The sequence below is a fragment of the Rhizobium sp. BR 250 genome, assembly GCF_047445855.1.
Lineage (GTDB): Bacteria > Pseudomonadota > Alphaproteobacteria > Rhizobiales > Rhizobiaceae > Agrobacterium > Agrobacterium tumefaciens_I.
In genome coordinates this window covers 277974-393316 of sequence record NZ_JARWKW010000002.1, presented here as the reverse complement: position 1 = coordinate 393316, position 115343 = coordinate 277974, and the positions used below count along the sequence as shown (strand labels likewise).

At 60.6% G+C, this 115343-nt stretch carries 103 protein-coding genes and 1 tRNA gene (2 of these 104 cut by a window edge); 62 read left to right on the top strand and 42 right to left on the bottom strand.

The window, feature by feature from the left end; translation table 11 throughout:
- Positions 1 to 67, top strand: the end of a protein-coding gene (locus QD336_RS04940; protein ID WP_499169630.1) for a BaiN/RdsA family NAD(P)/FAD-dependent oxidoreductase. The gene continues 1118 nt to the left of window position 1, outside the view; the window shows 67 of its 1185 coding nt (coding positions 1119–1185); its start codon lies off the left edge, out of view; it ends in the stop codon at positions 65 to 67.
- A 309-nt stretch (positions 68 to 376) separates the two neighbouring features.
- On the opposite strand, the gene QD336_RS04935 is transcribed toward QD336_RS04940, so the two are convergent.
- On the bottom strand, positions 377 to 724 hold the full coding sequence (locus tag QD336_RS04935) for a hypothetical protein (RefSeq protein WP_269342434.1): 348 nt from the start codon (positions 722 to 724) through the stop codon (positions 377 to 379).
- Positions 725 to 810: 86 nt separating this feature from the next.
- Between QD336_RS04935 and QD336_RS04930 the strand changes: the two genes are divergently transcribed.
- A complete protein-coding gene (locus QD336_RS04930; protein WP_269342051.1) occupies positions 811 to 1683 on the top strand; it encodes a LysR family transcriptional regulator in 873 nt (290 codons plus the stop codon).
- Between the two features lie 15 nt (positions 1684 to 1698).
- On the opposite strand, the gene QD336_RS04925 is transcribed toward QD336_RS04930, so the two are convergent.
- Together QD336_RS04925 and aceA are read right to left on the bottom strand one after the other, a co-directional pair.
- Complete coding sequence (locus QD336_RS04925) at positions 1699 to 1956, bottom strand: SMc00767 family acetate metabolism repressor (RefSeq protein WP_004432604.1); 258 nt, start codon at positions 1954 to 1956, stop codon at positions 1699 to 1701.
- A 95-nt stretch (positions 1957 to 2051) separates the two neighbouring features.
- A complete protein-coding gene (gene aceA / locus QD336_RS04920) occupies positions 2052 to 3341 on the bottom strand; it encodes an isocitrate lyase (RefSeq protein WP_269342052.1) in 1290 nt (429 codons plus the stop codon).
- 254 nt (positions 3342 to 3595) lie between these two features.
- Here aceA and QD336_RS04915 point away from each other — a divergent pair, with 254 nt between their 5' ends.
- From QD336_RS04915 to QD336_RS04895, 5 genes are all read left to right on the top strand, one after another.
- A complete protein-coding gene (locus QD336_RS04915) occupies positions 3596 to 5011 on the top strand; it encodes a helix-turn-helix domain-containing protein (RefSeq protein ID WP_269342053.1) in 1416 nt (471 codons plus the stop codon).
- Between the two features lie 152 nt (positions 5012 to 5163).
- The gene (locus QD336_RS04910; RefSeq protein WP_269342055.1) at positions 5164 to 6261 is read left to right on the top strand and encodes a polyamine ABC transporter substrate-binding protein; all 1098 of its coding nucleotides are present in this window, start codon (positions 5164 to 5166) and stop codon (positions 6259 to 6261) included.
- 238 nt (positions 6262 to 6499) lie between these two features.
- The gene (locus QD336_RS04905) at positions 6500 to 7657 is read left to right on the top strand and encodes an ABC transporter ATP-binding protein (protein ID WP_269342057.1); all 1158 of its coding nucleotides are present in this window, start codon (positions 6500 to 6502) and stop codon (positions 7655 to 7657) included.
- 12 nt (positions 7658 to 7669) lie between these two features.
- Positions 7670 to 8578 (top strand): ABC transporter permease subunit, encoded by a 909-nt coding sequence (locus tag QD336_RS04900; RefSeq protein ID WP_269342059.1) that lies wholly within the window; start codon positions 7670 to 7672, stop codon positions 8576 to 8578.
- A gap of 4 nt (positions 8579 to 8582) precedes the next feature.
- Positions 8583 to 9395, top strand: a complete 813-nt coding sequence (locus tag QD336_RS04895; protein ID WP_269342060.1) for an ABC transporter permease — start codon at positions 8583 to 8585, stop codon at positions 9393 to 9395.
- Between the two features lie 310 nt (positions 9396 to 9705).
- Here QD336_RS04895 and QD336_RS04890 read toward each other — a convergent pair whose 3' ends face one another.
- Together QD336_RS04890 and QD336_RS04885 are read right to left on the bottom strand one after the other, a co-directional pair.
- On the bottom strand, positions 9706 to 11370 hold the full coding sequence (locus QD336_RS04890) for an ABC transporter permease (RefSeq protein ID WP_499169626.1): 1665 nt from the start codon (positions 11368 to 11370) through the stop codon (positions 9706 to 9708).
- 202 nt (positions 11371 to 11572) lie between these two features.
- On the bottom strand, positions 11573 to 15367 hold the full coding sequence (locus tag QD336_RS04885; RefSeq protein ID WP_499169624.1) for an ATP-binding protein: 3795 nt from the start codon (positions 15365 to 15367) through the stop codon (positions 11573 to 11575).
- Positions 15368 to 15683: 316 nt separating this feature from the next.
- On the opposite strand from QD336_RS04885, the gene QD336_RS04880 reads away from it, so the two are divergent.
- The 3 genes from QD336_RS04880 to QD336_RS04870 all read left to right on the top strand — a co-directional run bounded on the left by QD336_RS04880 (position 15684) and on the right by QD336_RS04870 (position 18407).
- Positions 15684 to 15760: transfer RNA gene (locus QD336_RS04880), tRNA-His, on the top strand.
- 278 nt (positions 15761 to 16038) lie between these two features.
- Positions 16039 to 17670 (top strand): Ppx/GppA phosphatase family protein, encoded by a 1632-nt coding sequence (locus QD336_RS04875; protein ID WP_499169622.1) that lies wholly within the window; start codon positions 16039 to 16041, stop codon positions 17668 to 17670.
- Positions 17667 to 18407: an RlmE family RNA methyltransferase gene (locus QD336_RS04870; protein ID WP_499169620.1), complete on the top strand. Its 741-nt coding sequence runs from the start codon at positions 17667 to 17669 to the stop codon at positions 18405 to 18407. The genes QD336_RS04875 and QD336_RS04870 overlap by 4 nt, the downstream gene beginning before the upstream one ends.
- Here QD336_RS04870 and QD336_RS04865 read toward each other — a convergent pair whose 3' ends face one another.
- A complete protein-coding gene (locus QD336_RS04865) occupies positions 18408 to 19805 on the bottom strand; it encodes an MDR family MFS transporter (protein ID WP_499169697.1) in 1398 nt (465 codons plus the stop codon). It abuts the gene before it with no gap.
- Positions 19806 to 20014: 209 nt separating this feature from the next.
- On the opposite strand from QD336_RS04865, the gene QD336_RS04860 reads away from it, so the two are divergent.
- The 5 genes from QD336_RS04860 (at position 20015) to QD336_RS04840 (ending at position 25386) form a co-directional block, all read left to right on the top strand.
- Complete coding sequence (locus QD336_RS04860; protein ID WP_499169695.1) at positions 20015 to 21016, top strand: MBL fold metallo-hydrolase; 1002 nt, start codon at positions 20015 to 20017, stop codon at positions 21014 to 21016.
- A 179-nt stretch (positions 21017 to 21195) separates the two neighbouring features.
- A complete protein-coding gene (gene guaB, locus QD336_RS04855; RefSeq protein WP_269342069.1) occupies positions 21196 to 22701 on the top strand; it encodes an IMP dehydrogenase in 1506 nt (501 codons plus the stop codon).
- Between the two features lie 112 nt (positions 22702 to 22813).
- Entirely contained in the window at positions 22814 to 23215 is a 402-nt protein-coding gene (locus tag QD336_RS04850) for an MAPEG family protein (RefSeq protein WP_499169693.1), read from the top strand.
- Positions 23216 to 23364: 149 nt separating this feature from the next.
- The gene (gene adhP / locus QD336_RS04845; RefSeq protein WP_046800638.1) at positions 23365 to 24393 is read left to right on the top strand and encodes an alcohol dehydrogenase AdhP; all 1029 of its coding nucleotides are present in this window, start codon (positions 23365 to 23367) and stop codon (positions 24391 to 24393) included.
- Between the two features lie 117 nt (positions 24394 to 24510).
- Complete coding sequence (locus tag QD336_RS04840) at positions 24511 to 25386, top strand: dienelactone hydrolase family protein (protein WP_499169618.1); 876 nt, start codon at positions 24511 to 24513, stop codon at positions 25384 to 25386.
- A 118-nt stretch (positions 25387 to 25504) separates the two neighbouring features.
- On the opposite strand, the gene QD336_RS04835 is transcribed toward QD336_RS04840, so the two are convergent.
- A complete protein-coding gene (locus QD336_RS04835) occupies positions 25505 to 26650 on the bottom strand; it encodes a sensor histidine kinase (protein WP_499169616.1) in 1146 nt (381 codons plus the stop codon).
- Positions 26651 to 26846: 196 nt separating this feature from the next.
- Positions 26847 to 27524 (bottom strand): winged helix-turn-helix domain-containing protein, encoded by a 678-nt coding sequence (locus QD336_RS04830; protein ID WP_499169615.1) that lies wholly within the window; start codon positions 27522 to 27524, stop codon positions 26847 to 26849.
- Positions 27525 to 27723: 199 nt separating this feature from the next.
- Here QD336_RS04830 and QD336_RS04825 point away from each other — a divergent pair, with 199 nt between their 5' ends.
- Positions 27724 to 27993: a hypothetical protein gene (locus QD336_RS04825; protein WP_499169613.1), complete on the top strand. Its 270-nt coding sequence runs from the start codon at positions 27724 to 27726 to the stop codon at positions 27991 to 27993.
- 156 nt (positions 27994 to 28149) lie between these two features.
- Here the strand turns inward: QD336_RS04825 and moaB are convergent, their stop codons facing one another.
- The 4 genes from moaB to QD336_RS04805 all read right to left on the bottom strand — a co-directional run bounded on the left by moaB (position 28150) and on the right by QD336_RS04805 (position 32657).
- Entirely contained in the window at positions 28150 to 28689 is a 540-nt protein-coding gene (moaB, locus tag QD336_RS04820; protein WP_499169612.1) for a molybdenum cofactor biosynthesis protein B, read from the bottom strand.
- Positions 28690 to 28715: 26 nt separating this feature from the next.
- Positions 28716 to 29600: a 4-(cytidine 5'-diphospho)-2-C-methyl-D-erythritol kinase gene (locus QD336_RS04815; protein ID WP_499169610.1), complete on the bottom strand. Its 885-nt coding sequence runs from the start codon at positions 29598 to 29600 to the stop codon at positions 28716 to 28718.
- 6 nt (positions 29601 to 29606) lie between these two features.
- Complete coding sequence (locus tag QD336_RS04810; RefSeq protein WP_499169609.1) at positions 29607 to 31451, bottom strand: tetratricopeptide repeat protein; 1845 nt, start codon at positions 31449 to 31451, stop codon at positions 29607 to 29609.
- A 189-nt stretch (positions 31452 to 31640) separates the two neighbouring features.
- On the bottom strand, positions 31641 to 32657 hold the full coding sequence (locus QD336_RS04805; RefSeq protein WP_269342081.1) for a polyprenyl synthetase family protein: 1017 nt from the start codon (positions 32655 to 32657) through the stop codon (positions 31641 to 31643).
- 111 nt (positions 32658 to 32768) lie between these two features.
- Here QD336_RS04805 and QD336_RS04800 point away from each other — a divergent pair, with 111 nt between their 5' ends.
- From QD336_RS04800 to QD336_RS04750, 11 genes are all read left to right on the top strand, one after another.
- Positions 32769 to 32999 carry a putative signal transducing protein gene (locus QD336_RS04800; RefSeq protein ID WP_003503261.1) on the top strand — a complete coding sequence of 77 codons (231 nt, stop codon included), beginning with the start codon at positions 32769 to 32771 and terminating at the stop codon, positions 32997 to 32999.
- 6 nt (positions 33000 to 33005) lie between these two features.
- Entirely contained in the window at positions 33006 to 33806 is an 801-nt protein-coding gene (locus QD336_RS04795; protein ID WP_499169608.1) for a tRNA1(Val) (adenine(37)-N6)-methyltransferase, read from the top strand.
- 91 nt (positions 33807 to 33897) lie between these two features.
- Positions 33898 to 34764, top strand: a complete 867-nt coding sequence (locus QD336_RS04790) for a S49 family peptidase (RefSeq protein WP_269342084.1) — start codon at positions 33898 to 33900, stop codon at positions 34762 to 34764.
- Between the two features lie 20 nt (positions 34765 to 34784).
- Positions 34785 to 34979: an NfeD family protein gene (locus QD336_RS04785; protein WP_269342085.1), complete on the top strand. Its 195-nt coding sequence runs from the start codon at positions 34785 to 34787 to the stop codon at positions 34977 to 34979.
- Between the two features lie 100 nt (positions 34980 to 35079).
- Positions 35080 to 36042 carry a glycine--tRNA ligase subunit alpha gene (locus tag QD336_RS04780; RefSeq protein ID WP_269342087.1) on the top strand — a complete coding sequence of 321 codons (963 nt, stop codon included), beginning with the start codon at positions 35080 to 35082 and terminating at the stop codon, positions 36040 to 36042.
- 110 nt (positions 36043 to 36152) lie between these two features.
- Positions 36153 to 36533 (top strand): hypothetical protein, encoded by a 381-nt coding sequence (locus QD336_RS04775; RefSeq protein WP_499169607.1) that lies wholly within the window; start codon positions 36153 to 36155, stop codon positions 36531 to 36533.
- Between the two features lie 119 nt (positions 36534 to 36652).
- A complete protein-coding gene (locus QD336_RS04770; RefSeq protein ID WP_269342090.1) occupies positions 36653 to 37204 on the top strand; it encodes a LemA family protein in 552 nt (183 codons plus the stop codon).
- Positions 37205 to 37278: 74 nt separating this feature from the next.
- Positions 37279 to 38556, top strand: coding sequence for a 3-phosphoshikimate 1-carboxyvinyltransferase (locus QD336_RS04765; RefSeq protein ID WP_499169605.1), 1278 nt, complete (start codon positions 37279 to 37281; stop codon positions 38554 to 38556).
- Between the two features lie 192 nt (positions 38557 to 38748).
- A complete protein-coding gene (locus QD336_RS04760; protein WP_499169603.1) occupies positions 38749 to 40686 on the top strand; it encodes a DUF2207 domain-containing protein in 1938 nt (645 codons plus the stop codon).
- Between the two features lie 100 nt (positions 40687 to 40786).
- A complete protein-coding gene (glyS, locus tag QD336_RS04755; RefSeq protein ID WP_499169602.1) occupies positions 40787 to 42940 on the top strand; it encodes a glycine--tRNA ligase subunit beta in 2154 nt (717 codons plus the stop codon).
- Positions 42941 to 43170: 230 nt separating this feature from the next.
- A complete protein-coding gene (locus QD336_RS04750; protein ID WP_499169601.1) occupies positions 43171 to 43665 on the top strand; it encodes a 2-thiouracil desulfurase family protein in 495 nt (164 codons plus the stop codon).
- Between the two features lie 58 nt (positions 43666 to 43723).
- On the opposite strand, the gene QD336_RS04745 is transcribed toward QD336_RS04750, so the two are convergent.
- The 3 genes from QD336_RS04745 to purD all read right to left on the bottom strand — a co-directional run bounded on the left by QD336_RS04745 (position 43724) and on the right by purD (position 47801).
- Positions 43724 to 45547, bottom strand: a complete 1824-nt coding sequence (locus QD336_RS04745) for a methyl-accepting chemotaxis protein (protein WP_269342096.1) — start codon at positions 45545 to 45547, stop codon at positions 43724 to 43726.
- Positions 45548 to 45871: 324 nt separating this feature from the next.
- Entirely contained in the window at positions 45872 to 46375 is a 504-nt protein-coding gene (locus QD336_RS04740) for a plant virulence effector HPE1-like domain-containing protein (protein WP_499169599.1), read from the bottom strand.
- A gap of 154 nt (positions 46376 to 46529) precedes the next feature.
- Positions 46530 to 47801 carry a phosphoribosylamine--glycine ligase gene (gene purD, locus QD336_RS04735; protein WP_499169597.1) on the bottom strand — a complete coding sequence of 424 codons (1272 nt, stop codon included), beginning with the start codon at positions 47799 to 47801 and terminating at the stop codon, positions 46530 to 46532.
- A gap of 201 nt (positions 47802 to 48002) precedes the next feature.
- On the opposite strand from purD, the gene QD336_RS04730 reads away from it, so the two are divergent.
- The 4 genes from QD336_RS04730 (at position 48003) to ubiA (ending at position 53867) form a co-directional block, all read left to right on the top strand.
- Positions 48003 to 50321, top strand: coding sequence for a Tex family protein (locus QD336_RS04730; protein ID WP_499169596.1), 2319 nt, complete (start codon positions 48003 to 48005; stop codon positions 50319 to 50321).
- A 168-nt stretch (positions 50322 to 50489) separates the two neighbouring features.
- Positions 50490 to 51746, top strand: coding sequence for a cyclopropane fatty acid synthase (locus QD336_RS04725; RefSeq protein ID WP_499169594.1), 1257 nt, complete (start codon positions 50490 to 50492; stop codon positions 51744 to 51746).
- A gap of 247 nt (positions 51747 to 51993) precedes the next feature.
- The gene (locus tag QD336_RS04720; protein WP_269342105.1) at positions 51994 to 52794 is read left to right on the top strand and encodes a MipA/OmpV family protein; all 801 of its coding nucleotides are present in this window, start codon (positions 51994 to 51996) and stop codon (positions 52792 to 52794) included.
- Positions 52795 to 52913: 119 nt separating this feature from the next.
- Complete coding sequence (ubiA, locus tag QD336_RS04715; RefSeq protein WP_499169593.1) at positions 52914 to 53867, top strand: 4-hydroxybenzoate octaprenyltransferase; 954 nt, start codon at positions 52914 to 52916, stop codon at positions 53865 to 53867.
- 77 nt (positions 53868 to 53944) lie between these two features.
- Here ubiA and QD336_RS04710 read toward each other — a convergent pair whose 3' ends face one another.
- A complete protein-coding gene (locus QD336_RS04710) occupies positions 53945 to 54511 on the bottom strand; it encodes a DUF6101 family protein (RefSeq protein WP_269342108.1) in 567 nt (188 codons plus the stop codon).
- Positions 54512 to 54878: 367 nt separating this feature from the next.
- On the opposite strand from QD336_RS04710, the gene QD336_RS04705 reads away from it, so the two are divergent.
- Positions 54879 to 57317: a DUF1217 domain-containing protein gene (locus QD336_RS04705; protein ID WP_499169591.1), complete on the top strand. Its 2439-nt coding sequence runs from the start codon at positions 54879 to 54881 to the stop codon at positions 57315 to 57317.
- A gap of 158 nt (positions 57318 to 57475) precedes the next feature.
- Here QD336_RS04705 and QD336_RS04700 read toward each other — a convergent pair whose 3' ends face one another.
- Positions 57476 to 58426, bottom strand: coding sequence for a LysR substrate-binding domain-containing protein (locus QD336_RS04700; RefSeq protein WP_269342113.1), 951 nt, complete (start codon positions 58424 to 58426; stop codon positions 57476 to 57478).
- Positions 58427 to 58629: 203 nt separating this feature from the next.
- Between QD336_RS04700 and QD336_RS04695 the strand changes: the two genes are divergently transcribed.
- Positions 58630 to 58923 carry a YjiS-like domain-containing protein gene (locus tag QD336_RS04695; protein WP_269342114.1) on the top strand — a complete coding sequence of 98 codons (294 nt, stop codon included), beginning with the start codon at positions 58630 to 58632 and terminating at the stop codon, positions 58921 to 58923.
- 173 nt (positions 58924 to 59096) lie between these two features.
- Here QD336_RS04695 and QD336_RS04690 read toward each other — a convergent pair whose 3' ends face one another.
- From QD336_RS04690 to QD336_RS04660, 7 genes are all read right to left on the bottom strand, one after another.
- Entirely contained in the window at positions 59097 to 60470 is a 1374-nt protein-coding gene (locus QD336_RS04690) for a glutamate--cysteine ligase (protein ID WP_499169589.1), read from the bottom strand.
- A 118-nt stretch (positions 60471 to 60588) separates the two neighbouring features.
- Positions 60589 to 61326, bottom strand: coding sequence for a 16S rRNA (uracil(1498)-N(3))-methyltransferase (locus QD336_RS04685; RefSeq protein WP_499169588.1), 738 nt, complete (start codon positions 61324 to 61326; stop codon positions 60589 to 60591).
- Positions 61327 to 61345: 19 nt separating this feature from the next.
- Complete coding sequence (locus tag QD336_RS04680) at positions 61346 to 62851, bottom strand: inorganic phosphate transporter (RefSeq protein ID WP_269342120.1); 1506 nt, start codon at positions 62849 to 62851, stop codon at positions 61346 to 61348.
- Positions 62852 to 63030: 179 nt separating this feature from the next.
- Positions 63031 to 63471 carry an NUDIX hydrolase gene (locus QD336_RS04675; protein ID WP_269342122.1) on the bottom strand — a complete coding sequence of 147 codons (441 nt, stop codon included), beginning with the start codon at positions 63469 to 63471 and terminating at the stop codon, positions 63031 to 63033.
- A gap of 272 nt (positions 63472 to 63743) precedes the next feature.
- Entirely contained in the window at positions 63744 to 64514 is a 771-nt protein-coding gene (locus tag QD336_RS04670; RefSeq protein ID WP_499169586.1) for an HAD family hydrolase, read from the bottom strand.
- The gene (locus tag QD336_RS04665) at positions 64511 to 65857 is read right to left on the bottom strand and encodes a glycosyltransferase family 4 protein (protein ID WP_269342127.1); all 1347 of its coding nucleotides are present in this window, start codon (positions 65855 to 65857) and stop codon (positions 64511 to 64513) included. The genes QD336_RS04670 and QD336_RS04665 overlap by 4 nt, the downstream gene beginning before the upstream one ends.
- 103 nt (positions 65858 to 65960) lie before the next feature.
- Positions 65961 to 66734 (bottom strand): FadR/GntR family transcriptional regulator, encoded by a 774-nt coding sequence (locus QD336_RS04660; RefSeq protein ID WP_499169584.1) that lies wholly within the window; start codon positions 66732 to 66734, stop codon positions 65961 to 65963.
- On the opposite strand from QD336_RS04660, the gene QD336_RS04655 reads away from it, so the two are divergent.
- Together QD336_RS04655 and QD336_RS04650 are read left to right on the top strand one after the other, a co-directional pair.
- Complete coding sequence (locus tag QD336_RS04655; protein WP_499169583.1) at positions 66709 to 66993, top strand: hypothetical protein; 285 nt, start codon at positions 66709 to 66711, stop codon at positions 66991 to 66993. The two genes, QD336_RS04660 and QD336_RS04655, sit on opposite strands and share 26 nt — an antisense overlap.
- 32 nt (positions 66994 to 67025) lie before the next feature.
- Entirely contained in the window at positions 67026 to 68300 is a 1275-nt protein-coding gene (locus QD336_RS04650) for a DUF3422 family protein (RefSeq protein WP_499169582.1), read from the top strand.
- Between the two features lie 10 nt (positions 68301 to 68310).
- Here QD336_RS04650 and QD336_RS04645 read toward each other — a convergent pair whose 3' ends face one another.
- Entirely contained in the window at positions 68311 to 69210 is a 900-nt protein-coding gene (locus tag QD336_RS04645) for a LysR family transcriptional regulator (protein WP_499169581.1), read from the bottom strand.
- A 111-nt stretch (positions 69211 to 69321) separates the two neighbouring features.
- Here QD336_RS04645 and QD336_RS04640 point away from each other — a divergent pair, with 111 nt between their 5' ends.
- The 3 genes from QD336_RS04640 to glcF all read left to right on the top strand — a co-directional run bounded on the left by QD336_RS04640 (position 69322) and on the right by glcF (position 73534).
- Complete coding sequence (locus QD336_RS04640; RefSeq protein WP_499169580.1) at positions 69322 to 70755, top strand: FAD-linked oxidase C-terminal domain-containing protein; 1434 nt, start codon at positions 69322 to 69324, stop codon at positions 70753 to 70755.
- Positions 70756 to 71014: 259 nt separating this feature from the next.
- Complete coding sequence (locus tag QD336_RS04635; protein ID WP_499169578.1) at positions 71015 to 72229, top strand: FAD-binding protein; 1215 nt, start codon at positions 71015 to 71017, stop codon at positions 72227 to 72229.
- A gap of 3 nt (positions 72230 to 72232) precedes the next feature.
- Positions 72233 to 73534: a glycolate oxidase subunit GlcF gene (gene glcF / locus QD336_RS04630; RefSeq protein WP_499169577.1), complete on the top strand. Its 1302-nt coding sequence runs from the start codon at positions 72233 to 72235 to the stop codon at positions 73532 to 73534.
- Here the strand turns inward: glcF and QD336_RS04625 are convergent.
- Together QD336_RS04625 and QD336_RS04620 are read right to left on the bottom strand one after the other, a co-directional pair.
- Positions 73531 to 74190: an outer membrane beta-barrel protein gene (locus QD336_RS04625; protein WP_499169575.1), complete on the bottom strand. Its 660-nt coding sequence runs from the start codon at positions 74188 to 74190 to the stop codon at positions 73531 to 73533. The two genes, glcF and QD336_RS04625, sit on opposite strands and share 4 nt — an antisense overlap.
- A gap of 263 nt (positions 74191 to 74453) precedes the next feature.
- The gene (locus QD336_RS04620) at positions 74454 to 75233 is read right to left on the bottom strand and encodes a L,D-transpeptidase (protein ID WP_003503197.1); all 780 of its coding nucleotides are present in this window, start codon (positions 75231 to 75233) and stop codon (positions 74454 to 74456) included.
- Positions 75234 to 75469: 236 nt separating this feature from the next.
- Between QD336_RS04620 and QD336_RS04615 the strand changes: the two genes are divergently transcribed.
- Together QD336_RS04615 and QD336_RS04610 are read left to right on the top strand one after the other, a co-directional pair.
- Complete coding sequence (locus tag QD336_RS04615) at positions 75470 to 76099, top strand: DNA-3-methyladenine glycosylase I (protein WP_269342143.1); 630 nt, start codon at positions 75470 to 75472, stop codon at positions 76097 to 76099.
- Positions 76096 to 76539, top strand: a complete 444-nt coding sequence (locus tag QD336_RS04610) for a hypothetical protein (protein ID WP_269342145.1) — start codon at positions 76096 to 76098, stop codon at positions 76537 to 76539. Before QD336_RS04615 ends, QD336_RS04610 begins: the two co-directional genes overlap by 4 nt.
- A 19-nt stretch (positions 76540 to 76558) precedes the next feature.
- Here QD336_RS04610 and QD336_RS04605 read toward each other — a convergent pair whose 3' ends face one another.
- Positions 76559 to 77602 (bottom strand): YeiH family protein, encoded by a 1044-nt coding sequence (locus tag QD336_RS04605; RefSeq protein ID WP_499169574.1) that lies wholly within the window; start codon positions 77600 to 77602, stop codon positions 76559 to 76561.
- Positions 77603 to 77683: 81 nt separating this feature from the next.
- Between QD336_RS04605 and QD336_RS04600 the strand changes: the two genes are divergently transcribed.
- Positions 77684 to 78601 (top strand): LysR substrate-binding domain-containing protein, encoded by a 918-nt coding sequence (locus QD336_RS04600; protein WP_137002951.1) that lies wholly within the window; start codon positions 77684 to 77686, stop codon positions 78599 to 78601.
- Positions 78602 to 78701: 100 nt separating this feature from the next.
- Here the strand turns inward: QD336_RS04600 and copM are convergent, their stop codons facing one another.
- Positions 78702 to 79076, bottom strand: a complete 375-nt coding sequence (copM, locus tag QD336_RS04595; protein ID WP_499169573.1) for a CopM family metallochaperone — start codon at positions 79074 to 79076, stop codon at positions 78702 to 78704.
- A 207-nt stretch (positions 79077 to 79283) separates the two neighbouring features.
- Between copM and QD336_RS04590 the strand changes: the two genes are divergently transcribed.
- A complete protein-coding gene (locus tag QD336_RS04590) occupies positions 79284 to 79598 on the top strand; it encodes a hypothetical protein (protein WP_499169571.1) in 315 nt (104 codons plus the stop codon).
- On the opposite strand, the gene QD336_RS04585 is transcribed toward QD336_RS04590, so the two are convergent.
- From QD336_RS04585 to relB, 3 genes are read right to left on the bottom strand one after another with little or no spacing between them, the layout of a single operon-like run.
- The gene (locus QD336_RS04585; RefSeq protein WP_499169570.1) at positions 79571 to 80335 is read right to left on the bottom strand and encodes a hypothetical protein; all 765 of its coding nucleotides are present in this window, start codon (positions 80333 to 80335) and stop codon (positions 79571 to 79573) included. The two genes, QD336_RS04590 and QD336_RS04585, sit on opposite strands and share 28 nt — an antisense overlap.
- A 6-nt stretch (positions 80336 to 80341) precedes the next feature.
- Positions 80342 to 80611: a type II toxin-antitoxin system RelE family toxin gene (locus QD336_RS04580; protein WP_269342156.1), complete on the bottom strand. Its 270-nt coding sequence runs from the start codon at positions 80609 to 80611 to the stop codon at positions 80342 to 80344.
- Positions 80595 to 80828 (bottom strand): type II toxin-antitoxin system RelB family antitoxin, encoded by a 234-nt coding sequence (gene relB, locus QD336_RS04575; protein WP_003503188.1) that lies wholly within the window; start codon positions 80826 to 80828, stop codon positions 80595 to 80597. The genes QD336_RS04580 and relB overlap by 17 nt, the downstream gene beginning before the upstream one ends.
- Positions 80829 to 80985: 157 nt before the next feature.
- Between relB and hisS the strand changes: the two genes are divergently transcribed.
- The 4 genes from hisS to hisG are packed head-to-tail and all read left to right on the top strand — an operon-like array spanning position 80986 to position 84712.
- Positions 80986 to 82509 (top strand): histidine--tRNA ligase, encoded by a 1524-nt coding sequence (hisS, locus tag QD336_RS04570; RefSeq protein ID WP_499169569.1) that lies wholly within the window; start codon positions 80986 to 80988, stop codon positions 82507 to 82509.
- Between the two features lie 4 nt (positions 82510 to 82513).
- Positions 82514 to 82882 (top strand): VOC family protein, encoded by a 369-nt coding sequence (locus QD336_RS04565; RefSeq protein WP_499169567.1) that lies wholly within the window; start codon positions 82514 to 82516, stop codon positions 82880 to 82882.
- Positions 82883 to 82898: 16 nt separating this feature from the next.
- Positions 82899 to 84023: an ATP phosphoribosyltransferase regulatory subunit gene (locus QD336_RS04560; protein WP_269342161.1), complete on the top strand. Its 1125-nt coding sequence runs from the start codon at positions 82899 to 82901 to the stop codon at positions 84021 to 84023.
- A complete protein-coding gene (gene hisG / locus QD336_RS04555; RefSeq protein ID WP_269342162.1) occupies positions 84020 to 84712 on the top strand; it encodes an ATP phosphoribosyltransferase in 693 nt (230 codons plus the stop codon). The genes QD336_RS04560 and hisG overlap by 4 nt, the downstream gene beginning before the upstream one ends.
- Before the next feature lie 64 nt (positions 84713 to 84776).
- Here the strand turns inward: hisG and QD336_RS04550 are convergent, their stop codons facing one another.
- From QD336_RS04550 to groES, 4 genes are all read right to left on the bottom strand, one after another.
- Positions 84777 to 85223, bottom strand: a complete 447-nt coding sequence (locus QD336_RS04550; RefSeq protein WP_269342164.1) for a DoxX family protein — start codon at positions 85221 to 85223, stop codon at positions 84777 to 84779.
- 156 nt (positions 85224 to 85379) lie between these two features.
- A complete protein-coding gene (locus QD336_RS04545; protein ID WP_499169564.1) occupies positions 85380 to 85814 on the bottom strand; it encodes a hypothetical protein in 435 nt (144 codons plus the stop codon).
- 876 nt (positions 85815 to 86690) lie between these two features.
- Complete coding sequence (gene groL, locus QD336_RS04540) at positions 86691 to 88325, bottom strand: chaperonin GroEL (protein ID WP_269342168.1); 1635 nt, start codon at positions 88323 to 88325, stop codon at positions 86691 to 86693.
- Between the two features lie 73 nt (positions 88326 to 88398).
- Complete coding sequence (gene groES, locus QD336_RS04535; RefSeq protein WP_003522946.1) at positions 88399 to 88695, bottom strand: co-chaperone GroES; 297 nt, start codon at positions 88693 to 88695, stop codon at positions 88399 to 88401.
- A 504-nt stretch (positions 88696 to 89199) separates the two neighbouring features.
- On the opposite strand from groES, the gene QD336_RS04530 reads away from it, so the two are divergent.
- The 4 genes from QD336_RS04530 to QD336_RS04515 all read left to right on the top strand — a co-directional run bounded on the left by QD336_RS04530 (position 89200) and on the right by QD336_RS04515 (position 95089).
- Positions 89200 to 90048, top strand: coding sequence for a TIGR01459 family HAD-type hydrolase (locus QD336_RS04530; protein ID WP_499169563.1), 849 nt, complete (start codon positions 89200 to 89202; stop codon positions 90046 to 90048).
- 32 nt (positions 90049 to 90080) lie between these two features.
- Positions 90081 to 91061: a bifunctional riboflavin kinase/FAD synthetase gene (locus tag QD336_RS04525; protein WP_499169562.1), complete on the top strand. Its 981-nt coding sequence runs from the start codon at positions 90081 to 90083 to the stop codon at positions 91059 to 91061.
- Between the two features lie 281 nt (positions 91062 to 91342).
- The gene (ileS, locus tag QD336_RS04520; protein WP_499169561.1) at positions 91343 to 94246 is read left to right on the top strand and encodes an isoleucine--tRNA ligase; all 2904 of its coding nucleotides are present in this window, start codon (positions 91343 to 91345) and stop codon (positions 94244 to 94246) included.
- A 201-nt stretch (positions 94247 to 94447) separates the two neighbouring features.
- Complete coding sequence (locus QD336_RS04515; RefSeq protein WP_269342175.1) at positions 94448 to 95089, top strand: hypothetical protein; 642 nt, start codon at positions 94448 to 94450, stop codon at positions 95087 to 95089.
- 52 nt (positions 95090 to 95141) lie between these two features.
- Here QD336_RS04515 and QD336_RS04510 read toward each other — a convergent pair whose 3' ends face one another.
- Complete coding sequence (locus QD336_RS04510) at positions 95142 to 95600, bottom strand: nucleoside deaminase (protein WP_499169560.1); 459 nt, start codon at positions 95598 to 95600, stop codon at positions 95142 to 95144.
- A 71-nt stretch (positions 95601 to 95671) separates the two neighbouring features.
- On the opposite strand from QD336_RS04510, the gene QD336_RS04505 reads away from it, so the two are divergent.
- From QD336_RS04505 to QD336_RS04495, 3 genes are all read left to right on the top strand, one after another.
- Positions 95672 to 97660 (top strand): pseudouridine synthase, encoded by a 1989-nt coding sequence (locus tag QD336_RS04505; protein ID WP_499169559.1) that lies wholly within the window; start codon positions 95672 to 95674, stop codon positions 97658 to 97660.
- Entirely contained in the window at positions 97641 to 98198 is a 558-nt protein-coding gene (gene rsmD, locus QD336_RS04500) for a 16S rRNA (guanine(966)-N(2))-methyltransferase RsmD (protein ID WP_269342181.1), read from the top strand. The genes QD336_RS04505 and rsmD overlap by 20 nt, the downstream gene beginning before the upstream one ends.
- An 89-nt stretch (positions 98199 to 98287) precedes the next feature.
- Positions 98288 to 99214, top strand: coding sequence for a patatin-like phospholipase family protein (locus tag QD336_RS04495; protein WP_269342183.1), 927 nt, complete (start codon positions 98288 to 98290; stop codon positions 99212 to 99214).
- A gap of 101 nt (positions 99215 to 99315) precedes the next feature.
- Here QD336_RS04495 and QD336_RS04490 read toward each other — a convergent pair whose 3' ends face one another.
- Positions 99316 to 101142, bottom strand: coding sequence for a monovalent cation:proton antiporter-2 (CPA2) family protein (locus QD336_RS04490; protein WP_499169557.1), 1827 nt, complete (start codon positions 101140 to 101142; stop codon positions 99316 to 99318).
- A gap of 116 nt (positions 101143 to 101258) precedes the next feature.
- Here QD336_RS04490 and QD336_RS04485 point away from each other — a divergent pair, with 116 nt between their 5' ends.
- From QD336_RS04485 to lpxK, 6 genes are all read left to right on the top strand, one after another.
- Positions 101259 to 102605, top strand: a complete 1347-nt coding sequence (locus QD336_RS04485; RefSeq protein WP_499169556.1) for a TldD/PmbA family protein — start codon at positions 101259 to 101261, stop codon at positions 102603 to 102605.
- Between the two features lie 93 nt (positions 102606 to 102698).
- On the top strand, positions 102699 to 103505 hold the full coding sequence (locus QD336_RS04480; RefSeq protein ID WP_499169555.1) for a 3'(2'),5'-bisphosphate nucleotidase CysQ: 807 nt from the start codon (positions 102699 to 102701) through the stop codon (positions 103503 to 103505).
- A 61-nt stretch (positions 103506 to 103566) separates the two neighbouring features.
- Positions 103567 to 103806 (top strand): DUF4170 domain-containing protein, encoded by a 240-nt coding sequence (locus QD336_RS04475; protein ID WP_006313175.1) that lies wholly within the window; start codon positions 103567 to 103569, stop codon positions 103804 to 103806.
- Between the two features lie 214 nt (positions 103807 to 104020).
- Positions 104021 to 105343: a lipid IV(A) 3-deoxy-D-manno-octulosonic acid transferase gene (gene waaA / locus QD336_RS04470; protein ID WP_006699512.1), complete on the top strand. Its 1323-nt coding sequence runs from the start codon at positions 104021 to 104023 to the stop codon at positions 105341 to 105343.
- The gene (locus tag QD336_RS04465) at positions 105337 to 106074 is read left to right on the top strand and encodes an HAD family hydrolase (protein ID WP_269342193.1); all 738 of its coding nucleotides are present in this window, start codon (positions 105337 to 105339) and stop codon (positions 106072 to 106074) included. Before waaA ends, QD336_RS04465 begins: the two co-directional genes overlap by 7 nt.
- A gap of 204 nt (positions 106075 to 106278) precedes the next feature.
- Positions 106279 to 107325: a tetraacyldisaccharide 4'-kinase gene (gene lpxK / locus QD336_RS04460; protein ID WP_499169553.1), complete on the top strand. Its 1047-nt coding sequence runs from the start codon at positions 106279 to 106281 to the stop codon at positions 107323 to 107325.
- Positions 107326 to 107406: 81 nt separating this feature from the next.
- Here the strand turns inward: lpxK and QD336_RS04455 are convergent, their stop codons facing one another.
- Together QD336_RS04455 and mutL are read right to left on the bottom strand one after the other, a co-directional pair.
- Complete coding sequence (locus QD336_RS04455) at positions 107407 to 107628, bottom strand: DUF2093 domain-containing protein (protein ID WP_499169551.1); 222 nt, start codon at positions 107626 to 107628, stop codon at positions 107407 to 107409.
- A 146-nt stretch (positions 107629 to 107774) separates the two neighbouring features.
- Positions 107775 to 109607 carry a DNA mismatch repair endonuclease MutL gene (gene mutL, locus QD336_RS04450; protein ID WP_499169691.1) on the bottom strand — a complete coding sequence of 611 codons (1833 nt, stop codon included), beginning with the start codon at positions 109605 to 109607 and terminating at the stop codon, positions 107775 to 107777.
- A gap of 408 nt (positions 109608 to 110015) precedes the next feature.
- On the opposite strand from mutL, the gene QD336_RS04445 reads away from it, so the two are divergent.
- The 3 genes from QD336_RS04445 to QD336_RS04435 all read left to right on the top strand — a co-directional run bounded on the left by QD336_RS04445 (position 110016) and on the right by QD336_RS04435 (position 113721).
- The gene (locus QD336_RS04445) at positions 110016 to 111635 is read left to right on the top strand and encodes a response regulator (RefSeq protein WP_499169690.1); all 1620 of its coding nucleotides are present in this window, start codon (positions 110016 to 110018) and stop codon (positions 111633 to 111635) included.
- Positions 111636 to 111721: 86 nt separating this feature from the next.
- Entirely contained in the window at positions 111722 to 113074 is a 1353-nt protein-coding gene (locus QD336_RS04440; RefSeq protein WP_269342198.1) for a putative bifunctional diguanylate cyclase/phosphodiesterase, read from the top strand.
- Positions 113075 to 113241: 167 nt separating this feature from the next.
- Positions 113242 to 113721 (top strand): SRPBCC family protein, encoded by a 480-nt coding sequence (locus tag QD336_RS04435; protein ID WP_499169549.1) that lies wholly within the window; start codon positions 113242 to 113244, stop codon positions 113719 to 113721.
- Between the two features lie 185 nt (positions 113722 to 113906).
- Here QD336_RS04435 and QD336_RS04430 read toward each other — a convergent pair whose 3' ends face one another.
- Complete coding sequence (locus tag QD336_RS04430; RefSeq protein WP_499169547.1) at positions 113907 to 114794, bottom strand: SMP-30/gluconolactonase/LRE family protein; 888 nt, start codon at positions 114792 to 114794, stop codon at positions 113907 to 113909.
- 4 nt (positions 114795 to 114798) lie between these two features.
- Positions 114799 to 115343, bottom strand: the 3' portion of a protein-coding gene (locus QD336_RS04425; RefSeq protein WP_269342205.1) for a 2-dehydro-3-deoxy-6-phosphogalactonate aldolase. The gene runs 85 nt beyond the window's last position; only the last 545 of its 630 coding nucleotides appear in the window; its start codon lies beyond the right edge, outside the window; it ends in the stop codon at positions 114799 to 114801.

The window sequence follows — 115343 nt, the reverse complement described above, 5'->3', positions numbered from 1 at the left end:
CTGGCTCGGCGGCTATAATTTCCAGTGGGCCTGGGCGTCCGGACAGGCGGCAGGCGAATTCGCGTGAGATGGGCTCAGTCAGTTGGTTGAAGCATTCTCTCTTCCGTCATTTCGGCCTTGAGCCGGAATCCAGCCAGCCCAAGTCTTTGGGCTGAAATACTTTCTCGCCGCACGGACATGCGTCGGCTGGACCCCGGATCTAGTCCGGGGTGACGGCGTGCGGATGGGCGCGTTTGCCAAACTCATCAGCCGAGTTTGTGGCCCGTTCTCGCCCTCTTTAACATTCTGTTAACAGGCGCGGAGTCATCCTGACCGAATGCCAGCAAAGCCGGATCGCTCAGCGATCCCGCTGCACATGATGTCAGGCTGGAGGCTCTTAACAGGGCATGGGTCGGTTGAGTTTTTCGTCAGGAGCCCGCGCATGAACAGATCCGCACATCGTCGCCCTCGCGCCATTGCCATCGCCCGCGCCGAAAGCGAGAGCCGGCAGATGGCCTTTCGCCTCGGCATCATCGCAACCGGCGCTCTCGCGGCTCTGATCGCCCTCTTTTACTGACCCGCGGTCCTTCGACTTCATCATTCCTACAAGTATGCGGAAAAGCCGCCACGGCCAGGACGCTTCGGCCATATCAGCATAGAACTTCTCTTCCTGCAGAATGGCTTCGTGCCGGGTGCGCGGCTGCTGGTTTTCGATGATGACCCGTGCTGCAAAAATCGCGTGCATGTTCGCTCTCCTTCTTATGCGGAGGGTCATGATGCACGCCGTTTTTTGATTTATCTGCGCAAGAAAATGCGCTACGTTTTTCACCGATGAAAAACGTCACCTGGGATTCCTATCAGCTTTTCCTCGATGTGTCACGCAGCGGCGGCCTGACCGGGGCGGCCGCGCTGACGGGTCTTAGCCCCGCGACCGTGGGGCGGCGCATGGTGGAGCTGGAGGAGCGCATCGGCAAGGCCCTGTTTCAGCGTAGCCAGACAGGATATGCCCTGACGGCGGATGGTCGCGCGCTGTTCGACCGGCTTCAGGCGATGGAAAATGCTGCCAGGGATATCGAGGGATGGCAGAAGGCATCCTTGGCCTCTTCCACCGTGCGCATCGCCGTCGGCACCTGGAATGCCTGGCTGCTGACTGGCAACTTCTCCGCCATCTGCACCGACCGTGATGATTTCCGCATCGATCTTTTCATAGCGGAACAGAGGGCGTCTCTGGCCCATCGTGAAAACGACATCGGCATCCGCGCTTTCGAGCCGCAGGAAAAGAACCTCGCCGCCATCAAGACGGGGGAGGTGGCCTATGCGCCCTACAGGCTGCGCAACGCCGCTGCCGCCGTTGCCGACCGCTGGCTGGCGGTGGCGGAAGACGGCGCCATTTCCACCTATCTGCGCTGGCCGCATGAGAACCGCCGCAGCGATATTGCTGTGACGGTGAACCGGCCGGTGGCGCTGCTCGATCTGGTGTTGGCCGGGGCAGGGGTCGCCGTGCTTCCCTGCTTCGTGGGAGATGCGGATGCACGGCTTCTTCGCGAGGGTGGCGAAATCGAACCACTCCGCCACAATCAATGGATCGTCATGAACAATGACGATCGCCACCGCCGCGATATACGGACGGTGGCGGATCGGATGACCCGTCTGATCAAAAGCCATTCCGATCTTTATGCCGGTCGCAAGAGCCGCCCGGCATAAGAGAAAGGCTGTCCCTCAGGCGGCGTCACGCCCCTGCGCGACGATGACGGGGATCAGAAGATCGCCCCAGTTGCCGCCGCCGCCATGGTGGCGGGCCGAGCGGACGAGCTCGACGGAAACACCGGCCTCGACGGCTTTCATGACAGCCTGGTTGAGGCGGTGCAGATCATTGGCCAGCATGCGGATGGCGGCCTGCTGATCCTGCGTCATGGCGGAGGATTGTTCCTCGGCGCGTTCCTTGACGTGGGTCTTGATGGGGTTGTGGGCATTCATGGCATTTCTCCTCTCTTTATTGGTCGGGGTTCTTGATCCGGTTTGCAAGCCCTTCCCAGCCTTTGATTGTTGCCGGGAAGGGCGGTTTTCTCGATTTATTCAGCCGCCGGGCGGAACTGGTCGTGCTCGGTGGATTCCTTCATGGCGGTCGTGGACGAGGTGCCGCCCGAGATGGCGAGCGACACGGCGTCGAAATAGCCGGTGCCGACTTCGCGCTGGTGCTTGGTGGCGGTGTAGCCGTTCACTTCCGCCGCGAATTCCGCTTCCTGAAGCTCGGAATAGGCCGCCATCTGCCGGTCCTTGTAACCGCGCGCCAGTTCGAACATGCCGAAATTCAGCTGGTGGAAACCGGCGAGCGTGATGAACTGGAACTTGTAGCCCATCGCGCCGAGCTCCCGCTGGAACTTGGCAATCGTCGCGTCGTCGAGGTTCTTTTTCCAGTTGAACGACGGCGAGCAATTGTAGGCGAGCTTCTTGCCGGGATGCACCTTGTGCACGCCTTCCGCAAACCTGCGCGCCTGTTCGAGATCCGGCTTTGAGGTTTCGCACCAGATCAGGTCGCAATAGGGCGCATAGGCAACGGCACGGGCAATACAGGGCTCAAGACCGTTCTTGACCTGATAAAAGCCTTCGACGGTGCGGCCGGCATCGTAATCCACGAAGGGGCGGTCGCGCTCATCGATGTCGGAGGTCAGAAGCTTGGCAGCCTCCGCATCCGTGCGGGCGATAACCAGCGTCGGCACACCCATGACATCTGCAGCGAGACGCGCTGCCGTCAGGTTGCGGATATGCGCTGCCGTCGGGATAAGAACCTTGCCGCCCAGATGGCCGCATTTCTTTTCCGATGCCAGCTGGTCTTCATAGTGAACGCCCGCTGCGCCCGCCTCAATGAAGGCCTTCATGATCTCGAAGGCATTGAGCGGCCCGCCGAAACCGGCTTCCGCATCGGCAACGATCGGCGCGAACCAGGTGTCGACCGAAAGGCCCTTGCCTTCCGCCGTCTCGATCTGGTCGGCGCGCTGCAAAGTGCGGTTGATGCGCTTGGCAAGCTCCGGTGCCGCATTGGCGGGATAAAGCGACTGGTCCGGATACATGGCCGATGCCGTATTTGCGTCCGCAGCAACCTGCCAGCCGGAAAGATAGATCGCCTTCAACCCGGCGCGAACCATCTGCATGGCCTGGTTGCCGGAAAGCGCGCCGAGCGCATTGACGAAATTCTCCTCGTTGATCAGCTTCCACAGCCGGTTAGCACCCATCTCGGCCAGCGAATGGCGGATTTCGACGGAACCGCGCAACCGCTCCACGTCGGCGGCGGTGTAGGTGCGCTCGATGCCCTCGAAACGGCCCTGCGGTGCGCCCGGAACAAGTTTGTAAAAATCCGTCATACTTCTCTCTCCCATGACAAATGCGGTTTCTAAAACGGGCTGTCGTGAACTTCGTGTGGCGCCGTTCTGTGTGACTACATTTACATTTTTGGAGATTTCAACGCCAGAACAAACATAAAAACAGTGACTTGAAAGAGGTTATCCTGTAGGGTGCGTGACAGGGTGGAGTTGTAAAACTGTAAATTTTGTAAAAAGCTCTAGCCCGACGGGTTTGTAACAGGCTTGTATGAATCACGGGATGGGAAGGTGAGGCTGTGTCGGAAAACAAGATTTTTGCCGGACCGCGCGTACGCCGTATTCGCAACGGTCTCGCATTGACGCAGACGGCCATGGCCGAGGCGCTGGCGATCTCGCCGTCCTATCTCAATCTCATCGAGCGCAACCAGCGGCCGCTCACGGTGCAGCTGCTTTTGAAGCTCGCTTCGGTCTACAAGGTCGATCTGGATGACCTGCAGGGCGAAAGCGCCGGTTCCGCCGGGCAGCTGCGTGAGGTCTTCGCCGATCCATTGCTGGCGGGTGAAGTGCCATCGCCGCAGGAACTGATCGAGGTCGCGGATGCCGCGCCCAATGCGGCAAGTGGTGTCCTCAAGCTTTACCGGGCCTACCGGGAGCAGGCGCAGCGCCTTTCCGACCTTTCCGATCTTCTGGCGCGGGAGGGGCATGAGACCGCGTTGTCTTCCACTCGGCTGCCGATCGATGAGGTGCGGCATGTCTTTGAAAACCGGCCAGCCTATTTCCATGCCATCGATGCGGCGGCGGAAGAACTCCATAAACAATTGTCGGCGGGTGATGATCTCGCCTCCGGTCTTCGTGCGTGGTTACAGAAAAACCACGGCATCGTTGTCAGAACTCTGCCGGTGCACGCCATGCCGAATCTGAGGCGGCGTTATGACCGCCATTCGATGCGGCTGTTTTTGTCGGAGCGCCTGTCGCAACCGGATCAGCTCCGGGAAATGGCGATGGAGACCTGTCTTCTGGCGCTGCGCGAAGAGATTGGGGCGGAACTGGAGGCGCTGGGCCTGAAGGGCGAGGAGGCGCGGCGTATCGCCCGTTTCGAACTGGCGCGTTATGCCGCCCATGCGCTGATGATGCCCTATGGCGCGTTCCTCAGCGCCGCCCAGCGCGCGAAATATGATCTCGATGTTCTGCGGTCGCGCTTCAACGTCTCGTTCGAACAGGCCGCCAACCGGCTCGTCAGCCTGCAACGGCCAACGGCCGCGGCGATCCCGTTTTTCCTGATGGAGATCGACAATGCTGGCAACCGCTTCCGCCTTGCCGGGGCCGGCGGTTTTCCGAGGGCGCGATTCGGCGGCCTCTGTCCGCGGCTCAATATTCATGCAGCCTTCGCCCAGCCGGGGCAGGTTCTGGTGGAAGCCGTGGAAATGCCTGACGGCGATGCTTTCCTCACGGTTTCGCGCACGCTGGAAGGCCCGCAGGCGGGCTTCGGCGAAAGGGTGAGGCGAACCGCCGTGCTTCTGGGCTGCGATCTCGGCCAGGCGGGGGAAACGGTCTATGGCCCGGCCGCTTCGGGCGCGGCACCCGTTGCCATCGGCCCCTCCTGCCGGCTGTGCGAGAGGCAGGGCTGCCTGTCGCGGGCGGAAGCACCGCTCACACGTCCGCTCGGGCTGGATGAAATGGTCACGGGTCTCAGTGTTTTCGACTTCCAGTAGGTGTTTCCATCCGCTTTTTTGTGGCCGGAACACATTTGGTTGAAAATGCTGTGCCGCACATTTCCCGCTTGCTCCCTTTTGTTTTCCTTTCTAGTCTCTCGCAAAAAAGGGGATCACGCTCCCACCGTGAGGATGCGTTAACAGGAGACATCATGAAAAACCGTTCTCTCCGTCTGACCTTGGCTCTCACCACCGCGCTCGTTGCAGCAGGCTCGGCAATGGCCCAGGAGAAGGTCGTCCACGTCTATAACTGGTCGGATTATATCGACGAATCGATCCTTGCCGATTTCACCAAGGAAACCGGCATCAAGGTCGTTTATGACGTGTTCGACAGCAACGAACTCGTGGAAACGAAGCTTCTCGCCGGAAGCTCGGGTTACGATGTCGTGGTGCCCACCGGCCCCTTCCTCGCTCGCCAGATCAATGCCGGCGTGTTCCAGAAACTCGACAAGTCCAAGTTGCCGAATCTGAAGAACATGTGGCCGGACGTCTCCGAGCGTCTGGCGAAATACGATCCTGGCAACGAATATGCCGTCAACTACATGTGGGGCACCACCGGCATCGGTTATAACGTCGCCAAGGTGAAGGCCGCCCTCGGCGATGTTCCGGTCGATAGCTGGGATATTCTCTTCAAGCCGGAAAATGCCGAAAAGCTGAAATCCTGCGGCATCAATATTCTCGATGCGTCGGACGAAACCTTCGCCATCGCCATGAACTATCTCGGCAAGAATCCCGACAGCAAGGAAACCGCCGATCTCGAGGCGGGCGGCGATGTCTACATGAAGATCCGCCCCTCCGTGAAGACCTTCAATTCCTCCGCCTATATCGACGAACTGGCGAATGGCGATACCTGCATCACCATCGGCTGGTCGGGCGATATCCTGCAGGCGAAAACGCGCGCCGAGGAAGCCAAGAACGGCGTCGAGGTGAACTACGTCATCCCGAAGGAAGGCACCTATATGTGGTTCGACAACCTTGCCATCCCGGCGGATGCCAAGAATGTCGAGGAAGCGCACGCCTTCATCAATTATCTGATGCGCCCGGAAGTCATCGCCAAGGCATCCAACTATGTCCAGTATGCGAATGGCAACCTTGCCTCGCAGGCACTGATGGATGAGGCGGTCGCCAAGAACCCGGCGGTCTATCCCGATGCCGAGACGATGAAGAAGCTCTTCACCATCTCGCCCTACGGGCCGAAGGAACAGCGCGTGCTGAACCGCGTCTGGACGCAGATAAAGACCGGCAGCTAAGCGGATCCGGAGAGGGTGGACACCGTCCATCCTCATTCCTGTGCTCGTCACGGGAATCCAGCGACCTGAATCTGTCAGGTCAGATGAAGTCTTTTCAGCCCGGAGACTTGGGCTGACTTGATCCCTGCTACATCCTCGGCCTGTTCCGGGGAACGGGGATGAAGACAGGTGGGGATGGCGTCGATCCGGCCTCGCTGTCGTATACGTTTCGATGGATTCTTGGTGAAATGGGGCGGGCATGGCAAAGACACTCGGACCGGTCAAACGCAAATTCAGCCCTTGGGACAATCCCGATGCGGTGCCCTTCATCCGTTTTGAAAACGTCACCAAGCGTTTCGGCGATTTCGTCGCCGTCAACAATCTGACGCTTGATATTTACGAGCGCGAATTCTTCTCGCTGCTCGGCCCGTCCGGCTGCGGCAAGACCACGCTGATGCGCATGCTGGCCGGTTTCGAAGAGCCGACCGAAGGCCGCATCCTGCTTCAGGGCAAGGATATTTCCGGTGTGCCGCCCTATAAGCGTCCCACCAACATGATGTTCCAGTCCTACGCGCTTTTCCCGCATATGTCGGTGGAAAAGAACATCGCCTTCGGCCTCGAACAGGACGGCATGGCCAAAGCGGAAATCGCTTCCCGCGTCGAGGAAATGCTGAAGCTCGTGAAGCTCACGGAATTTGCCAAGCGCAAGCCGAGCCAGCTTTCGGGCGGCCAGCGGCAGCGCGTGGCGCTCGCCCGTTCGCTTGCCAAGCGGCCGAAGGTGCTTCTGCTGGACGAACCGCTCGGCGCGCTCGACAAGAAGCTGCGCGAGGAAACGCAGTTCGAACTGATGGATATCCAGACCAATCTCGGCCTCACCTTCCTCATCGTCACCCATGACCAGGAAGAGGCGATGACGGTGTCGGACCGCATCGCTGTCATGGACAAGGGCAACGTCGTGCAGGTGGCGACGCCGGCCGAGATTTACGAAGCGCCGAACACACGCTACGTGGCGGACTTCATCGGCGACATCAATATTTTCGACGCGAACGTCGTCGCCAACGCCTCCGATATCGGCAGGCCGGGTCTGGTGACGCTGGATTGCGAAGGGCTGAAGGTTTCGGTGGAGCAGGAATGCGCGGCGGCGACCGGCAGTCAGGTGGCCTACGCCATCCGCCCCGAAAAAGTCCGCATCTCGCTCGACCAGCCCGCCGATAGCAGCATCAATTCCGCCTATGGCGAGGTCTGGGACATCGGTTATCTCGGCGACTTTTCCGTCTTCATCGTCAAGCTTGCCGATGGCCGTGTCATCCGCGCGGCGCAGGCGAATGTCTCGCGTCTCGTCGATCGTCCGATCACTTTCGGCGATATGGTATGGCTGAACTGGAAGCCGGATTCCGGCCTCGTCCTGACACGCTGAGGGAGGCTTGAGATGGCGATCACCACTCCCGAAAACCGGCAAAGTCCCTGGCGCTGGCTGGTCGTTGCGGTTCCCTATTTCTGGCTGCTGCTGTTCTTCGCCGCGCCGTTTTTTATCATCTTCAAGATCTCGCTGTCGGATACGGCGATCTCCATGCCGCCCTATACGCCGGTCTTTGAAGGGTTTTCGAAGCTCGGGGCGTTCTTCTCGCAGCTCGATTTCGAGAACTACCTGTTTCTGACGGAAGACCCGCTTTACATCGACGCTTACCTCTCGTCGCTGCGCATCGCCTTCATCTCCACCTTCCTGCTTCTGCTGATCGGTTATCCCATGGCGCTGGCCATGGCGCGCGCGCCGTCATCCATCCGCCCGACGCTGGTGATGCTGGTGATCCTGCCGTTCTGGACCTCGTTCCTGATCCGCGTTTATGCCTGGATCGGCATTCTGAAGCCGGAAGGCCTGTTGACGGTGCTGTTCCAGTGGCTCGGGTTTCTCGGACCAGACCAGCAGGTCAACATCTTCCGCACCGAAACGGCGATCTTCATCGGCATCGTTTATTCCTATCTGCCCTTCATGGTGCTGCCGCTCTATTCAGCGCTGGAAAAACTCGACAATACGCTTCTCGAAGCTGCGGCCGATCTCGGCTGCCCGCCCTGGAAGGCCTTCTGGAAGATCACCTTTCCGCTCTCCCTGCCGGGCGTGGTTGCCGGGGCGATGATCTGCTTCATCCCGATCACCGGTGAATTCGTCATTCCCGATCTGCTTGGTGGCGCGCAGACGCTGATGATCGGCAAGACGCTGTGGACGGAATTCTTCGGCAATCGCGACTGGCCGCTGGCCTCCGCCGTGGCCGTGCTACTTCTGCTCCTGCTGGTGGTGCCCATCGCCATCTTCCAGAACCAGCAGAAGAAAGTGGGGTGAGGCCATGAAGCGCGGAAAATTCGACATCACCGTCCTCACCCTCGGTTTTGCCTTTCTCTATATCCCGATCATCATCTTGATCGTTTATTCCTTTAATGCCTCAAAGCTGGTCACGGTCTGGGGCGGCTTTTCGCTGCAATGGTATAGCTCCATGTGGGCAAACCAGGGGCTGATGGATGCGGCCTGGGTGACGTTGCGTGTCGGTATCCTCAGTGCCACCATCGGCACCATCCTTGGAACGCTGGCGGCGCTGTCGCTGACGCGATTCGCGCGCTTTCCGGGCCGGGTGCTGTTTTCCGGCATGATCTATGCGCCGCTCGTCATGCCGGAGGTTATCACCGGCCTGTCGCTGCTGCTGCTCTTCGTAGCCGTCGGGGTGGATCGTGGTTTCTGGACAGTGGTCATCGCCCACACCACCTTCACCATGTGTTACGTGGCGATCGTCGTGCAGTCGCGCCTTCTGACTTTCGATCGCAGCCTGGAGGAAGCCGCGCTCGATCTCGGCTGCCCGCCGGTCAAGACCTTCTTCCGCATCACCCTGCCGCTGATCTTCCCGGCCGTCATCGCCGGCTGGATGCTCGCCTTCACCCTGTCGCTCGATGATCTCGTTATCGCCAGCTTCGCCACCGGCCCCGGTGCGACGACGCTGCCGATCAAAATCTATTCGCAGGTTCGCTTGGGCGTGACGCCGGAAATCAACGCCATCTGCACGATCCTGATCGGTCTCGTGACGATCGGCGTCATCGTCGCCTCCATTGCCTCCAAGCGCACCGAATTGCAGCGGATGCGCGACGAACATGCGGCTGCACGACACTGACCAGACGGAACGTCTCGGTTTCTTCGCGTTACTGTTGAAATCGCGATAAAATCAGAAACCTGTAATTTAGTTTTGGCACATTACGGTCTCAGAATAGGAATTTTCGTCGGTAATTGATCGATTTTGGTTTTAACTCCTTGTTAATGGGAGTTGGCGGAAAGTAAATCCAACGCAGGGCCGTCATATGTTTGATGGCCGGGATTGATAATTTCCAAATGGCGAGATTGTCCCCCTTTCTCTCGTTGAAAAGCACAACTCATACAGGCGGCCGCAAGGCCGCCTTTCTTTTTGCGGATGTTGCCGGTGCCTTTCAGTGATTTTCCGGATGATCCATCGATTTCGAGACGAGCAGGACGGGAATAAGCCCTGCTATGATGATGATGATCGCCGGCACGGCGGCATCCTGCACCCTTGAGCGGGATGCATCCTCATAAACCAGCGTGGCAAGCGTGTTGAAACCGAAAGGCCGGAGCAGGATGGTCGCCGGCAGTTCCTTCATGGATTCGATCAGCACCAGAAGGAAGGCGGTCAGTGCGGCCGGCCGCATGTTCGGCAAAAGCACCTTGAACAGCGTCTGCGCCCGGTTGCGCCCAAGTGTGCGCGAGGCCATGTCGATATGCGGTGAGAGCTTCTGGAAACCGGCATCCAGCGTGCCCTCTGCCATGGTCATGAAACGCACGGCATGGGCATAAATGATGGCAAAGGCGGTGCCGGAAAGCAGCAGCCCGCTGGAAAAGCCGAAATAGGAACGGAGGAACCCGTCAACACCATTGTCGAGGTTTGCGAGCGGAATGAGCACGCCGATGGCAAGCACGGTTCCCGGCACGCCATAACCCATGGAGCCGAATCTCGCGGCCACTTTTGAGGTGCGCGAGCGCTCTGTGCGGATGGCATAGGAAAACACGAAGGCGGCAATCAGCGTCACGAGGGCGGCCGAAAGCGAGACTTCGAGACTGTGCCCCAGCGCTTTCAAAAGCTTTGGCGCCATAAGCGCATCCAGCCTTTTCACGGCATAACCGCCCAGCACGATGACCGGAATGAAAAAGCCGCTTGCTACCGGCAGGAAGCAGAACAGGCTCGCGCACCAGCGCCGCCAGCCGGCCAGCGCCTTCAGCCGGTGGCGCTGCGCCATGCTCGTCGCTTTCGGTGCGCCGAAGCGCTGTTTTTCGCGGGCATTGCGTTCGACGACGATCAGCGCGCCGACGATGATGAGGATGATGGCGGCGATCTGGGTCGCATTGGCGAGATTGCCGCGATTGAGCCAGGTCTCGTAGATGGTGAAGGTGAGCGTCTGGACACCGAGATATTCGACAGCGCCAATGTCGTTCAGCGTCTCCATCAAGACCAGCGACAGCCCGATGGCAATCGCCGGCCGCGCCATAGGCAATTGCACGGAGAAGAACACATTCAGCGGCTTTGCCCCGAGCGTGCGGGCCGCTTCAGCCGCAAACCGCCCCTGCATGGAAAAGGCGGCGCGGGCGGAGAGATAAACATAAGGGTAAAGCACCGAACTCAGGACAATCACCGCACCGCCGAGCGAGCGGATATCGGGAAACCAGTAGTCACGGATGTTGTGGTAACCGAAGGCGGCGCGCAACGCGCTCTGCACCGGCCCGGTGAAATCGAGAAACTCGCCGAATGCATAGGCCGCCAGATAGGAAGGGATCGCAAGGGGCAGGACAAGTGCGGCAGACACCAGCCGCCGCAGTGGAAATTCGAATGTGGTGACGAGCCAGGCGCAGACGATCCCGAAAAACGCCGTCGTCGCGGCCGTCAGCCCCAGCAACATGAAGGTGCGGAACCCGGCGCGTGGCAGGACATTGGCGAGAAGATGCTGCCATCCCTCCGTGCTGCCGGTCAGCGCCAGCCAGAAGATCGCCAGAATGGGCATGGCGGCAATGGCCGCGATAATGACCGCCGTAATCGGCAGCACTGAAACACGTTTTGTCGCTGGATGGGAAATGGTCATGGGCATGCGGGCCTGTTGTCTTGCGAAAGCCTCAACGCGTTACGCATCCCCTGGTACACTGTATGACCCAACGAATTCTTGTGTTGTCGCATCCGCATTTCCCTCATTCCTGTTCCCGGGCTCGTTGCGGGGAACAGGAATGAGGGAAATGCGGTGGCTTCGGAAAACCACCTGCTTCCTACCGCCGCATTGCTACGCCCGCATGGCCTCAGTTGGCAAGAACCCGCTGCGATGGAAAGGTGATTTCCACCAGCGTGCCTTCATTCGGCGTGGAGGTGATGGAGAAATTCGCGCGGTTGGCGTCGACCATGGCTTTCGTCAACGGCAGGCCAAGCCCGGTGCCATCACCGCGCACGCGCTTGCCCGACGACGCCACCTGCCGGAACGGCTTCATCGCCTGTTCCAGTTCCGCCCGTGTCATGCCGATGCCGGTGTCGCGGATGCGCAGCGATACGCTGCCATTGGCCTCATAGGCGGTGGAAACAACGATCTGGCCGCCGGATGGGGTGAAGCGGATGGCGTTCGACAGGATGTTCAGCACGATCTGCTTGATCGAGCGCAGGTCGGCGACGATCTGCGGTACGGATTGTGCCAGCGCCGTGCGGATGATGACGCGCTGGTTATTGGCCTGCGGCTGCACCAGCGAGACGGCCTCGGCCACCGTCTCGTTCAACGGCACGGCGATGAAATCCACATCCATCTGTCCGGCCTCGATCTTGGAAATATCGAGCAGATCATTGACGATATCGAGCACGTGCCGGCCGGAACGGCCGATATCATTGGCATATTCCACATAACGCGGATGGCCGATCGGCCCGAAACGTTCCGTCGCCATCATGTCGGCAAAACCGATGATGGCGTTGAGTGGCGTGCGGATTTCATGGCTGACGCGGGCAAGGAAATCGGTCTTGTGCGCATTGGCGGTTTCCGCCGCCCGCTTGGCGTTGCGCAGTTCCTCTTCCGTGCGCTTCCACTGGGTGATGTCACGGATGACGGCGCAATAGCCATGGGAAGATTTGAGCCGCCCGATGGTCATGAACAGCGGCAAGAAGCCGCCGGATGCCTCGCGGCCGATCACTTCGCGGCCGTCATTCAGCACGCTGGCGACGCCGTTATTGGCAAGGCCGGAGAGATAATCCAGCACGGCGCGCTGGCTCTCATGGGCAAAGAGCGTCACGAAGGGTTTGCCGGCGATTTCGCCATTATCATAGTTGAACAGCGCGCTGGCGGAACGATTGAGCGAGCGGATTTCGCCCTCGTCGCCCAGAAGCACCACGCCATCGGTGGCGGTTTCCAGAATGGAATGCAGCTCTTCCACTTCGCCCTGCAACAGGGAGAGGCTGCCGGCCTCGGCATTTTCCGGATCTGCGGCGATATTTTCATTGGCCGCCGTAACCGACACCGGCTTTTCCTCCAGCGGAACCAGCGACAGCATCAGCGCCTTGGTCTCTTCCCAGCGGATGGATTGCAGCCGCGCCTTGACCGGGATGATGTCGTTTTCGGCGCTGACGACCACCATGCCGCCCTCGTGGTTCGGCATGTCTTCCAGTTCCTGCCGTTGCAGCAGCGCTTCCAGTCCGCCCACTTCTTCCAGTTCGACTAACGAGTCATAGCCCGTCAGTMGCAAGAAATCGGGATTGGCGTGGATCAACCTGTCGCCGGCATGCACCAGAAGCGCCACGGGCATCTGGTCCAGTGTCTCGGCCGTCAGCGAATCGGCGGGGCGAACGGACGGGCTGACCACGGCGGCGGCAATATTGGTAACCGACTGCTCGCCAGCCGCAGCCGCCTGCTGTTCTTCTGAACCGCTCTCATCTGCGGGTGCGCGAATGGCCGCCGGCTGCTCACCACGGACATAATCGGCGAAAAGATCGTCTTCTTGTTCCGGCTCTTCTTGTGTCGGTTCTTTTTGCGCGGGTTCCGCCGCCTTTCCGTCATTTGCCATGCCGGAGGGCGCGCTTTCCGAAATATCCGCAGCGATATCTTGCTGGACATCCTGCACGGCGGAAACGGCTTCCGTCTCCGGCTTCCGGCTTTCCTCCGAAACCGTATCCGTGGGCGCGAGCGCCCGGCCGATTTCGCGGAAGGCGGCCTGCTCGCCTGCGGTCAGGCCTTCGCGGGAGCGCGAGCGGCGTTCCTCCAGATGAACGATCTTGTCGGAATAGGATGGCTCCGGTGCGGGCGCCGTGACCGGCGCTTCGAATTCCGGCGGCGTGTAATCATGGTGCTGTTCGTCCGGCGAAACCTCGTTCGCAGTATCGTCTGCGGTTTCGACCTCCTCAATCGGGGTTTCAGCCTCTGCCGCCGAGCCGGAATTATCGTCCGCGTCGTCATCCTCGTCGATAAAGGCCAGCAGTTCATGGCCCTCATCTTCGATGGCGGGCTGCGGCAAAACCTCTGCCGGATCAGCCCCTTCGCCGTCCAGGAAGGTCAGGCCGGTCGCGTGCGGGTCCTCGGTGGCATCGGCCAGCCGCACGATGCCGAAACCACGGAAACCGTCAAATTCGCGCAAGCGGGTATAGGTGGGCAGGGCGGCGAGATCGATCGGCACCATCAGGGATGTGCCTTCCACCGGCCAGTAGATCGTCTTGCCCGACCAGGTATCGCGACGGCCGAGAAGCTCACGGATCTTGCCGTCCGGATCGAGATTGAACAATGCGGCGACATCGGCGAAACCCATGCCTTCCACGGCCGCCGCCTTTGCACCCACGGCTTCCGCGAATTCATGCGAGATCGAGCTGAAACGCCCCTCGGCGTCGATTTTCCAGACAAAGCGGGAAGCGCGCGCACCGGGATTGAAGACAAAAGGCCGTGCTTCCTCCGCAGGTGCCGTTTCCACTGGAATATCCCCGTTGGCCGATGGGGCATCCGCTGCCGTTGCGGCTTCGGCAATCCCTTCTTCCGCTGGTGCGTTCTCCGTCTCCACGGCCTCTTCGCCCTGATCTTCGCTGACTGTCCGGTCGGTTGCGGGAGCCACCGCTTCATCCGCGTCGAGTTCGAAGAGATCGGCGATGTCGTCGGTCATCGCCACATTCGCGGCGGCATCGGCATCCCGCAGGGGAACGTCCAGAGGAGCCTGCGTTTCGGTTTCCGGCAAAGGCAAGACGTGGTCCTGCTCCACCTCGGCTTCCGCCTCTGCTTCGTCTTCGGGATCGGCCAGTACGTCCTGCTCGTCTTCCACATCCTCTATGCCGGCAACAGCATCAAGAACGGCATCGAAAGAGGCTGCCGCCGCGATGACGGGCGCGGTTTCCGCAACCGGCAAGGCGGGTTCTGCTATGGCCGGAGCCTCCTGCGGCTTCTCCTCGGTAAAGCCGTTGACGGGATCGAGCGTCCCGAGCGCGGTTTCCACCACGAACATCAGGTTCAGTTCGGGCGATGACGTGATCTGGCCGGTGGCGGCGGGCAGATAACCCTTGCCGGTCGGCACCGGGCGCTTGACGAGGTGACCGGACTGGCCAGCAGCCATTTTCACCAGGGTGCGTGCCGTGTGCGGCGTAATGCCGAGCGACGAAAAGCCGGGCGAGGCGGCAATGATCTCATTGTCGCCGTTCAGAACCGCCATATGAATATCCGGATCGTCAAACCCTTCGATCATGCGCCGGGCGCATTCGGCCACGTCGGGCGCGGCCTGGTCGGTGAGAGCGGAAAACAGAATGGCCGGATGGCCAGGCTCCGCCTCGATGATCTCCGCGCGGGCGGTGACGGCAAGGCTGCGAAAACCCGAGGTGATGCGAATGGTAAACGGCAGGCCGTCGCCGGCCTTGGAAAGCCGGGCCGCCGTGGCCGCCAGTTGCCGGAAGGTCACGTCCTGCCGTTTCGGCCCCTGTTCCAGAAAATCGTAAACCATCGGCGTGCCGAACAGCGCCGCACCCCGCCCATTGGCCCAGAGAACATTTTGAAGGTCGAGCGAAAACAGCGCCATGGCTTCACCGCGCCCGAAACCTTCACGCACCCGTTCATGCACTGCGATATCGATAAAGGGATACTGGACGGCGGGCATGTCGAAACCTATTCTGGCACTACCGGACCTTGCGGGCTTTTCAGCTTCCTCATGAAGCCGAAACTTAAACCTGCTAAGGCATCACGTTAACAGAATTTTAAATAACTTCACAGCGCGGCCCGGTCCACCGCCCGGTGGATGAATCGCCAAATAGAGTTAACATCAACAGGCCCATTCGCGCTTCCCGCTCTCAGGGCACCCTATCGAAAAGCGCTTGCCTTTCGCAGCCTTTTTTCGCAAAATTCGAAGAGGCACTTGCAAATGGGGAAAACACCTTTTATGTCACCCCCCGTGACGCCGCTTCGGCGTTTCATGTGCGGTTGTAGCTCAGTTGGTTAGAGCGCAGGTTTGTGGCACCTGAGGTCGGTGGTTCGACCCCACTCAACCGTACCATTCCCCTCTCCCAGTAAGTTTATATGTCACAAGGACTTACCGGGAGAGGGGAGTTTCCCTCTCGACACTGATGGCGTTCATGATTTGCGGAAAGTTTCCGCAAGTCTTCACGCTGCCCCGACCGGCCTCCTTATTTCGAGAATCCTCCGAAACCGTTGCTGCGACTACGATGATCCGTACCCAGCCTTGACGATGCACGCATCCTCCCCACACCCAGCCTGCCAAAAACCATTTGGCTAAAATCGCCTGCGCTGGTATTGTCCACCCAACGAAACCTTATGAAAGCCAGCAGCATAGCGTCTACGCTTGTGCGCGGCGAAATGGACAAGACAGTGATCGACCCCGGAAACGGCCCAAAGCCGTCGGAACAAGGGGCGTCGGTGGCGAACAAAGGGAAAGCGAAGCGATCCCGTCGTGGCAAGAAACACAAGCGTGACGGTAAGCCCCGTGACGCTGCTGTGTTGTCGCATGATGTTGCTGCGGATGTTCCGGCCGGTTCCTCCTACGTATCGGCTCTCGAGCCGGATGCCGAGCCGCGCAAGAGAAAGCGCCGCAGGCGTTCTCGCGGCAAAGGCACGTCTCAGCAGGCTGTGGCTACCGCCAGTGGACAGGCGCAGTCTCCAGCCACGCCTGATGGTGCAAATTCATCCTCCGTGCCGCCCGCTGGCCCGCGAAAATCGCGTAACCGCAAACGCGGACATCGCGATCCGCGCGGTCGTGATCCGCAGGGCCGTCCGCTTGTTCCCACCCATGCGCCGAAACATGTCGGCAAGCAGAATGGCCGTGCCAATGGCTCGGCACAGGAACCGCACCGGTCGCAATCCGAAATCTCCGCCCGCCACGCCGGCCGCCAGCATGAGCATGGCCAGGAGCCGCTGGCGGACATGTATGCGGCGCTTGATCTCGGCACCAATAATTGCCGCCTGCTGATCGCGCAGCCGACGCGGCCCGGCCAGTTCCGGGTGGTCGATGCCTTTTCGCGCATCGTCCGGCTGGGCGAGGGGCTGGTGTCGAGCGGCCGGCTTTCCGATGATGCGATGGACCGCGCCGTCGAGGCCCTGAAGGTTTGCTCCGCAAAACTCTCTGGTCGTCCGATCCGGCGCATGCGATTGATCGCCACCGAGGCCTGCCGTGCGGCTTCCAATGGCGAGGAGTTTCTGGCGCGTGTTACGCGGGAAACGGGGCTGAAGCTCGAAATCATCAGCCGTGAGACGGAAGCCCGGCTTGCGGTTTCGGGCTGCGCGTCGCTTGTCGGGCGTGAAGCACGCTCCGTCGTGCTGTTCGATATTGGCGGCGGATCGTCGGAAATCGCGGTCATCAAGGTCGGTGAAAACCGCTCGAACCGGCTCGCCAACCACATCACCCACTGGACATCGCTGCCGGTCGGCGTTGTCACGCTGTCGGAACGCCATGGCGGCCGCGACGTGACGCCGGATGTGTTTGCCGCCATGGTGCGGGAAGTCGAAGGGCTGCTGGATGCCTTCCATTGCCCGCCGCTCGCGCCACAGATGCACCACGAGGATTTTCACCTGATCGGAACCTCAGGCACGGTGACGACGCTTGCCGGCGTCCATCTCGACTTGCCGCGTTATGATCGCCGCAAGGTGGATGGCCTGTGGCTTTCCGATGCCGAGGTGACGGCGATGCAGGACAAGTTACTGGCATGGGATTTCGCCGGCCGCGCCGCCAATGCCTGCATCGGACCCGATCGGGCCGATCTGGTTCTGGCCGGCTGCGCCATTCTCGAGGCCATTCGCCGCCGCTGGCCGGCACGCCGCATGCGGGTGGCGGATCGTGGCCTGCGTGAAGGCCTGTTGACGGATATGATGGCGGATGACGGCGCATGGCGGCGCAACCGCATAAGGCGCATGCAGATTGTACGGCAGGACAGAACGGAAGGTTTGACATGAGCAAGGCGCCGACAAGCACCAATCGCACCGGCCGCAAGATCGGCCAGAAGGTCAAGAAGACCAAGCTCAAGGCCTCGTCGCGCCGCTGGCTGGAACGTCATATCAATGACCCCTATGTGCAGCGCGCCAAGCTGGAAGGCTATCGCGCCCGCGCCGCCTTCAAGCTTCTGGAAATCAACGACAAGCACCAGATCCTCAAAGGCGCACACCGCATCATCGACCTTGGCGCCGCCCCCGGCAGCTGGTCGCAGATCGCCGCCAAGGTGACGGATTCGACCGAGGATGACATCCGCGTCGCGGCCATCGACTTCCTCGAGATCGATCCCATTCCCGGCGTGAAGATCCTGCAGCTCGACTTCCTCGATCCGAGCGCACCGGAAAAGCTGATGGAGGCCGTCGGCGGCACGCCCGATCTGGTGCTGTCGGACATGGCTGCGCCCACCACGGGCCACCAGAAGACCGACCATATCCGCACCATGCATCTCTGCGAAGTCGCGGCCGATTTTGCCGTTCAGGTGCTGGCGGAAGGGGGCCATTTCCTCGCCAAGACCTTCCAGGGCGGCACGGAAAAGGCGTTGCTGGACATGTTGAAGAAGAACTTCAAGCAGGTCCTGCATATCAAGCCGGCGTCTTCACGCTCGGAATCGGTCGAGATGTTCCTGCTCGCCAAGCACTTCAAGGGCCGAAAGAACGAGCCGGCAGTGGATGCCGACGCTGAAGAGGCAGTCGAAGACTGATCACTCCGCCGGTTGTGAAACCTTGCCGCGGTGGCCGGAAACGGCCGCCCCGGCCTGTGCATCCATGCGGATGATCGGCACGATGGCGAACAGCGACACCAGCGCAACGATGGTGAAGGCGATGTGGAAATCGGCAAGCTGCAGATGAGTGCCGGACATCATGCTGCTGACTTCCAGAATGGAAGCGGCGAAAGCCACGCCCAGCGCCAGGCTGATCTGTTGCAGCACTGACGCCATCGAGGTCGCTTGGCTGGCCTGGCTGTCCTCGATATCGGAATAGCTGAGCGCGTTCGATCCGGTGAAGAAGAAGGAACGGGCAAATCCCGCCGTGACCAGAAAGATCATGATCAGCGGATAGGGCGTTTCCGGCGTGAAGAAGCTGTTGGCGAGCGTCGTGAACGCGCCGACGATACCGGCCCCGATCAGCGTCGAGCGGAAACCCGTTGCCGCAAACACTCGCTTGGCCATGAATTTCGTGGTGATCGCCCCGATAGCGCCGGCAAAGGTGATCATGCCCGATTGGAACGGGTTGAGCCCGAAACCGATCTGCAGCATCAGCGGCATCAGGAAGGGTATGGCGCCCGTGGAAATGCGGAAAACGGTGCCGCCGATGGAAGCCGCCCGGAAGGTCGCGTTCTGGAAAATGCGAAAATCCAGAATGGGGGCGGGGTGGCGCGCGGCGTGGCGCAGATAAAGAAAGCCGCAGATAAAACCGATGATGGTCGAAGCGATGCCGATGGCCGGCGGCAGGGCGGGAAGGCTGACGACGGAGAGGCCGAACACCACGCCGGAAGCGGCGATGCCCGACAGCACGAAACCCTTGCCGTCCATGGGCGGCGGATTGGTGGTTTCGATTTCCGGCAGGAAGATCGTCGCGAGCCAGATGCCGATGATGCCGATCGGCACGTTAATGAGGAAAATCCAGTGCCATGAAAAATAGGTGGTGATGAAACCACCGATCGGCGGACCAGTGAGCGGCCCGACGAGCCCCGGTATGGTCAAGAGCGCCATGGCGGAGACGAGTTCACTGCGCTTGGTCGTGCGCAGCAGCACGAGACGGCCGACGGGCGTCATCATCGCCCCACCCATGCCCTGCAGGAAACGCGAGAGAACGAATTCGAACACCGAGGAGGAAACCGCGCAGCAGATCGAGCCCACCACAAAAACGCCGATGGCGAAACGGAAGATTTTCTTCGCACCGTATTTGTCGGCCATCCAGCCGCTGATGGGAATGAAGATCGCCAGCGCCACCATATAGGCGGTCAGTGCGAGCTTGAGCGTGATCGGCCCGACATGGAGGTCGGCGGCAATCGCCGGAAGCGAGGTGGCGATGACGGTGGAGTCCATCTGCTCCATGAAGAGAGCGACTGCCAGGATCAGGGGAATGATGCGGTTCATGAGGCTGCCTGCGGTTTTCCGCTGCGACAAGGGATATCGCCGTTCCTCCTACGCCTGATAAGACGGCTTGCCAACACGTTAATTATCAATTTCTCAAGTTCCGATCAAACCTGCGTGAGGCCGGTTTTCTTGCAACTTTCTCGCTCTATTGTCCGTTGGGCCAGTTCAGTTGGCGATCACGGCCAGTTGGCGATATCGGAGACAAGATGATGACCCAATCCTTGAGCATGAGCAGACGCGGCCTCATCGGTGCGGCCGGCGCAAGCGTTCTCGGCGCGCCGCTTTTGATGGTGCGCAGCGCAGACGCCCAGACGAACCAGCCGCAGACTTCCATGGAGATAAAACACGTGATGCCGCCTGAAACCAACCGCTTCAAGCTCGGCAACTTCGAAGTGCTCGTCGTCAAGGACGGCTCGCGCGCCGCGCCCAATCCGGGAGAGACCTTCGGCACGGACCAGTCGGCCGAGACCGTGGGCAAATTGCTGGAAGACAATTTTCTGCCGAAGGATCAGTTCGTCAATTCCTTCTCGCCGGTTCTCATCAATACCGGCTCCGATCTCGTGCTGTTCGACACGGGTTTCGGCGAGGCTGGCCGCGGTGCCGGCAATGGCCGCCTGACCGAAGGCATGGCTGCGGCCGGTTATACGCCCGAGGACGTGACCGTGGTGGTGCTGACCCATATGCATGGTGACCATATTGGCGGACTGATGGAAAAGGGTGCGCCGGCCTTTTCGAAGGCGCGTTATGTGTTCGGCCAGACGGAATATGATTTCTGGACGAATGAGAAGCGCGTCGGCACGCCTGCCGAAGGCGGTCACAAGGGCGTTCTCGCCAATGTCAAGCCGCTGGCGGAAAAGGCGACCTTCATCGGCGACGGCGCCAGTGTCGTTTCCGGGATTACCAGCGTGGCGGCTTTCGGCCATTCGCCGGGCCACATGATTTTCCGTGTCGAATCGGAAGGGAAGCAGCTGATCCTGACGGCGGATACGGCCAACCATTTCGTGCTTTCCCTGCAGAAGCCAGACTGGGAAGTAAAGTTCGACATGGACAAGGCGGCCGCCGCCGCGACCCGCAAGAAGGTCTATGACATGATCGCCACTGACCGGTTGCCTTTCCTCGGTTACCATATGCCGTTCCCGGCCGTCGGCTACGCGGAAAAGCTGGATACGGGTTACCGTTTCGTGCCGAAATCCTACCAGTTCGACATCTGATATCTGCTGCAATGCAGCAACAGAGGAAACCCGGAAGGTTATTCCGGGTTTTTTCTATTCCCTTCCTGTCATGAACGTGTTACCAGCCCTCGCCAACTTCCAAGCAATCCTTGCAGGGCGCCGGGGTGAACTTTTCGTTCCGGATCGGCCACGCATTTTCAGTATGAAGGAATTTGGTCATGGCACGCATCATTCAAACACCCACTGGTTTGGACGCTCTCACATTTGACGATGTGTTGCTGCAACCCGGACATTCCGAAGTCATGCCGGGACAGACGAATATCGCCACCCGCATTGCCCGCGATATCGATCTGAACCTGCCGATCCTGTCTTCCGCCATGGATACGGTCACTGAAGGCCGTCTCGCCATCGCCATGGCCCAGGCCGGCGGCATCGGCGTCATCCACCGCAACCTGACCCCCATCGAACAGGCCGAAGAAGTCCGGCAGGTGAAGAAGTTCGAAAGCGGTATGGTCGTCAACCCGGTCACCATCGGCCCGGACGCGACGCTCGCAGAAGCGCAGGCGCTGATGAAGGCGCACGGCATTTCCGGTATTCCGGTCGTGGAAAACGGCGGTTCCGGTGGTCACAAGAACGGCCGTCTCGTCGGCATCCTCACCAACCGCGATGTGCGCTTCGCTTCCGATCCGCAGCAGAAAATCTACGAACTGATGACCCGCGAAAACCTAGTCACGGTCAAGGAAAGCAGCGTCGATCAGCAGGAAGCCCGTCGCCTGCTGCACAAGCACCGCATCGAAAAGCTGCTGGTTGTGGACGCCAAGGGCAATTGCGTCGGCCTCATCACCGTCAAGGATATCGAGAAGTCACAGCTGAACCCCAATGCCACCAAGGATGCGCAGGGCCGTCTTCGCGCCGCCGCCGCCATCAGCGTTGGTGCTGACGCCATCGAGCGCGCCGAGCGCCTTATCGATGCCGGTGTCGACCTTCTGGTCGTTGATACCGCCCACGGCCATTCGCAGCGCGTGCTGGATGCCGTCTCGCTGGTCAAGAAGATGTCGAACTCGGTTCGCATCATCGCCGGCAATGTCGCCACCGCCGATGGCACCAAGGCGCTGATCGATGCCGGCGCGGACGCCGTCAAGGTCGGTATCGGCCCCGGCTCCATCTGCACCACCCGCATCGTCGCCGGCGTCGGCGTTCCGCAGCTGGCGGCCGTCATGGCGTCGGTGGAAGCGGCCAATGCGGCTGACATCCCCGTTATCGCCGACGGCGGCATCAAGTTCTCGGGCGATCTGGCCAAGGCGATCGCCGCCGGCGCTTCCGCCGTCATGATCGGCTCGCTGCTCGCCGGTACCGATGAAAGCCCGGGCGAAGTGTTCCTTTATCAGGGCCGTTCCTTCAAGGCCTATCGCGGCATGGGCTCCGTTGGCGCCATGGCGCGCGGTTCCGCTGACCGTTATTTCCAGGCCGAAGTGCGCGATACGCTGAAGCTCGTGCCGGAAGGCATCGAAGGCCAGGTTCCCTACAAGGGACCGGTTTCCGGTGTGCTGCATCAGCTGGCCGGCGGCCTGAAGGCTGCCATGGGGTATGTCGGCGGCAGCAACATCAAGGAATTCCAGGAACGCGCCACCTTCGTGCGCATCTCCAGCGCCGGCCTGCGTGAAAGCCACGCACACGACGTGACGATCACCCGCGAAAGCCCGAACTACCCCGGCGCGGTTTGATCTTTCGAGGCGAATCCGTAAAAGGATACTGAGTATTTGGCGCTCCCCGATTCATGCCGGATCGGGGAGCGTTTTCATGATTGGAGAAGAAAGCATGTCACCCACGACCGCAATGTTCTGGCCGATGATCGCCCATGTCTTTCTGGTCTTCTGGCTTTACGGTCTTCTGATCATCCGGCGCAACAAATACACCTTCAAGGATCGCGAATCGGCGATCAAGCTGCGTGACCGGGGCGAGGAGGCGCGCGAAAGCTATCTGGTGAACCGCAACATCGCCAACCAGTTCGAACTGCCGGTGCTGTTCCACGTTGCCTGCCTGCTGCTTTACATCACGGATGCGGACAATATCGTCACCGTCGTTCTGGCATGGCTGTTCGTGCTTTCGCGCTGCGCCCATTCCTATGTCCATGTCACCAGCAACCGCCTGCGCCAGCGCGGCGCATTGTTCGGCATCGGTTTTGCGCTCATCGTCTGCCTTTGGGCCTGGCTCGCCATCTGGTTGGCGCTGGAGTGAAACAGCAGCGTGAGGTTGCCTCATAAGTGAGACAATCCCACCGCGCAAAATGCTCCGGCTTGCGATGGGTCAATTCCATGACGCCCCATCCCCGTTAATCTCTGCCCGCCGTCGAGGATTTCAGGCGAGCAGAGATTAGGGAGTATGTCATGGCTAAGACAATGAAGGCGGCGGTCGTCCGCGCATTTGGAAAACCGCTGACCATCGAGGAAGTGGCGATACCGGATCCCGGCCCCGGTGAAATTCTCATCAACTACAAGGCGACGGGCGTTTGCCACACCGACCTGCACGCCGCAACGGGCGACTGGCCGGTCAAGCCCAATCCGCCCTTCATTCCCGGCCATGAAGGTGCCGGTTATGTCGCAAAAATCGGCGCTGGCGTTACCGGCATCAAGGAAGGCGACCGCGCCGGCACGCCCTGGCTCTACACCGCCTGCGGATGCTGCATCCCCTGCCGCACCGGCTGGGAAACGCTATGCCCGAGCCAGAAGAATTCCGGTTATTCCGTGAATGGCAGCTTTGCCGAATATGGCCTCGCCGATCCGAAATTTGTCGGCCGCCTGCCGGACAATCTGGATTTCGGCCCGGCCGCACCCGTGCTTTGCGCCGGTGTCACGGTTTACAAGGGTCTCAAGGAAACCGAAGTCCGGCCGGGTGAATGGGTGGTCATTTCCGGCATTGGCGGGCTTGGCCACATGGCCGTGCAATATGCCAAGGCCATGGGCATGCATGTCGTTGCCGCCGATATCTTCGACGACAAGCTGGCGCTAGCGAAAAAACTCGGAGCCGACGTTGTCGTCAACGGTCGCGCGCCTGATGCGGTGGAGCAGGTGCAGAAAGCGACCGGCGGCGTCCATGGCGCGCTGGTGACGGCGGTTTCGCCAAAGGCCATGGAGCAGGCCTATGGTTTCCTGCGCTCCAAGGGCACGATGGCGCTTGTCGGCCTGCCGCCGGGATTCATCTCCATTCCGGTGTTCGACACGGTGCTGAAGCGCATCACGGTGCGCGGCTCCATCGTCGGCACGCGGCAGGATCTGGAGGAAGCGCTGACCTTCGCGGGTGAAGGCAAGGTTGCCGCCCACTTCTCCTGGGACAAGCTCGAAAACATCAATGACATCTTCCACCGCATGGAAGAGGGCAAGATCGACGGCCGTATCGTCGTGGACCTCGCCGCCTGACGTCAAAACCGGTTGCGGCGCTCACGCAAATGTGTGGCGCCGCTTCCGCCCGCCTTGTTCCCCGCCCTGCGATCTGCGCTATCCTTCCACATCCGCGCGTTCAAGGAGGATAGAGCGATGGACAAGCCTAAGATTACCCAGGCCATGATCGACGCTTACGATGAATATACCCATCTCAGCCTCGACCGTCGCAAATTCATGGAAAAGCTTACAGTGCTTGCCGGCTCGGGCGCCGCCGCGGCTGCCATTGCGCCGCTTCTTTCGGCCAACAGCGCCCGTGCTGCCATCGTCGCGCCTGACGATGCGGGCATTGTCGCGGAAGACGTGACCTATCCAGCGCCCGGCGCTGAGATGAAGGGTTACCTCGTCACGCCGAAGTCGGTATCCGGCCCCATTGGTTCCGTCATCGTCATCCATGAAAACCGTGGCCTGAACGACCATATTCGCGACGTGGCGAGACGTGTGGCGCTCGCCGGTTTCCGGGCGCTTGCGGTCGATTTCCTCTCGCCGCAGGGTGGAACGCCCTCGAATGAGGACAAGGCACGGGAAATGTTCAGCGGTCTCGACATGGAGGCAACCGTCGCCAATGCCGAAGCGGGCAGGGTGTGGCTTGCGGCAAGGCAGGGGGCAAATGGCAAGGTCGGCGCGGTCGGTTTCTGCTGGGGCGGCGGGCTGGTCAACCGTTTCGCCACCAAATCGGCAGGCTTGAATGCCGGTGTCGCCTATTACGGCCAGCAACCAGCGGCGGCCGATGTGCCGGCCATCAAGGCGCCGTTGCTTTTGCATTATGCCGGTCTCGACGAGCGCATCAACGCCGGCATCGATGCCTATAAAAAGGCGCTGGAGGAAAACGGCAAGACCTTCGAAATCTTCGTCTATGACGGCGTCAACCACGCCTTCAATAATGACACGTCATCGGCGCGTTACGACAAGGCGGCCGCTGATCTCGCCTGGGGGCGGACGACGGATTTCTTCCGGAAATATCTGGCGTAAATCTTCAGGTTCGGCCTGTCAGGGTGCAGCTTTTCCAGAGATGGAGAGGCTTCACCATGGATCAATATGGCATCGCGGTTTGCGCTGGATTTTGGGGCAAAGCAAAACAGAGCCTGCCTCACGCGCGCAGTTCCTGAAACTGAACGGCCACGCGCAAACCGGGGTTGTTGTTCGAAAGCGTCACGGCGGCGCCGTGTAGTTCCGATATGGCTTTGACAAGGCTCAGGCCAAGTCCGGACCCTGCGGTGGTTCTGCTTTTCTCAACCCGATAGAACCGGTCGAACACCTGCGCCCGGTCTTCGTCTGATATGCCTGGCCCGTTGTCTGCGATATTTAACAGGACTTGTCCTTCCCCGCGCGACACTTCGAGGCAAATTCTTGACCCGACGGGGGCGTGCCGCATGGCGTTGGACAACAGGTTCGCCAACAATTGGCGAATGAGATCAGGATCGCCATTGATCCGGCAGCCGCCCGCAGCACCGCGCATCGTCAGCTCATAGCCTTCCTCCGCGGCAATAACCTCATAGGTTTCGTAGATTTCACCGACGATGTCGCAAAGATCGAAGGCGGTGAAGCGGGCGGTCCTGCTTCGCGCTTCGATCTGGGCAATCCGCAGAAGAGCATCGAACGTATTTGCTATGGATCGCAGTTCTTCAAGAGCGGTCTCAACGCCGGTCCTCATCTCGTCAACCGCATGCGCATTGAGCGCATCTTCCAGCACGAGGAATGTCCGGCCAATCGGGGTCTTGAGGTCATGGGCGACGTCGGTCGTCACCTGCTTCAATGCTGCTACGCTGGAGTCCAGTCTTGCTAGAGCCACATTGATTTCCGCTGAAAATATGTCGATTTCATCCATGCGTGATGAAATTGGAAGCCGTTTTGAAAGCTCGCCATGTCCGATGGCGTGGGCGATTTGCGCCAGCGACGAGATGCGGCGGCGCGTTCGATACGCCAATATGGCGGCTCCCGTCATGCCCATGGAAAGAACGATCGCGGTCGCCCATCCGAAACTGATGAGAACGATGCGGGCCAGTTCATCCGTGTCTCCGGAGTTGATCCCCACCACGAGAGTGTTCGGCCCCAGAGGACCATTGAAAAGCTTGTAGTGGGAAGCACTGCCGTGATGGTCGTCGGGTTCAAGGATCGAATAACCGGATGGGACGTTCGAAAATCGATTGCTTCCCGCGAGCAGTTCTCCGGCCGGGCTGCGCAATGCGTAGATGGTCTCCTGACCCCTGATGGCTGGGCCGTGATTGTCGATCATGTCCACGGCGCCCTGAATGCCGCGTGCGTCGAAGGCCGATGCGATCTCCCGATAACGCTCCTGGACATTGGCGTTCAGGCGGTCGTCGAGGAAACTGACAACCATCCGGTAGGCTGCGATGTTTGCGCCAAGCGATGCGGTGATGAACAGGGCGATGTAGATGATTGCCAACCTGACGGCGGTGCTTTTCAGAAAGCTAGCGCCGGGCATGTAGGGTATAGCCCGTGTTCTTGACGGTATGCAGAAGCGGCTGGTCGAACGGCTTGTCGATTTTCGCCCTCAACCGGCTGATGTGCGTTTCCACGACGGAGCTTTGCGGGTCGAAATTGAAGTTCCAGATTTTTTCGAGAAACATCGTTTTCGTCAGGATTCGACCTTCGTTGCGCATGAGCAGTTCCAGAAGCGAGAATTCGCGTGGCAAGAGGTCGATCCGCTGTCCTCCGCGCGACGTTGTTCTGGTGACGAGGTCCATTTCGAGGTCGCCCACGCGCAGGCGCGTCTTCTCCGTGGCAATGGGCGGTCGCCGAACGAGAGCATTGATCCTGGCCGTCAATTCCGAGAAAGCGAACGGTTTTACCAGATAGTCGTCGCCACCGGCTTCCAGCCCTTCGACACGGTCATCAACACCGCTCATCGCCGTCAGAAAAAGTATGGGAACGCGTATCGAAGCCGCACGCAGGCTCTTGACCAGATTGAGACCATCCAGTCCGGGGATCATGCGGTCAACAACGGCGATGTCATATCCCCCATCCAGTCCCGCAGCCAGTGCGTCACGCCCGTCCCTGACCCAGTCGATCGTATGGCCAGCCGAGGTCAGTCCCTTCGTAATATAGTTTCCGGTTGTATTGTCGTCTTCTACTAGAAGTATTTTCATGGATGATGACGTTGCCTGAAATCCGGATTTTCTATGGGGCGGCTGGTCCTGCTCACGCCGAAAATCGGGCTTTATTGCGGCATTTCACGGATTTACAGATTTACAAATTTGTATATTTGGCGACAGGCGGCTGAAAATCCGAGGTTTTACTTTCACGATGCTGCAAGCCGCAGTGTTACCTGTTACGAGGATCCAGACCATGATCAAAAATCTGACCGTCGCCGCCTTCGCCCTGATTGCCGCAACCTCCACCGCCTTTGCAAACGGTATTCTCAGCAACACCGCTTCGCCGATTGCAAAAATCACCCAGGATCACGGAAATGCGGGCGATACGGCGACATCTGTCTCCAATCCGGAAGTCCGTTTCCGCGTGCTCGATAACGGCATGGTCGAACGCACGAACAGCCGTTTCGACACCTCCATGATGATCGACCCTTCGGCCGAGCTTCGCGAGAGAAACCGCCGATAAGCTTTATGATGACGACACGCTCGGCGGTCAGAGGCCGCCGAGCTTATGGCATTCCGCGTCGCGGGAACAACCATACTACCGCGAAGCGTCAGCCGCATTACGGGTGAGTGGATGGAAAAACGAACTGTATTGCGGCTTGGCAAGCGATACGGATATTCAGCTTTTGCCGCGCTTCAAATGCTCATCAAGCCTTGGCATGATCTCCACGAAATTGCAGGGCAGGTGGCGATAATCGAGCTGGGCCTTGAGGATGCCGTCCCACGCGTCCTTGCAGGCGCCCGGAGAGCCGGGCAGCACGAAGATGAAGGTCGCGTTGGCCACGCCGCCGGTCGCGCGCGACTGGATGGTGGCGGTGCCGATCTTGTCGTAGGAGATGCGGTGGAAGAGGGTGGAAAACCCGTCCATGCGCTTTTCGAACAGCGGCTCCAGCGCCTCCGGTGTCACGTCCCGGCCGGTGAAGCCGGTACCGCCGGTGGTGATGACCACGTCCACGCCTTCAGACAGCGTCCATTCGCGCACGGTGTCGGCAATCACTGCCTTGTCATCCGGCACGATGGCGCGGGCCGCGAGCCTGTGGCCCGCTTCTTCCAGCCTTGCGACGAGCGTGTCGCCGGACTTGTCGTTCTCCAGCGTGCGGCTGTCTGAAACGGTCAGAACCGCAATGCCAAGGGGAATGAAGGGTCTATCGCCTGCCATGGCCTTATCCTCGAAATATCCGGCCCTCAAATGGTCCGCGTTGCCTGAAAATACCAGCCGGGACGTTTCTTCCGAAGCGATGTTTCCGCGTTTTTGGCGGCATCGAAGGAATGAAAAATCCCGAAACAGGTTGCCCCCGAACCGGACATGCGGACAAGGGCGGCCCCTTCCTCAGACAGCAGCCCGGTTATCTCTCCGATTTCAGGCAGCAGCGCCTGAGCCGGCGGCTGCAGATCGTTGCGGCTTTGGGTGAGAAAATCCATCCAGCCAATTGTCGCATGGGCGGGCAGGTGCGGATTGGCCTTGTTCTGCAATCGCCGGAAAATCTCCGGTGTCGAGACGGCTTTCAACGGGTTAGCCAGAACCATGAAGAGTTCCGGCAGGTCGGTGAGCGCTTCGATGTCCTCGCCAATACCACGCGCGATCAGCGGCCGGCTTGCAAGGCACATCGGCACATCCGCACCGAGCTTCAGTGCAAGAGAAGTAAGCTTTTCCGGCGCGATCGTGGCACTCCAATGCCGCAAAAGCCCGCGCAGCGTCGCCGCGGCATCCGCCGAACCGCCGCCGATGCCCGAGGCAACCGGCAGGTTCTTTTCAAGGTGAATGTCGACCGGGCGGACGGGCTGGCCTGTTGAGGCAAGAGCATCGCGCAGCATGTCTCTGGCGCAGGTGACGAGATTGTCGCCGCCATCGCCAGTGCGCAGAAGATCGCCGAAGGGGCCGGAAATGGAGAAGCTGTCGGCGTCGGCGTTGCGAATGCGGATCACATCGCCGGCCTCGGTGAATGTCACAAGCGTTTCGAGCAGATGATAACCATCCGCCCGCTGGCCGGTCACATGCAGCGCCAGATTGATCTTGGCCGGGGCCGCCTCGATTGTTTCGGTGGCCCCGGAAACCTCATGCACGCGCATGCCGCGTCAGGATTTCTTGTCCGGAGCAGGGGTCGCCGGTGCCGGGGGAGCCGGCGGTTGCGGCACCACGTCCTTCTTGGCGGTGTTTTCAGCGTCCTTTTCGACAGGCGGCAGGCCGTTGGCGATCTTTTCCTTCACCTTGGCCTTGTCGACATCGTCATTGTCGCCGATCAGGGCACGGTTCCACTGATAAACGGCCTCGATCTTGCGGCCGACGCGCCAATAGGCATCGCCCAGATGGTCGTTGATGGTGGGGTCACCGGCCTTGAGCTCGATTGCGCGTTCCAGCTCCGTCACGGCCTGGTCGAAGTCGCCAAGGCGATAATGTGCCCAGCCGAGCGAATCGACGATATAACCGTCGTTCGGCCGAAGCTCGACCGCGCGGCTGATCATCTTCATGGCTTCATCGAGATTGATGCCCTTGTCTACCCAGGAATAGCCCAGATAATTCAGCACCTGCGGCTGCTCCGGGTTCAGTTCCAGCGCCCGCTTGAAATTCGGTTCGGCCTTGTCCCATTGTTTCAGCCGCTCATAGGCGATGCCGCGCTGGAAGAACACCGACCAGTCGGATTTCTGCGCCACGGCGCCGATGACCTCGATGGCCTTGTCGTAGTTCTCCGCCATGGCCCGGTAATCCTTGGCGTCCGAAAGCACGCTGCCATAGGCAAGGTAGGAACGGACATCCTTCGGATCGGATTCAAGCAGGGATTTGAGATGCTTGCGCGCCTCGTCCACCTTGCCGGTCTGCGCCAGCGTCAGTCCGAGCTGCAGCTCGGAGATGCGGTACATCGGCGAATCCTTCGGCACTTCGCGATAGAAGGTGATGGCACGCTCAGGCTGCTTCATCGCTTCGGCAAGACCGCCGAGAAGGATAAGCGTATCCGGGCTCTTGGGATCAAGGGCGCGCGACGTCTGCAGGTAAAGGGTCACGATCTCTTCGGCGCCTTCGCGGTTCAACGCGCCGGCAATCGAGAACATGACGCTGGCGGCGCCCTCCACCGCATTGGTGATCTGCTGCTCCGGCTTTTCGCCCTTTTCAATCGCCTCGCGAAGCGCTTTCAGCGGCGCATAGTTCGGTGCGAACGTATCACCGACGGCGATCGCATCCAGTGCCTTCTGTTTGTTGCCGGCGGAAGCCTCAAGGCGAGCAAGCGCCATGACCGCGCGCATATAGGTATCGGAGGCGGTGGCCCCGCCTTCACGATCCGTCACGGCTTCGTTCAGGCTCTTGCGTGCGGCTTCGGTATTGCCGGAAACCAGCGCGATGGCCGCGGCATTGTATTTCTGGAAGATCGAAATCCAGCCCGGACCCTTCATATTGTTGACGAGCGCCAGCGCTTCCTTCGGCTTGCCGGAACCGGCCCGCGCCCAGGCGGTCAGAAGCGTGTTGACCATGCGGTCGAGATCGTTCGGACCGGTATATTTCAGGATCTTCTCGGCCTTGGTGAATTCCTTGTCCTTGATGGCGTCAAGACCGCGCACGATGGTCGTCACACGCTCCACCGAGGTATCGTCCTTCATGGAATCGGCGATCTTCGCGCCGGCCTCGAAGTTGCCGCTCAGAAGTTCGGCGATCATCAGCCGCTGGCGGATTTCCGAATTGGCCGGATCATATTCCAGCGCCTTCTTGTAGAGCGAAATCGCGGTGGGGTAATCCTGGTCGACATCGGCATTGCGCCCGGCGAGGAAAGCGCCGGAGAAGGTGTTCACCTTGCCGGGATCGAAGGTAACGGCTTTATCTTCCGGTTTTGCCTTCGTCTCCGCAAAGCCGGGGCTGGCACCCGCACCGATTGCGAGAGCAGCGGCAATAGCCGCGCTGCAGAGAAGACGGAGTGCTGGTTTACGCCGCATGAGGGAACCTTTGCCTTTGTGCGAATGCACGGAAAAATCAGTTTCCATTATTGGTCACGATAGAATGGCTTTTTTGAAGCAACCCCGCAAGAAATTATGGCTTTAGCCACAATCACACCTTGCGGAGAAACCGGCCCGGAACGTCGGGCGGATGGTCCTGTCCATCCGCCGTTTGCATGGCCTTGTGCCTCAGTTGAGACGCTCGATGCAGAAGTCGATGACTTCCAGCAATGCGTCTTTCCAGGCGCTTTGCGGCAGGGGCGCAAGTGCGTCACGGGCAATGGTGCCGTAATGCGTGGCGCGGCCGATCGTATCGGCAAGACCGTTATATTTGGTGATCAGGCCGAGCGCCTTCTCCAGGTTCTCGTCGCTGCTTTCGCCCTTTTCGATGGCGTTGCGCCAGAAGGCGCGCTCATCCTGCGTGCCGCGGCGATAGGACAGGATAACCGGCAGCGTGATCTTGCCTTCGCGGAAATCGTCACCGGTGTTCTTGCCGAGATCGGCGGACTTTCCACCGTAGTCCAGCACGTCATCGACCAGCTGGAAAGCGAGGCCAAGATTCATGCCGTAGGATTTGAGCGCACTGCGGGTTGCCTTGTCCGTCTTGGCGACGATGGGGCCGACTTCGGCTGCGGCGGCAAAGAGGGCGGCCGTCTTGGCACGAATCACCTGCAGGTAATCGTCCTCGGTCGTTTCCATGTTCTTGGCGACCGAAAGCTGCAGCACCTCGCCTTCGGCGATCACCGAAGCCGCTGTAGAAAGTACGTCGAGCGCATCCAGCGAACCGACATCCACCATCATGCGGAAGGCCTGGCCGAGCAGGAAGTCGCCGACGAGAACGCTTGCCTGGTTGCCCCAGATGGTGCGCGCGGTGGATTTGCCGCGGCGCAGATCGCTTTCGTCCACCACATCGTCGTGCAGAAGCGTCGCCGTGTGCATGAACTCCACGCTTGTGGCGAGCTTGATGTGATTGTCGCCCTCGTAGCCGAACATCGAGGCCGAGGCGAGCGTCAGCATCGGCCGCAGGCGCTTGCCGCCGGAGGAGATGAGATGATTGGCCACCTCTGGTATCATCTGGACATCGGAACCGGCCTTCGAAAGGATAAGCTGGTTCACCCGTTCCATGTCGGGGCGGGTCAGGTCGACAAGCGGCTTGACGGATGCGAGTTTGTTTTTGCTTTCTTCAAGCGGTATGACGACGCCCAAGGGACAGGACTCCTGTTCGAATTTGTATTTGACAATAAAAACTGGCGCCTTGCGCGGCAAGGGGCGAATTGCCGCTAGCCATTCAAAAAGATGGGAATTTAGGGCTTATCCATGCGTGAACTGATCCGTACCAACGATGCCGTGCTTCTTTCCTTCGCTGAAAGCCTGATGAAGGACGCCGGCATCCATTGCCTCATTGCCGATCAGGCGATGAGCATTCTGGAGGGATCGCTCGGTCTTTTGCCGCGAAGGTTCCTGGTGGAAGAAGACCGCGCCGACCAGGCCCGCCGCATTCTCATCGATGCCGGGCTGGGCGACGAGTTGCGCAACGAAGAGGCTTGAGCGGCGGTGGGCGACGGCATTTCCGAAACGATCGACGCCTTTCACCGGGGCCGGTTTCACATTATCCAGCCGAAGGGCAGGGGGCACCGGGCGGGCATGGATGCCATGCTTCTGGCCTCCCTGGTGGCGGATGACCGCGCCTGCCGCATTGCCGATCTCGGCGCCGGCGCCGGTGCTGCCGGCATGGCGGTGGCGGCGCGGCTCGAAAATGCCGAAGTGACGCTTTACGAACGCTCCCCGGAAATGGCGGAATTTGCCCGCCGCAGCCTCGAATTGTCGGAAAATTCCGCTTTTTCCGCTCGGGTGAATGTGCGCAAGGCCGATGTGACCCTGCGGGCGAAAGCGCGCGCCGAAGCGGGGTTGCCCGATGATTATTTCCATCACGTCATCATGAACCCGCCCTATAACGATGCGGGCGACCGCCGCACGCCGGATGCCTTGAAGGCGGAAGCGCATGCCATGACGGAGGGCCTGTTCGAAGACTGGATCAGGACCGCGGGCGCGATCATGGTTCCGGGGGGTCAGCTTTCGCTCATTTCCCGACCCCAATCGGTGGCGGAGATCATCGCCGCCTGCGGCAGCCGTTTCGGCGGCATGGAGATCACTCTCATCCATCCGCGTCCCGGCGAGGATGCGGTGCGCATGCTTGTGACCGCGATCAAGGGTTCACGCGCGCGATTGTCCTTCCGCGCGCCGCTCATCATGCACGAGACCGGCAGCCATGCCTTTACTCCCTTCGTGGATGACCTGAACAATGGCCGTGCCGCCTATTCACGTAATGTAAGGGCAATCCGGTCCGCGTCATAAATATCGCGGTTCCGCCGGTCGCAAACCATTGCGTTTTCCGGGGCGATACATACATCCGTGACGAACGGATAAATGCTGCGAGGATTGAGTAGTGGGTTTTCTGAAGTATCTGGTGCCGAAACGCTTTCGTAAAAAAGAGCTCGTCATCCCGGTGGTGCGCATGCATGGCGCGATCATGGCCGGCGGCAACCAGTTCCGTCCCGCTCTCAATCTCGCCTCCTATGCGCCGCTGCTTGAAAAGGCCTTCGCCATCAAGGATGCCCCGGCCGTCGCCATCTCGCTCAATTCGCCCGGCGGCTCGCCGGTGCAGGCGCGGATGATCTATAACCGCATCCGCCAGCTTGCCGAGGAAAAGGACAAGAAGGTCCTGATCTTCGTGGAGGATGTGGCAGCCTCCGGCGGTTACATGATCGCGCTTGCCGGCGACGAGATCATCGCCGACCCCACTTCCATCGTCGGTTCGATCGGCGTCGTGTCCGGCGGTTTCGGCTTTCCGGAAATGCTGAAGAAGATCGGCGTGGAGCGCCGCGTCTATACGGCCGGCGAAAACAAGGTCATCCTCGATCCCTTCCAGCCGGAAAAGGAAGGCGATATCGATTACCTGAAGTCGCTGCAGGTGGAAATCCACACCGTCTTCATCGACATGGTCAAGATGCGCCGCGGCTCGAAACTGAAGGGCGACGAGGCGATTTTCTCCGGCCTGTTCTGGACCGGCATGCGCGGCCTCGATCTCGGCCTGATCGACGGACTGGGCGACATGCGGGACGTGCTGCGCCGCCGTTACGGCGAAAAGGTCAAGCTCCAGCTCGTCAGCGGCGGGCGCTCGCTGTTCGGTAAAAAGGTGCCGGGCGTGAATGCCGCGCTTGGCCTCGACGCGGACAGGCTGGCGGCCGGAGCCGTCTCGGGTCTTGCGGAGGTCGCCGAAGAAAAGGCATTGTGGTCGCGTTTCGGTCTATGATGTCGCGGGAATAAAGCCCTATGGCGCAGCTCATTACAATTCTTCTGCTGGTGGTAGGATCCATCATCCTCTATCGCCGCTTCGTTCGCGATGCGGAAAAGCTTTCGGCGAAATCCAAACAGCGCGAGAAGGAACGCGAAACCGGCGCCATCGGCACGCTGATCAAGGATCCTGAAACCGGCGAGTACCGCGTGAAGCGCGAGGACGAGACGTAAGGCTGCGGCTTTACGCATAAAACCTTGACCCCCACGCCACGCCGTGGCACCAGTCCGCATCCGAAGTAAGTCAAGGCTTACTTGTCCTCCTAACGCCGCGATGACTGAAATGACCGATATTCCCGACCATATGAACCCGAAGCGTTCCTTTCAGGCGTTGATCCTGACGCTGCACAATTACTGGGCCGACAAGGGCTGCGCGGTGCTGCAGCCCTATGATATGGAAGTGGGCGCGGGCACGTTTCATCCGGCAACCACGCTGCGTGCGCTGGGACCGAAGCCGTGGAAGGCCGCTTATGTGCAGCCCTCACGCCGCCCGTCCGACGGCCGTTATGGGGAAAACCCGAACCGTTTGCAGCATTATTACCAGTACCAGGTCATTCTGAAGCCGAACCCGTCGAACCTTCAGGAACTCTATCTCGGTTCGCTGAAGGCAATCGGCCTCGATCCGCTCTTGCATGACGTGCGCTTCGTCGAAGACGACTGGGAAAGCCCGACGCTCGGCGCCTGGGGTCTTGGCTGGGAATGCTGGTGCGATGGCATGGAAGTGTCGCAGTTCACCTATTTCCAGCAGGTCTGCGGCATCGAATGTTCGCCGGTGGCGGGTGAGCTCACCTATGGTCTGGAACGCCTTGCCATGTATGTTCAGGGCGTCGACAATGTCTACGACCTGAACTTCAACGGCCGCGAGGGCGAAGAGAAGATTTCCTATGGCGACGTCTTCCTGCAGGCCGAACAGGAATATTCCCGTCACAACTTCGAATTTGCCGATACGGCCATGCTGCATCGCCATTTCATCGATGCGGAAAAGGAGTGCCTGGCGCTTCTCGCTGCCGGCGCGCCTGGCGATGACGACAATCAGCGCCTGCACAAATGTGTATTCCCGGCCTATGACCAGTGCATCAAGGCCAGCCATGTCTTCAACCTGCTGGATGCGCGCGGCGTGATCTCGGTGACGGAACGCCAGAGCTATATCCTGCGCGTGCGCACGCTGGCGAAAGCCTGCGGCGAAGCCTTCCTGCTGACGGATGCCGGCGGGCTGAACTGGAACAGGGCCGCCTGATTTTGGAAGATGGTTTCACGCCAAAGTTTCAATGAATTTGAAAGGCCGTTCTTGACGGCCTTTTATTTTGCGTTGATGGATGACGTGAAACATCATGGTGGATTTGAGTTATGAATATTAGAAGCCTAGTTTTTTTACCTGTATTGATGCTCTCATGTCTTCTCGGTAACGCTGCGGCTGCCGAAACAACCGAATGGATGAGCGGCAACGATGCCTTTGTTCGCGCAGATAAGCTGCGGACGTTCGGCATGATCGTTACGCGTATGGATTGCAAGGACAGCGGCCAGCGATCGCTTGATGTTGGTAGCGCACTCGTCCGCATGCACTACACGCGCAACACGAAGATGCTCGACTGGAGAATAGACGGCTGGAACCATCTGCAGGAGAACAAGGACTATTGGGCGGAACGCGGTTACACGCTTGCCTCTCACACCGTTTTTGTAAGGAAGACATCCGGTCTGCGATTATATTGCACCGTCTACAATAAATGACGTGGCACGCTGGTCGCGGTTTTCTCCTCCTCGCAAAAAGGGACAGAATGACCGAAGCCCCATGACTTTGCGGCAATGAGCCGCTATCGTGCGCGCATCGAAGCTGGGAATCGCAATTCATGTTCATCACGCTGGCAATCATCGCGGCAATCGCGCTTTATGTCGTCTTCATCTATAACGGCCTCGTCAAGGCGCGGCAGATGAAGGAAGAGGCGTGGTCGGGCATCGACGTGCAGCTGAAGCGCCGCGCCGATCTCATCCCCAACCTCATCGAGACCGTCAAAGGTTATGCCGCACATGAAAAGAGCACCTTCGAGGAGGTGATCAACCTGCGCAACCGGGCACAGGCCGTGCCGGCTGGCGATGTCGAAGGCCGTGCCCAGGCGGAAGGGTTGCTGTCGCAGGCGCTCGGCAAGCTTTTTGCCCTCGCGGAAGCCTATCCCGACCTCAAGGCCAACACGAATTTTCTGGAATTGCAGCGGTCGCTCGAAACCATCGAAGGCGAACTCCAGATGTCGCGCCGTTATTACAATGGCGCCGCGCGCGATCTCAACGTCAAGGTGGAGAGCTTCCCCTCCAATCTGGTCGCTGGACAGTTCGGTTTTGCCAAGGCGCCCTATTTCGAGATCGACAACCCGGCCGACCGCGCCGTGCCGACCGTGAAATTCTAAGCACCGGCTCCCAATCTCCCGCCGATATTCCGATAATCCGGCCTTTCGCCGCATTCTTTGACAAGACGACAATCATGATCGAACTGACCATCACCCCGCCCGGCCACCCGCTTTCCGGCAAGGTGGAGCCGCCCGGTTCCAAATCCATCACCAATCGCGCGCTTTTGCTCGCCGGTCTTGCCAAAGGCAAAAGCCGTCTGACCGGCGCACTGAAAAGCGACGATACGCTTTATATGGCCGAAGCCCTGCGCGAGATGGGCGTGAAGGTCACCGAGCCTGATGCCACCACTTTCGTGGTCGAAAGCTCCGGCGTGCTGCAGCAGCCGGAAAAGCCGCTTTTCCTCGGCAATGCCGGTACCGCCACCCGCTTCCTCACCGCCGCCGCGGCCCTTGTGGATGGCGCCGTCATCATCGATGGCGACGAACACATGCGCAAGCGCCCGATCATGCCGCTGGTGGAAGCGCTGCGTTCGCTCGGCGTCGAGGCGGAAGCGCCGACCAGCTGCCCGCCCGTTACCGTCTGCGGCAAGGGCACCGGGTTCCCGAAGGGCAGCGTCACCATCGATGCCAACCTCTCCAGCCAATATGTGTCGGCGCTTCTGATGGCCGCCGCCTGCGGCGACAAGCCGGTGGATATCATCCTCAAGGGCGAGGAAATCGGCGCGAAGGGTTATATCGATCTCACCACATCGGCCATGGAAGCCTTCGGCGCGAAGGTGGAGCGGGTCAGCAACGCCATCTGGCGCGTGCACCCGACGGGCTACACGGCAACCGATTTCCACATCGAGCCGGATGCCTCCGCCGCCACCTATCTCTGGGGCGCGGAGCTTCTGACCGGCGGCGCGATCGATATCGGCACGCCAGCCGATAAATTCACCCAGCCGGATGCCAAGGCCCATGAGGTCATGGCGAAGTTTCCGCATCTGCCCGCCGAAATCGATGGTTCGCAAATGCAGGACGCCATTCCGACCATCGCGGTTCTGGCCGCCTTCAACGAAACGCCAGTGCGTTTCGTCGGCATCGCCAATCTGCGCGTCAAGGAATGCGACCGCATCCGCGCCGTCTCGCTCGGCCTCAACGAAATCCGTAACGGTTTGGCGCATGAGGAAGGCGACGACCTGATCGTGCATTCCGATCCGTCGCTCGCGGGCCAGACGGTGAATGCTTCCATCGATACCTTCGCCGATCACCGCATCGCCATGAGTTTTGCACTGGCGGCGCTGAAGATCGGCGGCATCGCCATCCAGAACCCGGCCTGCGTGGGCAAGACCTATCCGGGCTACTGGAAAGCGCTTGCCTCGCTTGGCGTCGAGTATACGGAAAAGGAAAACGCTGCCGAGCCGCGGCATTAGAAGAACGGTTCAATTCCGTCATTCCGTCCTTGAGCCGGAATTCAGTGCGATCAAGTCCTTGATCGTGAAAGACTCTTCAAGCCGCGCCGACGCGCGGCTTCTGGATACCGGGTCTAGCCCGGTATGACGGAAATGACTGTACGTGCATCAGTTGAAACCGGAAACGCTCTGACCCCTCAAGGAGGATCGCCCGTGAAGACCATCGCCGCAAGACTTCTCGCGCTGTTCGTCTTCCTGGGCGTGGCCTTCCCGGTTTTGGCGGAAGAGTTCATACGCTCCTACCATTCCGTTGTGGAAGTTGCGCAGGATGGCAAGCTGACCGTGACGGAAACCATCACTGCCCGCGCCGAAGGCCAGAACATCAAGCGCGGCATCTTCCGCGATTTCCCACTTTATGCGCTGGATGCCAATAACCGCCGCACCAAGGTGGATTTCAACGTCGTTTCCGTGGAGCGTGATGGTGCGCCGGAAAACTGGCGCACCGAAAATATCGATGGCGGTATCCGCATCTATACCGGCAGCGCCGACCGCTTTTTGCCGACCGGCGAGCACATCTTCCAGATTACCTACACCACCGCCCGGCAGATCCGATATTTCAGCGATTATGACGAGCTGACCTGGAACGTCACCGGCAATGGCTGGCAGTTCCCGATAGGCGAGATTTCCGCCACCATCACGCTGCCACAGGGCGTCAAGGCCACCGATACCGCCGTCTTCACCGGTCCCCTCGGTGCCAAGGGCAAGGATGCGCGTATTCTGAGTGAAGGCAACGAGGTGTTTTTTGCCTCCACCCGCCCGTTTTCGGTGGGCGAGGGCATGACGGTTGCGGTGAAGCTGCCAAAGGGTGCCATTGCCGCGCCGGATACCTCGCAGGAGGCGGGCTGGTGGCTGCGGGATAATCTCGCCATCCTGCTTTCCGGCGGCGGGCTTTTTGCCGTGCTGCTTTATTATCTCCGGGCATGGTTCGCGGTGGGCCGCGACCCGGCCAGAGGTGTGATCGTGCCGCGCTGGGATGCGCCGGAGGGGCTTTCCCCGGCTCTGGTCAATTATGTCGATAACCGCGGTTTTTCCGGCGCGGGCTGGACGGCTCTCTCCGCCTCGGCCCTTGATCTTGCGGTAAAGGGTTTTGTCGTTCTGGAAGATCTGAAGAATTCCATCGTCATTCGCCGCACGGAAAAGGCAACCGCCGCCGATCTGCCTACCGGGCAGAAGACGCTGCTCTCCTCCATCGGCGGTCCAGGCGAAACGCTGACCATCGACAAGGCCCATGGCACGCAGGTCGAAAAGGTTGGTTCACAATTCCGCGCAGCGATAGAGAAAGAGCATCGCGGCAAATATTACCGCAGCAATGCCGGCTATATCGTTTTCGGTATCTTCTTCAGCATCGCCATCATCATCGCGACGCTTGTCTTTGGTGACCTCGATGAGAGCGCCATTGCCGCCGTTCTGGTCTTCGGCTTTTTCGCCTTCTTTTTCAGCATCCTGTCGATCGGCATCGGCCGGCAGTTCTCGCGCGGCGCGCCGCTGCGCAAGCGCATTGGCGGTATTGTCATGCTGGCTTTTGCCGGCTTTGTGGCCTTTTCAGCCATCGGCGGCATCGCCACACAAATCCTGCTGGATGTGACACATGACACAAAGTCGCTGGCGCTGGCCGCGATTGGTGGCATCGTGCTCACCAATGCGCTTTTCCTGTTCCTGATGGGTGCGCCAACGCCGCTCGGCCGCAAGCTGATGGATGGTATCGAAGGCCTCCGAACCTATCTGACGCTGGCGGAAAAGGACCGGATGAACATGGCAGGTGCGCCGGCCATGTCGCCACAGCATTTTGAAACGCTGCTGCCCTATGCGGTGGCGCTCGGCGTCGAAAAACCGTGGAGCCGCACCTTTGAGGCCTGGCTTGCGACAGCCGCCGCCGGTGTCGCTGCGGCAAGTTATGCGCCCGGCTGGTATGCGGGCAGCAATTACGGCAGCTTTGGCGACCGTATCGGCGGCTTTTCCACCTCCATGGCCAATACCATCGCGTCGACGATTCCCCAGCCGGTCAGTTCCTCCGGCTCCAGCTTTTCGGGCGGTGGTGGCGGCGGTTCTTCCGGCTCCGGCKGGGGCGGCGGTGGTGGCGGCGGCTGGTAAGGCCCGAGCGCGGTAATTTAACCGAATGCATTGGTGACTTTTGCCGCGTTGCTTGCTAAGCCGACCGCAATCGTCCGACAACAGATAAAGTCCTGATCCCATGCCTGATCTTCTGCTTGAACTCCGCTCCGAGGAAATCCCCGCCCGCATGCAGCGCAAGGCGGCTGGCGATCTGAAGAAACTCGTCACCGATGCCTTGGTGGAGAGAGGGCTGACCTATGAGGGCGCGCGCGAATATTGGACGCCACGTCGCCTGACGCTGGATATTCGTGGCCTCAACGCCCGCTCCGCCGACGTGCGTGAGGAAAAGAAGGGTCCGCGCACCGATGCCAATGAAAAGGCCATCGAGGGCTTCCTGCGCGGCGCTGGCCTCAATGATATTTCCGAGGCTCAGGTCGTTTCCGACCCGAAGAAGGGCGATTTCTACATCGCCATCATCAACAAGCCCGGCCGCCCGGCGGAAGAGATCATCGCCGAGGTGATGCCCGGCATCATCCGCTCCTTCCCCTGGCCGAAATCCATGCGCTCTGGCCCGGCTTCCATGCCGAAGGGCTCAAGCTATGCCGGCATCGAAGGCAAGGGTTCGGAAAGCCTGCGCTGGGTGCGCCCGCTGCAATCCATCGTCTGCCTGTTCGGCCCCGAACATGACGAAACGCAGGTCATTCCTTTCGCCATCGACGGCATCGTCGCCGGCAACGTCACCTATGGCCACCGTTTCCATGCGCCCGGCCCGATCACCGTGCGCCGTTTCGAGGATTATGTCTCGAGCCTCGAAAAGGCGAAGGTCATTCTCGATGCCGAGCGCCGCAAGGACATCATTCTGCACGACGCCAAGGATCTGGCCTTCGCCAACGGTCTCGAGCTGGTGGAAGATGAAGGTCTTCTCGAGGAAGTTTCCGGCCTCGTCGAATGGCCGCAGGTGCTGATGGGCACCTTCGAAGAGGATTACCTGCAAATCCCGGCGGAAATCATCCGCCTCACCATCAAGACCAACCAGAAGTGTTTCGTCACCCGCAATCAGGGTGCGGAAGAGGGGCTTTCCAACCGCTTCATCCTGATCTCGAACATCGAGGCAAGCGATGGCGGCAAGGAAATCATCCATGGCAATGGCAAAGTCGTGCGCGCCCGTCTGTCGGACGCCCGCCATTTCTGGAATCGCGACCAGGGCGATCTGCCAGATCTCGAAACGCTGAAGGATTCGGCTGCGAAATTCAGCCTCGATCTCAAGAAGCCGCTCGATCAGCGCATGGCCAAGCTCGATGCGTTGAACGTCACCTTCCATGCCAAGCTCGGCACGCAGGGTGAACGTGTGGCCCGTATCCGCGAGCTGGCCAAGGCACTGGCCTCGGTCGTCGGTGCCGATGAAACGCTGGTGGACCGCGCGGTGGTACTGGCCAAGGCCGACCTGCGCACCGAAGCCGTTGGTGAATTCCCCGAGCTTCAGGGCCTGATGGGCCGCAAATATGCGACCTTACAGGGCGAAAACGAAAGCGTGGCCGCTGCGATTGAAGATCACTACAAACCGCAGGGCCCCTCCGACCGCCTGCCGGCCGGCAAGGTGGCGATCACGGTTGCTCTGGCCGACAAGCTCGATACGCTCGTCGGTTTCTGGGCTATCGATGAAAAGCCGACGGGTTCGAAGGACCCCTTCGCGCTGCGCCGTGCGGCACTGGGTGTGGTGCGCATTCTGCTTGAGAAAAACGTGCGGCTTCCGCTGCTGAGCGTTGCGAAGGATCCGGACCTTCTCTCCTTCTTCCACGACCGCCTGAAAGTCTACCTCCGCGATCTCGGCGCGCGTTACGATCTGATCGACGCTGTCCTGACGCCCGAATCCGATGATCTCCTGATGATCGCCCGCCGTGTTGAGGCGCTCACCGCCTTCATCACCGGCGAGGATGGCAGGAACCTTCTGGCTGGTGCCAAGCGCGCAACGCAGCTTCTGGCCGCCGAGGAAAAGAAGGGCACCGTCGTCGCCGATGGCGTTTCGGAAGAGCTTTTGAAGCTCGATGCCGAAAAGGCGCTTTATGCGGCGATCAAGACCGCCTCTGCCGATACCGCCAAGGCCGTCGAAGGCGAGGATTTCCGCTCGGCCATGCAGGCGCTTTCGACGCTGCGCGCGCCCGTGGACAAGTTCTTCGAGGATGTGCTCGTGAATGACGAGGATGCGGCCATCCGCGCCAATCGTCTGGCGCTGCTGAAGGCTATCCGCGAGGCCACCGGAACGGTTGCGGATTTCTCGAAGATTACGGGGTAACAACATTGGGGGTAAAGGGGCATTGCAGAATGCTGGGTTTCACCCCCCTCTGTCCTGCCGGACATCTCCCCCACAAGGGGGGAGATCGAATCGTTGTGACCGTTCAATCATCTTCAACGTTAAGGATTTGGCGGGGAGTGTCCCGCTTGCCGATCTCCCCCTTGTGGGGGAGATGCCCGGCAGGGCAGAGGGGGTATTTCGGCTTCCATGCTTGCCGGACTCGTTTTAGATTGACTCATACGCCCCCCAAAATCCTCATCAGCGCCTGCCTCCTCGGCCAGCGCGTCCGCTACGACGGCAAGGGAAAACCTCTAACTCACCCGGCAATCGAACGCTGGCGGAAGGAGGGCAGGCTGGTAACGATCTGCCCGGAAATGGCCGGCGGCATGCCTGTCCCGCGTCCGCCGGCGGAGATAGAAAACGGGGCTTCTGGCCTTGATGTGCTGGAGGGCCGCGCCCGCGTGCTGGAGGTGACCGGCGGCGATGTCACGGCCCAATTTATCGCCGGTGCGGAAAAGGCGCTGGCCTTCGCCAGGGCCCATGCCTGTACCCACGCGCTGCTGATCGACGGCAGTCCGTCATGCGGATCAGTCGCGATCTATGACGGTTCGTTCTCCGGCATCAAACACGCGGGCAATGGCGTGACCTCGGCGTTGCTCGAAAAAGCCGGTATTGCGGTCTTTTCCCCGGCCGATATCGACCGACTGGACGCGCTGACACGTTGAAACAAAAAGCGCCGGAGTTTCCCCCGGCGCTGTTCTTCATCGATAGCCTCGGAGCATATCACCCCGCCATCCGCATCTCGCGCACCACATCATGCAGCTGGTGGCCGGAAGAGACGCGGAAGCCGCGGATGAGGTTCAGCAGCTCTTCGGTGTCGACTGCCAGCGCTTCGGCCGATGCCGTGGTTTCTTCCGCCATGGCGGCATTGTGCTGGGTGGCGACGTCGAGCTGGTTGAGCGAAGACGAGATCGAGCGCAGCGTCGTATCCTGTTCGGCGGCCGAATGGGCGATCTTGCTGACGATTTCGTTGGCGGATTTGATCTGGTCCGAGATGCGTTTCAGTGCGTCGCCGGCTTCGCCGACAAGGCGCACGCCGTTTTCTACCTGGGCGGAAGAGCGGGCGATTTGGTCCTTGATCTCCTTGGCGGCGGCGGCGGATTTTTGCGCCAGTTCGCGCACTTCCTGCGCCACCACGGCAAAACCCTTGCCAGCTTCCCCGGCACGCGCCGCTTCCACGCCGGCATTCAGCGCCAGAAGGTTGGTCTGGAAGGCGATGTCGTCGATCACGCCGATGATGTTGGAAATCTGGTCGGAGGATTGTTCGATGCCGCTCATCGCGGTAATCGCCTCTTCCACCACCCGGTCGCTGCGCATGGCTTCCGAGCTGACGGTGGTGACACGCTTGGCGGCATCCGCAGCACCTTCCGCCGTCTGGCGCACGGCAACCGTCAGCTCGTCAAGCGCTGCGGACGTCTCTTCCAGATTGGCGGCCTGCCGTTCGGTGCGCTGCGAAAGCTCGTTGGAAGCCTTGCGGATTTCTTCCTTGGAGCCGCCAATGTCGATGCTCTTGGAATTCACCTTGGCCATGGCGGCGTCAAGATGGGTCAGCGCCTCGTTGAAGTTGTCGCGCAGCGCCGCATAACGGTTGCCGAGATCGCCACAACGCACGGTCAGATCGCCGCCCGCCAGCTTTTCCAGTGCCTCGCCGATGGTGGTCACGACGCGTGCCTGCAATGCGGCCTCGTCACGCTGCATGTCGAGATTGTTCTGGCGCTCGGCATTGAGCTGCCGCTGCTGTTCTTCCTCGCGGCGCTGCATGGCGTGGCGCTCGCGCACCTTGTCCTGAAGCGAGGCGGTGGCCTTAGCCATCATGCCCACTTCGTTCGTCAGGCCGGTATGGGGAATGGTGAGGGCGACATTTTCATTGGCTACTTCACCGAGGGCACGGTGAATATCGCCAAGCGGTTTCGAAATGCCACGGATGACGTAAAAGGCGGCGGCAAGCGCCAGCACGAAGATGGCGGCGCCGATCGACAGCGCCTTCATCACCTCGCCGCGGACCTGCGCGTTCAGATCATCGATATAAACGCCGGTCACGACCACCACCTGCCAGGGTTCGAAGGCAAGGGCATAGGAACTCTTGGCGTAGTCATTGCCTTCCATGCCGGGCTTCGGGCCGTAAAAATCCGTCTGGCCGCCGCCATTGCGGCCAAGCCGCACCAGCTCGTCGCGATAAGCGAAGCCCTTGCTGTCCGGCTTGCCCTTGAAGCTTTCGCCGACCCGTTTCGCATCGGGATGGAACTTCATCGTCACGTCGTAGTCGTAACCGAAGAGATAGCCGTCCGGGGTAAAGCGGATGGCGCTGACGGTGGCGTAAGCCTGTTTCATGGCCTCGTCGCGTGAAAGCGTCCCGGCCTTTTCCTTGTCATGGAAGGATTGCAGGATGGAAATGGCAGATTGCACCTGCGTGCGCAGCATGCCGTAACGCTCCTCATAGATCGCGTCGGTGGCGGATTTCAGCTGATAGAAGGTCGCCACGGCGAAAGCGGCCATCAGGGCCACCACGAGCACGATCAGTTGACGGGAAATGGAAAGATTCTTCATGGGCGCTCACAAGCGTTTTGCGTCGCGAGCCGGAAAAAGCCGCGCGCTGCCGAAGTTTCGGAAATGGGACAGGGCGCCTTATGCGCGGTGAAGGGCCTGAAAAGCGGGCAACCGCTCCGGCCGCATATTGTGCTGCATCGCACCATGAACGCACTTAGCGGCCAAAAATTTGAAGAAATATTTAATTAGTAAAAGCTTTATCAGCTTCGGCAGGCGGAATAATGATCGGGGAATCTATTCTTCGCCGAATGGTTGTTTTGGTTTTTGGAAATGCAGCGGCGGCGCGATTATTTGACATTCGTCATGAAAAGCGTCACCCGCCGGTCAGTTACCGCGCAGTTTGAAATCCGGGAAGGCGGGCGCGGAAACGGCGGAGGCGCTGGTCGGTCCGGCAGAATTCTCCACGGAGATCTTCTTGACGGCTGCCGTGGTCGTCGTCAGGTCGATGCCGGCCGGCGCCGATACCGTTTCAGCAGGCGTCACCTCGGGTTCTGCCTTGTCATGGGTGGCGATTGCGGTTTCTCCCGGCATCCATGCGGGATTGGTGCTGAGGAAGGTGACGGGTGCGCCGCCGAGCCATGCTTCCGTGCGCATCAGCGTGCGCTTGCCATCCACTTCGCGCATTTCCGTGTGCTGGGTGCCGGGCTGGATGGAGGGAATGGCATAACCCTGTGTCGCGGGTTTTTCCTTAAGGGGCTGGCAGCCTGCGCAATCATGCCGGATGAAGCTGCCATTGCTCAAATGCACGCCGTTGATATATTCGATGGAAGACGCCATGGCCGACCCGCCGGTCAGCGCGACAATCGCTGTCAGAAAAAGACGACGCATCGAAAACCCCCGAAGTGACGGCGCAAATCCGTGATTGAGACACGGTGCGCCATTCAATGTTCAGGCGAAGATTAGCGGTCTTTCGTTTCCATCGGGTCAGCAAACTTGGTAAAAATTGAACGAAATCGTCGTTCGAACCCGTTTGCTTTGCAGATCACGCCTTTTCGCGCGCCACAGCCTGCCAGCCAATATCGCGGCGGCAGAAACCGTTTTCCCATTCCACCTTGTCCAACAGCGCATAGGCGCGCGCCTGCGCCTCCGTCACGGTCTTTCCGAAGGCGGTGACGTTCAGCACACGGCCGCCGGTTGCGACAAGTTTGCCGTCCTTCAGCGCGGTTCCGGCGTGGAAAACCTTCGCCTCCTCACTGGCATCGGGAATATGCGCGATCGGCGTATTCTTGTCATAAGCGCCGGGATATCCCCTGGAGGCGAGAACGACGGTCAGCGCCGCATCATCGCGCCATTCCGCCTGAACCTTGTCCAGCGTGCCGGTGGCGGTGGCATAGAGGATCGGCAGCAGATCGCTCTTCAGGCGCATCATCAGCACCTGGCATTCGGGATCGCCGAAACGCACGTTATATTCGATCAGTTCCGGACCCTTGGCGGTAATCATCAGGCCGGCGAAAAATACGCCGGAGAAGGGATTGCCGTCCTTGGCCATGCCGGCAATCGTCGGCTCGATGATTTCCTTCATGGTGCGCTCCACCATGGCGGGCGTCATGACAGGGGCAGGGGAATAGGCGCCCATGCCGCCGGTGTTCGGGCCGGTATCGCCATCGCCGACGCGCTTGTGATCCTGCGCGGTGGCGAGCGCCAGCGCGGTCTTGCCGTCGGAAAGGCAGAAGAAGCTCGCTTCCTCGCCATCGAGAAAGGCCTCCACAACCACTTCGGCGCCGGCTGCACCAAACGCACCGTCGAAACAGTCGTCGATGGCGGCCAGCGCTTCGGCTTCCGTCATGGCAACGGTCACGCCCTTGCCGGCGGCAAGCCCGTCGGCCTTGATGACGATCGGCGCACCCTGTGCACGGACATAGTCCTTGGCTGGTTCAGCGGATTTGAAGCGCTGGTAAGCGCCGGTCGGGATATCGTAACGGGCGCAGAGATCCTTGGTGAAACCCTTTGAGCCCTCAAGCTGAGCTGCGGCTTTCGAAGGTCCGAAAGTGGCGATGCCGGCGGCCCGCAGATCATCCGCCAGCCCCGCAACCAGTGGCGCTTCCGGGCCGATGACGACGAAGTCGATTGCTTTCTCCTTCGCAAAAGCGATGACGGCAGCATGATCTTCCACGTCAAGCGAAACGAGTGTCGCGTGCTCGGCGATGCCGGGATTGCCGGGTGCGGCATAAAGCTCATCGATGAGGGGAGACTGGGCGATTTTCCACGCCAGCGCATGTTCGCGTCCGCCGGAACCGATCAACAGAACTTTCATGGTCAATACCCCTGCAAATTCGCCAGTAACCTTGTGGCACGGGCGTTAAGGGCAGGGGGGCGAAAGGTCAAGGAGAAAGCGCCGTAAATGCCTGTCTTTCCCTTGAAGTCAGCCTTTCCTGTGGAATCGTTCCCGCCTCTTGTTGTCACGCCACAATCAGACATTATGTTCGCCGCTCCAGACGTGACAGCAGAGAACCCCATGACCACAGACAATGCCCGCCTCGCATCGCTCATCGCCGCCGAAATCAACGCCCGTCCCGATCAGGTGAAGGCCGCGGTGGCGTTGCTGGACGAGGGCGCAACCGTTCCCTTCATCGCCCGTTACCGCAAGGAAGTGACCGGAGGGCTGGACGATACCCAGCTTCGCACGCTCTCGGAACGCCTTGTCTACCTGCGCGAACTCAACGCGCGCCGGGCCTCCATTGTCGATTCCATCACCGGCCAGGGCAAGATGTCCGACGAGCTGATGGTCAAAATCATGCAGGCGGGCACCAAGGCGGAGCTGGAAGACCTTTATCTGCCCTATAAACCAAAGCGCCGCACCCGTGCCGAAATCGCTCGTGAACGCGGTCTCGGTCCGCTTGCCGAAGCCATCTGGGAAAACCGCGGCGCCGATCCGGCAAAGCTGGCGGAAAGCTATATCCAGGGTGAGGTGGCCGATGTGAAGGCGGCGCTCGAGGGCGCGCGCGACATCGTTGCCGAAACCATGACGGAAAATGCCGATCTTCTCGGCCGCCTGCGTGATTACATGCGCCAGAACGCCACCTTCCGCGCCAAGGTCGTGGATGGCAAGCAGGCGACGGGCGAGAAGTTTTCGGATTATTTCGACCACTCCGAACGCTGGGCAACGGTGCCGGGCCACCGCGCGCTCGCCATGCTGCGCGGCTGGAACGAGGAAGTGCTGACGCTGACGATCGACGTCGATGCGGACGATCCCTCGCCGGTCAAGCCGTCGCAGCGCACCATTGCTGCCGCCTTCGATATCCGTAATGCGGGCCCCGCCGATCAATGGCTGATGGAGGTGGCGGGCTGGACCTGGCGCGTGAAGCTTTCCATGTCGCTTTCGCTTGATCTGATGCGCGAACTGCGCGAGCGGGCGGAAGAAGAGGCGATCCATGTCTTCGCCCGCAATCTGAAGGATCTGCTGCTGGCCGCCCCCGCCGGTTCCCGCGCCACCATGGGTCTCGATCCCGGTATCCGCACCGGCGTCAAGGTCGCGATCGTCGACGGCACCGGCAAGCTGCTGGATACGAGCACGGTTTATCCCTTCCCGCCGAAGAACGATGTTCGCGGCACGCAGGCCGAACTCGCCTCGCTCATTCGCAAACACAATGTCGAGCTGATCGCCATCGGCAACGGCACGGGCAGCCGCGAGACGGAAAAGCTGGTCGCCGATCTTCTCGCACAGCTTCCCGCTTCCGGCGCAAAGCCCACCAAGGTCATCGTCTCGGAAGCCGGTGCATCGGTCTATTCCGCTTCGGAACGGGCGGCGGCCGAATTCCCCAATCTCGACGTGTCGCTGCGCGGTGCTGTCTCCATCGCCCGTCGTCTTCAGGATCCGCTGGCGGAACTGGTGAAGATCGAGCCGAAATCCATCGGTGTTGGGCAATACCAGCACGATGTCGATCAGGGCCGCCTCAGCCGCTCGCTCGATGCCGTCGTGGAAGACGCGGTGAATGCCGTCGGTGTCGATCTCAACACGGCCTCGTCGCCGCTTCTGGCGCGGGTGTCCGGTCTTGGCAGCTCGATTGCCGATGCCATCGTTGCCCATCGCGACCAGACCGGTCCTTTCGCCAGCCGCAAGGAATTGCTGAAGGTGCCGCGTCTTGGCCAGCGTACCTTCGAACAATGCGCCGGCTTCCTGCGTATTCCGAACGGCAAGGAACCGCTGGATGCCTCTTCGGTGCACCCGGAAGCCTATGGCGTGGCCAAGAAGATCGTCGCCGCATGCGGCCGTGATCTGCGCTCGCTGATGGGTGACAGCGCCGCGCTGAAGGCGCTTGATCCGAAGCGCTTCATCGACGAACAATTCGGCCTGCCGACCGTCAAAGACATCATCGCCGAACTGGAAAAACCCGGCCGCGACCCGCGCCCGAGCTTCAAGACCGCGACTTTTGCCGATGGTGTGGATGAGATCACCGATCTGAAACCCGGCATGCTTCTGGAAGGCACCGTCACCAATGTCGCGGCCTTCGGCGCTTTCGTGGATATCGGCGTACATCAGGATGGCCTGGTGCATGTTTCGCAGCTCGCCGACCGTTTCGTGAAGGACCCGCATGAGGTCGTCAAGGCGGGCGATGTGGTCAAGGTGCGAGTCGTGGAAGTGGATGTGAAGCGCAAGCGCATCGGGCTGACCATGCGCAAGGATGGCGGCGAGGCCGCGCCGCAGCCGATGCGCGAAAAGAACAATGCGGGCGCCATGCGCCATGCCACAGCCAAGCCGAAAGAGCGCAACGAGGGGTCGCAATCCGGTGGTGCCCTCGCCGCTGCTTTGGCCGAAGCCATGAAGCGACGCTGACCTATGGTTGAAATGTTTTTTTACCAAAAAGCCCCGCCGGATACTCCGGCGGGGCTTTTTGCTTGATGAAATCGTTCAATTTTTTTGAAATAAGACTATCTTGCAACTTGTGCTGAAAGGAATACGGTCAGCAAAATTGATAAGTGAGACTTAGCAATTGGGGGTGCCATGGCGTCGTCTCTGCATGTTCTTCTCGAAAAGATAATCAAGATCGGTGATCTCACCGTCAACAGCCCGGGCGGCAGCCGTACATTCGGCAACGGCACGGGAAAAAAGGTGGTTCTGAATTTCACGGACGAAGCCGCCATGCAGGAGATTGCCGCCGATCCGGCGCTCAAGCTCGCTGAAATGTATATGGAAGGCCGGGCGAAGATCGCGGAAGGCGATATTTACGATTTTCTGGCGCTGGTCAAAAGCAATACGCTGAGCGAGGCTTTGTCCTTCGGCATGATCTGGCGTGGCATGGCCCGCATCATCGCTGCCCGCATCAAGATGCGTCTGCCGGTCAATCACAACAAAAGCAATGTCGCCCATCATTATGATCTGAGCGCCAAGCTGTTCGATCTCTTCCTCGATGAGGACTGGCAATATTCCTGCGCCTATTTCAATCCGCCGGGCATCAGCCTCTATGAGGCGCAGGCTGCGAAAAAGCGGCACATTGCCGCCAAGCTGATGACCGAGCCGGGCCAGAGCGTTCTGGAAATCGGCTCCGGCTGGGGCGGCATGGCGATGTATATTGCCGAAAGCGTGGGTGCCGACGTGACCGGCATCACGCTCAGCGAAGAACAGCTTCGCGTTTCCCGCGACCGCGCGGCAAAACGCGGGCTTGCCGGCAATGTCCGCTTCGAATTGCAGGATTACCGGTATCTGCCGGCCTCGAAGAAATATGACCGCATCGTCTCCGTCGGCATGTTCGAACATGTCGGGCCGACCCATTATCGCGATTATTTCGACAAGGTGGCGGAGGTGCTGGACGAGAAGGGCGTGATGGTGCTGCATTCCATCGGCCAGCCCCACCCGGCGCTGGCGACCAATCCCTTCATCGAAAAATATATTTTCCCCGGCGGCTACATTCCCTCGCTCGCCGAGGTGCTGCCGGCGATCGAAAAATCGCGGCTGCTGGTGAAGGATATCGAAATCCTGCCCATGCATTATGCCCACACGCTCCGGCACTGGCGGGAACGTTTCGTGGCGCGCAAGGCGGAAGCGATAGCACTTTACGACGAACGCTTCTTCCGTATGTGGGAGTTTTATCTGGCGGGGTCGGAAATGGCCTTCACCCACGAAAACTTCCATATTTTCCAGATCCAGCTCGCCAAGGATCGCGATGCCGTGCCGCATAATCGCGACTACATTGCGCAGAACGAAGCGAAGCTGCTGGAGTTCGAGAAGACGCGTGCGCCGCTGGAGAAGGTGGCGTTCTGACGGGCGACTGCTCCGTGGAGTCTTGACGAACCTATCCGCAATCTCGCCGTCATCCTCGGGCTTGTCCCGAGGATCTATCCACGTCGCGGAAAGTTGGTCGGTAGCAGATGCTCGGGACAAGCCCGAGCATGACGGAGGGTTAGGTTCGGTGGCGGTGCGCCTTCTTCCCGCTCTGGTTAATGGAATGGAAAGACAATCCCTCTAATTCTACGGACACCTGTCTGTATTGCGTTTCTGGGGTTCTTTCATGTTCAAGCCATCAGCGGCCGTCGCCGCCTGTGTCCTGTCGCTTTTTGCAGTGGGCAATGCCCATGCTGAAGGCTGGTTTTCCGGCGACTGGTATCTGAAGCTCGGCGGTGCGGGTTTCACCGCGCCGAAATACCAGGGCGACAACAAGAATGAATTCGGCTTTTCGCCCATTATTTCGCTCGGCCGTCAGGGGCAGGGTGCGCGTTTCACCTCGCGCAACGATAGCGCCTCGATCTCGCTTCTCGACAATGGCCCGATCAGCATGGGTCTCGCCGGCAAGCTGGTTTCCCCGCGTGACGAAGGCGATTCGGCCGATCTGAAGGGCATGACGCGCATCAAGCGCGGCGGCGAGCTTGGCGGTTTCGCCGAAGCTTATCCGACCGACTGGCTGCGCATTCGCGGCGAAGTCCGTCAGGGTATCCGCAGTCACAGCGGCGTGGTGGCGGATCTCAACGCCGATGTCTTCACCGATATCGCCCCTGGCGTCCAGATTTCCGCCGGTCCGCGCGCGACATGGGTGAGCAGCAAATATAATGACCGCTATTATGGTGTGAGCGCGGCCCAGACGGCCGCCGGCGCGCCATCGCCCTATAGCCCGGGCGGCGGCCTGCATTCCGCCGGCGTCGGCGCTGCCATCACCTGGAAGGTCACCGAAAACGCGGAAGTTGGCTCGTTTGCGGAATATCGCCGCCTGACGGGGGATGCCGCCGACAGTTCGCTGGTGCGCGAGCGCGGTTCGAAAAACCAGTTCATCATCGGTGTTCAGGCAAGCTACAAATTCAATTTCTCTCTGCCCTGAGAGGCAGACGACAAGGCCACGCGAAGCCCCGTTGCGGAAGCCGCAGCGGGGCTTTTTGCTTGAATGGTCCGGTGCTGAAATCCATTCCGATTTTCCCGCCAATGCTGTAGAACCATACCATGGTTCACCACAGCGATTTATCAGACCGCGTTTCCGACGCGCCATCCAATAACTGGGTCTATCGGATTTTGCCGAGGTCCCTCTGGCCCTATGCGCAGCTGGCGCGGTGGGATCGCCCCATCGGCTGGCAATTGCTGATGTGGCCGTGTTTCTGGTCCGCAGCCCTTGCGGCCAATGCGGCGGTTGTGAGCGGCGGCTTTTCCTGGGGCACGCTGATCTGGCATCTGGTGCTGTTCTTCATCGGATCGGTGGCGATGCGTGGCGCCGGCTGCACCTATAATGATCTCGCCGACCACAAGATCGACATGGCCGTGGCGCGCACCCGCTCGCGGCCCCTGCCTTCCGGCCGGGTGAGCCGCGGGCAAGCCAAGCTCTTCATTGTGCTGCAGGCACTTGCCGGGCTGGTCGTGCTTCTGCAGTTTAACGGTTTCGCGATCCTCACCGGCATAGCCTCGCTGGTCTTTGTAGCGATCTATCCCTTTGCCAAGCGTTTCACCAACTGGCCGCAGTTTTTCCTCGGCCTCGCCTTTTCCTGGGGTGCGCTGATGGGCTGGGCCGGGCAGTTCGGTTCTCTCGCCTCGCCGCCTGTCCTGCTTTATGTCGGCTCCATCGCCTGGACGATCGGTTATGATACAATCTACGCCCATCAGGACAAGGAAGATGACACGGCCGTGGGCATCGGTTCAACCGCCCTGCTGTTTGGGGAAAACACACATCGCTGGCTGGTTTTCCTTTATGGCACAGCCCTTGCCATGATTTTCCTGTCCTTCTGGGGGACGGGTGTTAACGTCATTGCCTATAGCGGTCTGGCCGCCGCCGCCCTCATGCTGTTCCGGCAGGTCTGGGTGCTCGATATCGATGATGTCGACCAATGCCTCGTGCTGTTCAAATCCAACAACCGTGTCGGCGTGCTGATTTTCGCCGGCCTTATCCTGCCGTTGCTGCTGGCGTAAGCTGCGGGAACAGGGAATAGGAAAAAGCCCGGCCGCGTCATCCGCGCCGGGCTTTTTGTGTTCTGGACTGAAGAAGATCAGTTGCGGGCGATGATTTCCTTGCCCTCGATCTTCATGCGCATGCCGAGCGAGCCGGTGGAGCGGCGAACGAGGAAGCGCGGGCGGCGCTCCGCGAAATAGGAGTGGCGGCGGCGCGGGCGGCTGTTCTGGGTGCGTACCTTGCCGAGATGTTCTTCCAGCGGGCGAGCGACGCCATCGGCTTCCACCATCAGCATGGGAATGCGGTAGGCCTCGGACCAGCTGCGCCAGTCGGCGGCGATATCGCAGAGATCATGGGCGACCAGCAGCGGAACGCAGAGGTCCGGATCGTCATGGTGCAGTTCCAGCGTCACGGTGACCTGTCCGTCGCCATGATCGATGGCGCGGGCGGCGACACCCTTGAAGGCGCGGGCTGGCAAAGCGAAGGACAGAGGCAGGCCGGAAGAGGTGAGAACCTTTCTCAGAACGGCGCCCCGTTCATCGAGAGTGACGGCGACATCGGTCGCGCCATTGCCTTTTCCATAGGTGACCTGTTGCGGAAAACGTGCCGGGTCGAGTCTGAGAGTGGCGACGGCCCAGTCGGGCTTCAGAACGGTCTTGGTCATGTTTATTCTACCCTTGTTTTACCTGAGAGCCGGTTTCCGGTCTTCTCATCGGGACTTTTCGTCCTCTGATGTCGGGAGAATATCCGCCGCCTGTTCGAGACTGCTTAAAAATCGCGGTTAAGAAAACTTTGCATTCCCAAATGGTTAGCAAAACACACTGTGGCATGGTTTCGCTTAGGTAAAGCAGATCGAGACAATGCGGTTTTTCACCGCGCCGAAATTATGCTCTTTCAAGCTCCGGGCAAGGCGTCTCCCGCATAGTCATGCCAAGGCTTGCCGTGCGTCCAGATGGGGGCACGATATGTGGATTCAAAAACCGGAGCGCGCGGTGTCTGACGGGACAGGCGGTGTTTCAGGGAGCATTCGGATGGTATCGACTTATCTCAGCTACGACCTCATCAACCGCGATATGAAGACAAGCATCTCGCGCGTATCGCAGCAGGGGATCGTCGAACGGCAGACGAAATATTACAAGGAAAACATCGGCAATGTGAAAAGCGTCGATGACTTCCTCAACAACTACCAGCTCTATTCCTATGCCATGGATGCCTTCGGTCTCAGCGAGATGACCTATGCCAAGGCCTTCATGAAAAAGGTGCTGGAAAGCGATCTGAACGACCAGAACAGCTTCGCCAACAAGTTGACCGACGAACGGTATCGGGAATTCGCAGCCGCCTTCAATTTCACCTCATCGACGAAAACGGTCCAGACGGAAGCCCAGCTCGACAAGATGATCGGGCTTTACGACACATCGATAACCAATCTGGACGACAGCCTTGCGGAAGAGACGCGTTATTACAAGGCGATCATCGGCACGGTGACCAATGTGGACCAGCTGCTGCGCAACGACCGGACCCGCGCCTATATCTTCCAGGTCTTCGGTATCGATGAGAAGACCTATTCCTATGCCCATATCAAAGGATTGATGACGAGCGAGGTTGACGATCCCGACAGCTACATCAACCAGAAATACGGCGCGGCCTATAATGATGCGGTCGAGAAACTGGCGATGAAGGGCAATATCGAACTGCATGCGCAGGTCACGGCCCGCGTGACGGCCATCGACACTGCGCTGGCAGGCACCGGCTTGACGGCCGAGGAGCGTACGAAGCTCGAGGCGGAAAAGGTCACCCGGCAGGATCAGCTCACCCAGCTTGAGGCGGTGCTGCCGCCCAAGGACGAGTGGGCGGCGAAACTCGCGGCCATCAAGGCGGAGCAGACGACGCTGTCCAATACCGTCACGCAATATAACAAGATGGCGCAGCTTGCCGCCGCCTTCGAATTCAAGAATGACGGCACGGTGGCCGCCGGCGGGGCGCAGACGGCGGATAATCTCAAGGTCATGACGGATGCCTATATCAGCAGCGCGCCGCGCGTGACGCCCACCGTCGCCACGCTGAACCGGGATTATTTCGAATCGAAGATCGGCTCGATCAAGACCGTGGACGAACTGACCTCGGATACGCGGCTTCTCAACTACATCAAGGTTGCCTTTGACCTGAACGACGCGACCACCGTGACGGCAACGATCAAGAACATCCTGACCAGCGATCTGAACGACCCGAACAATTACATCGCTACCTTTGGCAAGAATGACAAACGTTACCTCGCCTTGAGAAATGCGTTCAACTTCCAGACCGATGGAACGCTGGCTGCGGGTACAACACCCCAGACGACGACACAGACCGCGACCACCACCAGCGGCTACATGACCCACTATAATGACAAGGACGATGCTGCCGACGAAAAGGCGATCAAGCTGTACAAGAGCGACATAAAAAGCGTCACGTCGGTCAAGGATTTCCTCGAAAGCAGCGCGGTCTATAATTATGCGCTGAAAGCCGTCGGCCTCGATCCGGCCAAGGTGAATCCGGCCGATATCCGCAAGGTCCTTACCAGCGACCTGCAGGACAAGAAAAGCTACGTCTATACCCTGAAAGACGAGCGCTACGTCAAGCTGGCGGAGCTTTTCAATTTCGCATCCGACGGCAAGGTGGGGTCGCCGGTTCTGGCGCAGTCGGAAATAGAGATGCAGACCATGTCGGCCGACTATATCAAGAAAAAATCCGCTTTCGGCACGGAAAAGGACAAGGAAGCGGCCAAGAAGGAAGCTGAATATTTCACCGACGAGATGCAGAAGATCAAGACGCTCAAGGAGTTTCTGGGCAATGATCGCCTGACGAAGTTCGCGATGGAATCGCTCGGCATCGATCCGAAAAGCGTGACTAAGGCACAGCTCGAGAAAATATTCACCTCGAAGCTCGACGATAGCGAAAGTTACGTCAACAAGGAGATGGATCCGGTTTTCCGCCGCCTCGTCACCGCCTTCAATTTCAATGCGGATGGCAGCCTTCTTCACGAGGATCGCAGCCTGATCCAGACGCGGCGCGGCCTTTACGAGACGCTGGACAATTATCTGACCCAGACGCTGGAAACGCAGGCGGGTGAAGAAAATGCCGGTGTGCGCCTCGCGCTCTATTTCAAGCGCATGGCGACGGGAACGACGTCTTACTACTCCATTCTTGCCGATACCGCGATCCAGAATTTCATCAACACCACCTTCAGTATTCCCGATGAACTCGGCAATGCGCCGGTCGATACGCAGGTGGCGATGATGAAGAAATATTTCGACATCAAGGACTTTCAGGATCCCGACAAGGTCAAGAAACTGATCGCCCGTTTCACCATCATGTATGATGACAAGCAGAACACCACCAATCCGATCATGGCGCTGTTCAATGGCAGCGGCTCGGTAGGCATCAGCGGCGACACGCTGCTGGCCGTCGCCTCGCTGCGGGCACGATAGGCGGGACACGCGGGCGGACGATAAGGCGAGCTGGTTTGGCCGGCTCAGGCTGACGATAAAGGCGGAAACCTTTTCTCCGTCTGCGGTGCCGGATCATCTCCGGTACTCGTGGTGACGGCGGATGCTTGCGTATCATACGCCCGCATCCCACCACCCGGTCACCAGCCCGGCAGCATATGCCCGGCACGCAGGCGCGGCATCTTGGGGTAGGTTTTCACATCATTGTCCATTTCGTCGACAACGCTCATCGGCGAGATATTGTCGAGGCAGGCGGTGATGTGATCGGTAATGGCGTTCACCAGCGAGGGCGAGAGGCCGGGGCGCTTCATCAGCCCGATCTGCACCGGCGGCAGGGGCGGGAAGCCATCCGCGGCGGTCAGAACCTTCATGCCGGTGCGCAGCGCCGATTCCGGCAGCACCGAGACGGCCATGCCGGCAAGCACGGCGGCGGCGACCACCGTGGAAGACCAGCTGGTGAACAATACCTGATAATCCCGCCCGTCGGCATCGAGCGCCGAACAGGCAAGCTGGCGCCAGTGGCAATCGCGTCGCCCAACGGCGAGCGGCACCGGCGCGTCGTCTTTCAGCGGATGGTTGGCGGAGGCGACCCAGCAGAGCGGCTCCGTGCGCACCACATCCGAGGAGCGGGCACGGGGATTATGGGTGACGAGCGCGATATCCAGTTCACCGCGCGCCATTTTTTCGGCAAGACTGACCGAAGGTTCGCAGACGATATAAAGCTCGACATTCGGGTGGGTCTTGGCGAAGCGCCCGATGATTTCAGGCATGTAGCGGTCGGCGTAATCATCAGGTGTGCCGATGCGCAGCGTGCCTTCCAGCCGGTTGTCATCGAAGGCCGCAATCGCCTCATTGTTGAGACGGATGATGCGGCGGGCGTAATTCATCAGCTTTTCGCCCTCCGCCGTCAGGCGGTTGCCACGCCCGTCCTTGGCGAAAAGCTGTTTGCCGATACGCTCTTCCAATCGCCGCATCTGCATGGATACGGCGGATTGCGTCTTGAAAACGCGGTCTGCGGCCTTGGTGAAACTGCCAGAATCGACAATGGCGATGAAGGTGTGCAGCTGATCTATATCGAGAGGTGCGGACATGGACGGTCATCCATCAGAATGATTGATATCTCACATTAGAAACATTCGTTGGACTGATCAATAGTCTTGCGACATTTTGACACCCAGCAAATCAGTATCAACCGCGGGCCGACGAGACGTCGAGCCCCCAACCCAAGGCAGCTTCTCGCGCGTGGTGCGTCGGGGGCGGTGCCGCATCGTGCCGTTACGAGAGGATATGTATCATGCGCACGGCAGAACGGAGAATGGAACTGGAACTCGCAACCGCACGGCCGGGGGACGCCTGGCGTCGCGCAGCTGTCCTCGGTGTTTCCGGCGTTAAAACGTTCGTGCAGCGCATCTACAATCGTATCGTGGCCAATGGCCTCACGGAACTTGATGACCGCCTTCTTGCCGATATCGGTCTGGTGCGGTCGGATGTCAGCGATGCTCTCAATACCGGCCTGTTGGAAGATCCGACGGCCCATCTCACCCGTGCTGCGCGCAAACGCGCGGTCACGCGCTTCAAGACGCTTTGAAATTCCGCCTCCGGCAGACCTCCAGCTGCCGGACGTGGCTTCCAGCCGCAAGGTTTTCCCCGCAGGGTGATTTGCCAATAGCCCTGCCTTTGCCCGGTGTCAGGCCCCCTCGGCCGCGCCGGGCTTTTTTATGGCCCGGACTCCCTGCGCCGGCGCAGCTTACCGGCAATGCCTCAATATTGATATTCCTCGAACACCGGCAGCACCGAACCGCCCCAGCGGCCGTTATAGAGTGCGAGAAGGTCTTCGGCGAGCGTGGTCTTCTTGGCCAGCACCTCGTCCAGCGATGACAGGAACACGGTCTCGTCCTGACCTTCGCCATTCAGCCGCTTGCGGTTTTTCAGGCCGGTGCGGGAAATGTCGAGAACCTCGCGGGCGATGCCGAGAAGCGGCTTGCCGACGATCTCGGCATTGAGCCCCTTGGCCGGCACGGCGTCGCGAAGCGCAATGACCTCATTGAAGCTCCAGCCGGCGGTGAGCGCATCGGCAGCGTCCAGCGCTTCCTGGTCATAAAGAAGGCCGACCCAGAAGGCGGGCAGGGCGCAGATGCGCCGCCACGGACCGCCATCGGCGCCGCGCATTTCGAGGAAACGCTTCAGGCGCACATCGGGGAAGAGCGTGGAGAGATGGTTCGTCCAGTCGCCCATGGTCGGCTCCCATGCGGCGATTTCGCCCTTCAGCGCGCCATTCATGAACTGCCGGAAAGTGACATGGGTGCAATCGTGATATTTGCCGTCGCGCACGATGAAATACATCGGCACGTCGAGCGCCCATTCGACATAATCCTTGAAGCCAAAATCGTCGTTGAAGGTGAAGGGCAGTACACCGGAGCGGCGATTGTCAGTGTCTCGCCAGATATCGCCGCGCCAGGAGAGGAGACCGTTCGGCTTGCCCTCGGTGAAGGGCGAAGAGGCGAAGAGCGCGGTTGCCAGCGATTGCAGCTTCATGGAAACGCGCATCTTCTGGCGCATATCCGCTTCGGAGGAGAAGTCGAGGTTAACCTGGATGGTGCAGGTGCGGTACATCATGTCGAGACCCTTGGTCCCGACCTTCGGCATATAGCGCGTCATGATCGCGTAGCGCGATTTCGGCATGCGCGGCGTCTCGTCATAGCTCCACAGCGGGCTGCCGCCGATGCCGAGGAAACGGATGCCCATCGGCTCGGCCACTTCGCGCAGTGTCGCCAGATGCTGGTTGGATTCCTTGCAGGTCTGGTGCAGGTTTTCGAGCGGCGCGCCGGATAGTTCGAACTGGCCGCCCGGCTCGATGGAGATGGCGCCCATGCCATGCTGTTCGCCAAGGCCGATGATGTTTTCACCGTCCATGATCGGCTCCCAGCCGAGCTTTTCCTGCATGCCTTTCAGCAGTGCTGAAATGCTGGCTTCGCCGAAATAGGGAACCGGGCTGTTATCCTCGCGGAAAAAGGCGAATTTTTCGTGTTCGGTGCCGATGCGGAAATCCGCTTCAGCCCTGCAACCGCCCGCCAGATAGTCGGTAAGCTCCGTGACGGAGGAGAGGGGGGTCTGGTCGGTCGTGTCGCGTGCCATGGCTTACCTTGTTATGACGTCTCTGTTGCGGCGAGGCATATGATTGGCAGATAGGGCCGGATCGCATCCGGTGGCAAATGAATTTCTTTTAAAGATGCATGAAGCGCAATGGTGCCCCTCAGTTCCAGTCGCCGATCGCCGCCTGAATAACTGCGAGCGCGGCAACGGCGGCCGTATCGGCCCGGAGGATACGAGGCCCGAGCGGGATAGGGGTAACGAAGGCAAGGCTGCGCAGCAACTCCCGTTCCTCCTCGGAAAAACCGCCTTCCGGGCCGACCAGCAGGGCGATTTTGCGTTCCTTGATGGCCTGCAGGATCGGCAGCGGATTTTGGCCGGCATCGCCTTCGTCGCAATAGATGATGCGACGATCAGCCGGCCAGGTTTCCAGCATGTCTTTCAGTTTTACCGGTTCTGCCACCTCGGGCAGAGACAGAATGCCGCATTGCTCGGCCGCTTCGATGGCATTGGCGCGCAGTTTTTCGGTATTGTGGATCTTGCCCTGAACATGCTGCGTCATCACCGGTTGCAGCAGCCCGGCGCCCATCTCCACCGCCTTCTGTATCAGATAATCCATCCGCCCGACCTTCAGCGGCGCGAAAAGATAGTGCAGATCCGGCGCATCCGGCTGCGGCCGCGTCTGTTCGAGCGGAACAAGGACGATCTTCTTGCGGCTCGGAAAGGAGAGTTTCGCTTTCCATTCGCCGTCGCGGCCGTTGAACAGCAGGATTTCCGCGCCGTCCGTCATGCGCAGCACATTGGCGAGGTAGTTGAACTGTTCGCTCGTCGCTTCCTGCGCCACGCCCCCGGCGAGGGAGGCTTCGATGAACAGGCGTTGCATCCGGAAATTTGCGCGCATGGGACTTTCGGTTTCAGCGTCAGAGAAAGAGGAAGGACAGGAGCCAGTAGAGCAGCGCCGCAAGCGTCGCGCTCGCGGGAACCGTGACGACCCAGGCCGCGATGATCGTCATGAAATGCGAGCGCCGGACGAGGTAGCGGCGGCGGACCTCGGAAGGATTGTCCAGATATTTGCGGGTGCGGCGGGCCTGGCCTGCGCCTGACTGGACGAGCTCCTGCCGCCGGCGTGACGATTGCGTGTACCATTCGCGGAAGAAGCCGACGCCGAACACCGCGCCGATCGCCGTATGGGTGGTGCTGACCGGCAGGCCGAAGCGCGAGGCGACGAGAACGGTGAGCGCCGTGGCCACGGAAACGCAGAAGGCGCGCATCGGATTGAGCTTGGTGATCTGCTCGCCGACGAGGCGGATGAGGCGTGGCCCATAAAGGAGAATACCGCAGGAAAGCCCGAAGGCGCCGACCAGCATCACCCATAAAGGCGCGCGGGCGGATGTCTGCACCACTTCGTCATGCAGGGCCCGCACGATGGCCACCACCGGGCCGATGGCGTTCGACACGTCATTTGCGCCATGGGCGAAGGACATCAATCCGGCAGCAAGAACCAGCGGCCACTGAAACAGGATCCGCAGCGACTGGTTGCGGTTATCCAGCCCTACCGATTGCTTGCGGATAATGGGCACGCAGATCCGCCAGGCCACGAGCCCGGTCACCAGCCCTGCGATGCTGGCATAACCAAGCGACACAGGGATGAGCTGATGCAACCCTACCCAGATGAGATAGGCCATGAAAACACCGGCCATCAGGCCGATCAGAACCGGAACCCAAAGCCGGGCGGAGCCGATCTTGTCGTCGCGGTAGATGATGAATTCCTTGATGAATGCAAGGATGGCGATGGCGATGGCGGCACTGATGAAGGGCGCGAGCACCCAGGCAAACGCGATGCTGCCGAGCGACAGCCAGTCGACCGCTTTCGCCCCATAGGCGGCCATTCCGGCACCGGCAACCCCGCCAACCACGGTATGGGTGGTGGAAATCGGCGCTCTGGTCCAGGTCGAGACGTTGACGAGAAGGCCGGCGGCAAGAAGCGCCGAGAGCATCGCCCAGGAAAATGCGGTCCTGTCGGGAATGGTCTGCACGTTGATGATGCCGCTGGAAATGGTTTCGACGACATTGCCGCCGGTGATCAGCGCGCCCGCGATCTCGCAGATGGCAGCGACGATAAGCGCGGCGGCAAGCGGCATGGCCTTGGCGCCAACCGCGGGGCCGACATTGTTCGTCACGTCGTTCGCGCCAATATTGATGGCCATATACGCGCCGATGGCAACGGCGGCGATGATGATGACGGCGCCAGCTGTACCAGTGACGAAAGCGCCGGCGAAGACGGCCGCAAGCACAACGAACATGAACCCCGCGCCAAGGCCGGCAAGCTGCTGGGTGACATGCAGCGTCGCTTCTTCGACACGGGTAATCTTGTCGAGATCCTTGTCGAGCGTCGGCTTCATGTTCGATGGCGGCTTCGTTGCCATTCACACCTCGTTTGCCAGCATTCCCTTTCGTCCGGCAGTGTCGCAGGTTGAAGGCAATTTACAGAAAGACTGTTGCATCTCGCAGGTCTTTCCAAAAAGAAAAGACGACCCAAAAGAAAAGACGGCAAGATCCATGTCGGAGAACCAGATGGCAGATTGCCACATTTCCGGCAGTCGCGCTATTTCGAATGCGCCATCCGCCTGTCGAAAGTGAGCATCAGCGCTTTCAGTTCCGGCTCGTTGACCCGAGCGGCGGCCTCCCGGGGGCTGACCCATTCCAGCCGGCGCGCTTCCTTTTCGGGAAAGTTGTCCTGCATTTCGGCAACCTGGAGAAGGTGCACCTGAACCCTGCACGGCACGTTGATGCCGCTGTTCAGTTTTTTCTCGTATTCATAAAAACCGAAGGGGGCCTTTTCCACCGTGCCTTTGACGCCGGCTTCCTCGTAGGCTTCCTGTTCGGCCACCGCATGGGCCTTCTTGTTGGACATTGGCCAGCCCTTGGGAATGACCCATCGTCCGGTGTCACGGCTGGTCAGCAGCAGCACTTCCGGCTCCGGATTGGTCTTGGACAATCGATAGCACAGCGCCGCATATTGCTGTCGCGGCGGTCTGCGCAACATCAAGCCAACATCTGTCGCCAATCGATTCAAAATCTTCAATCCGAATAAATCCTCTTCGTCGGGTAGTGATAATTGCTAATATAGAGACGCTGCAAATTCCGCCAATCCCCCTTTACCCATAACCCACTACTGTCTTCATGCTGATGAAGCCTTTGGGCAAAGGGATGTGGTCGATTTGCGAACAAAGTTTCGACCGGGTGGTTCCCCGGACGGACAGCCGATGCGGTAACGCTCTCTCTGCCTGCCTTCAAGCCATTCGGAATGCAAACCCGCTATGAATTATGGCCGGTACTGCTTTGACCGGGGTTCAGTCCCCAGTGCCGGAGGCCTTCGATCACTCCATCAGCCTCTTTGGCGGTCGAGTGAAAAAAGCGATTGTCCTGATGTGCCAGCGAGACAAGCTCAGGCAGGGCATTGCCCACGATCACGCCGCGAATAGTCTTCAATTCAAACATCGCCCGGTCATTGCCAGTATCGCCCGAGACCACTGATTCGTCGAGGCCGATACGCAATTGTCCACATAACCATGCAAGGGCCGCGCCCTTGTCGGCGGCCTTGGGCAATATGTCGAGGTCGCGGCCGCTGGAATAAACGACGCGGGCGTCTATATTGGCCGCCAGAAGCGCGGCTTCAATCTCGCCGAGCGCGGCGGCATCGGCGTCATGCAGGAACCAGCTCGATTTCAGGCCGTGCTGGTAACGCTCCTCCTGCATCGTCACGCCCGCAATACCGGACATGACATCGGCAATCTTTCGTGGGTCAAAGCCGGTGCCGAGGGAATGTGTATAGGCGCTTTCCAACTCGCTGCGTTTTCTAGCATGCAGCATCGTGCCAACACCGCCGATGATGTAGTCCGGCTGCGGCAGCGGCACCTCTTCCAGAAGCGCAAGCTGATCGTCGATCAACCGGCCGCTGTTGAAGACCAGAACCGGGCGAAGATCATCCGGCAGGGCGTGCCAGAAATCGCGAAACCGGCGCGTGGCGTCGTTATCGCCAACGACGGTTCCGTCGAGATCGGTGGAAAGAAGACGAAGCGGTTTCAATCGCCGTCGTTCCATGGTTCGGCCCAGTCTGCTTCTTCGAGAACCGGCATCATGGTCCTGCCTTCCACGAGCGCGAGGAGCTGCTGGGCAATGCCGGTCCATGTGAACAGGCTGCGTGCCTTGTGCGCCCCCATGCGGGAAAGCCGCCCGTAAAGCCGCTCATGCTTGAACGGCTTCATCATGGTGATGCCGAGGTCTTCCTTGTCGAAAGGATCGGCAAACAGCGCATGGCGCCCGTAGCTGACGGCGCGGAACAGCCCGCCATGAATGGTGACGACGGTGGGCGTGCCGCTCGCCATGGCCTCGATCGCGGTCATGCCGAAGGGTTCGTAGCGGCTGGAAAGCACGAAGAGATCGGCGGCGCGATAGATATCCGGCAGGTCCTCATCCGCGACATAACCGGAAAATGCCACCTTGTCTTCCAGACCGAGCGATTTCACCCGTTCCTTCAGCTGGTTGAGAATGGTGGTTTCGTGCTCATCCATATTCTCGCCACCGACGGCGAGATGCAGGCGGGCTTCCGGCTCGCGCTCGGCAAGCACGGAGAAACCGTCGATCAGGAGATCATAACCCTTGTTGGTGGCGAGCCGCCCGAGCGCCAGCACCACCTTGCCCTCGAAACCGAAACGCTGGCGGATCATCTGCCGCGTCGCATCCGAAACCGGGAAGAAACGGTTGTCGTCATAACCTGGCGGGATCATGTGGATATGTTTGCGCTTGAGGCCGTAATCCTCGATCAGCACGTCAAGCTGCACCGGCGTCGTGGCGATCACCATGTCGCAGCTTCGATAGATGATCAGCTCATGCTGGATGCGTTCCCTGAAGTTGAATTCCAGCTCGAACGTATCGGATTTTTCCGGATAATCGGTCTCCATCTGGCGCTTCTTCCAGATGCCGAGCGAATGCGGCGTATGCAGATGCGGGATCTTCAGCGCCTCGGAAAGCCGCTGCCCGGCGACGCCGGCATCCCAGTAATGGCTGTTGATGAAGGAATAATTCAGGTCGTTTTTCTTGATGAAACGCAGCGCGTTTTCGCACCATTCCATCAGGTGCCGGTGCAGATATTCCTTGGGAATGAAATCGCGCCCGCCGCAGGGAATGCGCACCACACGGACGCGCTCGTCAACCTCGTCGAATTCCGGCTGGTCTTCGAAGCGGCGGGTATAAAGATCGACGGTATAACCGAGCTGACCGAGTTTGCGTGCAAGCTCAAGCACATAAACCACCTGTCCCCCGGTATCGGCAGCGCCCAGTGGCGGGTGCGCGGCGACATAGCCATGCGTCGATATGAGAGCTATCCGCGGATAGCGTTCAGTTTCGCTCGTGGTTGTCATGGGTCCCATCTTGGTAAATTTTTCCAATTAACCCGATAAAAAGACCGAACAGCACAAAAGGTTCCATAAAAACCCGAATAAAATGGATGGTGTATTTCGCCGGATGGCGTTTTCAGCCGCCGCGCTGCTGCTGTCGCAGGCGGGAAATCCGGTCCCATTCGCGCGCCTGATGCGCCTTCGACGTCGTCTCCACGATGAAGTCGATATGGGCCTCCGCCGCCGCCCTTGCCGCTGCCGGATCGCCGGCGGCGATGGCGTCATGGATGGCGATGTGCTGCCGTAACACCTCGTCATGGGCGCCCGCGATGGTGAAGATGAGGTGACGGTTATAGAAGATGTCGTCGCTCAGGAGCCGATAGCAGGACCGCAATGTGTGCATCAGCACGATATTATGCGCCGCCTCGCCAATGGCATTGTGGAATTCCACGTCGCCCGAGAGCTCCTCTTCGAAGCGGCCCGCCTCATGCGCTTCACGCATTCTGTCGACGATGGCGGCAAGGTTGCGCCTGTCCGGTTCCGTTGCCCGCTTTGCGGCAAGTTCGGCGGTCATGCCTTCAATGTAGCGGCGATATTCGAGGAAATCCCGCGTTGCCCGACTGTGGCGGGTGATCAGCGCACTTAACGGGTCGGAAAAGACCGGGCCGACAATATCGGCGACATAGGTGCCGCCGCCATGGCGGCTGGTGAGAAGGCCACGCGTCTCCAGTTCTTTCAGCGCTTCCCGCAGGATTGGCCGCGAAACATCCAGGCGCTGCGCCAGTTCCCGCTCGCCGGGCAACCGGTCGCCATCGCGCAATATGCCGTCGAGGATCAGTTCCTCGAAACGTAGGATCACCTCCTGCGATGTGCGGCTGTGCTCGATGCGCGCAAAAAGCGTTTCGTCCATCGCAGAACTCTCCGGCGAAATGCCGCCCCCATGTGATGCAGGGCAAATTATCAGCGAAGCGGCGCACTGGTCAAATATTCTATCCAGTTCCCTGTTCAGCTGTATCAATGCCTGCGGCAACGCGGCATCTGCCTTTTCGAATTGGCTTTTGTTAAAGCAGTTCCCGGACAGGGTGATGGTGGCGGATTTTTCTGCCAGGTGGATCAAAACAATTACATCGGTTTCGATTGCGATGTTTTCATTGCAATCGATGTTTTAGAAATCCGGATAAGAAGCGGGGACGATATAGCAATGGCCAAGGGTAGATTTGCATTCGCGAGCGCGCCGGAAAGATCGCTGGCTCTGGGCGAGGTTCATGCGCGGCCGACCGTGCTGCTTGCCCCATCGCGTATCATCATCCAGCTTGCCTTCATGATGGATGGCGGCTCGGCCGTGCACCATTCGGTCATTGCGGAAATGTCGCGCAGCCGCGGTGTCGCGCCGCCGGAGCGCGATGCCCGCCACCACGCCATGCCCTGGGGGCAGGGCACGCTGCGCTGGGAACGGCATACGGAATTCTCCACCTGGTTCTGGGACGGTCCCGCGCCGGAGAAATTCGGCGGCGAGATTGCCGGTGACCCTTTCGGTGACGGCTTTTCGCCGCCCGGTTCGCTGATCTCAGGCGTGCGGCTGGAAATCCGCCCGGAAAACGGTGTCACCTCCCAGGCGGAAGCGATGTTTGAACCGACCAGCCTCTGTCACAGCGATGTGCGCGACGGGCAGGCGGCGATCCTCACCGATTTCCGCCAGGATCGTGACGGGCTGACGCAGATATTGGTCATCGACCGGGGCGTCACCGATTATAGCCGCGGCGCGCTGGTGCAGCGGCTGCTCGATATCGAGACCTATCGCACGCTCGCCATGCTCGGCCTGCCGATGGCGCAGACGCTGTCGCCGGACATTCGCCGCATCGAAGATGGCCTGACCGGCATCACCCAACGCATGAAGAGCGACGCCCGCGACGAGGCGGATGCGCTGCTGGCCGAAATGACCCGGCTTGCCGCCGAGCTGGAGGCCAATGCCGCGCTAAGCCTTTATCGTTTCGGCGCCAGCCGCGCCTATGACGGCATCGTGCGCGAACGCATCCGGGCGCTCGCGGAAACTCCCGTTCAGGGCCATGAGACCATGGGCAGCTTTCTGGAACGGCGCATGGCGCCGGCCATGCGCACCTGCCAGTCGGTGGAGGAGCGGCAGGCCAACCTCTCGCGCAAGCTTTATCGCGCCACGGCATTGGTCCGAAGCTGGATCGATGTGGAGCTGGAGCGGCAGAATACGGTGCTGCTCAACACCATGAACAAACGCGCCGCCATGCAGCTTCGCCTGCAGCAGACGGTGGAAGGCCTGTCGGTCGCCGCGATCTCCTATTATGTCGTCGGCCTCATCGGTTATCTCACCAAGGCGATCAGCCATGACGTGCTGCCGGTCGATCCGGCCGTCGTCACCGGCATTTCCGTTCCCTTCGCAGTGCTTGGCGTCTGGTGGGTGGTGCGCCGCATCCGCCGCTCCCATGCCGAGGGCGGGCATTGAAATCAGGATGTCAGCCCTGCTCCCAATAGGGTGGAGGCCCATAAAGCCCGGCGAGATAATCGATGAACAGCCGCACCTTCGCAGGCAGAAACTGTCGGCTCGGATAAACCGCAGACAGCGTCACATTGCGCGACCCCTCATAACCGGGCAGCACCTGCACCAGCTTCCCGCCGCGCAATTCATGGCCGATATCCCATGTCGAACGCAGCGCAATACCAAGCCCGGATATCACCGCCTCGCGGATCACCTCGCTTGAATTGGTGACCAGCATGCCCTCCGGGCGAATGCTCAGCGCGCCGCCCGGTCCCTCCAACCGCCAGATATCGTTATTGTGCGCCGGCAGGCAGCGGTGTTTCTTCAGATCCTCAATTGTAGCAGGCATGCCATGCGCGGCCACATAATCCGCCGAGGCGCAGAGCACACGCCGCACCGGCGCCAGCCTGCGGGCCACAAGGCTGGAGGAATTGAGATCGGCGATGCGGATCGCCAGATCATAGCCACCTTCGATGATATCGATGAACTCGTCGCTCAGCACCAGATTGACCGACAGGTCCGGATGCCGCTCCATGAAACCCTTCAAATGCGGCGCGATATGCATGCGCCCGAAGGAGGTGGGGGCGGAAACCTTCAGCGTGCCGTTAACGGTGTTGGCCCGGCCGGACACAAAATCCTCGGCCTCTTCCAGCCCTTCCAGCACGGCCAGCACCCGTTCGTAAAAACCCTGTCCGGCTTCGGTCAAAGAAATCTGCCGCGTCGTGCGCTGGAAAAGCCGGGCGCCCAGCTTTTCTTCCAGCCGCTTGATGCGCTTGGAAATCACGGCGGGCGAATAGCCAAGCTCCCTGGCGGCCAGCGACATGCTGCCGGAGGCGGCAACGCTCGCAAAGACTTCCAGATCACCCAGATTTGTCACAGTTGTCTCCGATTATTTCCGGAATGGAAAAAATCCTTAGCATTTGATTGCGTCGTTTCAAAGTGGTAAAGAAAGAATACCAGTTGGAGGAACGTGCATGGAGGAGGAGCGGTGACTCAGCCGATCAAGTTTCTGGAGCCGCGTGCGAAGATCGTCGCGGATCGTGACCGCATCATAGCGGACTTCAAGGATATCCTGCCGGTGGACTGTCTTGTGCATGAGCCGCGTGAGCTCGTGCCTTTCGAAACCGATGCCTTCGTCTCCTATCGCCGCCTGCCGCTGGCTGTGGCGCTGCCGAAAACGACGGAAGAAGTGGCGGCGGTGATGAAATATTGCCACCGTTACGGCATTCCGGTCGTGCCGCGTGGCGCTGGCACGTCGTTGTCTGGCGGCGCGATCCCGCAGGAGGATGCGGTTGTGATCGGCCTGTCGAAGATGAGCGCGATCCTTGAACTCGATTTTTACAATCGCACGGCACGGGTACAGGCGGGTGTCACCAACCTCTCCATTTCCGATGCGGCGGGCGCGGAGGGTTTCTTTTATGCGCCCGATCCCAGCTCGCAGCTTGCCTGCACCATCGGCGGCAATATCGGCATGAATTCCGGTGGCGCGCATTGCCTGAAATACGGCGTCACCACCAATAATCTGCTCGGCGTGAAAATGGTGCTGGTGGACGGCACGGTGCTGGAGCTGGGCGGCAAACATCTCGACGCCGCCGGTTACGATCTTCTCGCCCTTGTCTGCGGTTCGGAAGGCCAGCTCGGCATCGTCACGGAAGCGACGGTGCGGCTGATCGCCAAGCCGGAAGGGGCGCGGCCGGTGCTGTTCGGTTTTGAAACCTCTGAAGAAGCGGGCTCCTGCGTCGCCGATATCATCGGCGCGGGCATCATCCCGGTCGCCATCGAATTCATGGACAAACCGGCCATCGAGATCTGCGAGGCGTTCGCCAAGGCGGGTTATCCGCTGGATGTCGGCGCGCTTTTGATCGTCGAGGTCGAAGGCTCCGAGGCGGAAATGGACGCCATGCTGGCCGATATCGTCACCATTGCCAGAAAACACGGCGTGAAGACGGTGAAGGAATGCCAGTCGGCCATGGAGGCGGCGGCGATCTGGAAGGGCCGCAAATCCGCCTTCGGCGCAACCGGCCGTATCGCGGATTATATCTGCATGGATGGCACGGTACCGCTTTCCCAGCTTTCCTATGTGTTGAAAAAGACCAGCGAAATCACCGACCGGCTCGGCCTGCGCGTCGCCAATGTCTTCCATGCCGGCGATGGCAACATGCATCCGCTCATCCTGTTCAACGCCAACGACCCTGATGATGCGGCCCGTGCGGAAGAGGCGGGCAATGAAATATTGAAGCTCTGCGTCGATGCGGGCGGCTGTCTCACCGGTGAACACGGTGTCGGCATCGAAAAACGGGATTTGATGCGCCATCAATATGGCGAGGCCGATCTTGCCCAGCAGACGGCGGTGCGGGCGGCCTTTGACGAGGGCTGGCTGATGAACCCTTCCAAGGTGTTTCCGCTGGAGGGACGGAATTGAGGTACTTTAACTTCGTTGCCTTGGAGGGTGCGGTTTACCCCCCTCTGCCCTGCCGGGCATCTCCCCCACAGGTGGGGAGATCGGCAAGACGCACCTACGTCGCTCTATCTCGGCCGATAAGAAAGGTGAGACTTTGCCGCGAGTCGATCTCCCCACCTGTGGGGGAGATGCCCGGCAGGGCAGAGGGGGGTATCTCTTGCTCTGAGCGCAGTCTCTCTTGCGCAAACGTCGCCACCCCATGCCCGGAGCCCGCCACCCCATGCTGACCCCCTACGCAGAAACCCAGGTCGCCGACATCATCCGCGATTACGCCGACCGAAAAGCCGCGCTGAAAATCATCGGCGGCAACACCCGCTCCGGTTTCGGCAATGCGGTTGCGGCAGATGAAACGCTTTCCTCCCGCGCAATGTCCGGCATCGTCGCCTATAACCCCGCCGAAATGGTCATGACCGCCAAGGCCGGCACACCGCTCGCCACCGTCGAGGCCGCCCTTGCACAAAACCGGCAGATGATGGCTTTCGAGCCGATGGACCATCGTCCGATCATGGCAACCGAAGGCGAGCCGACCATTGGCGGTGTCTTCGCCGCCAATGTTTCCGGCCCGCGTCGCTACGTGGCCGGTGCGGCACGCGACAGCCTGCTCGGCATCCGTTTCGTCAATGGCAGCGGCGAGATCATCAAGGCCGGCGGCCGGGTGATGAAGAATGTCACCGGGCTTGATCTCTCGAAATTTCTGGCTGGTTCTTTCGGCACGCTCGGTTTCCTCACCGAGGTGACCTTCCGGGTGTTGCCGAAACCGGCGGCAGAAAAAACCGTCATCGTTTCCGGCCTCGATGACGATGCGGCGACGCGCATCATGGCGGCGGCGATGGCGATGAGCGTTGAGGTCTCCGGTGCGGCGCATCTGCCGGAAAGCGTGCGTTCCCGCTTCATTGACGGTGCCCTGCCGGAAGGCCCGGCGACCATTCTGCGGCTGGAAGGGCTCGCCGCCTCGGTGGAGGCGCGCGCGGCGAAACTCCTTTCGGTTATGGATCGGGTCGGCCCATGGGCGCTGCTGGAGGGTGAGGAAAGCGGGTTTTTGTGGCGGCAGGTGCGCGATGTCGCGCCCTATGCCGGGCAGGGCGCAAAACCGCTCTGGAAAGTCTCGGTCGCGCCCGCGGAAGGTCACCGTCTTGTCGCGGCGCTGCGCATGGAAGCGGGTATCGATGCTTTTTACGACGGGCAGGGCGGCCTCGTCTGGATGCAGATGGAAGCCGACCCCGAGGCGGATTTGCTGCGTGGCGCCATCCGGGCGCTGGGCGGTGGCCATGCAACATTGCTGAGGGCGAGTGACGCGGTGCGCGCAACTGTCGCTGCCTTCGAACCGCGCCCGCCGGCGGAGGCGCTGCTTTCTGAGCGTATCAGGGAAAAGCTCGATCCGGCGGGCATCTTCAATCCCGGCAAGATGGCCGTAACGATAGAAAGGGCCGTCTGAACCATGCAAACATCCTTCACGCCCGAACAGCTGGCCGATCCGCATGTGGCGGAATCCGAAAAAATCCTGCGCAAATGTGTGCATTGCGGCTTCTGCACCGCCACCTGTCCCACCTATGTCACGCTCGGCAACGAGCTGGACAGCCCGCGCGGCCGCATCTACCTCATCAAGGACATGCTGGAAAACAGCCGCCCGGCCGATCGTGAAGTGGTTACCCATATCGACCGCTGTCTCTCCTGTCTTGCCTGCACCACCACGTGTCCCTCCGGCGTGGATTACATGCATCTGGTCGATCACGCCCGCGCCCATATCGAACAGACCTATAAGCGGCCTTTCATGGACCGGCTGATCCGCAATCTTCTGGTTGCCGTCCTGCCGCATCCCGCCCGTTTCCGGCTGGCCCTGCATCTGGCCCGGCTGGCGCGACCTTTCGCGGGCCTGCTTGCCAAGGTTCCGGCGCTGAAACCCCTGCAATCCATGCTCGCCCTTGCCCCCGCTGCGGTGCCTCCGGCCTCCGCATCCGCCCGTCCGGGCGCACGGCCGGTCGAAGGCGAAAAGCGCGGGCGTATCGCCATCCTCACCGGCTGCGCCCAGCCGGTGCTCGATCCCGGTATCAACGAGGCGACGCTCAGGCTTCTTGCACGGCTCGGTATCGAGGTTGTCGTGCCGAGGGGCGAGGGCTGCTGCAGTTCGCTGGTGCATCACATGGGCCGTGAGGAAGAGGCGCTTGCCTCTGCCCGGCGCAATGTCGATGTCTGGACACGGGAGATGGAGGAGGGCGGCCTTGACGCCATCATCATCACCGCTTCCGGCTGCGGCACCACCATCAAGGATTATGGCCATATGCTGCGGCTCGATCCGGCCTATGCCGAAAAAGCCGCACGTGTCTCGGCGCTTGCGAAGGACATCACCGAATATCTCGCCACCCTCGATCTGCCGCAAAGGGAGAGCCAGGGACTGACTGTCGCCTATCATTCCGCCTGCTCCATGCAGCATGGCCAGAAGATCACGCTCGCGCCGAAACAGCTCTTGAAAGCGGCGGGTTTTACCGTGCGTGATCCGGCGGAAGGGCATCTGTGCTGCGGTTCGGCCGGAACCTACAACATCCTGCAGCCGGAAATTTCCGCCAAGCTCAAGGCGCGTAAGGTGAAAAATATCGAAGCCACGCGCGCGGATGTCATCGCCACCGGCAATATCGGCTGCATCACGCAGATCGGAACCGGCACGGATATGCCGATCCTGCACACGGTGGAACTGCTGGACTGGGCCTATGGCGGACCGAAGCCGGCGAGGCTGTCGGTTTAAAACTTATACGCCACGCCGAAATTCACCGCATTGGTGATGACATCGGTCTTCAACGAGGCGCCATTGTCGATATCGACATCGATAAAGGAATAGGTGCCCTTATATTCCACGAAGGTCGACCAGTTGTCGGTGATGCGGTAGCTGACGCCGGCCTGTGCCTGCAGGGTGGCGCTGCCGAACTGGTATTCGAAGGTATTGCCTGACGGGCGGTATACTTCCACATGTGGCACGTTGATGCCGACGCCGGCGCCCACATAGGGTGTCAGACGTATCGATTCCAGCGGAAAGCGGTAGAGCGCATTCAGCGTCAGAAGGTTCAGGCCGTCGGTGAATTCGAAATGCGACCAGCCGGAACGGGCAAGCGTCCCGTCGTCGGCATAAACCTTGTCATGGGTGAAATCGAGCGAGATACCGAAATTCCTGAGCTGGCCTTCATCGAACCAGTAGGTGCCGCGCACGCCCCAATAGGCCGGGTTGGAAAAAGACTTGCCTTCCCATCCGGCGCGGAAGTCCGGTCCGTCGGACACCGTCACATCGCTGTGCGGCGCGCTTTGCCAGCCGCCATAACCGGAAATTTCAAATTCGCCTGCCATGGCGGCAGAGAAGGAAACGCCGCTGAACAACAGGGCGCAGACAAATAAAGTATGGCGCGGCATGAAAGGAATCCAAGTTGATATCAGAAATGCACCAAACCGTTTTTTGATAACATTTGAATGACAGAAACAAAAAACGGGCGGTCAGTTGACCACCCGTTTTAAGGCCGTTCCATCATCCCCCTGAGAGAGGTTCGGCGCCTGGCGTCCCCCGCCAAGTTTCGTTCAATTGAAGTGAGCCGGATTGTACCGCCGCAAGGCGGCAATTCAAGCGGATACGCCCCTTTGCCGGCGGCGGACCGATCGGAATGGCCGAACCGTTGCCATCATATCACTATGACCCTGGTTCCTACGTTTACGCGCTCGTAAAGATCGGTGACATCCTCGTTGCGCATGCGGATGCAGCCGGAGGAATTGTTGCTGCCGATCGTCCAGGGCTGGTTGGTGCCGTGGATGCGATAAAGCGTCGAGCCGAGATACATGGCGCGTGCGCCCATCGGGTTGGCGGGGCCGCCTTCCATGAAGGCCGGCAGGTAGTGTCCCTTGGCCGCCTCGCGGGTGATCATTTCCTTCGGCGGGGTCCAGCTCGGCCATTCCGCCTTGCGGGTCACCTTGTGGGTTCCGGCCCATTCGAAGCCGGGCTTGCCGACGCCGACGCCATAACGCCGGGCCTTGCCATCGGCAAGCACCAGATAGAGGAAGCGGTTCGGCGTATCGATGACGATGGTGCCGGGCTTTTCGGCGGTGTCATAGTTCACGATCTGCGGCAGGAATTGCGGCGCGATCTGCGTGCGCACCGGCGCATTTGGGCGGACGGCGGCATTCTGCACCCGCGCCGGGCGCTGCGATGTGACACCGGAACTCGGGCGCTGCGGCATGGCCGCGGCCTGGCGCTGCTGGAACAGCGGCTGGCGTGCGGCAGGCGCACGCGGATAGACCACAGGGCGGACATTGCCGCGGCCACCGAGCTGCGTGACCCAGGGGGCGGAAAGATCCGGGCTGACGACGACGGGCGGGCGTTCGCGATACCGCTCATTGGCCATGGCTGCCGGAACGGCGAGGGTGGAAACGAGGCTCAGCGCCAGAAAAACGGACTTCATCGGCATCGGGTGGACTCTCTCTGCGGGATGTCGCAACAATGGATTGCGGGCTCATTCACCCGCTTTGCCGGACACGTTCGCACCTCGAGGCCAGCGAATCGTAAATGGCTGTTCATTAAAAAGCGCTTGTTTAAGGAAAGCTGGATTTAAGGTTAGCGCCCGGTTTTGAAACGTGGTGAATGAGTGGTAAGCGCGCAGGTTCACACCACCTGCGGGTGGGAGCGAAAAGGGATTGTCAGCGGATGAGCGAAGCGGGACTTGAAACGGGCGCGGATGGCCGCGTGCGGTGTTTCTGGCAGCAGGGGTTGGAGGATTACAGCCGCTATCACGACGAGGAATGGGGTTATCCCGTGACTGACGATCGCCGCCTGTTCGAGAAAATCTGCCTGGAAGGTTTTCAGTCCGGGCTTTCCTGGCTCACCGTCCTGCGCAAGCGCGAGGCGTTCCGGCTTGCCTTCGCCAATTTCGAGTTCGAAAAAGTGGCGGAGTTCGGCGAGGCCGATATCGAGCGCTGTCTTGCCGACAAGGGCATCATCCGCCATCGCGGCAAGATCGTTTCGACTATCAACAATGCCCGCCGTGCCATGGCGCTGCGCGATGAATTCGGTTCGCTCGCGCGTTATTTCTGGGGTTTCGAACCCGCCGCCGCAGAAAGGCCGCAAAGGCTGGACTATGCGACGTTAAGGGCCAACCCCACCAGCGCTGCTTCCATTCGCCTTTCCAAGGATTTGAAGAAGCGGGGCTGGACCTTCGTCGGCCCGACGACCGTCTATGCATTCATGCAGGCCATGGGTATGGTCAACGATCATATCGAAGGCTGTCATTGCCGCCAGCCGATAGAGGCAATGCGGCGGGAGTTTGTACGTCCATGAAGGTAACTTCCCTTCTTCTGGCGCTCACCATGGCCACCGCCGCCGTGCCGCATCCGTCTTTTGCGGAAAGCCGCAATGTCGACGGCATCTGGCTCGATGACGGTGAGAGGCTGAAGGAAGTGGCCCTGCCGCCGACCGGGCCATTGAAACTGGATGGCTGGACGCGGCGCGGGCGCGGCGATGTCTATCGCCTGAAGGTCAAGGCAGGGCAGACGGTGAAGGTCGAGCTTGCCGCCTCCAGCGAATTCGTCCTGATGGCGATCTTCGATTTTTCAACTCCGGATGAGGACGCGATCTTCTTCAGCGATTCCGAAGGCAAGACCGCGACCCTGACGCCGAAGGCGGATACGGAATGGTTGATCCGCCCGACGCTGATTCTGGGTTCGCCGCGCCGCGGGCTCGGCGCGCACTACACGCTGACGGTCAGCACCGGGAAATAACGGGCTTTCTGTCCCAGGCTCAGGCTGCCTGCGTGAGCGCGATCAGGCCGAAACTCAAAACACCCAGCAGCACAAGCGACAGGCTGGCGGCGACGATGACCTTGCCGCCGGCATGGCGAAGGCTGCGAATATCGACCGACAGTCCCAAAGCCGCCATCGACATGATGGTGAGGATGTTGGAGAGCGAGGCGACCGGAGAAAGCAGCACTTCGGGGATGAGGCCGAAGGACCGGGCCATGATCATCAATATGAAGCCGATGATGAACCACGGAACCATCTGCTGCAGCTTCAGGCGTCCCTTGTCGGACCGGCCGTGGATGACGGAGAGGGTGGCGATGACGGGCCCCAGCATCAGCACGCGGATGAGCTTGACGATGGTGCCGGTCTGCACGGCAATCGCGCCGAGCGGGGCGGTGGCGGCCAGAACCTGCGGCACGGCATAGACCGTCAGGCCGGCGAAGATGCCGTATTGGGTGGCGTCGAGCCCAAGCAGCTGCGGCAGGAAAGGCATCAGCAGCACGGCGGCGACGCCGAGAACAGCGGTGAAGGCAATCGAGGCCGCGACATCTTCCGGTTTCGCGCCGATGGCGGGCGCGGCGGCTGCGATGGCCGAATTGCCGCAGATGGAATTACCGCAGGCGATCAGCGTCGCGAGCTTGGGTGGCAGTCCCAGCATTCGCCCGGCGGCATAGCTGACGACCAGCGACAGGGCGACGATCAGCGCGATGCCGCCGATCAGCAAACCGCCTGCGCCCTTGAGGATGGAAAGACTCAGGGATGCGCCGAGAAGCGCCACCGCGATTTCAAGCAGGGTCTTGGCACTGAACTTGATACCGGCCGAGGCGACCGCCGGCAGCGACACCAGCGAACGCAAAAGCGTGCCGATCAGAATGGCAAGCACGAGATCGCCAAGCCACGCGTGGCCCGCAAGCCGCACCTGAAAACGCTCCGCCAGAATGGCAGCGCAACTGACCGCCGCGCAGAGGAGAATTCCCGGTAGAAGCGGGGTAAGCCAGCGAAGCGAAAACTGAAAGGGATGGGTGAGGGTGCGATGTTGTGCCATGGGCCGACAATGCCGCAGCCGCCTGTTTTATTCTATCAAATAATATGGCATATATCGTTCGATAAAATCGAATGATAAGCCATGACCTTCGAACAACTCCGTATCTTCATCGCCGTCGCCGAACGCGAACATCTGACACGCGCCGCCGAAGCCATCGGCCTCACGGCTTCCGCAGTCAGTTCCGCCATCAAGAATCTCGAGGCCTTTTATAATGTCGAGCTGTTTCATCGCGTTGGCCGCAACATCGAGCTGACCGAAAGCGGCCGGGCTTTTCTGGGCGAGGCCAAGGCGACGCTGGCGCGTGTGCGCAATGCGGAACTGATTCTCTCCGAAATGGGCGGACTGACGCGCGGGGAAATCACCGTCTGCGCCAGCCAGACCATTGCAAGCTATTGGCTGCCGCCGATCCTGATGCAGTTCAAGAAGCTTTATCCCGGTGTGACCGTCCGGCTCGATATAGGCAATACCAAGACGGTGACGCAAGCGGTGCTGGATGGTCTGGCGGAGGTCGGATTCATCGAAGGCAGAATCGACGAGCCGGCACTGATGGTGCAGCCCGTCGTGTCCGACAAGCTTCTGGTCGTCACCGGTTCGGCCCACCCTTTCGCCGACGGCCGTTATCTCACCGCGCTCGACATACTTTATGGCACCTCATGGGTTCTGCGTGAGCAGGGCTCTGGCACCCGCTCCGCCTTCGAGGCAGCGGTGCGGCAGATGGGGGTGGATCCCGGCGAACTGTCCGTCATGCTGGAACTGCCGTCCAATGAGGCGGTGGTGATGGCGGCACGTTCCGGCGGCGCGGCGACTGCCGTCTCCGCCTCGGTGGCATCCCTGTTCCTGCGGCAGGGTTTGCTGGTCCGCGCCGGCATCGATCTGCCGGCACGCAATTTTGCTTTGCTGCGCCACAAGGAGCGCCATACCAGCCGCGCGGCAATGGAACTGGAACGTCTCAGCCGGGCGGCATCGGAGGATTACAAGGCCGGCCTTGCGGGGTTGTAACAGAGTGGCGAGTGGGATGGGCGGCGCTCGCGCCGTTGCCATTGGAGGGCAAGGTCGCCGGAGAAGCGCCGAAGCCGGCGCTCCCCTTCAACAATAGCAATCACTTGCCCTTGGACTTCAGCCAGGCCTTCATCATGGCGATTTCGCCTTCCTGGGCCTTGATGACCTCTTCGGCCAGTTTCCGGATTTCCGGATCCTTGCCATATTCCAGCTGGACCTTGGCCATATCGATCGCGCCCTGATGATGCGGGATCATGCCGCGCACGAAATCGACGTCGGCATCGCCGCTATAGTCGATGGCCATATCGCCATGCATCTTCTTGCTGGCCTCCATGAAGGCCTTGGTGGACGCAGTTTCGCCGGCGTCGCTTTTCGACATGCTGTGCCCGGCATGGCCGCCCGCCTCCTGTGCGAAAGCGGGCATGGCGAGGGCGGTGGCGAAACCGGCGGCGAGTGTGATGGTTTTGATAGACATGGATTATCCTTCCTGTGTCTGACGGATTTTTCGATAGGTTGATTGAAAAATCTGCGGTCAGGCGCGGGGAGGCGGCAGCAATGGCGCGGAAGCCTTGCCGTTGAAGACGATACCGCGCTGCGGTTTCGGATAGGAGAAGGTGATCTTGCCGCTATCGGCAAACACCATTCGAGGCACCACGATCAGGCAGGTAGCGCAGGATCCGGGATGCGCGGCGTCATCACCATGCGGACAGCAACCCGTGCCTGCTTTATGAGCGGTATTTTTCCCGTGCGTTTGAAGATTGTCGTCCGGATCGGCCGAATGATGCGAATGGGCATCGTCATGTTTCATTGGCGCGTGCGGGGAAGCAGCCACGCCCGTGGCTACCGGCATGCTCATCGCCATCTGCACCGGCATCGCGCCGAAAAGCAGGCAGGCAAGAAACATCAATGTGCGAACCGCCCGAGACATGCGCTGAATTTACCGCGGAAATTATGGAATAAGCATGACGTTCAGGTGAGTTCGCGCGCAATGACGTGATGCACGATGCGATAGTCCCTGCTTTCCTCCCCGAAGGGTGCGAGCGGCCAGTCCCATGCGGCGACAGGCGAGGCAATCTCGATACCGTGCAGCAGGTCCTGATGCTGCTGAGGGCTGCCATCCTTGCCGATGACATCGAAGGCGGTGTCCGTAACCAGACAGACCTTGCAGGGCAGGCCGGTCAGCGCATCGAGATGCGTCTGAATGAGCCTTGGCAGAAGATCGTCCGGCGCATTCGCGATCTTGTCCCGCTCCAGCCGGTGCTGCGCCCCGGTGCCGATCTGCGACAGGAGGTTGGCCGAGACAACGAGATCGAGATAGGGCACGCGCCGCAGGAAATCGAGCGGTTCCGCCGGCTTGCCGGCCATCAGGTCATCGAAGCCGGATAGATCGCGATTGGCGATGCGGACGTTCTTTTTGGCATTGAGCCGCAGCTTCGCCTGCACGCTGGCGAGATGCACCAGATCGACCAGAACGACGGTATCGAACATTGCCACCAGCGCCTCATGGGGCACATCCCGCAACAGACCGGACCCCAGTACAACGGCTGTCCGCCTCTGCTTCAGCTTTCTCGCCGATTGCAGCACGAATTGCCGGCTGTTGTTTTCATGCTCCGCCCAGTCGGCGGCGCAGCGATTGGCGCGCGCCCAGAGGTTGACGGAATAGCGGACATACCGCTGGAATTCTTTCGGCGTGACCGCGCGCGTGGCGGCATATTGCAGGGCTTCGAGGATCATGAATGCCTAACGGTAAATTTCACGGCGATGGCCGATTTCGACCACCAGAACGACCAGCTTGTGGTCCTGTATATCGCAGATGATGCGGTAATCGCCCACCCGGTAGCGCCAGAAATTTCCGAGTTCGGAGCCTTGCAGCGCTACGCCGGTTCTGCGGGGGTTGTCGTCCTGGGCAACGCGGTCCGTCAGAAAGGAAACGATGCGATTGGCATCGCTCTTCGTCAGCTTGCCCAGTTGCTTGATGGCATTTCGCTGGAATTCAATTCTCCAGATCAAGATCGCGCATCACTTCTTCCAGAGTATAGGTGCGCTCCTTATTGGCGATGCGTTGCCGTGTCGCCTCTTCGGCAAGATAGAGGTCTTCCATATCCTCGATATGTTTCTCGATCGCCTCACGGATATAATAGGCGGATGTGCGGCCCGTGCGCTCAGACAGAGCCTTCAGCCGCTCATAGGTCTCGTCCGGCAGGCGGATGGCCGTCTGTTTGCTCATGGGTCACGTCCTTTCGGATACAAAATGGGATACACGTATCCCATATAGCATCGCATGCCTCGTGGTGCCAGTAGAACCGCAGCCTTTGCGGCTTGCCGCACAGGGCTTCATCCTCTAATACACCGGCATAATTTCAGGAAAATATCGGATCGGCATCATGAGCGAAAAAGCAAAAAAGCCTCAGAAACTGAAAGCCCGCCTGCCGCGTGGCTTCGTGGATCGCTCGGTTGCCGATATCCATGCCACCAATGAGATGATCGAGAAAATCCGCAAGGTCTATGAGCTTTACGGCTTCGATCCGATCGAGACCCCGCTGTTCGAATATACCGATGCGCTTGGCAAGTTCCTGCCCGACAGCGACCGCCCGAACGAGGGCGTGTTTTCGCTGCAGGATGACGACGACCAATGGATGAGCCTGCGTTACGATCTCACCGCGCCGCTTGCCCGCCATGTCGCGGAAAACTTCAACGAAATCCAGCTGCCCTACCGCACCTATCGCGCCGGTTACGTGTTCCGCAATGAAAAGCCCGGCCCCGGCCGTTTCCGGCAGTTCATGCAGTTCGATGCCGATACAGTCGGTGCTTCCGGCGTGCAGGCGGATGCCGAAATGTGCATGATGATGGCCGATACGCTGGAAGCGCTCGGTATCGCGCGGGGCGACTATGTCATCCGCGTCAACAACCGCAAGGTGCTCGACGGTGTCATGGAAGCCATCGGCCTCGGCGGCGAGGACAATGCCGGTCGTCGCCTGAATGTTCTGCGCGCCATCGACAAGCTCGACAAGTTCGGCCCTGAAGGGGTGAAGCTGCTGCTCGGCCCCGGCCGCAAGGATGAGTCCGGCGATTTCACCAAGGGCGCGGGTCTTGGCGAGGAGCAGATCGAAAAGGTTCTGTTTTTTGTTGGCATCAGGGACTATGCGGCAAGCGCCGATGATCTCGCGAAACTGGTCGCCGGCACCTCCAAAGGCGAGGAAGGCGTCGATGAGCTGAACACCATCGGCGCTCTGGTCACCAGTGCCGGTTACGATGCGACGCGCATCAAGATCGACCCCTCGGTCGTGCGCGGCCTCGAATATTACACCGGCCCGGTCTACGAGGCCGAGCTGACCTTCGACATCACCAACGAAAAGGGCGAAAAGGTCGTGTTCGGTTCGGTCGGCGGTGGCGGCCGTTATGATGGCCTCGTTTCGCGCTTCATGGGCCAGCCGGTTCCCGCCACGGGCTTCTCCATCGGCGTTTCGCGCCTGATGACGGCGCTCAAGAACCTTGGCAAGCTCGGTCAGGTCAAGCCGCTTGCTCCCGTTCTCATCACCGTCATGGACGGTGATGTGGAGAGCATGGGTCGTTACCAGCGCTTCACACAGGCGTTGCGCGCCGAGGGCATCCGCGCCGAAATGTATCAGGGCAACTGGAAGAAATTCGGCAACCAGCTGAAATATGCCGATCGCCTCGGTTCCCCCATCGCCATCATCCAGGGCGGTGACGAGCGCGCCGAAGGCGTGGTGCAGATCAAGGACCTGATCGAAGGCAAGCGCCTCTCCGGCGAGATCGAGGACAATGCCAGCTGGCGCGAGGCGCGCGTGGCGCAGGTCAGCGTGCCCGAGGCCGAACTGGTGGCGAAGGTCCGCGAGATTCTGGAGCATCAGGCAGAGGACGTTCGCCGCGCCGCCGAAGGGCGCTGAGGCCATGGCGATCCTTGCGCTCGATCATCTTCAACTGGCGATACCGGCTGGCCGGGAAGAGGAAGCGCGCGCCTTTTACGGTGGCCTGCTCGGTTTTATGGAGCAGGCCAAACCCGCCAATCTGGCTGCGCGCGGCGGTTGCTGGTTTGCCTGCGGCCCGATAAAACTGCATCTCGGCGTCGAGCAGGATTTTCGGCCGGCGCGGAAAGCCCATCCGGCCTTTCTGGTCGATGATCTGGCAAGCTTGCGAAAAACACTTGAAACAGCAGGCTGCCATGTGGTTGAGGATGAGCCGCTTGAAGGGTATCACCGGTTTTATGTCCATGATCCCTTCGGAAACCGCATCGAAATGATGCAGCCGCTCGAACCGTGACGAAAAGTACCGTTCCATGCCCCTGATCGACATGCCGGAATTTGCCGGAGAGCTACTGGAAGAATTCGCCGCGCGCCGCACGAGCCGCGTGAACACGCCTGTCATCCAGCCCGCCGAACCGTTTCTGGATATGGCCGGCGAGGATTTGCGCCGCCGTATCTTCATGACGGAAAGCGAAACGGGTGAGAGCCTGTGCCTGCGCCCCGAATTCACCATTCCCGTCTGCCTGCGCCATATCGAGACGGCGACTGGCACGCCGAAACGGTATTCCTATATCGGCGAAGTGTTCCGCCAGCGCCGTGAAGGTGCGAGCGAATTTTACCAGGCCGGCATCGAAGACCTTGGCGATACCGATATCGCTGCCGCCGATGCCCGTGCCGTCATCGATGCGACTGCCATTTTGCGGCGCCTGCTGCCCGGCCGGCCGCTTGCCGTCACGCTGGGCGACCAGCAGGTGTTTGAAGCCGTCGTCGCCGCGCTCGGCCTGCCGCTCGGCTGGCAAAAGCGGTTGGTGCAGGCTTTTGGCGATATGGCGCAGCTCGACGCGCTGCTGGAAAGCCTCGTGCATCCGAAGCCGATGACGGGGCTGGACGCACGGGTCGCCGGCCTGCTGGCGACGGGCGAGGAGGCGGTGCTGGTCGAGTATCTCGATACGGTGATGCAGGAAACCGGCTATTCCACCAATGCCAGCCGCTCGCCGCAGGAAATCGCTCGCCGCCTGCGGGAAAAGCTCGCGCTTGCCGCCACGCGCCTGCCGGATGAGAGCTTCGCGCTGCTCAAGCAGTTCCTCGCCTTGAAGGCGCCGCTGGCGCAGGCCTCGCAGGTTCTGGCCGACTTCGCCGCAAAGGCAAAACTGAAGCTGGACGGTGCGCTTTCCGCTTTCGACAAGCGCGTCGCGGCGCTCGCCAATGCCGGTGTCGATCTTGAGGCCGTCACCTATGGCGCTGCCTTCGGTCGTCCGCTCGATTATTATACCGGCCTTGTCTTCGAGGTGGTGGAAGCCGGCGGAGACAGCGTTCTGGCCGGTGGCGGTCGTTACGACCGGCTGCTGACCCTGCTCGGCGCACAGGAAAAAATACCGGCCGTGGGCTTTTCGCTCTGGCTGGATCGCATCGAAGCGGTGCGTGGGAGCAAGCCATGATTACCATCGCATTGCCCTCCAAGGGCCGGATGAAGGAAGACGCCTCCGCCGTTCTGGAACGTGCGGGGCTGAAGGTTGCGGCTGTCGGTAACGACCGCTCCTATCGCGGCCGCATCGAAGGGCGCGACGATATCGAGATCGCCTATCTGTCGGCCTCCGAGATCGCCCGCGAAATCGGCGCCGGCACGGTGGATTTCGGCGTGACGGGTGAAGACCTGGTGCGCGAGGGGCTGACCAATGCCGATGCGCAGGTGGAATTCTGCGCCCGCCTCGGTTTCGGCCATGCGGATGTCGTGGTTGCAGTGCCGGAGATCTGGCTGGATGTGGACAGCATGGCTGACCTTGGTGATGTCGCCTCGGAGTTCCGCGCTCGCCATGGCCGCAGACTGGCCATCGCCACAAAATACTGGCGGCTGACGCAGCAGTTCTTTTCGCGCCAGCACGGCATCCAGCTTTACCGCATCGTCGAAAGCCTTGGCGCGACCGAAGGTGCGCCGGCGGCAGGGCAGGCGGATATCATCGTCGATATCACCTCCACCGGCTCGACGCTTAAGGCCAATCACCTCAAGATTCTCTCCGACGGCATCATCGTCCGGTCTGAAGCCTGTTTCGTCCGCGCCCGCAAGCCGGAACATGAAGCCGACGCGGCGGTCGAAGAGATCGCAGCGCGCATAAGGGCGGCGGTCTGACGCGATATACATAAAAAAGCCGCCGGATCGCTCCGGCGGCTTTTTTGTTGGTCTGTCCCTGGCTTCAGGCGTGGGCCACAGCCGCGCCACGCTTGGCGTCGACGGAATAGGCGCCGGGGCCGAAGGTTGCGAGCAGGATGTAAGCGCCGGCAAGGGTGATGTTCTTCACCATCATGATGCCGTTCAGCGTATTGATCCAGCCAAGAGCCGGCTCAGGCCAGCCGGGAACGGCAACGGTGCCGCTGTGGAAAACCAGACCGGTGAAGACGCAGAAGACGGCAAGCGCCCAAGCGGCGACTTTGGTCTGGAAACCAACGAGAATGGCAAGACCGGCAACGAGTTCGAACAGGCCTGCGAGATAAGCAAGCACGGTTGTGGCGGGCAGGCCGGCGCCGGCGATCATGCCGGCGGTGCCGGCCGGATCGACGAGCTTGCTGAAGCCAGACGAGATGAAGATGAAGGAAAGCAGGATACGAGCGATGAGAACGAGCACGTTCTGGCTGCTGGACATGGATATCTCCGGTAAATGATCGGCGGTGTCGCCGGTTGAGCTGCAAGGCAATGTCTGGAGACATCAATGACTGAAAATCATCTGCTCATAAAGATGAACAAGAGAAGACAAATTGTCTTCATTTTGTGAACGATCTTCGGTGCCGGGCGACAATAGTCAGGCGGCGAAGCGGATATCTTCGAAACGCGGAAACAGGAAAAGCCCGGATATGCGCCCCTGCTGGCCATCTTCGAAATCAGACGATTCACCCATGCAGATGACCGGTTGCCGCATTGCCGGCAGAAGGAAGAGGCTGGTTGAAAAGCAGAAGCGCGAAGGTGCGGTGGACGCCTGCTCGAAAAGCTCCAGCACGCGGGCGTGGTCGCCGCGATCGTAGCAGCGGACGAGGCTGAGCAGACCGCATTCGCCCGGCGGCAGGCCATGCATGAAAGATGCATGTTCGCCAAGCCGGATGACACCGCTCGAAAGATCGCTGCTCCACTCCTCCGAAATGAAGAAATGCGACAGGGTGCGGGGATCGGGTGCGGTCGTCACGGCCGCAGGCAGAGCATTGTTGCGTCTTGATATTTCGAACAAATCGCGCCCCCGCATGAACACATGCCAGCGCCGCTGTTGCAAGCGTCGCCGCAGGTTGAACCTTTACCGCCACCCGCCGTCGAACGTATCTGCCAGGCATCGAAACCCCTTCAATGCCTGTCGTCCTGTCGCGGAACCCTCAGGGGGCTGACTTATAGTTTATTTTCCCCTGCCTACAACAACCGCTCAGTGAGAAAATCAAAAATATTATGTATTTCTTCTTCAAAATCGCGAGACATGGGAAAAAACACAACTAAATAGCGCACTTATAGGCCATCCGGAGTGAAAATCGGCCCCCTGTGGGGTGGTGATTCGCTCGTGGTTGTGTCTCATTATTGCATGGTCCGCCCCAAAATAGCCGGATAAAATCACGCTTGTTCCAAAACGGGACAATATTTGGATGTGTCCGCTTTCGGCCTTCAGAATTATGCAACCTATTGATTTCGCGAAGCATCTCTCTCGCCGGGTGCAAATTCTCTCGACGTCATCCTCGGCCTTGTGCCGAGGATCTAATCACGTTGAATAAAATCAAGACGTGGCAGATCCTTAGGGCAGGCCCGAGGATGACGGCGGCATGATTGGCGTAACTCGTCGTCCTGTCGGACGACGCTGCTCATCGTGGTGTGCGCTGCAATCGCAAAAGCCTGGTCCAATTAGGGCTTCGCGTCTCTTCGAAAAACTCAAACCGGACAGCAGCAATCATGCAGGGGGCGACAAAGAAAAAGGGCGATCCGAAGACCGCCCTTTCGTAGTTCCGGTGACAGGACTGATTGGAAGTCCATGCCGCCCGTCTGGTGCGCTTGCAGCACCAGGCCACTCAGAGGGCATGGGCGGCTACGAAAAAAGGGCGATCCGAAGACCGCCCTTTCGTAATTCCGGTGACAGGACTGATTAGAAGTCCATGCCGCCCATGCCGCCGCCCGGCATTGCCGGCATCGCGGATTCCTTCTTCGGAAGCTCGGCGATCATGGCTTCGGTGGTGATCAGCAGCGAAGCAACCGAAGCTGCGTTCTGCAGAGCCGTGCGGACAACCTTGACCGGGTCGACGATTCCGAGCTGGATCAGGTCGCCATATTCGCCGGTCTGGGCGTTGTAGCCGTAGTTGTCTTCGTTCTTTTCGAGGATCTTGCCAACAACGATGGAAGCTTCGTCACCTGCGTTGTCTGCAATCTGGCGAACCAGAGCCTGCAGGGCGCGGCGGATGATGTTGATACCGGCTTCCTGGTCGTCGTTTTCACCCTTTGCGGTGATCTTCGTGGACGAACGCAGCAGAGCCACGCCACCGCCCGGTACGATGCCTTCCTGAACGGCAGCGCGCGTCGCGTTGAGAGCGTCGTCGATGCGGTCCTTCTTTTCCTTCACTTCGACTTCCGTCGAACCGCCGACGCGGATAACGGCAACGCCGCCAGCGAGCTTGGCAAGACGCTCCTGCAGCTTCTCGCGGTCGTAGTCGGAGGTGGTTTCTTCGATCTGGGCCTTGATCTGGGCAACACGGCCTTCGATGTCGGACTTCTGGCCGGCACCGTCAACGATCGTGGTGTTTTCCTTGGAGATCGAAACCTTCTTCGACTTGCCGAGCATGTCGAGGGTAACGTTTTCGAGCTTGATGCCGAGGTCTTCGGAAATGACGGTACCACCGGTCAGGATGGCGATGTCTTCCAGCATGGCCTTGCGGCGGTCGCCGAAGCCCGGAGCCTTGACGGCAGCGATCTTGAGGCCGCCACGCAGCTTGTTGACGACGAGCGTTGCAAGAGCTTCGCCTTCGACGTCTTCAGCGATGATGACGAGCGGCTTGCCGGTCTGAACGACAGCTTCGAGAACCGGCAGCATGGCCTGGAGGTTCGAGAGCTTCTTTTCGTGCAGGAGGATGTAAGCGTCTTCGAGGTCCGCAACCATCTTTTCCGGGTTGGTCACGAAGTAGGGCGACAGGTAGCCGCGGTCGAACTGCATGCCTTCGACGACTTCGAGTTCGGTTTCAGCGGTCTTGGCTTCTTCAACGGTGATGACGCCTTCGTTGCCGACCTTCTGCATTGCTTCAGCAATGTCGAGACCGATCTGACGTTCGCCGTTTGCGGAGATCGTGCCGACCTGCGCAACTTCTTCAGACGTGTTGATCTTCTTGGCCTTGGCCTGAAGGTCCTTGACGACTTCAGCAACGGCCAGATCGATACCGCGCTTCAGGTCCATCGGGTTCATGCCGGCAGCAACTGCCTTGGAACCTTCGCGAACGATGGCCTGGGCCAGAACCGTTGCGGTGGTGGTGCCGTCGCCGGCGATGTCGTTGGTCTTGGAAGCGACTTCGCGAACGAGCTGTGCGCCCATGTTCTCGAACTTGTCTTCCAGTTCGATTTCCTTGGCGACCGAAACGCCGTCCTTGGTGATGCGCGGAGCGCCGAAGGACTTGTCGATAACGACGTTACGACCCTTCGGGCCGAGGGTGACCTTTACTGCATCAGCAAGAACGTCGACGCCCTTGAGCATCTTTTCGCGCGCTGTGCGGCCGAATTTTACTTCTTTGGCTGCCATGTTCAAAACTCCTGGTTTCGAATGGCCGGAACGGGTCCGGCTTGAAATTTAAGGAAGGACGGGTCCGGCCAGATCAGCCGATGATGCCCATGATGTCGGCTTCCTTCATGATCAGAAGGTCTTCGCCGTTGAGCTTGACTTCGGTGCCCGACCACTTGCCGAACAGAACGCGGTCGCCAGCCTTGACGTCGAGAGCGACGACCTTGCCGGACTCATCGCGTGCGCCGGAACCGACGGCGACGATTTCGCCTTCCTGCGGCTTTTCCTTGGCAGTATCGGGAATGATGATGCCGCCCTTGGTCTTGGCTTCGGATTCAACGCGACGAACGACGACGCGATCGTGAAGCGGGCGGAAATTGGTGCTTGTCATTGCCTAATCCCTCGATCAAATGACTTCACGAACCTTCAGAGGCTCGCGTGATGGGTGTTAGCACTCTTCTTGTTTGAGTGCCAGCGAAGCCGAGATAAGGAGGCCTTCTGCCTGAGTCAAGAACGGCCTGTCGGAAAAATTTCATGGCTTATGGTTATCAGCGTTCCATGACAGAAATTTCAGATGGCCGGGCGGAGGGTCAAACTAGGCGTCAGGGCGATGGCAGAATCTGAAAAGGGCGCTGCCGTCATCTTTGGGCCTGTCCCGAGGGTCTATCCCCATCAAATAAAATCAATAGGTTGCAGATCCTCGGGACAGGCCAGAGGATGACGGCGTGTGTGAGGCGAGGTGGGTCTACAACATTGGCGCGGTGAAGCTGACCTTTCGAGGCTCGGTTATTTTCGGGTGCGGCGGGGAGACGCTCCGCCCCGCTTTTTTCCTTGCCATCGGCGTCCCGCTTTGCGATGTGACGCTCACCCTTTTCTCGCAGCCGGAAAGCATCTCATGGCCCATCGCATTCTCACCCTCGGCGAAATCACGGCAGGGTTCGACGTTATTCTGTCGGATGTCTGGGGCGTGCTGCATAATGGCGTCAGCGCCTTTCCGGATGCCGCTGTTGCGCTGCGGGAAGCGCGCAAGGCCGGCAAGACGGTGGTGCTCATCACCAATTCACCGCGTCCCGCTCCCGGCGTCATCGACCAGCTTCGCGTTCTCGGCGTGCCGGATGAGGCCTATGACCGCATCATCACCTCTGGCGACGTCACCCGCGGCCTGATCGCGGAAGGCCCGAGAAAGGTCTTCCTGCTCGGCCCGGAACGGGATTTGCCGCTGCTCGACGGTCTCGATGTCGAGCGCGTCGGCGAGGCGGAAGCGCAATCCGTGGTCTGCACCGGCTTCTTCGATGACGAGACGGAGACGCCCGAGGATTATACCGAAATGCTCAAGGGCTTCATTGCCCGTAACGTGCCGATGATCTGCGCCAACCCCGATCTGGTGGTGGAGCGCGGTGAGCGCATCATACCCTGCGCCGGCGCCATGGCCGCTTATTACGAACAGCTCGGCGGCGAAGTCCGCATTGCCGGCAAGCCGCATGCGCCGATCTATGACGCCTGCCTTGCGGCGGCCAAAGAGGTGCGCGGCGCCTTCGCCAGGGATCGTGTGCTCGCCATCGGCGACGGCATGCCGACGGATGTGAAGGGCGCGATTGCGAGCGGCCTCAACCTTCTTTATATCAGCGGCGGCATTCACGCCGCCGAATATACGCTGAACGGCCAGACGGATGAGGCGCTTCTCAACGCCTATCTCAAGGGGCAGGGCGCGGCTCCCGGCTGGTGGATGCCCCGTCTGGCTTGAGGAATAGCTGGCGTAGGAATGGATCGATTGCCATGACCGTCTTTCACCGCAATGAAAAAAAGGAACCGCTGCCGGAAGCTCTGCGCGGCGGCGTCATCGCCATCGGCAATTTCGATGGCGTGCATCGCGGCCACCGCGCGGTTCTGGATCGTGCGCTGGAACTGGCGGAAGCGCGCGGCGTCCCCGCGCTGGTTTTGACCTTTGAACCGCATCCCCGTTCCGTCTTCCGTCCCGATACGCCGGTCTTTCGCCTGACACCCGCGCCATTGAAGGCGCGCATCCTTGAGGCCATCGGTTTCCGCTCCGTCATCGAATATCCCTTCGATCGGGAGTTTTCGCAGCGCTCGGCGGAGGAATTCGTCCAGTCCATCCTGGTCGACTGGCTTCACGCCAGTGCCGTCGTCACCGGCTTCGATTTCCATTTTGGCAAGGGCCGCGAGGGCGGCCCGGCCTTTCTGATGGCGGCCGGCAAGCGCCATGGCTTCGACGTGACGCTGGTGGATGCCTTCCGCGACGAGGGTGCGGATGTCGTCTCCTCCAGCCGCATCCGCTCGCTTCTGTGCGAGGGTGATGTGGCGGGTGCAGCGGGCCTGCTCGGTTATCGCTTCACGGTGGAGAGCGAAGTCATTGGCGGCCAGAAGCTTGGCCGCACATTGGGTTACCCCACCGCCAACATGGCGCTGGCGCCGGAGACGGAACTGAAGGCGGGCATCTATGCCGTGCGCTTCCGCCGCCCCGACGGTTCGATCCACGATGGCGTGGCGAGCTTCGGTTACCGCCCGACGGTGACGGAGAACGGCGCGGCGCTGCTCGAAACCTTCGTCTTCGATTTCTCCGGCGATCTTTACGGTGAGGTCTGTTCGGTGTCCTTCTTCGGGCATCTGCGCGACGAGCTGAAATTCGAAGGTCTCGAACCGCTGGTCGCGCAGATCAGGCGCGATGAGGAAGAGGCGAGGGCGATGCTTTCCGGCGTGCGGCCACTGAGCGAGGTGGACGCGAAGATCGCGTTTTGAGCGGGCGGGGATGGCAGGGCCGTATTCCGGCCCATATTGCTGTCGCTTTTCTCTTCCTTTTTGCTGGAAAACCGCATAAACAACCGGCCATGTCCCAATACCGGTTGCTGTTTACAGTTCAGATTGGCCGAATTATTGGCCCGGCCTTCCGCCCGCTCTGAAGAGCCGGAAGGTCCGGGATTTTGGCGCTTGTCACGGCATTTGTGATGGCGCTTTCCGAATTTGCCCTCTTTAGCAATTGAGATGGCGCGGCCGACACGGCGCGCAACAACGGTACGATTATGAGCGACACCGCAGAAAAACTGGATTACTCCGCCACCCTCTATCTGCCGCAGACGGATTTTCCGATGCGCGCCGGCCTGCCGCAGAAGGAACCGGAAACGGTGAAGCGCTGGCAGGAAATGGGCCTCTACAAGAAGCTTCGCGCTTCCGCCGCCGGCCGCGAAAAATTCGTGCTGCATGACGGCCCGCCCTATGCCAATGGCAATATCCATATCGGCCACGCGCTGAACAAGATCCTGAAGGACGTCATCACCCGCTCGTTCCAGATGCGCGGTTACGACGCCAATTATGTGCCGGGCTGGGATTGCCACGGCCTGCCGATCGAATGGAAGATCGAGGAAGCCTACCGCGCCAAGGGCAAGAACAAGGACGAAGTTCCGGTCAACGAATTCCGCAAGGAATGCCGTGACTTCGCGGCCGGCTGGATCAAGGTTCAGTCGGAAGAGTTCAAGCGCCTCGGCATCGAGGGCGACTTTGAAAACCCCTATACGACGATGAACTTCCACGCCGAAGCCCGCATCGCTGGCGAACTGCTGAAGATCGCCCGGACCGGCCAGCTTTATCGCGGCTCGAAGCCGGTCATGTGGTCGGTGGTTGAGCGTACGGCGCTGGCGGAAGCCGAAGTCGAATATGCCGATGTCGAGAGCGACATGATCTGGGTGAAGTTCCCGGTTGTGGATGCGGCTTCCGCGTTCTCCGGTGTCTCCGTCGTGATCTGGACGACCACGCCGTGGACCATCCCCGGCAACCGCGCCATCGCGTTTTCGTCACGGGTCGAATACGGCCTCTACGAAGTCGAGAGCGCTCAGAACGATTTCGGCCCGCAGCCGGGCGAAAAGCTGATCTTTGCCAAGAAGCTGGCCGATGAGGCCGCGGCCAAGGCGAAGCTGACCTTCAAGCTCGTTCGCGACGTAAAAAGCGAAGAACTGGCCGCCATCACCTGCGCCCATCCGCTCGCATCGCTGGGTTACGATTTCCCGGTTCCGCTTCTCGATGGCGATCACGTTACCGACGATGCCGGTACGGGTTTCGTGCACACGGCGCCCAGCCACGGCCGCGAGGACTTTGACGTCTGGACCGCACATCAGCGCGAGCTGGAAGCGCGCGGCGTCTCCCCGGCCATCCCGTTCCCGGTTGGCGATGACGGTTTCTACACCGAGGATGCCCCCGGTTTCGGCCCGTCCGCCGAAGGCGGTGCTGCCCGTGTGATGGATGACAACGGCAAGAAGGGCGATGCCAACGAGCGTGTCATCAAGGCGCTGATCGCGGCAAACAACCTGTTTGCCCGTGGCCGCATGAAGCACAGCTATCCGCATAGCTGGCGCTCCAAGAAGCCGGTCATCTTCCGCAACACGCCGCAATGGTTCGTCTATATGGACAAGGAACTGGGCGACGGCACGACGCTGCGTTCGCGTTCGCTGAACGCCATCGATGCGACCCGCTTCGTTCCGGCCTCCGGCCAGAACCGCCTGCGCGCCATGATCGAAGGTCGGCCCGACTGGGTTCTGTCGCGCCAGCGCAGCTGGGGCGTGCCGATCGCCGTCTTCGCAGACGAGAAGGGTGAGGTTCTGGTCGACGAGGCGGTCAACGCCCGCATCCTCGAGGCTTTCGAGGCCGAAGGCGCGGATGCCTGGTTCGCCGAAGGCGCCAAGGAGCGTTTCCTCGGCAATGACCACGACCATGCCAAGTGGCTGCAGGTCATGGACATCCTCGACGTCTGGTTCGACAGCGGCTGCACCCACACCTTCACGCTGGAAGACCGCCCGGACATGAAGTGGCCGGCGGATGTCTATCTCGAAGGCTCCGACCAGCATCGCGGCTGGTTCCACTCGTCGCTGCTCGAAAGCTGCGCGACGCGTGGCCGTGCGCCTTACAACGCCGTTGTCACCCATGGTTTCACCATGGATGAGAAGGGCGAGAAGATGTCCAAGTCCAAGGGCAACGTTGTCTCGCCGCAGGAAGTCATGAAGGATGCCGGCGCGGATATTCTGCGCCTGTGGGTCATGACCACCGACTATTGGGACGACCAGCGCCTCGGCAAGGCCATCATCCAGACCAATGTCGATGCCTATCGCAAGCTGCGCAACACCATCCGCTGGATGCTCGGCACCCTTGCTCACTACAAGGGCGAAGAGATCGCCTATGACGATCTGCCGGAGCTGGAAAAGCTGGTGCTGCACCGCCTGTCCGAGCTGGATCAGGTCGTGCGCGAAGGTTATGACGGCTTCGAGTTCAAGAAGATCGCCCGCGCGCTGGTGGATTTCGCCAATGTCGAACTTTCGGCCTTTTATTTCGACGTTCGCAAGGACACGCTTTATTGCGACGCGCCGTCGTCGCTGAAGCGCCGGGCGGCGCTGTCGGTTATCGCCAAGCTGTTCGATTGCCTCGTTTCGTGGCTGGCGCCCATGCTGCCCTTCACCACGGAAGAGGCGTGGCTGTCGCGTTTTCCGGATGCGGAATCGGTGCATCTCGTCCAGTTCCCGGAAATCCCGGCGGAATGGAAGAACGACGCGCTCGAAGCAAAGTGGGAAAAAATCCGCAAGGTCCGCACGGTCGTCACCGGCGCGCTGGAAGTCGAGCGCCGTGAAAAGCGCATCGGTTCCTCGCTTGAGGCGGCACCCGTCGTCCACATCGCCGATGCCGATCTTCTGGCGGCGCTGAAGGGGCAGGATTTCGCCGAAATCTGCATCACCTCGGCCATCACCGTGGTGGGCGATGAAGGCCCGGCCGATGGCTTCCGCCTGCCGGAAGTTGCAAAGGTCGTGGTCGAGCAGAAGCTGGCGGAAGGCGTGAAATGCGCCCGCTCCTGGCGCATCACCACAGATGTCGGCTCCGATCCGGACTATCCGGAGGTTTCCGCCCGCGATGCGGCCGCGCTGCGCGAGCTTGCAGCCCTCGGATGATCCGAAGCTGCGCATCGTTCCTGTCGAAACCCGATTCCGGGTTTCGGGCCGATGCGCGATGAAAATGACCGGATGAATTGCGCTTTGCCTCTTCATCCGGTACACCTGCCTGAAAATGGCCGGATTTGCAGGGCAATGCGGGCTGCCGCCTGCCGAAAGACGATGTCTGGCGAAGTGGGACGGACGGCTGGAAGGGTTTCAATGAAGACGATGCAGGGTAATGCGCAGGGTTTGGGCATGTTTCGCACGGTTGTGGGCGTCACGACGATAGGCGTGTTGCTCGGTGCCTGCACCAGCCCGACCTATGGTACGGGCAAGACAGCGGCGGAACAGCTTGTCGACGATCTCGGCAACGCGACCTCGATCACCGGCAATGACCAGGAAAAGCGCAACCTGAAATACAGCCCGCGTCCGGGCCTCGTCGTTCCCGCCCAGGCCCGTGCCGAACAGTTGGCCACGCCGCAGCAGAACATGGCAAGCCGCGAAAACAATCCGCAATGGGTCGAATCGCCGGAAGAAACCCGCGAACGCCTGCGCGAAGAGGCGGACGCCAACAAGAACAACCCGCATTACCGCTCGCCGCTGCTCGCCGGCAACGGCACCGCCGGCCAGATGACCGAAAGCCAGAAATGGGAAGCCTTCCGCAAGGCCAAGGCCGATGCCCAGGGTGGCTCCGTCGTCAACGCCCAGCGCAAGTTCCTCACCGATCCGCCGGTTGAATATCGCAGCGTCCCGCAGGATCAGCTGACCGATCTCGGCGAACCGGAGCAGAAGAAGGAAAAGCGCCGCAAGAAAGAAGCGGCAGTCGCAAACACCGGCAAGAGCTGGTGGAACCCCTTCTGATAAAATGACGGGCTGATGGCCTGCGGGAAAGCGTGTGCCTCCCGCCGGCCGCTTAGTCGTCGAGACGTTTCTCGCGGAAGAATTGCCTCAGGATTTCAGCACTTTCGGTTTCTGCCAGCCCGGAATAGACGTCCGGTGCATGGTGGCAGGTCGGCTGGCTGAAGAAGCGCACGCCACTCTCCACCGCGCCGCCCTTCGGGTCTTGCGCGCCGTAATAGAGCCGGCGGATGCGGGCAAATGAAATCGCCGCCGCGCACATGGTGCAGGGCTCCAGCGTAACATAAAGATCGGCGCCGGGCAGGCGTTCCTGTCCCAGGGCCTCGCAGGCCATGCGGATCACGGCGATTTCGGCGTGAGCCGTCACATCGTTCAATTCACGGGTGCGATTGCCGGAACGGGCGATGACGCGGCCGTCCAGAACCAGCACGGCGCCGATCGGAACCTCCTGCCGCTCGCCGGCGGCACGGGCTTCCGCAAGCGCCAGTTCCATGAAATGCGTCCTTTCGGCCATTGCGTTTCAATTTCCTCTTAACCCTTGTGCTTGGACCTGATAGGACAGCCCAAACAACAGGCAAACAGCAAATGACTTTTAAAGACAAGCCGAAGCGTGACGGCGGCAAGACATTTAGCCGCGACAGGAAGCCGAAAGGCCCTGGCAAGCCCGCCGCCGAGCGCGAAAAGAAACCAGCCGAGGCAACGGCAGCTCCGATGCCGGAAACCGTTGGCGGCGCCAAGCCCGAGCGCATTTCCAAGATCATGGCGCGCGCAGGTGTGGCTTCGCGCCGCGATGTCGAGCGGATGATCATGGAAGGCCGCGTGTCGCTGAACGGCGTCTTGCTGGATACGCCAGTGGTCAACGCCACGCTGTCAGACAAGATCGAAGTGGACGGCATGCCGATTCGCGGTGCGGAGCGCACCCGCCTGTGGCTTTACCACAAGCCCGCCGGCCTGGTGACGACCAATTCCGACCCGGAAGGTCGCCCGACCGTTTTCGACAATCTGCCGGGCGAGCTGCCGCGCGTGCTTTCCATCGGCCGTCTCGATATCAATACCGAAGGCCTGCTGCTGCTCACCAATGACGGTGGCCTTTCCCGCGTGCTGGAGCTGCCGACCACCGGCTGGCTGCGCCGTTACCGCGTGCGCGCCCATGGCGAGGTCGATCAGGCAGCACTCGACAAGCTGAAGGACGGCATTGCCGTCGAGGGCGTGCTTTATGGCGCCATCGACGCGACGCTCGACCGCACGCAGGGCCACAATGTCTGGATCAGCATGGGCCTTCGCGAAGGCAAGAACCGCGAAATCAAGAACGTGCTCGGCGCGCTGGGTCTCGAGGTCAACCGCCTGATCCGCGTTTCCTACGGCCCGTTCCAGCTTGGCGATCTGGCCGAAGGCAAGGTTCTGGAAGTGCGCGGCCGCATGCTGCGCGACCAGCTCGGCCCGCGTCTCATCGAACAGGCCGGCGCCAATTTCGACGCGCCGATCTACAATACGCCCGTTGAGGACGAAGAAGACAACGCGCCGAAGCGGCCCGTGAAATCCGAATGGGCAAAGAGCGATGCGCCGGAAGGCAAGCCGCGCTTTGAAAAGACCGGCGGCAAATCCGAGGATCGCCGTGAAAAGGCGCTCGGCCGCCTCGATACCAAACGTGGCGACAAGCCAGCCGGCAAGTTCGGCTCCAAACCCGCCGGAAAATTTGGCGCCAAGGGCCGCAGCGAGGAAGATGGCGACGACCGCCGTCCACGCCAGCCCGCCGGCACCAGCCGCACGGCCAATGTCTGGATGGCGCCCGGCGCGAAGCCCACCCGTGACGGCAAGGAACGCAAGTCTTCCGCCCGCGCGGAGGCCGAAAATCTCTTCAAGAAGCCTTCCGCCCAGGACGAAGCGCGCCGCAACGTCGTGAAGCATGCGGATGCCGAGGGCGAGTGGATCCGTTCGGATTCCCCCCGTGAAGAAGAGGGTGGTCGCGGACGCGGCGACCGTCCGCGTGGCGAAAAGAGCTTTGGTGATCGTGGTGGACGCGGCGGAAAGCCGTTCGGCGACCGGCCATTCCGCGACAGGCCGCGTGAAGACGGTGATCGCCCGCGCAGCGACCGTCCGCGCGGTGAAAAGAGCTTCGGTGACCGCCCGGCACGCGGCGGCAAGGCTTTCGGCGACCGGCCGTTCCGTGACAAGCCGCGCGAAGAGGGTGACCGCCCCGCACGCGGCGAAAAATCCTTCGGCTTCCGGGACCGTCCCCGTGAGGAGGGCGATCGCCCACGCGGTGAGAAACCCTTCGGCGACCGGCCGTTCCGCGACAAACCCCGTGAAGAGGGCGATCGTCCGCGTGGCGAAAGGCCCTTCGGAGACAAGCCGAGAGGCGGCAGGCCTGGTGGAAAACCGGGTGGCCGGCCGGGATCGGGCAAACCATCCTTCGGAAAATCGGGTGAGCGTGGTGAACGCTCCGGCTTTTCCGGCAAGGATAAAGGCGCTGGCGGCAAGGGCCCCGGCGGTAACAAGCCGGGCGGCAAAGGCCCGGGTGGCAAACCTTCTGGAGGCAGGGGAATGACACGTAATGCGGATCGTAGGCGGTGAGTTCCGCGGCCGGACACTGGCCGCGCCGAAATCGAATTCCATTCGTCCAACCATCGACAGGACGCGGGAAAGCCTCTTCAACATTCTGAGCCACGCCTATCCGGAAAGTCTGGATGGCACGCGCGTTCTGGACGTTTTTGCCGGAACCGGCGCGGTGGGGCTGGAAGCCCTGTCGCGTGGCTGTCGCGTGGCGCTCTTCGTCGAAAACGGCGTCGAGGGCAGGGGGCTGCTTTGGGAAAATATCGATGCGCTGGGTCTGCATGGCCGCGCCCGCATTTTGCGGCGCGATGCCACCAAGCTCGGCGGCGTCAATAATATCGAGCCCTTCGATCTTCTCTTCGCCGATCCGCCCTATGGCTACGGCCACGGCGAGAAGGCTTTCGCGGCAGCCCATGGCGGTGGCTGGCTGAACCCCGGTGCGCTCGCCATTCTGGAAGAGCGCGGCGATGTGGCGGTCAAGGTCGAGCCCGTGTTCAAGCTGCTCGAAAGCCGGATTTTCGGCGATACGAAGATGCATTTCTACCGCTACGAGCCCTGACGGGAACCACCTTCCCGTCACGCCACGGTCTTGTCTTGTTTGCGCAATAGGCAGAGTCCTTACCGTGGTAACCTTTTTGGGTGTTTCGCATGGAGCAGGCTGGCAACGAGAGCGTCACGATCGTCCGCGCCGGGGAGGAAGTCCTCAAGGGCGATGGCGGGAGCGGCCATGAGCCGACCTTCGGACTGGCGCTCGGCGGCGGCGGCGCGCGTGGCATCTGCCATATCAACGTCGTCGAGGCGCTGGATGAACTCGGCATCCGGCCCGTGATGCTCTCCGGTTCCTCCATCGGCTCCATCATCGGCGCTGGCATGGCGGCAGGCATGTCGGGCCGCGAAATCCGCGACTATACGCTTGAACTCATGGGCCGGAAGGGCTCGGTGGCCAACCGGCTCTGGAGCCTCGGTCCCGCATCGATGCGCCATGCCGCCCATGGTTTTCGCCTTGGCCAGTTCAATCTCGAACTCATCCTTCATGCCCTGATGCCGCAGGCCTTGCCGAAGGATTTTTCTGAGCTCGCCATCCCGTTGAAGGTGATAACCACCGATTATTACGCCCAGACCGAAGTGGTGCTGGAAAGCGGCGAGATCATCCAGGCGCTGGCGGCATCCGCCGCCATTCCGGCGTTGTTCATGCCGGTGCGTATCGATGGCCGCATCATGATCGATGGCGGCATCTTCAATCCGGTGCCCTATGAACATCTGCTGGATCACGCCGATATCGTCATCGGCGTCGATGTGGTCGGCGGCCCGGAAGGTGACGGCACCACGATGCCGAACCGGCTGGACAGCCTGTTCGGCGCCAGCCAGTTGATGATGCAGGCGGCGATTGCCCTGAAACTGAGGCTGCGCCCGCCGCATATCTTCCTGCGCCCGCCGGTGCACCGTTTCGGCGTGCTGGATTTCTTGAAGTCGGAAGAGGTGCTGAATGCTTCCGCCAGCATCAAGGACGATCTGAAACGGCAGATCGACATGCAGGTGGAGCTGTTTCATCGCGGGCAGGGCGTGGAGGCCTGAGCGTTATATCCTGAACGGAGCGAGCGGGTGCCCATCGCTTCTTCTCCCCGGCCGGGAGAAGAAACAGGCGGCGCGCTCCCGGCTACGACCCCAAACTCAATTCACAGCGAAACTTCCGTCTCGCTATCCTCCGCATCTTCCTCTTCCCGCTTCTCCGCCTTGTTCTTCGGTTTCATCAGCGGTTCCGGTTTCACCTCGCGAACCGGCTTGTTGTGCAGCATCTGCCGTCCGGCGGCGAGGCCTTCGACGGCCTGAAGCTCCAGCCGCTGTTCGTCGCGTTCGCGGATGTCGTCGGAGATGGCGAGCGCCCTTTCGCCATCCATATCAAGCCCTTCCAGAATGCGCCTGCCGAACAGCAGGCCGGATTCCAGTGTCTCGCGGATTTCATATTCCACGCCCTTCTTTCTGAGGTCGAGGGAATGCACGCGGTCATAGGAGCGGGCATAGATGCGTACGCTTGGGAAATCCGTCTGGATCATGTCGATGATACGGTCGGTGACTTCTTTCTTGTGGGTGCAGACGGCCACCAGATCGGCCCGCTCTATGCCGGCGGCGATCAGCACATCCTTGCGGGTGCCATCGCCGAAAAAGATGCGGAAACCGAAGCGGGCGGCCTGGCGCACACGGTCGGCGGAACTGTCGATGACAGTCACGTCGCGTCCGCCGGCGAGAAGAATCTGCGAGGCGATCTGGCCGAAACGGGAAAAGCCGATCATCAGCACATCCGCGCCCGCCCCGTCGAAATCCTCCTCCAGCTTGTCCTCTTCCGCATCCTCCGCCGTCAGCCGCCGTGAAATTACCGCGAGAACCGGCGTCAGCGCCATGGAAAGCGTGACGACGGCAACGAGGATAGAGGCCGTGGCCTGGGGAAACAGCCCGGAGGCCGCGGCCGTGGTGAAGAGGACGAAACCGAATTCGCCGCCCTGCGCCAGAAGCAGCGCGATGCGGCTCGATGCATAACGCGAGGAACCCGCAATGCGGCAGAGGCCATAGATCAGGGCTGCCTTCACCGCCATCATCACCGGCACGGCGATCAGGATGAGGACGATGTGCTCATAAACGATATGAATGTGCAGCGACATGCCGACGGCCATGAAGAACAGCGCCAGAAGCAGGCCACGGAACGGCTCGATATCGGCCTCCAGCTCATGCCGGTAGGAGGATTCCGACAGCATCAGCCCCGCCAGCAATGCCCCCATGCCCATGGAAAGCCCGACCGCTTCCATGATGGCGGCAGCGCCGATGACGACGAAAAGCGCAGCCGCGATCATCACTTCCCGCGCACCCGTGCGGGCGATGATCTGGAACATCGGCGTCAGAAGATAGCGCCCGGCCAGTACCATGCCCGCCACCGCGACGATGGAGGCGATGAGATCGGATATCATCGAATCCGTCGGCACATCCGGGCGGTTGGAAAGAATGGTGACGAGGGCAAGAAGCGGCACGATGGCGAGATCCTGAAACAGCAGGATCGAGAAGGAGCGGTTGCCGTGCCGGGTATTCATGTCGCCGTCATCGGCGAGGATCTGCAGCGCGAACGCGGTGGAGGAGAGCGCAAGGCCGAAACCCGCAACCACGCTTCCCCGCCAGTCGATCAGCTCGGCCCACCAGGCAATCGCCGCCAGCACGCTGCCGGTCACCAGCACCTGTGCCAGACCGAGCCCCAGAATATCGCGCCGCATCTGCCAGATGCGCGAGGGCTTCAGTTCGAGACCGATGATGAAGAGCAGGAAAACGACACCAAGTTCCGAAACGTTGAAGATGTCCTTCGCATCCGTGACGAGGTGCAGGAAAGGGCCGATGACGATGCCCGCCACCAGATAACCGAGCACGGTGCCGAGACCGAGTTTGCGGAAAATCGAGGCGGCAACGACCGCGCCCGCCAGAAGCAGCAATGGTTCGGAAAAGAGAGCATCGTGCTCAGTCATGCGGGCGAACTTTCGAATAGGGTGGCGACAAAGCCGTCCGGAAGGAGAAAGCGGCGTTTCGCCCTTGATGCGGGGTTGCTGGCACAATAAATGGAACTGGAATGAAAGGCCAACTCATGTCCTCAGAAATAGATTCTTCCAAACTTCTCGATCGCGCCAGCGAGCTTGTCGATCTCGCCCGCGCCGCCGGCGCTGATGAGGCGGATGCCGTTGTCGTCCGCTCCCGCTCGCAATCGGTCGGCGTGCGGCTCGGCAAGGTGGAAAGCACCGAATCCTCCGAAAGCGACGATTTTTCCCTGCGCGTCTTCGTTGGCCGCCGGGTGGCGAGCGTTTCGGCCAATCCCGGCTTTGACCTGAAGACGCTGGCTGAACGGGCCGTCGCCATGGCGAAGGTCTCGCCGGAAGACCCCTTTGCCTGCCTTGCGGACAAGGAACGGCTGGCAACCTCCTATGACGATCTTGAGCTTTTCGATGCGACGGAAGTCTCGGCGGATCAGCTGCGGGAAGCGGCACTTGCGGCGGAAGAGGCGGCGCTCTCGGTCAAGGGCGTCAGCAATTCCTCCGGCGCCGGCGCATCGAGCGGCATGGGCGGGCTCGTCCTCGCCACCTCGCACGGTTTTTCCGGCAGCTATATGGGCAGCCGCTTCAGCCGTTCGGTCAGCGTCATCGCCGGCGAAGGCACGAAGATGGAGCGTGACTACGACTTCGACAGCCGCCTTTATTACGCCGATCTCGATGCGGCCGAAGAGATAGGCCGCCGCGCCGGTGAAAAAGTCGTGCGGCGCGTCGGCCCGCGTCAGGTCGATACCGGCAGCAACATCACCGTGGTTTTCGATCCGCGTATCGCCCGTGGTTTTGTCGGCGCCATTGCCGGTGCGATCAACGGTGCGTCGGTTGCCCGCAAGACCAGCTTCCTGCGCGACAAGATGGGCCAGCAGGTTTTGAAAAAAGGCCTCCATCTCACTGACGATCCGCAGATCGTGCGCGGCCCGTCCTCCCGTCCTTTCGATGGCGAAGGTGTCCGGGGCGAGAAGATGACGATGATCGAGGATGGTGTGCTGAAACACTGGTTCCTCTCCACTTCGGCGGCGCGGGAACTCGGTCTTGAAACCAACGGCCGCGGCGTGCGTGGCGGCACGGCGGTCTCGCCGGCCTCCACCAATCTGGCGCTGGAGCCGGGCGATCTGTCGCCGGAGGAATTGCTGGCACAGGTTGGAACCGGCTTTTACGTCACCGAACTGATCGGCCACGGCGCCAATATGATTACGGGTGAATATAGCTGTGGTGCCAGCGGCTTCTGGATCGAGAATGGCGAAAAGACCTTCGCCGTGTCCGAGGTCACCATCGCGTCCAACCTGAAGGACATGTTCATGCGGGTTACGCCGGCCAACGATATCGACCGCAAATACGGCGTTGCCGCACCGACGCTCGCCATCGAAGGCATGACGATCGCCGGCAAGTGACGCGGCCTTTGGGTTGTTTTCGCCAGCGCTTTGTGTGCAAGTGCGAAGAGAAAAACGGGCGCGCCGTTCGAGGCGCGCGGAGAAGACGGCAAAATGAACGATATGGCTGAGGCCCGCTGGGCCTCCGATCTGAGGCTGATCCTTAAAGCCGCCCGCAAGGCGGGCGAGACGGCGCTGGGTTTCTTCCGCAAGGATCCCGAGGTTTGGTGGAAGAACGGCGGGCTTTCGCCCGTCAGCGCGGCCGATTACGCCGCCAATGAAATCCTCGAAACCATCCTGCGTTCCGCCCGGCCGGATTATGGCTGGCTTTCGGAAGAGACGGATGACGACACCGAGAGGCTTTCCCGCTCCACTGTCTTCGTCGTCGATCCCATCGATGGCACGCGCGCCTTCATCGGCGGCCGGGATACCTGGTGCGTCAGCGTCGCGGTTGTGCATGAGGGAAGGCCGGTGGCTGCGGCCCTGGTCGCACCGGCGCTTGCCGAGGAGTTTACCGCAGTTGAAGGCGGTGAAGCTCTGAAGAACGGGGCACCCGTTTTTGCCGCGCGCGAAAATGCCGGCATCTTCCATCTGGCAGCACCGGAAGATGTGATCACGCATCTGCCGGAAGAGGTGCGGGGCGGCGTCAAGCGCATTCCGCATGTGCCCTCGCTCGCCTATCGGCTGGCCATGGTGGCGGATGGGCGCATCGACGGAACGCTGGTCAAGGCCAACTCGCATGAGTGGGATCTCGCCGCCGCCGACCTGATCCTGGAGAGGGCGGGCGGGCGTCTTGTCGGCCTCGATGGCAAACCTCTGATGTATAATCGCCGCCAGGTGAACCACCCCGCATTGTGCGCCGCAGCAGATTATGCGCTGCCCGCACTTTTGAAAGCGTTTTCACATCTGTCTGACAGTTGACGTTTGCCGGGAAATCCCGCAGATGAAGGCCTCTCTCAGCGTTTAAGAAAGAGATAAAGACATGACGGAAACTGGCAAACCGAAACAGCTGCTGCACCTCGTCTTCGGCGGCGAACTTGAAAACCTTCAGGATGTTCAGTTCCGGGATTTGAACGCACTCGATATCGTCGGCATCTATCCGGATTACGCTTCCGCGCTTACCGCATGGAAATCCAAGGCGCAGATGACGGTCGACAATGCCCATATGCGTTATTTTATCGTGCATATGCACCGTCTTCTCAATCCCGACGACAAAATTTGAGTCCTTTTCCCCTTGCGTTGTAATACTATTGGGTGAAGGCGGGTTTTCCCGTGATTCCTGCGCAAGAGGCGCAGGCCGGGAATACCAGGGCGAGAAAATGTGATCGCGCTTTCGTTTCCGATGACAAAAAATGACGCAATTTAAGAAGAAGTAGGCGGCGACAACAACAAGAACAGGGGCAGGCATTGCGCGGAATGATCAAGGGCAGAATGTCATGAGCAGCCGTATCGCACGTTTCGCTCTTTCCGGTTACCGGATCGCCGGTATCGCCGCTTATCCCTTTGCCAAGCCCTATCTTTCCTATCGGGCGGCGAAGGGCAAGGAAGACAAGCGCCGCCGGCTTGAACGTTTCGGTTACGCCAGCGCCGAGCGCCCGCGCGGGCCGCTCGTCTGGTTCCACGCCGCAAGTGTCGGCGAAACGCTTGCCCTCATCCCGCTGATCCGCGAAATCCGCAAGCGCGATATCTTCGTGCTTCTGACCACGGGCACCGTCACCTCGGCTGAACTGACCCGCACCCGGCTCGGCGACGACGTGATCCACCAATATGTGCCGCTCGATATCAAGATCGCGGTCAACCGCTTCCTGACCTATTGGGCGCCGGATGCCGCCATAACGGCGGAATCGGAAATCTGGCCGGTGACGATGATGGAACTGGAGCGCCGGCACATCCCGCAGATCCGCGTTAATGCGCGGCTCTCCGACCGTTCCTTCGACCGCTGGAAAGCCCGGCATGATATTGCTGAATCGCTGTTTTCCAAGCTGGCGCTGGTGGTTGCGCAATCCGATCTCGATGCCGAACGTTTCCGCGATCTCGGCTCCTGGCCGGTGGTGATTTCGGGCAACCTCAAGGGCGATACGGACCCGCCGCCCTGTGACGAGGCGCTGCTGGAGAGCTATCGCAAACAGGTCGGCAATCGCAAGACATGGGCGGCGATCTCCACCTTTGACGGCGAGGAGAAGGCTGCCGCCACCGTGCATGCGGCGATCAAGTCGCGCAATGGCCAGTTGACCATCATCGTGCCGCGTCATCCCGAGCGTGGCGATGAGGTGGAAGCCATGCTGAAGGGCATGAACCTTTCCGTCGCCCGCCGCAGCCGCAATGATGTAATTACCCCGGAAACCGATATTTTCCTCGGCGATTCCATCGGCGAAATGGGGCTTTACCTGCGATTGACCGAGCTTGCCTTTGTCGGCCGCTCGCTGACGGCCGAGGGCGGGCAAAACCCGCTGGAGCCGGCCATGCTCGGCTGCGCCGTCCTGTCGGGCGCGCATGTGCAGAATTTCCGCGAGGCCTATCAGAAGCTGATCCGCGCCGGCGGCGGTCGTATCATCCGCGATGTCGAGATGCTGGCCAAAGCGGTGCATTATCTGCTGGTCAACGACAATGAGCGTTACAAGATGATCGATGCCGGCAACCGGGTCATTCAGGACATGCGCGGCGCGCTTTCCTCCACGGTCAAGGCGCTGGAACCCTATATCAACCCGCTCACCGTCTCCGCCAAGCTGCAACCGCGGAGCGCCATCGGTTCATGGTAGCGGATATCGAACTTGATGCGGCACAATCGATTGCCGCTGTGCTCTTCGACAAGGACGGCACGCTTTTGGGTTATGATGCCAGCTGGGGTCCGGTGAACCGCGAACTTGCGTCGATTGCCGCAAAGGGCGACGCCGCACTCGCCGACCGGCTTCTTGCGGCCTGCGGCATGGACCCGATCACTGGTCATGTCGTGCCGGACAGCCTGCTCGCCGCCGGCAATACGGCGGAAATCGCTGCCGGTCTGGTCGCCGCCGGCTCTCCCTGCGATGTCGTCGAACTGACGCAACGCCTCGACCGGCTGTTCACCGAGGCCGCGGATAAATCCGTGCCGGTCACCGATCTCAAGGCGTTTTTCGCAAGGTTGAAGGCGCGCGGCTACAAGCTCGGAATCGCCTCCAGCGACAATGAAAATTCCATCCGTCAGACGGCCATCCGCTTCGGTTTCGAAAGCGATATCGATTTCGTGGCAGGTTATGACAGCGGTTACGGCACCAAGCCGCAGCCCGGCATGGTTCTCGGTTTCTGCGCGGCCATCGGTTTTCCGCCTGAACGCGTGGCTGTTGTCGGCGACAATAATCACGATCTGCATATGGCGAAAAATGCCGGCGCCGGTCTGCGCATAGCCGTGCTGACGGGAACGGGTTCGCGCGAAAGCCTTGGTGCGGATGCGGATTATTGTTTCGACGATATCACCGGGCTCGAAGCCCTGCTGCCGGAACGGGCGGTCTAGGAAGAGCCCAGCTTCCGTCATTCCGGCTTGAGCCGGAATCCAGCCAGCCCAAGTCCTTGGGCTGAAAAGAGTCCTTTCCGCCGCGCGGACGCGAAAACCCGTCTATTCCATTTTTGCAATTTACGGTTTTTTCTGGCAAACAACCCCCTGACGTATGACATCCGAACGGAATGCCGTGGGCGACGCGGCCGGGAGCGGGAATAGATGGTTTCTGAAGCGCCGCCCTTCTGGTGGCAGAAAGCAGGTTGGCAGGCATGGATCCTGTCACCTTTTTCGCTTCTCTACGGCAAGGTTGCCGGCCGGCGCATGCGGACGGCAAAACGGGCGAGCGTTCCCGTTCCGGTCATCTGCATCGGCAACTTCACGGTCGGCGGGGCAGGCAAGACACCGACGGCGATAGCCGTTGCCAGAGCCGCGCTTGCACGGGGAATGAAGCCCGGTTTCCTCAGCCGCGGTTATGGCGGCACGCTTGACGTCACCACACTTGTCGATGCGCAGCACCACCGCGCCGCCGATGTCGGCGATGAGCCTCTTCTTCTGGCGCGCGAGGCGGTGACGGTGATTTCACGCAGACGCGTGGAGGGCGCACACCGGCTGGTGAAGGAAGGCGTTGATCTCATCATCATGGATGATGGTTTCCAGAGCGCCCGCCTGACGCTGGATTACGCGCTGGTCGTCATCGATACGGTGCGCGGCATCGGCAATGGCCATCTCGTGCCCGGCGGCCCGGTGAGGGCGCCGCTGGCAGAACAGATGCGGCAGATGACCGGACTGTTGAAGGTTGGGAAGGGTCACGCGGCTGATCCGCTGGTAAGGCAGGCGGCAAAGGCCGCCAAGCCCGTCTTCGTCGCCGCGATTACGCCGCAGGAGCCTGAGGATTTCCGGGGAAAGCGCGTGCTGGCTTACGCCGGCATCGCCGATCCGGCGAAATTCTATCGCACCGTCGAGGCGCTGGGCGGCGATATCGTGCTGAGCCGCTCCTTCCCGGATCATCACCATTTCAGCGATGACGAAATCGACGATCTCCTCAAGGATGCCCGCAGGGAGAATTTGCAGCTGGTGACGACCGCCAAGGATGCGGTGCGGCTCAACGGGCATCACGGCCGGGCGGAAGAGCTGCTGTGGAACAGTCAGGTGATCGAGATCGACATGGCGTTCGATGATCCCAATGCGGCTTCGACGATTATCGAGACGGCGGTGGCAAACTGCCGGGTGCGCCTGCTGCGGGACAATGGGCGTTCGTCGCTTTAGGCATTTTCCGAACCTAAGCCGCTTGGCACCTTACCTTTCACTCCTGTGACAGGGATGAGGGTGGTGAGGTGAGCACCGTTATCAGGCCGGCAGATTGCCCGCCTTCCGCTCACCCTCCAGCGAAGCCGCCGCATCCACATAGGCTTCCTGCCGCGCCACGCTCCAGTAACGCAACTCGTCGAGCGGAATGGTCCTTCCCGTCACGGCGCAGATGACATGCGAGCCGGTCTGGACGATGCGGAAATCACCGTCGAGATATTCGATGACGGCGAGGCGGTTGCCGCCTCCTTCAAATCTGTTCATCCGTTTTCGTCTCCTGCTCTGTCCTGTCAGGGCACCCAGTCCGAAACGGCGTAGCGTTTTCCTGAACAATCCGGATGCTCCAGTGTCTTGAATTTATATAGCCGGGCGCGGCGCAAGGCCAGCCCCGCGCAGTTCAAATGAAGGCGTCAGCTGCGGCCGAAGAGCCGTTCTATATCGGAAAGTTTCAGTTCGATATAGGTCGGCCGGCCGTGATTACATTGGCCTGAACCCGGCGTGTTTTCCATCTGCCGCAGAAGCGCATTCATCTCCTCCGGCCGCATGCGCCTGCCGGAGCGCACCGAGCCGTGGCAGGCCATGGTCGCAGCGACATATTCCAGCTTGTTGGCAAGCGTGGAAGCCGCGTCCCATTCGGCGATCTCATCGGCTAGCTGGCGCACCAGCCCCTGCGCGTTGACTTCGCCGAGCATGGCCGGCGTTTCCCGCACCGCGATTGCACCCGGCCCGAAACGCTCGATGACGAGCCCCAGCGCGCCGAAACCGGCGGCATGATCCATCAACCGGTCGCAATCTTCCTCGGGAAGGTCGATTATTTCAGGGATGAGCAGCACCTGTGAGGGCGGCCGCCTCGAATGCAGGGCATTGCGCATTTCCTCGAACACCAGCCGTTCATGTGCGGCATGTTGGTCGACGATGACGAGGCCGTTTTCCGTCTGCGCGATGATGTAGTTCTCATGCAGCTGCGCCCGTGCCGCTCCAAGCGGATAAAGCACCGGCTCCGGCGAAAGGCTTGCGGAAGCCTCATAAGCATCGCGTGGTTCCGCCCGTGCGGTCGGCATGGTGATGTCGGAAAAGCGCGATTGCACCGCTTCGGCAAATTGCATGTCCCCGGAAACGGCGAGCGGCCGCGACGGCGAGGTTGCGGCGGACCATGGTGCGGAAGCTGCCATCGAAGGCGAGGGCCTGAGGCTGGAGGGGCTGTAGCCTGGGCGGAAGGCATTCATCATCTGGCTGGCGCCCGTCGTTGCCGCCCTGTCGCCGTCGCGCGTCAGCGCCTGGCGGATCGCACCGACGATCAGCCCGCGAATGAGGCCGGGGTCGCGAAAACGGACGTCGGATTTCGCCGGATGCACGTTCACATCCACAAAGGCGGGGTCGAGGGTGATCGACAGCACGGCGACGGGATAGCGCCCATGCGGCACGGTTTCGGCATAGGCGCCCCGAATGGCGGATAAAAGCAGCTTGTCCTGCACTGGGCGGCCATTGACGAAGACATATTGATGCGCCGAGTTGCCGCGGTTGAAGGTCGGCACGCCGGCAAAACCGGTCAGCGTCACATCCTCGCGCCCGGCATCGATCTCGATGGCGTTATCCTTGAACTCCGCGCCAAGGATCTGCGCCATGCGGGCGAGATGATCGTCGCCGGTCGAGGGAATTTCCAGTGTTGAACGATCGGTGCCCGAGAGCACGAAGCGGATATGCGGAAAGGCGATCGCCATCCGTTTGACAACCTCGGTGATGGCGGCCGCCTCGGCGCGTTCCGTCTTCAGGAATTTCAGCCGCGCCGGTGTGGCGAAAAACAGATCGCGCACCTCGACGATGGTACCGGCATTGGAGGCTGCGGGCCGCACGTCCGATACCTTGCCGCCGGTAACCGAAATCATCGAGCCCTGTTCGGCACCCTGCTGGCGGCTGGTGATCGTCAGCTTGGCGACCGAGCCGATGGAGGGCAGCGCCTCGCCGCGAAATCCGAGTGTGCGGATATCGTCCAGCGTGTCGGAAATTTTCGAGGTGCAGTGACGCCTGACCGCAAGCTCCAGATCGGCCGGCGACATGCCGGAACCGTTGTCGGTAATCCGCACCAGCCCCTTGCCGCCGCCGGCCGTGGCGATCTCGATCCGGGTCGCGCCCGCGTCGATGGCGTTTTCGACAAGTTCCTTCGTGGCGCTGGAGGGTCTTTCGATGACCTCGCCGGCGGCGATCTGGTTGATGAGGGTTTCTGAAAGCTGCTTGATGGCCATGATCGTCATTTTCGCGGATTCGCGGCGGCTTCGAAAGTAAAAAACCGGGGCTGTGGACATTTGCACATGTTTTGCTGGCTTCCGGGCATTTAATCATTTCGGTCAAGAGGGGGTTAAGCGTTAATCCGCCTTTAATCGGCCACGAATATGGTGGGGCGGCTTGAAATGACCGCAGGAACGAGGCCCCCTTTGCCGGGTGGTGTGTGACGTCGACTATGGGTGAGCGTCATCTTCTCCTCACGACTGCTTCAAGTGGCGAACCCTGATGTCTCTTTTTCGGAATTTGTCGTTTCATCCCGGCATCTGCCCTGGACGATTCCAATAGAAACATAAGCCTGATCCAGAAAAACAGGTGGGAGTTTGCAGTTGAGTGATTTGGCGTCCTCTGGCGCGGGCGTTCATACGGTGATGCTTGATGCCCTTTGCGACGCGCTTGGCGCGGCGATCGTCGTTTACGACCGGAACGATCACATTATTTTCGCAAGCCGGAAACTCCTGAGCTTTTTCCCGCTGGAAGAGGCCGTCGCCTGCCCGGGTGCGCGGCTGCGCGACTATCTGAGCGCGCTTTACGATTGTTATCTGCTGGAGGCGGAAAGCCTCTCCACCAATGCCCGCCAGCTCGGGCGGGAGGAATGGATCGGCGAGCGGCTGGCGCTGCACTGGAAGGAAAGATCGGAAAAGACCGAGCGGCTGAAGGGAGAACGCTTCCTGCGCTTCGTCATGAACCGGCTGCCTTCCGGCCTCGGCATCAGCGTGGTTGCCGATATTTCCGAACAGAAGAAACGCGAAGAGCAATGGCGCCTCGACCTTGAGCGCGTCCAGTTGATCGAAGATATTCTCGACAATCTGCCGTTCCCGGTTTTCGTCAAGGACCGGAACATGGCCTATGCCGCCGTCAATAAATCCGCCTGCGCCCTGGTGGAGACCAGCGCCGAAAACATTCTCGGCCGTACCGTTTTCGATCTGCATTCGCGCAAGGTCGCCGGCCGGATCGACGCGGCTGACCGCATGGTGCTGGACAGCGGCGTGTCGAGGGTCATCCCCGAAAGGGTGCGGCGCCTGAATGGCGAAGAGGTGCTGACGATCACCCGCAAGCAGCGCGTGGGCCGGCCCGGCCGCTATTTCCTGGTCACGACGATGGAGGATGTGACGGCGCTCGCCACCATCGATGCGAACGGCAGGCCTGTCATCCCATCGCTCGAACATGTTCCCTTCGTATCCTCCACCTATGGCAGGGATGAGGAAACGGATGGCCGCAGCGGGCTCTTGAAGAGCAAGGCGGTACTGGTCGTCTCTGAAAATACACGCTTTGCGGAGGCCGCCGGCCGGCGGCTGGCGGCGGGCGGCATGGACCATGCGGCGGTGACGAGTGAGGACGAGCAGCGCGCCTTCATCGATATCGCCGCTTCCGCCGGCGTGGGTATCGATGTGGTCGTTGTCGACGCCCAGATGAGCGTCGCATGCCTTGATATCGCCGCCGAACATGATCTGCCCGTCGTCACCATCGAGGAAGAGGAGATCGATGCATCACTCATGCATTATCTCGCCGTCGGGCTGAAATCCTCGCCGAAGGAGAAAGCGGCGGATGAGGACTGGGAGATCATGACCGACGACCTGCCAGAAATCCTGAGGACCGGTGGCGTCTGCGACATCCTTCTCGTCGAGGACAACCGGGTCAACCAGATCGTCTTTTCGCAGATACTCGAAGGCCTGGGGCTTTCCTGGCGGCTCGCCACGTCTGGCGAGGAGGCTCTGCGGCTCTTTGTGGAGCAGCCGCCATCCCTCGTTCTGCTCGATACGACACTCGGCGATATTGACGGCTTCGAGGTCGCCGGCCGCATGCGTGATCTCGCCGGTGACCGGCGTATTCCCATCGTCGGCGTCATTACCCACGCCTTCGAGGGCGATCTCGACAAATGCCTGGCGTCCGGCATGGACGACATGCTGCTGAAGCCCGTCAGTCCCGATATGGTCGAGGCGGTTTTCCTGCGGCTTTTCGGCAAGGATGCCCTGCGGCTGCAGGCCTGAAACTGCCCTTTTCGGGAGGCTATGGCTTTTTTAATACTTGCCCTGCATTGTGAGTGCGTTGACACAGGGATTCACGAGATGCAGGAATGAAACGGGCAGAGCCGCCAACGTTGCAGGTCAGCCAGAACGAGCTGCAGGCGATGGCCTACAGCGATCCGCTGACGGGACTTGGCAATCGCTATCGTCTGCGCGACAAGATTCGCATGCTCGCCAGCGAGCGTTCCAGCGATCCCGCTCCCTTCACAGTCGGCATCGCCAATATAGACGGCTTCAAACCCATCAACGATCTTTTCGGCGTGCAGGCTGGTGATGAAATTCTCTGCCAGGTGGCGCACCGGCTGAAGGCCTGCATTCCCGATGGTGCCATCGTGACGCGCCATGACGGTGACGAATTCGCCTTCGTGCTGCCGCTGGTCTTCGAACGCACCGGCGCCGAGCGCATCGGCAACATGATCAAGGACGTGCTTTCGGCCCCTTATGATCTCGGCGATCGCAACGTCCGCCTGTCCTCCTCCTTCGGTTTCGCAATCTATCCCTTCGCCGGCGATGAATATGAGGATCTGATGAAAAGCGCCGAGACGGCGCTTTACCGCTCGAAGCGACGCGGCCGGGGCCAGATCACTGTCTATTCGCGCGAGATCGCGCAGGAGATGAAGCGCGCCACGCAGCTGGAACAGGCGCTCAGAAACGCCATCATCGCCGATGCCATCGACGTGCATTTCCAACCCATCGTCCGGCTGGAAGAGGCGAAGGTCATCGGTTTCGAAGCGCTGGCCCGCTGGAACGATCCCGATCTCGGGTTCGTGTCGCCCGCCGTCTTCGTGCCGCTTGCCGAAGAGCGCGGTTTCATCGACGCCCTGTCGGAAGCCCTGCTGCGGAAGGCCGCGGAAGCGGCGCTGTTCTGGCCGCGCGAACTGTTCCTGTCCTTCAACCTGTCTTCTGCGCAATTGATGGACCCCAGCACGGCGGATAATATTTTGTCCATCCTGTCGCGCGTTGGCCTCGATCCGCACCGGCTGGAGCTGGAAATCACCGAAACGGCGGTGATGACATCCGCCGATACCGCGCAGCGCATCATCAGCGAATTGCAGAGTGCCGGCGTCCGTATCTCGCTTGACGATTTCGGCACCGGCCAGTCGAGCCTCGGCCGCCTGCGCGATTTCACCTTCGACAAGGTGAAGATCGACCGCGCTTTTGTTTCGCGCATCAGCAGCGACCGTCCCTCCGAACACATCATCAAGGCCATCGTCGCCATGTGCGAGGGGCTTGATCTCGAAGTCGTGGCCGAGGGGATCGAGGAGCGGGTGGAAGAGGAAAAGCTGCGCGCGCTTGGTTGCGCCATGGGTCAGGGCTATTTCTACGGCCGCCCCGCCGACGCCGCCGCGACCCAGCGTTACCTGCACGAGAATTATCGCGAGATATTGTCGGATATTTCCTGAGGCAACATAGCCTTGCCGAAACGTTTGCTGGTCACTTCATCGCGTTGCCCTGCCTTGTCAAGGTTCTGAGCTTGGTCGGCAAAGAAGAGAAACTCTCTGGTATATCCGCTCTGCGCGTTCGATAGTGGTTTGCGTGAGCATACTCCTCGAGTTGGAGAGCGGCGATTTTGAGCCATTACCTAGTTTCTCAGGCCATCTCCATATCGGCCCCTCCTTCCCGACTCTGGGAGGCATTGGTTCATCCAGATGCTGGAGACAGGTGGCGCATTGCACACTTTCGGACGGATTGGCGTTTGGGTGAGGCATTTGAGATCGCAACGACGATAGGGACGAAGCTTTACAGGGATAAAGGACGGGTAATCGCGATCGAGCCACCTTCACTGCTTCAATATTCATATTGGTCGCGAGTGTCCGGTCTTCCCGATATCCCGAGCTCCTATTCGACGGTTACAATGGCTCTCAAACCCAGAGGTGACGAAACGCTCCTGACGGTCGAACAGCAGGTGCCTGCATCGCCGGTGCGCAAAGGCGACGGATGGGAGATCGGAGAAGAGTCGGGCCGTCACCACGCTGCCTTCTACTGGAGGATGACGCTGCCGATCCTGAAGCGAGCCGTTGAGGCAGGTTGGCCATTCTCTGAGGCATAAAACTACCAGCCGTTTCGCGACTGGTTCGAAGTAAGCGAACGCTCAGGCTCAAATTCCTGCGCCTGTCACGGGAACCAAGCCGACGCGCGTCTGCGCGGCGGAGGGAGCTTTCGGTTCAAGGACTTGGGCCGGTTGGATCCCTGTGGCAAGCACAGGGATGAGGAGAGGGCTGTGCGTGCCGCGTTTCACAAGCGGTAAAGCGGCTCGAACCGGCCCTTGACCTCGATGCCGAGTTCGAACGTCAAACCATGCTGCGGATTTTCCGCGATGGCGGCGTCATCAAGATGTTCGCGCGCCGAGGTGACGAGCAGACGCGATGCGTCGGGGCCGATGAAGGCCGGGCAGGTCGTCTGTTTGCCGGGCACCTCATATCGGGCGATGTGGTTGCCATCCGTATCGTAACGATCGACCGCGCCTTCACCCCAACGGGCATTCCAGATATGCCCTTCGGCATCGCAGACCGATCCGTCGACACCGCCATCGGCATCGCTGGAATCGATGAAGACCTCGGCCTTGCTCGTGGGAAGGCCGGTCTCAGCATCGAGAGACACCCGCATCAGCCTGTTCACCTTGGTATCGACGAAATATCCCGTCGCGCCATCGGGCGAGAAGCAGATCGAATTCGGAATGCTGATATCGGCGAAAAGCTTTGTCACCGTGCCTTTGGCAACATGATAGATGCTGCCGGCGCCGGTCTCGGCCTTGCGGCCCATGGTACCGATCCACAACGCGCCCGATGGGTGCACGCGCCCGTCATTGGAGCGGTTGCCGGGCAGGTCGCTTTCCAGTTCGGCATGCAGCGTCAGAACGCCGGTTGCGGTGTCGCGCAGGAAAAGCCCGTCATCGGAGGCGATCAGCTGCTTGCTGTCGCTGATCTTGGCCAGCGCGCTGCCCATGAAGGGCAGGGCGTGCACGGTCTTGCGGCCCGAGGCGAGATGCAGCTCATGCAGCTCGCGCCCGAGAATATTGAACCACCAGGCGGTGCCGGTCGCCGGGTCGAAGGTCGGGCCTTCGCCAAGCAGCATCGGCGTCTCGTCCAGAACACGTCCGGCAAAGGGGAAAACGGTCGCCAAGCTCTTATCCTCCGATGGCCGCATCATAGGCCGCAAGTGTGACAGCGGCGCGTTCACGCACCTCCGCCGCCGTCATGCCGGGTTTGTAAAGGCTGGTCCCGAGGCCGAAAGCCAGGATACCGGCCGAGGTATAGTCGGAAAAGTTCTTGTCCGAGACGCCACCGACGGCGGCGATGACCAGATCCTTCGGCAGGATCGTCCTGATGGCATTGATGCCGGAAGGACCGATGATGCTGGCGGGGAAGAACTTCAGCCCCGTCGCCCCGGCCTTTGCGGCCACCAGCGCCTCGGTGGGGGTGAGGACGCCCGGCATCGTCACCATGCCCTTGACGCGGGCGGCGACAATCACGTCCGCATCGGCATTGGGGCTCACCATCAGCTTGCCGCCGGCCGCATCCAGCGATGTCACGTCTTCCACGCTGAGCACGGTGCCGGCGCCGATCAGGCAGTCGGCCGGCGCCATCTTGGCGGCGATCTCGATCGAACGGAACGGATCGGGCGAGTTGAGCGGAATTTCGATGGCGCGGAAGCCGGTCTCGATTAGCGCGC

Coding starts and splice junctions, on each gene's coding strand:
- QD336_RS04935 (WP_269342434.1), bottom strand. CDS start 724: ATGCACGCGATTTTTGCAGCACGGGTCATCATCGAAAACCAGCAGCCG.
- QD336_RS04930 (WP_269342051.1), top strand. CDS start 811: ATGAAAAACGTCACCTGGGATTCCTATCAGCTTTTCCTCGATGTGTCA.
- QD336_RS04925 (WP_004432604.1), bottom strand. CDS start 1,956: ATGAATGCCCACAACCCCATCAAGACCCACGTCAAGGAACGCGCCGAG.
- aceA (WP_269342052.1), bottom strand. CDS start 3,341: ATGACGGATTTTTACAAACTTGTTCCGGGCGCACCGCAGGGCCGTTTC.
- QD336_RS04910 (WP_269342055.1), top strand. CDS start 5,164: ATGAAAAACCGTTCTCTCCGTCTGACCTTGGCTCTCACCACCGCGCTC.
- QD336_RS04905 (WP_269342057.1), top strand. CDS start 6,500: ATGGCAAAGACACTCGGACCGGTCAAACGCAAATTCAGCCCTTGGGAC.
- QD336_RS04900 (WP_269342059.1), top strand. CDS start 7,670: ATGGCGATCACCACTCCCGAAAACCGGCAAAGTCCCTGGCGCTGGCTG.
- QD336_RS04895 (WP_269342060.1), top strand. CDS start 8,583: ATGAAGCGCGGAAAATTCGACATCACCGTCCTCACCCTCGGTTTTGCC.
- QD336_RS04890 (WP_499169626.1), bottom strand. CDS start 11,370: ATGCCCATGACCATTTCCCATCCAGCGACAAAACGTGTTTCAGTGCTG.
- QD336_RS04875 (WP_499169622.1), top strand. CDS start 16,039: ATGAAAGCCAGCAGCATAGCGTCTACGCTTGTGCGCGGCGAAATGGAC.
- QD336_RS04870 (WP_499169620.1), top strand. CDS start 17,667: ATGAGCAAGGCGCCGACAAGCACCAATCGCACCGGCCGCAAGATCGGC.
- QD336_RS04865 (WP_499169697.1), bottom strand. CDS start 19,805: ATGAACCGCATCATTCCCCTGATCCTGGCAGTCGCTCTCTTCATGGAG.
- QD336_RS04860 (WP_499169695.1), top strand. CDS start 20,015: ATGACCCAATCCTTGAGCATGAGCAGACGCGGCCTCATCGGTGCGGCC.
- guaB (WP_269342069.1), top strand. CDS start 21,196: ATGGCACGCATCATTCAAACACCCACTGGTTTGGACGCTCTCACATTT.
- QD336_RS04850 (WP_499169693.1), top strand. CDS start 22,814: ATGTTCTGGCCGATGATCGCCCATGTCTTTCTGGTCTTCTGGCTTTAC.
- adhP (WP_046800638.1), top strand. CDS start 23,365: ATGGCTAAGACAATGAAGGCGGCGGTCGTCCGCGCATTTGGAAAACCG.
- QD336_RS04840 (WP_499169618.1), top strand. CDS start 24,511: ATGGACAAGCCTAAGATTACCCAGGCCATGATCGACGCTTACGATGAA.
- QD336_RS04835 (WP_499169616.1), bottom strand. CDS start 26,650: ATGATCGACAATCACGGCCCAGCCATCAGGGGTCAGGAGACCATCTAC.
- QD336_RS04830 (WP_499169615.1), bottom strand. CDS start 27,524: ATGAAAATACTTCTAGTAGAAGACGACAATACAACCGGAAACTATATT.
- QD336_RS04825 (WP_499169613.1), top strand. CDS start 27,724: ATGATCAAAAATCTGACCGTCGCCGCCTTCGCCCTGATTGCCGCAACC.
- moaB (WP_499169612.1), bottom strand. CDS start 28,689: ATGGCAGGCGATAGACCCTTCATTCCCCTTGGCATTGCGGTTCTGACC.
- QD336_RS04815 (WP_499169610.1), bottom strand. CDS start 29,600: ATGCGCGTGCATGAGGTTTCCGGGGCCACCGAAACAATCGAGGCGGCC.
- QD336_RS04810 (WP_499169609.1), bottom strand. CDS start 31,451: ATGCGGCGTAAACCAGCACTCCGTCTTCTCTGCAGCGCGGCTATTGCC.
- QD336_RS04800 (WP_003503261.1), top strand. CDS start 32,769: ATGCGTGAACTGATCCGTACCAACGATGCCGTGCTTCTTTCCTTCGCT.
- QD336_RS04785 (WP_269342085.1), top strand. CDS start 34,785: ATGGCGCAGCTCATTACAATTCTTCTGCTGGTGGTAGGATCCATCATC.
- QD336_RS04780 (WP_269342087.1), top strand. CDS start 35,080: ATGACTGAAATGACCGATATTCCCGACCATATGAACCCGAAGCGTTCC.
- QD336_RS04775 (WP_499169607.1), top strand. CDS start 36,153: ATGAATATTAGAAGCCTAGTTTTTTTACCTGTATTGATGCTCTCATGT.
- QD336_RS04770 (WP_269342090.1), top strand. CDS start 36,653: ATGTTCATCACGCTGGCAATCATCGCGGCAATCGCGCTTTATGTCGTC.
- QD336_RS04765 (WP_499169605.1), top strand. CDS start 37,279: ATGATCGAACTGACCATCACCCCGCCCGGCCACCCGCTTTCCGGCAAG.
- glyS (WP_499169602.1), top strand. CDS start 40,787: ATGCCTGATCTTCTGCTTGAACTCCGCTCCGAGGAAATCCCCGCCCGC.
- QD336_RS04745 (WP_269342096.1), bottom strand. CDS start 45,547: ATGAAGAATCTTTCCATTTCCCGTCAACTGATCGTGCTCGTGGTGGCC.
- QD336_RS04740 (WP_499169599.1), bottom strand. CDS start 46,375: ATGCGTCGTCTTTTTCTGACAGCGATTGTCGCGCTGACCGGCGGGTCG.
- purD (WP_499169597.1), bottom strand. CDS start 47,801: ATGAAAGTTCTGTTGATCGGTTCCGGCGGACGCGAACATGCGCTGGCG.
- QD336_RS04730 (WP_499169596.1), top strand. CDS start 48,003: ATGACCACAGACAATGCCCGCCTCGCATCGCTCATCGCCGCCGAAATC.
- QD336_RS04725 (WP_499169594.1), top strand. CDS start 50,490: ATGGCGTCGTCTCTGCATGTTCTTCTCGAAAAGATAATCAAGATCGGT.
- QD336_RS04720 (WP_269342105.1), top strand. CDS start 51,994: ATGTTCAAGCCATCAGCGGCCGTCGCCGCCTGTGTCCTGTCGCTTTTT.
- ubiA (WP_499169593.1), top strand. CDS start 52,914: ATGGTTCACCACAGCGATTTATCAGACCGCGTTTCCGACGCGCCATCC.
- QD336_RS04710 (WP_269342108.1), bottom strand. CDS start 54,511: ATGACCAAGACCGTTCTGAAGCCCGACTGGGCCGTCGCCACTCTCAGA.
- QD336_RS04705 (WP_499169591.1), top strand. CDS start 54,879: ATGGTATCGACTTATCTCAGCTACGACCTCATCAACCGCGATATGAAG.
- QD336_RS04700 (WP_269342113.1), bottom strand. CDS start 58,426: ATGTCCGCACCTCTCGATATAGATCAGCTGCACACCTTCATCGCCATT.
- QD336_RS04695 (WP_269342114.1), top strand. CDS start 58,630: ATGCGCACGGCAGAACGGAGAATGGAACTGGAACTCGCAACCGCACGG.
- QD336_RS04690 (WP_499169589.1), bottom strand. CDS start 60,470: ATGGCACGCGACACGACCGACCAGACCCCCCTCTCCTCCGTCACGGAG.
- QD336_RS04685 (WP_499169588.1), bottom strand. CDS start 61,326: ATGCGCGCAAATTTCCGGATGCAACGCCTGTTCATCGAAGCCTCCCTC.
- QD336_RS04680 (WP_269342120.1), bottom strand. CDS start 62,851: ATGGCAACGAAGCCGCCATCGAACATGAAGCCGACGCTCGACAAGGAT.
- QD336_RS04675 (WP_269342122.1), bottom strand. CDS start 63,471: ATGTTGCGCAGACCGCCGCGACAGCAATATGCGGCGCTGTGCTATCGA.
- QD336_RS04665 (WP_269342127.1), bottom strand. CDS start 65,857: ATGGGACCCATGACAACCACGAGCGAAACTGAACGCTATCCGCGGATA.
- QD336_RS04655 (WP_499169583.1), top strand. CDS start 66,709: ATGCGCGCAAAAAGCGTTTCGTCCATCGCAGAACTCTCCGGCGAAATG.
- QD336_RS04660 (WP_499169584.1), bottom strand. CDS start 66,734: ATGGACGAAACGCTTTTTGCGCGCATCGAGCACAGCCGCACATCGCAG.
- QD336_RS04650 (WP_499169582.1), top strand. CDS start 67,026: ATGGCCAAGGGTAGATTTGCATTCGCGAGCGCGCCGGAAAGATCGCTG.
- QD336_RS04635 (WP_499169578.1), top strand. CDS start 71,015: ATGCTGACCCCCTACGCAGAAACCCAGGTCGCCGACATCATCCGCGAT.
- glcF (WP_499169577.1), top strand. CDS start 72,233: ATGCAAACATCCTTCACGCCCGAACAGCTGGCCGATCCGCATGTGGCG.
- QD336_RS04625 (WP_499169575.1), bottom strand. CDS start 74,190: ATGCCGCGCCATACTTTATTTGTCTGCGCCCTGTTGTTCAGCGGCGTT.
- QD336_RS04620 (WP_003503197.1), bottom strand. CDS start 75,233: ATGCCGATGAAGTCCGTTTTTCTGGCGCTGAGCCTCGTTTCCACCCTC.
- QD336_RS04615 (WP_269342143.1), top strand. CDS start 75,470: ATGAGCGAAGCGGGACTTGAAACGGGCGCGGATGGCCGCGTGCGGTGT.
- QD336_RS04610 (WP_269342145.1), top strand. CDS start 76,096: ATGAAGGTAACTTCCCTTCTTCTGGCGCTCACCATGGCCACCGCCGCC.
- QD336_RS04605 (WP_499169574.1), bottom strand. CDS start 77,602: ATGGCACAACATCGCACCCTCACCCATCCCTTTCAGTTTTCGCTTCGC.
- QD336_RS04600 (WP_137002951.1), top strand. CDS start 77,684: ATGACCTTCGAACAACTCCGTATCTTCATCGCCGTCGCCGAACGCGAA.
- copM (WP_499169573.1), bottom strand. CDS start 79,076: ATGTCTATCAAAACCATCACACTCGCCGCCGGTTTCGCCACCGCCCTC.
- QD336_RS04590 (WP_499169571.1), top strand. CDS start 79,284: ATGCGCGGCGTCATCACCATGCGGACAGCAACCCGTGCCTGCTTTATG.
- QD336_RS04585 (WP_499169570.1), bottom strand. CDS start 80,335: ATGATCCTCGAAGCCCTGCAATATGCCGCCACGCGCGCGGTCACGCCG.
- relB (WP_003503188.1), bottom strand. CDS start 80,828: ATGAGCAAACAGACGGCCATCCGCCTGCCGGACGAGACCTATGAGCGG.
- hisS (WP_499169569.1), top strand. CDS start 80,986: ATGAGCGAAAAAGCAAAAAAGCCTCAGAAACTGAAAGCCCGCCTGCCG.
- QD336_RS04565 (WP_499169567.1), top strand. CDS start 82,514: ATGGCGATCCTTGCGCTCGATCATCTTCAACTGGCGATACCGGCTGGC.
- QD336_RS04560 (WP_269342161.1), top strand. CDS start 82,899: ATGCCCCTGATCGACATGCCGGAATTTGCCGGAGAGCTACTGGAAGAA.
- hisG (WP_269342162.1), top strand. CDS start 84,020: ATGATTACCATCGCATTGCCCTCCAAGGGCCGGATGAAGGAAGACGCC.
- QD336_RS04550 (WP_269342164.1), bottom strand. CDS start 85,223: ATGTCCAGCAGCCAGAACGTGCTCGTTCTCATCGCTCGTATCCTGCTT.
- QD336_RS04545 (WP_499169564.1), bottom strand. CDS start 85,814: ATGCGGGGGCGCGATTTGTTCGAAATATCAAGACGCAACAATGCTCTG.
- groL (WP_269342168.1), bottom strand. CDS start 88,325: ATGGCAGCCAAAGAAGTAAAATTCGGCCGCACAGCGCGCGAAAAGATG.
- groES (WP_003522946.1), bottom strand. CDS start 88,695: ATGACAAGCACCAATTTCCGCCCGCTTCACGATCGCGTCGTCGTTCGT.
- QD336_RS04530 (WP_499169563.1), top strand. CDS start 89,200: ATGGCCCATCGCATTCTCACCCTCGGCGAAATCACGGCAGGGTTCGAC.
- QD336_RS04525 (WP_499169562.1), top strand. CDS start 90,081: ATGACCGTCTTTCACCGCAATGAAAAAAAGGAACCGCTGCCGGAAGCT.
- ileS (WP_499169561.1), top strand. CDS start 91,343: ATGAGCGACACCGCAGAAAAACTGGATTACTCCGCCACCCTCTATCTG.
- QD336_RS04515 (WP_269342175.1), top strand. CDS start 94,448: ATGAAGACGATGCAGGGTAATGCGCAGGGTTTGGGCATGTTTCGCACG.
- QD336_RS04510 (WP_499169560.1), bottom strand. CDS start 95,600: ATGGCCGAAAGGACGCATTTCATGGAACTGGCGCTTGCGGAAGCCCGT.
- QD336_RS04505 (WP_499169559.1), top strand. CDS start 95,672: ATGACTTTTAAAGACAAGCCGAAGCGTGACGGCGGCAAGACATTTAGC.
- rsmD (WP_269342181.1), top strand. CDS start 97,641: ATGCGGATCGTAGGCGGTGAGTTCCGCGGCCGGACACTGGCCGCGCCG.
- QD336_RS04495 (WP_269342183.1), top strand. CDS start 98,288: ATGGAGCAGGCTGGCAACGAGAGCGTCACGATCGTCCGCGCCGGGGAG.
- QD336_RS04490 (WP_499169557.1), bottom strand. CDS start 101,142: ATGACTGAGCACGATGCTCTCTTTTCCGAACCATTGCTGCTTCTGGCG.
- QD336_RS04485 (WP_499169556.1), top strand. CDS start 101,259: ATGTCCTCAGAAATAGATTCTTCCAAACTTCTCGATCGCGCCAGCGAG.
- QD336_RS04480 (WP_499169555.1), top strand. CDS start 102,699: ATGAACGATATGGCTGAGGCCCGCTGGGCCTCCGATCTGAGGCTGATC.
- QD336_RS04475 (WP_006313175.1), top strand. CDS start 103,567: ATGACGGAAACTGGCAAACCGAAACAGCTGCTGCACCTCGTCTTCGGC.
- waaA (WP_006699512.1), top strand. CDS start 104,021: ATGAGCAGCCGTATCGCACGTTTCGCTCTTTCCGGTTACCGGATCGCC.
- QD336_RS04465 (WP_269342193.1), top strand. CDS start 105,337: ATGGTAGCGGATATCGAACTTGATGCGGCACAATCGATTGCCGCTGTG.
- lpxK (WP_499169553.1), top strand. CDS start 106,279: ATGGTTTCTGAAGCGCCGCCCTTCTGGTGGCAGAAAGCAGGTTGGCAG.
- QD336_RS04455 (WP_499169551.1), bottom strand. CDS start 107,628: ATGAACAGATTTGAAGGAGGCGGCAACCGCCTCGCCGTCATCGAATAT.
- mutL (WP_499169691.1), bottom strand. CDS start 109,607: ATGGCCATCAAGCAGCTTTCAGAAACCCTCATCAACCAGATCGCCGCC.
- QD336_RS04445 (WP_499169690.1), top strand. CDS start 110,016: ATGCTTGATGCCCTTTGCGACGCGCTTGGCGCGGCGATCGTCGTTTAC.
- QD336_RS04440 (WP_269342198.1), top strand. CDS start 111,722: ATGAAACGGGCAGAGCCGCCAACGTTGCAGGTCAGCCAGAACGAGCTG.